The organism is Kosakonia beeri (assembly GCF_054165705.1).
The window spans coordinates 1,431,685-1,546,397 of the sequence record NZ_CM135106.1; the positions used below are offsets into that span (position 1 = coordinate 1,431,685).

Genomic DNA, 114,713 nt, shown 5'->3' on the forward strand with positions numbered 1-114,713 from the left:
CGTTACTGGCGAAAGTGAATGGCAGCCTGAAAGCCATGGACGATAACGGCACTATCGACAAAATCTGGGATACCTGGATTGGGCCAAACACCGAATACAAAATGGTGCGCCAGGAGCGCGTCCAGCCGCTGGCTAACCTGAAATTTGAACCGCTGGAATAAGTTATGGCCTGGATAGCGCAAGACACCACGGCAATTGCCTTGCTGGATCATGCCGGGGAGATGACTCTCTCCACCATGGGCAGTCGCGCCTGGCTGGTGGAAGCGCCGGGCGAGTTTAGCCTTGCTGCCCAGCGCCGCATCTGGTCACTGGCGCAGATACTGGCCACATGGGATGAGGTGGAGTCGTTGATCCCCGGCGTCACGAATGTGCTGGTGCTGTTGCGCCGGACACCGGAGGATGCGGAGGCGGTCGTACAGCGCTTGCGTACGTGCTGGCAGCAGGCGCGTGAAATCCATCCACAGGGCAAGCGCATTGATATTCCGGTGCATTATGGCGGGGAACTGGCCTGCGATTTGGAGGCGGTTTGCCGCCATACCGGCTTGCCGGCCAGTGACGTTATTCGCCGTCACTACCAGGGCAATTACACGGTGGTGGCGCTGGGTAGCGCGCCGGGCTTTGGCTACTTACACGGCCTGGATCCGGCGCTTGCCACGCCGCGTAAAAAAGTACCGTCACTGAATATGCTCAAAGGCACTGTCACCATTGGTGGGCCGCAGACCGGTGTGTCGGTACTCACCGGGCCAAATGGCTGGAACGCCATCGGCTTTGCTGAGATCGAGGTCTTCGACCCCCTGGCATCGCCTCCGGCGTTGATGGCTCCGGGCGACACCATACGCTTTTTACCCGAAAGGATCGAACTGTGATTGAGATTGAGCGCACGGGTGCACTGAACACGGTGCAGGATCTTGGGCGCACGGCATTTCGCCATCTGGGGGTGTCGGTCAGCGGTGTGATGGATCCGTTGGCGCTGCGTGCCGGGAATCTGTTGCTGGGTAACGACGAGAATGCTGCCGCCATTGAAGTGCAGGTTTTTCCAATGCGCGTGCATTTTTTACAGGACACGGCGATTGCCATTACCGGGGCGGATTGCCGGGCCTTGCTGGACGGCATTGAACTGCCGCCATGGTGGGGCTGCCGGGTCAAAAAAGGCCAACGGCTGGAGTTGCGTTATCCCCGATCCGGTACGCGGGGCTATCTCTGCATTGCCGGGGGAATTGAGGTACCTGCGGTGCTTGGATCGCGCAGTACCGCGTTACGCGGCAGTTTTGGCGGTTTTCACGGACGCACGCTTGCCGCTGGCGACAGGTTACCGCTCGGAATGCCGGATCGCGTGATGCTGCCCGACGAGGGCGTGGGGATGGTTCCGCCATCTATTGCATTGCAGAACGTTTTTCCGCCTGCGGAGCATGGCGTGACACCGGTACGGGCCATTCCGTCGGGTGAGTATGCGTTGTTCGCCGCCGATCATCACCGTTTCTGGCAGCAGCCGTGGGCGATTTCACTGCAAAGTAATCGCACAGGCTACCGGCTGTCGGGAGCGCCGATTTTTCCATCGCAGGCCATTGAAATGCGTTCTTATGGCCTGATCCCCGGCATTGTGCAGGTGCCGCCCGCCGGGGAGCCGATCATCCAGTTAAGCGATGCCAATACCGCAGGCGGTTACCCGAAAATCGCCTGCGTGATTGAAGAGGATCTCTGGCGGCTCGGGCAGTTACAGGCCGGGCAATCGATTCAGTTAATTAAAAGCGATGCGAACCAGGCACTTGCCGCCCGCCAGGCCATTGACGGCTGGTTGCAACGGCTGCGGGATGTCACCGCTTCATTCAACCGTGTGAGCGCATAATGATGAAAATCGATGTAAATTCCGATATGGGTGAAGGGTTTGGCGTCTACACACTGTGTGATGACGCGGCGCTGATGCAGCGTGTTTCTTCGGCCAATATCGCCTGTGGTTTTCACGCGGGCGACCCGATGACGATGACGCAGATGGTGCGGCTGGCAAAAGCCAGTGGCGTGGGTATTGGCGCGCATCCGGGCCTGCCGGACCGTCTGGGCTTTGGCCGTAAAGAGATGGCGTTTACCGCCGATGAGCTGTGCCAGCAGGTGGTGTATCAGATTGGCGCGTTGCAGGCGATTGCCAAAGGGGAAGGGGTAGCGGTTTCCCATGTCAGCTTTCATGCGGCGATGGGCAATATGATTAACCGCGATGAGGCGCTGGCATTGCCAGTGATGCAGGCGATTTATCGACTTGATCCTGCGCTGATTATTTTTTCACAGCCGGAGACGATTATTGAACGCGCGGCAAAACGCGCCGGGCTGCGAAGCCTGACACTGTTTCTTGCCGACCGTGCCTACGATGCGGAAGGGCGCCTGGTGCCGCGCGGTAAGCCAGGAGCGGTAATCAAAGAGGAAGGCGCAGTGCGCGGGCGTGTGCGGCAGTTTTTGCAGGACGGGACAGTCACCACCATTGAGCGGTTAGTGATCCCGGTGCGGGCGCATTCGATTCTGGTGCATAGTGATACGCCGGGTTCGGTGGAGCTGGCGGGGATTGTGCGTAGTGAGATTATTGCCTGCGGCGGGACGATTGCGCCGGCAGCCGAGGTGGTGGGGGATTGGGTTTAGTCGGTGGTGGCATAGTGGAATTGTTCTCTGGTTAACAGAGGTGGAACTGTTCCGCTTGCTAACGGGTGAGAAGCTGTTCTGTCAGGTGGCTCTTGTGGAATTGTTCCGCTCACTAAAGGTACGGCAGACACTTCACTCTGTAAGCGGTGAACGGAAGAAGGGGGGCTACCGCGCCCCCCCTTCTCAATCCCCGCAGGGAAATCGGTGCTCCGGTTTGCCGATTTCAGCGGGGACTCAACCCCGCCGCTTCAGTCGCTTTTGATAATTGAAAAATGGGTATTGCTGTAAGTATCGCGCCTGCAATCTCAGTCTGTATTACATGATTTTTGCGAAGCTGATTCCCGGAATGGCTTTTCCTTCATCAGGTTAGCTATAATCCCTTGCCGCCTGTAAGTGTTAGTCCTGTGTTTTCTCCGCGCCTGCAAAATCAGGCGTCGGGAATGGAACCCTGTTCACTCACTGGCGACATACTTTTTATGTTGTTCATTTGGCCACATCTCAATGGCGGGCCGAATGAGGGCGTCGTAAGACGCGCCGGTCAGTGAGTCCGGTAGTTCCAACCCTGTTCGGTTCTGTCACCCAATGAGATTGGAACCTCTGGTGGCAGTTAGCATCATGACTCACTCGAGGCTATGTCTATGGCTACAACATCAATGCTGAACCAGGTGTTATTTACCTCACCGTTTAACCACACTACAGATTTCACCGAGTTGGCGGGTAACTGCGAGCGTTTTGCTGAGGTGCTGGCGGAATGCGACGATCTGTTACAGAAAATGGCGCTTTGCGGCAGGCTTTCTGCCTGTCTTGCCCTGTTACAACCTGCACTGCCTGAACCCGTTCCTGAGGCGCTAAAAGCCAGCCTGACCGTTGATCACTTTCCTGCTCACTTTCCCATATTCGAACCCGAAACCGACCAGTTATGTCGCTATTGTCAGGTGTTAACGCAACTGCTGATGAGTGGCACTCTCGCACCACAATCTGAACGTGTTTTGCGGGACTTGCTGTACATGCTGGTCGATTTCTTTGCTGGCACGCTAAAAGCGCCTCGCTGGTTAAAACAAGGTGAGATCCTCATCGAACTCTGAATGACAGCAACACGGATGCCGTTATAACTCAAAATGCTGAAGCGGCGGGGCTGCGGGGATTGAGAAGGGGGCGCGCGGTAGCCGCCCTTCTCCCGTTCACCGCATACAGAGTGAAGTGTCTGCCGTACCTTTAGTGAACGGAGCAATTCCACTTACGTTCATCAGAGAAAAATTCTACAGCAGCTAACGAACGGAACAATTCCACAACGGTTAGCCAAATAACTCCACAGCCATCAAACATCCCCGATCAACGACACCCCTCACAAAACGCCGCCAGCCGCTCGCACCCCGTCTGCAACCGCTCCATACTGGTCGCATACGACAGCCGGATATACGGACTCATACCGTAAGCCGCGCCTGGCACACTCACTACATGTTGCTCCTCAATCAGCGCCATCACAAAATCAGCGTCCGTATTGATGACCCGTCCGCCGGCGCTGGTTTTGCCGATAAATGCCGCAATATTCACAAACAGATAAAACGCCCCCTGCGGCTTATGGCAGCGCAGCCCCGCGATTGCCGCCAGTTTCTCCAGCACAAAATCGCGTCGCTTACGGTAAATCGCCGCCCGTTCCTGTAGCAAATCCTGTGGGCCATCCAGCACTGCAATCGCCGCCGCCTGCGCAACGGTCGCAATCCCGCCTGCGTTTTGTGTATTGACGTTGCTCATTGCTTTAATCAACGGGGCAGGCCCGCCGCAAAAACCGAGACGCCAGCCGGTCATCGAGTAGGCTTTTGACACGCCATTCACCGTTAGCACACGGTCATACAGTTTAGGCTCAACCTGCGCGAGCGTGAAAAAAGTGCAACCGTCGTAAATCAGGTGCTCGTAAATATCATCGGTGAGGATCCAGCTGTGCGGATGTTTGAGCATCACATCGGCAATGCCCTGCAACTCGTCCCGGCTGGCCACCGAGCCAGTAGGATTGCTGGGGTAGTTCAGCAGCAACCATTTGGTCTTGTCGGTGATCGCGGCGTCAATATCCTGCGGCAGCGGTTTAAAGCCGTTCTCTTCGTAGCAGGGAATCGCAACCGGAATACCGCCCGCAAAACGCACAATATCGGCATAGCTGATCCACGACGGCGTTGGGATCACCACTTCGTCGCCGGGATTGATGGTTGCCATCATCGCGTTAAAGATGATTTGCCTTGCGCCACCGGCGGTAATGATTTGGCTGACATCGTAGTTGAGGTCGTTGTCGCGTTTAAATTTGCGGGCAATCGCCGCACGCAGTGCGGGCGTGCCGTCTGTTGGCGGGTAGCGGGTATCGCCCGCCAGCGCAGCCTGGTGTGCAGCGTCAATGGCGTGAGCAGGGGTGGGGAAATCCGGTTCGCCCGTCGAGAGTCCTACCACATCAATTCCTTGCGCAGCGAGATCGCGCGCTTTTTGCGTCATCGCAACGGAGGCGGAAATAGCGATGTTGTTAAGTCGATCGGCAATGTCAGGCATAGCACAGGTGTTCCATCAGGTTCGGCTAGGCGCCGCAGGTGCGCGCGGCGGGTGGGTGTCATCGAAGGCGTTGACACCCTGAGAATAGGGAACAGCCTGAGCGGGCGGCTAATACTGCTTTGTTGTGGCGACATAACACAAAATGATGGCTGGCGCGGAGGGAAAACACCGCAACGATGCACCAGACGCTCGCGTTGCACCGTTACGGTGCGCAAAAACCCCGGTGCGATGCGGTTTTGCAACTCGCGCATTTTTTTATCGGGCGCGCAAGCCATAAGCTACCTGTGTGACCGCTTTGCGCAACAACGAACCAGAACTGGCACAGCCATTGCTTTATGGAAGACAACGCCCTTACTGGAGAGACCGCCATGAATCTGCGTCGCCTGAAATACTTCATTAAAATCGTCGATGTGGGCAGCCTGACTCAGGCTGCGGATATTCTGCATATTGCTCAGCCCGCATTAAGCCAGCAACTTGCCACCCTCGAAGGAGAAGTGAACCAGCAATTGCTGATCCGCACCAAGCGCGGCGTCACACCTACCACGGCGGGCAATATTCTCTATACGCACGCGCAGGCGATTCTGCGCCAGTGCGCGCAGGCTCAGAGTGCCATTGATCGCGCGGGCATGGAGCTGTGCGGTAATGTCTCCGTTGGTCTGGCACCGGGCACGGCGGCGCAGCAACTGGCGATCCCGTTAATGAAAGAGGTTCGTCGCCAGCATCCGGGCATTACCCTCTATTTTAATGAAAACTTTGGCACCACCCTGAGTGAGCTGATCATGAACGGGCGCATGGACATGGCGGTGATTTATGACAACCGCAATATCCACGGGCTGCGTTTTATTCCGCTGATGAAAGAGCATCTCTGTTTTGTCTGCCCGCACGCTTTGGGTAAACCGGTTAAGGAGATCGCGCTGGATGACGTGGCCCGTCATGACCTGTTCCTGCCGCGCATTTACAACATTATGCGCAAAGTGGTGGACGATGCGTTTGTGAAGCAGGGTATTGATTATCGTGTGGGCAGCGAGATCGAATCGCAAACCACGCTCAATGCCGCACTTGCTGCCGGGTTAGGCTGCACCATTATGCCGGAGTCTGCCGCACGGGCGATGCTGAAAGCCGCCGATGCCTGGATGGCGAAGATCGTCGAACCGGACGTGTATGCTTCGCTGTCATTCTGCATGTCGGACCATCTGCCGCTTTCTGAGCCTGCCGAAGCAGTGAAAACCATTTTGTTGTCGCTGATGGCGAACCGTACGCCTGATAACCGTCCGTTAACGCTGGTGAGCTAATAAGCCCCGCTTATTGCCGCAAAGCGAAACCCTCTTACAGCCCCGAAGGCGCGGCAGGATAGAGTTAATCCCGACGATTGCTGCCAATAACGGGCCGGATATGGATGACAACAAAATAACGCTGCGCCAACTACGCGCGCTGGCGCGGGCCTTGCGCGCCACCACGATTAACTGCATTGAACTGACAGGTGAAAACTGGTCGCTGCGCATGACCAGCGCACCGCCGTCGCCGGTCTTAATGGCCCCCGTTGCTACCGTTGAATCGCCTGAGATCCGAACCCCGCTTTGCGCGCCTGCGCCAGGGCGCGTGTTGCTGCGTCATCCGCTGTTAGCCGACGATTTCGCCGGCGCTGGCGCGCACGTTACCCGCCACCAGTTACTGGCGCTGTTACAGGTTGGCGGGCTGTATCTGCCGCTGCGCAGTCCGGCAGAGGGCATGGTGTCGTTTGCGCTGTCGCATAACGATACGGTGGAATTTGATGAGGAAATCCTTTCTATTCATAAGGATAGTAAAGTACGGGCCGGATTATAAGTCCCCCTTATTGCCTCAAACCATTTATGTCTTATACCGCCGTGACATAACTGAATAGAGTCAAAAATACACAATAAAACGACGCTGCGTTAACCCGCAGCCGTCCCGACAGGAGAGGCAACATGCCATTTTCAGATTATAAAGTCGCCCTGGTAACTGGCGCATCCGCCGGAATGGGCGAAGCGATTGTTGAACGTTTGTGCAAGGAAGGCATTACGGTGCATGCGGTTGCCCGTCGTCGGGAACAACTGGCGGCGCTGGCAGACAGAACCGGCTGCATTCCTCATGCGCTGGATGTGGCGGATCTTGATGCGCTGACCCACCTGTGCCGCGACTTGCCCGTAGATATTCTGATTAACAATGCCGGGGTTTCCCGCCCGGGTTCCATACTCAGCGCCGATGAAGAAGCCATCGATACGCAGGTGGATGTTAATCTGCGCGCTGTGCTGCATTTATGCCGCCTGCTGGTGCCGGGGATGGTGGCGCGTGACTGCGGTCATATCATTAATATCACCTCGATTGCCGCCATTTATAACTTCAACGGTAACTCCATTTACCACGCCACTAAAGCGGGTGTGCACGCCTTATCTCGCCAGTTACGTGTCGACTGTTACGGCAAACGCGTGCGCGTCACGGAAATTTGCCCAGGCCGCGTGGCAACAGACATTTTTGGCAATGTCTCTGGCGATCATGAAGCGGCGCGTAAGCGCTTTATTGAAGGGTTTGAACTGCCGCAGGCCAGCGACATTGCCGATTGCGTGGCTTTCGCGCTGGCCGCGCCGGTGGCGGTGAACATCGGCAACATTGAAATCATGCCGACGCTACAGGTTCCGGGAGGGTTGTCCACCATGCGCCCGGGTGAACACGCCGTCTGATCCGCATTGAAGGAGGCTTGCTATGGCGCTCGATTTTTCTGCTGTGCTGACCGGCCATTCAGGCGACATGATCGTCCAGGGGGCGACAATGACGCTGGAGCTGGCGTTGGGCGCCTGGCTGTTGGCCATGTTCATCGCACTGTTGCTGTTGGTTATCCGGATGAGTGAAAACCGCTATGCCATGCGGCTGGTGGCGGCCTATGTTTCATACCACCGCAACGTGCCGACGCTTATCCAGTTAATGATGTGGTATTTCGCCATTCCCACCCTGCTGCCGGAGTCGTTGCAGATGTGGATCAATGACTTCAATGCCGAGTTTTTGTTTTCAATGTTTGCCCTTGGCTTATGCCAGGCGGCTTACTTTTCTGAAGATATCCGCAGCGGATTGCGGGCCATTCCGGATGGGCAAAATGAGGCGGCGCGCGCGCTGGGCATGGGGTATATGCGGGCGATGGGTTCCGTCATTTTACCGCAGGGGATCCGTAATGCGCTGCCTGCATTGATTAACCACAGTGTGTTGTTATTTAAAAACACCAGTCTGGCGATGGTGATCGGCGTGACAGAACTGACTTACGTGACGCGCGACCTCGAAAACCAGACCTTCCGCACCTTTGAAGCGTATGCGATTGGCACGGTCGGGTACCTGGCATTTTCGCTGTTGTTGATGGGGCTGGGCGCGCTGCTGGCGCGTCGTTTTCAACGTGCCTATGCGAGGTAAGCGCCGTGTTTGATTTTTTTACCATTTTACATGACCACGGCATGCTGCTCCTGATGGGGCAGTACCCGAATGGCCCGCTGGGTGGCGTGTTATGTACGCTGCTTATCTCGCTGCTGGCGGTGCTTCTTTCGTTTCCGCTTGGCGTGCTGGTCGGGCTGGCAAGAATATCGCCGTGGCGCTGGTTAAGCTGGCCCGCCGCCTGCTGGGTTTACACCTTGCGCGGCATTCCATTGATGATGGTGGTGTTCTGGACCTATTTCTGTGTGCCGTTGTTGATGGGTCAGAACATCAGTGGCTTCTCGACCATGCTTTGTACGCTGGTGATTTACGAGAGTGCTTATATTGCCGAGATCGTACGCGGCGGGATCCAGGCGCTGCCGCACGGGCAATATGAAGCGTCCCGCGCGCTGGGGATGAGCCATCTGAAAACCCTGCGGTTGGTGATACTGCCGCAGGCGCTGTTCAATGCTTTACCCAGCCTCGTGAGCCAACTGGTGTCGATCATCAAGGACAGCACGCTGGGGTACGTTATTAACGTTCCGGAACTGACCTACGCCGCCAACCAGGTCAGCAATCAGCTGCTGACCAAACCGTTCCAGGTGTTCGCTATTGTGGCGCTGAGCTATTACATCATTTGTTTCAGCCTGACCTGGCTGGCTAACCGCCTGGAGCGTTGGGTGACGGAAAAACGCCAGACCGCTCAGCCACAACGTACCGCGGATGATACAGACGCGGCGCTACTGTTCGCCAATCGTAATCTGAATAAGGAAACACCATGATCCCGATGATTTTATTTAATCAGGTTAACAAATGGTACGGTGACTACCAGGCGCTGACCGAGTTGAGTGCAGAAGTAAAAGCGGGCGAAGTGGTGGTGGTTTGTGGGCCATCCGGCTCGGGAAAATCAACGCTGATCCGCACCGTTAACCGCCTGGAACCGATAGAGGAAGGGCAAATTCTGTTTGATGGCATCGACATTCATGGCAGCAGCACACGCCTTAATCAGTTACGTACCCGCATCGGGTTTGTGTTTCAGAACTTCAATCTGTTTCCGCATGTCTCGGTGCTGGACAATATTATGATGTCGCCAGTCAAAGTGCTGGGTGTGAAGCGGGCGGAAGCGCGTAAGCACGCCGGAGAGTTGCTGGAAAGGGTTGGGTTGTCGCACAAAGCGAATGCTTACCCGGCGCAGCTTTCCGGTGGTCAACAGCAGCGGGTGGCGATTGCCCGTGCGCTGGCAATGAAACCGCCAGTGATGCTGTTCGATGAACCGACTTCGGCGCTGGATCCGGAAATGGTCGGTGAGGTGTTGAGCGTCATGCGTTCACTGGCGCAGGAGGGAATGACCATGATGTGCGTAACGCATGAGATGCACTTTGCCCGCGACGTGGCAGATACCATCTGGTTTATGGATCAGGGACGTATTCTGGAGAAATCCACGCCGGAGGCGTTTTTTCAGGCACCCAAACACCCGCGAGCACAGCGTTTCTTAAGCGATTTACGCAACTGATGCCTGAATAAAGACAGCCCTGGTGCTTAGCAGGCCTTTGCGGGCTGGCGAAAAAACGCGTCATACAGCGCCACCTGGTTGCGTCCACGGTTTTTGGCCTGATACAGCGCGGTGTCTGCCGTGCTGTAGAGCGTTTCAAAGTCGCTCTCTTTGACGCCAAGGCTAACGCCAAAACTGGCGGTGACGAATTGTTGCGGTAAAACGTCCAGCGGCGAAGCATTTAGCGAGGCGTGAATATAGCTGGCAATGATCATCGCTTCCTCTATTCGGGCTTCGGGCAATACAATGGTGAACTCTTCACCGCCTACCCGGCCAATCGCCGCGCTTTCGGGCACCGCGCGGCGGATCCGTGATACCAGCGCGCAGATCACCCGGTCGCCCATCGGGTGGCCATATTCGTCATTGATGCGTTTGAAATGATCGATATCCAGCAGGATCAGCGCGACATTTCCCGTCTTCAGCCCCTGATTGATGTGAGTGATGATCGCGCTGCGGTTAAACACGGCTGTCAGCGGATCGTGGGTGGCTTCATACTCCAGGCGTGCCGCAAGGTGCTGCAACTGCTCATTCATGCGGTTAAGTTCGCGTTCCGCGCGATCGCTGCGTGAAATCAGCCGATAGGATTCACGGATCAGCCGTTGATAGTTTTTTGCCACCGACCACAGCTTCTCACGGCAGGCATCGGCGGAAAGCCGATCGTCAGCGGCCGCCAGCCGGGCATCTTCGAGGACGGAGTAGTCCTCGCGGAACAGCTCATTGATATCTAACATGCGTTGATGTCCGGGATCAGAAAAACCGCCAGCGAAGGGAAGTCGATACGCAGTTCCTGGCCAAACTCTTCGGAGATATCGTCTTCTGCGTCGTAATACCAGTGCAATTCACACTGTATGTCACGTTTCGCATACTCATTCAGGCTTTCAAACAGGGTAAATAACAGCTTGGTGCTGGAACTGTTGAAATAGCTCAGCGCAACGTGCAACTGCACGGGGGCATCGCTGTGCGGCCGGGTTTGCAGCCAGGTTTCCGTTGCTTCCAGCAGGGGGCGAAAGAAGGCGGCCGCATTTTCCGGGTAGGCTTCACCTTTGAGCAGCAGTCGCTGCGCGGCAAAATCGAACTTTACCTCCGGTGTGGCAGCGGTGGCAGCCAGTTCAATCGGGGGCGTCAGTGTCATCTCAGTCATGGCAAAAGGTCGCCTTTAAGTGAAAGGCGGACAGGTTGCCTGCCGCCAGAGGGTGAATGCGATATTCCAGCGGTGCACTGGTGTCCCGTGCCATGGTCAGCAAACCAATGTTTGCTCCTTTGCTGGTGGCGGGCGCTTCGGCGCGCAAACCCTGCTTCCAGGCATCGCGAATTTCCGCCTGCGTCATGGTGCGCAATACCTCCAGATTGGTTTGCAGCAGCGAGGAGGCTTCCGGCCCCACCAGGTTCGCGGTTTCGAGGTAATAGTGGCGTGGGTCCATATGGAAGCAGACCGAACCGAAGCGCAGCTCATCCTGACCGGTGCACAAAAAACGCTCGTCAGAGGAGTAGCGCACAATGTTTTGTCCCATCTCGATAAATACCGAAAACAATTTACGCCGCGTGATGGCGGAGGATTCGTGTTTATCCAGCCATGTGCGCATGACCTCGCCCAGCGAAACAATATGCTGCTGGGAAAAATAGCCGGTATAAAACAGCTCAACGGCATTCTGCCGTTGCAGGGTAAAAAGGGGGAGCAGGACGGCTTCTTTGACCTGCAGGTCGTTTATTTGCATGCTTTTATCTACCAGCGAAAACCAAACCATGTCATGTCGTCGCGCGACGCCTGTTGCCCTTGCCAGCTTTTCAACGCCGCCAGCAGGGCATCGGAAAGGCCGGACATCGGCAACGCGCGGTGTTGCGCCAACAGTGACTGAATACGTTTTTTGCCAAACATAATGTCGCGCGGGCCACCGGGCTGATCGGTCGCGCCATCCGACACCATCAAAAAGGTATCTCCCCGGTGCAGGGGAGCCGAATAACGCCGCCACTGATAATCCACGGGCGTATCGGTATAGCCGATGCCTTTGCGACAGCTTTCCAGTGCGATGACTTCTTCACCTTCTGCGCCCAGCATAAAGGCATGCATCCGGGCGCTGGCCCAGCTTACCTGCGCATTATGGGTGTCGACATACAGGGCAATCGCATCGCAACCATCATTCGACTGGCTGCGATCGGCGGAAGGGTGCACCTGGCTCAGCGTCTTTTTAATATGTTGATTGATATGGCTAAGCAGTTGCTCTGGCGCCTCCGCCGGAGCCAGGGTGAGCGCTTTTTCCAGCGCGGAAGAGAAAATAAAGGTCATAAACGCGCCGGGTACGCCGTGGCCAGTACAGTCGGCAAGCACCATCAACCAGCCTTTTTCGCTGCGCTGGAAAGCATAAATATCCCCACCGACGCAGTCACGTGGGTGCCAGTATAAACACCAGTCCGCCAGCGTTTGCTCAATGGTGTTACGCGAGCGACTGAGCATCGATTCCTGAATAATGCGCGCATATTCAAGGCTTTGCATAATTTGCAGGTGCTGTTTGGCCTGCAAGTCTGAGACGGTGCGGATCAGGTCAATCCCAAGGCCGATGCCAATGTACTGCCCCTGTTGGGTGAGAATAAAGCCTTCGGTTATCGCTTTATCACCGGTTTCAATCACCCGTTCAGACAGGTATTCAAGCCCCGCATCAGCGTCGACAATCAACGGGCTTTTATCCATAAACGCGATGCAGCTTTTCTGATCGTACAGTTCATGGAAAAAGGGCCGGCTCATCTGCGAGAGAAAAATATGTCGGTTGATCATGCCAATCGGACGGTTATTTTCCAGTACCGGTAAACCAATCAGGGCGTGATGTTCGTTGAACAGTGACATCACCTGCGCATTGTTATTGTCTGGCGTCACGTGCGGCACGGCGAGGCGCAACATGCCAGCGCTTAGCTGTCGTGATGAAAGCGGTATATCCATGTTCGGCATACATCCGGTATGAGAATATTCTTAGGTTAAGGTGGATTTGTGACGGTTTGATTTCAATTAAGTGCGTGGCGGAATAACGGCAGATTATGGTTCTTTAACGCAAACAACCGTCAGATACAGGGCCGCAGGGAAGGCCAGGGGTAAAAAAAAGCCCGCTATGAAAGCGGGCAAAAAATACTGGAAGCAATGTGAGCAATGTCGTACCGAATACCCGAGTGATTCACTCAACTATTCGGTAATGAGAAAGATAATCTTTATCATCTTAACAATCAACCCCGTATTTAGTGCAAGTTCACTGGCTCGGTATCCGGCGCTTCACACGCCTGCCCGCTCGGATCGTCATTCGCTGTGTCGCCTTCCAACGCTGGAACGTTGACACGTTAATCCGCAATGAGTGCAACATTGTCACCCGATAGCTCACTTTTCACGCCCGACAACAGAAGTTCGCAATAGTTCTTGCCTGGCCTAAAAGAATGCGTATAGTTCTCATTCTCTTTAGTGTTTGCGGGCGCAGCAAGGAATTCTCCCGCATTTACAGTAGGCCTGCATGCTTACAGGGACACTGAACAGCAGTGGCGAGCTGCGCCGGGCAACAGACCTGCCTTTATCGAAATCATCACAGGTTATGTGTGACGCAGTGACTCGCCTGCCTTAACGACATTAACGGTAAAGGATCCTCCCAATGAAGATGAAAACCTCCGTACTGGCACTGCTGGCGGCCACGGCGCTTGCGGGTTGCAGCGCGCAGAACATTAACCGTGCACAGCCTGCTGTCGATGCGCAAAAAACGGCGGTAACGCATCCGCAGCCTGCCCATGTCGTGAAACGCGATCTGGCAAGCGGACTGTATGAAATGACCCTCAGCCCGCAGGGTGATGCGTTATATGTTTCCAGCGCGGAAGGCTTTAAAGATGTGCAGGGTGGAGTGGTATATAAGCTGGATCCGACCACGCTGAAAACGCTCGGCGTGACACATACCGATCTTAAAAATTTTGCTATGGCGATCTCCCCGGACGGTCAAACCGTGTATGTCACCCACTCGCTGGATGGCGGTGTGAGCGCTATTGATACCCGCAACGGCAAAGTGGTTTCCCGCACCCTGTTCCCGGAGCGCAACGAGAAAGGCCAGCCGTATGGTGCGCGGGAAATCCTGCTGCATAACGGCTTGCTTTATATCGGCGGTGTTGCCGATCCGGCCCTGGTCTGGGTCGTTGATGCCAGCACTCTGAAAGTAAAAGCGCGTATTAAACATGCCGGTAAGTGGGTCACTGGCCTGCACTGGTCGGAACAAACCCAGCGTCTGTATGTGGCAAACGGCGGCGGTGAAGTGCTGGTGGTGAACCCGCGCAACAACCGTATTGAACAACGCTGGAAACCGCTGGGCGATAAACCGGCCCTGCTGCTGAATATTGCCGAAGACAGCGAAACTGGCCGTCTGTTTGTCACCGATAACTCGAAAGCGAAAACCACGCTGGTGCTGGATATCCACAGCGGCAAGGTGCTGAAACAGATTGACGGGGATGCGCTGGCGGTGAAATTCAACCCGAAACGTCATGAGATCTACATTAGCCAGCGTGAGTCCGGCAAAGTGCTGAGCCTGGATGCAACAAGCTATGCGGTGAAGCAGAGCTGGGATCTGCCGCCGAACCCGAACAGCCTGCTGCTCTCTGCCGACGGGCAGACACTGTATGTCACCGTGAAGCAACCATTTAATAAAGATCACTCCACGAACGGGCCGGACAGCGTGGCCCGAATTTCACTGAATCAATAATCACCCCGGCCTGGCAACGGGCCGTTTTCCACACACTTCGATATGAGTCGATGATGAAGAACAGCAAAAACACATACACCCCTTTGCGCAAGACCTTGCTTGCGCTGGCCATTGGCGCTGCTGCGCACGCTGCACAAGCGGCGACCACGGAGACCACCCCCCGTCAAACCAAAGAAGACACGATTGTTGTTCAGTCCGCGAACAGCGATTTTAAACCTGGCGGTAGCGAGCTGGTTCCGGCCTATCTGGACGGCCAGGTCGCCCACGGCGGGCGTCTTGGCGTACTGGGTGAACAAAAGGCGATGGATGTGCCGTTTAACGTGATCGGCTATACCGCAAAACTGGTGCAGGATCAGCAGGCGAAAACCATTGCCGATGTGGTAAGTAACGATGCCGGTGTTCAGGTCGGGCAGGGTTACGGTAACTTCGCCGAAACCTACCGTATTCGCGGTTTCGAACTCGATGGTGATGACATGCTTATGGGCGGCCTGGCGGGGATCGTACCGCGCCAGGCGGTCGATACCCAGATGTTGGAACGTGTAGAAGTGTTTAAAGGTTCGAACGCGCTAATGAACGGCTCTGCTTCTTCCGGTGTGGGTGGCATGATTAACCTTGAACCGAAGCATGCGGAAGAGACGCCGACAACCCGTGTCGGGGTGGATTATTCCACGCGTTCTCAACTGGGCGGATCCCTGGATGTTGGCCGCCGCTACGGCGATAACAATCAGTTTGGCGTGCGCATGAACCTGCTGCACCGTGAAGGTGATGCGACGGTAAAACAGGATCATCGCCGTACTACGGCGGCGTCGCTGGGGCTGGATTATCGCGGCGATCGGCTGCGTACATCGCTCGATGTGGGGTATCAGAAAAAGAGTTTTCATGGTGGGGAGATGGGCGTCAATATTAGCGGCGTAGACTTTGTGCCCGCCGTCCCCGATACGCGCAAAAACTACAGCCAGCAATGGACATACAGCGACATTGAAAATGAATACGGCCTGGCCCGCGCGGAATATGATCTGACGAATGACTGGACGGCGTATGCGGCGTTTGGTGGGCAGCATGCCCATGAAATGGGAACGTACGGCGCACCGAAGCTTTATAACGCGCAGGGCGATGCCACTTTCAGCCGCCTTGATACCAACCGGATCAGCGACTCCTGGAGCGGCATGGGCGGCTTGCGCGGTAAGTTTGATACCGGCTTTATCTCCCATCATGTCAACCTGGGTTACTCCGCCAATATCAAACGGGAAAAAATCGCCTGGCGGATGTCGAGTTCCAGCGATAATCCCACGGTTAACCTCTACGACAGTTCAGCCGTGAGCAAACCGGATAACGCCTCTTTTGGCGGGAATTATTTCGATCCGCTCACCACCGCCCGCTATCGTGCGCAGGGCTACACCCTGAGTGACACCTTAGGGCTGCTGGATGACACTTTACTGTTCACCGTTGGCACCCGTTACCAGAAGCTGTGGGTACGTAACTACAGCAATGCCACAGGGGCGGAAACCACCACCGCACGTTATACCCAGCAGCGCTGGATGCCGACCTACGGTGTAGTTTATAAGCCGTGGGAGGTCGTCTCTTTCTATGCCAACCATACAGAGGCGTTGCAACCGGGCGGCGTTGCGCCCAAAACCGCAGCCAACAAGTATGAAAGCGTAGGGATCGCGCACTCGAAGCAGAATGAAGTCGGCGTCAAAACCGACTTTGGCCGTGTGGGCGGCACGCTGGCGCTGTTTGAAATCAACAAGCCGGTGGGTATTCAGGACAGCACCACCAATATTTACGCGCTGGATGGCGAACAGCGTAACCGCGGCGTTGAGCTGAACGTGTTTGGCGAGCCGGTGCTGGGGCTGCGTCTGAACGGCAGCGCGACCTGGCTGGATGCAGAACTGACCAAAACCAAAGACGGCACTTATCAGGGGAATCGCCCCATCGGTGTGGCGAAATTTTATGGCGTGCTGGGCGCGGAATACGACATCAAACCGGTTGATGGACTGACCGCGACGGCGAAAGTGAACTACACCGGTTCGCAATATGCCAACAATGCCAATACCAAGAAACTCGACAGCTACACCACGCTGGATCTGGGCATGCGTTACCGTATGCGCCTGAATGCAGAACAGAACGAAATGATCTGGCGCGTTGGAGTGGATAACGTCACGAACGAGAAATATTGGGCCAGTGTGGAAGACAATGGCACCTATATTTACCAGGGCGAAGCGCGGCAGTTGAAAGTCTCAATGAGCTACGACTTCTGATCCGTCAGTGCCGGAGGGCGTAGTGCTAGCCGGCCGGCGCATTTATCGCAGTAAGGCGGGGTTATCCCCGCCTTTTTAATGCGTTGAGCACTTCCGTCATTCCGCGTGTGACCACTTTATCCTGCCGCATAACCAGCGCCAGCGTACGCTGCAAAGGCGGCTGCAGGGCCGAAACGTTCAACCCCTGGCGATCCTCTGCGGTGTAAACCGCAACGTCGGGCACGATGCTGTAACCCAGCCCGGCGCGAACCATCCGTTTTATGGCTTCGATACTGCCTAATTCCATCGCAGGGGCATTAACGTTCCCGTTCGCTGCCAGCCACTCGTCAATCAGCTGTCGCGTACTGCTACCGGATTCAAACACGATCAATTGCTGCTCTGCCGCGTTGCCATCCTCTGCAGTTATGGCGACAAAATCTTCATTATAGAGCGGTGAAACCGCCAGATTTCGCCCGGCTGCGGGGAGGGTGACGAGGCCAATATCGATCAGGTTTTCTTCAACCGCGCGCACAATATCACGGGTATTACCAGTACGAACGCCAACGGTGAGCTGCGGGAACGCCGTACGGAGCTGCTGCAGTATTGGCGGGAGCAAATGAATACAGGTCGTTGCCCCGGTGCCTAGCGTCACCTTACCGCCGATGGCCTGTTGATGCAGGGAGACAGATTGCACCGCGGCACTGACGGCATTTTCAATGTGCGCACAATGCGCAAGAAAAGTTTCACCTGCTGCGGTAGCCCGCAACCCGCGCCCGGAACGTTCAATCAGCCGGGTTTGCAGCGTCTGCTCCAGTTGCCTGATTTGCAGGCTGACCGCCGGCTGCGAAATACCCAGCACTTCCGCCGCGCCGGTAAAGCTGCCGCGGGCGATCACCAGTTTGTAAGTTGCCAGCTGGTCGAGGCTAAAGTGGGCCATGGCAAAATTTTCCTTATAGCGGTGATAAGCGCCACCCGGTGGGCGATTTGCCAGGATACGGGTAGCCTGCTGTAAACAGTCACTGGGGCGAATTATGGACATTATTGCAGCGCAAGAACATCACCTTAACGCGATAACACAGATCTATGCACACCATGTTACGCATGGGGTCGCATCGTTTGAAATTGTCCCGCCGGATGTCGATGAAATGCGTGCGCGCCTGGAGAAGAGCCGACAGGCAGGGTTGCCATGGTATGTCGCCGTAGAAGCTGGGCGCGTGCGTGGATATTGCTACCTGGCGCGCTACCGTGAGCGCCATGCCTACCAGTACACGCTGGAGGATTCGGTCTATGTGGATGATGCGTTTCGTCAGCGAGGCGCGGGGATCGCATTGCTCACGCATGCGGTGGCGTGGGCGGAGCAAAATGGCTATCGCCAGATGATTGCAAACGTCGGGAACAGTGAAAATGAAGGCTCATTGCGACTGCATCGCCGTGCCGGGTTTACCGTGATCGGTACGCTGAAAAGCGTTGGAATGAAGCATGGGCGCTGGCTTGATACTGTGTTGATGCAACGCCCGTTGGGGGAGGGTGATATGACGTTACCGCAGGCAATTTAAGGGGGTTTTTTGCCAGAAGGCAGCAGTCTGTGCGGCTGGTACGCAGAGGATGTTTGCGGGTAGTTGCCTCTCAAATACGAATTATTAACAACAATTCAGTAGCAGATCGGTTACACTCGCAGCACAGAAAACCCACATGACAGGAGGTTTATATGCTGGAAAAACTGCGAACCCGCGAGGGGAAAAAATTCATTATGGCGGTGGTGATTGTTTTCATCGTCGCCGTGAGCGTGATTTCTAAAGTCACCTTCCAGGGTGTGGAAGATCAGTACAATCTTCCGATGGAAAACTGGACTACCGGCATGTTCATTATGCAAGGGGCCTGGGTTGCCATTTACAGCCTGATGTTTACCATTATTGGCTCGCTACCGTTTGGTTTCTGGTTCCTCGGCCCGAAAGACGATCGCGGCTAAGTTAGCCTCAGCCCTGGCGATATGTCAGGGCTGTTTCGCCGATCACATCCTATAAAAATAGTTTTCTCTCCTCATGCCAGCATAAAATGCTACGTTAATTTGCAAAGTCCGTTTAGTTAACTGTCGCTACATTCTTCGCCGATATACGGTGCATGCATAATGCAACATATCCCCTTTATTACGCCTCCGTAACATTCCTTTAAATAATTAAAGATCAAAAAATAAGCGCCGATAGAGCTTGTATCAGGGAGCTCGTGCTGCAGGGAACATCGACGACGTAAAAGGCTGACTCCAGGAGAGCCGTAATGGCGAAAGAATTTGTGTCCAAAAAAATGAGCACCCGCGCGCAAATGCTGCTGACGGGAGCCATCACCATCACCTTAGGTTTTGTGGTGACCATCGGGGTTCTGAGCTGGCAGTCCAGCAGCGAACAAAAAAGCCTTGCCGAACAATATCTGCAAAAGATCGCCCAGAGTGAAGCACTGAATATTCAGCAGCAACTGAGCTATGCGCGCGATGTGGCGCACAACCTCGGTCATAGCATGATTGCTCTGCCGGAAGCGGGCATTACCGATCGTAAAGTGGCGGATAAACTGCTGGAATCCGCACTGCATGATAATCCTGACTACCTTTCTGTATCGGTCATTTTCGAAGAAAACGCCTTTGACGGGCGTGATGCGGAATTTGCCGATAAACCAGATCAGGCACCGAAAGGGCGCTATGCCTTCTTTGTCGATCATGATCAGTCCGGCAATTACAAGCTGCACCCGTTGACGTCGATCTTTACGCCAGGCCAGGGGGATTACTACCTGCTGCCGCAGAAGAGCCAAAAAGATACGCTGATTGAACCCTATAGCTATGCCTATAACGGGGTGCCGACGTTGTTAACTTCTGTCGCTGCGCCGATTGTCAGAGACGGCAAGTTGCATGCGGTGATCACGTCAGACATTTCGCTGGCTTCGCTGCAACAAAAGGTCAATCAGATCAAACCCTGGGAAGGGGACGGCTATGCGGTACTGGTATCGACGGCCGGAAAAGTTATCTCCTACCCGGATAAAAATCTGACCAGCAAACCCTATCCCGGTAAAACCGATAAGCTCTCAACCCGAGTGGTAGAGCAGGATGACCCCATCCTCGGTGAAAAAGCGTTGATTACCTGGCAACCCATCGTCATTGGCAACAGTACTGATAACTGGTATTTGGGCGTGGTGGCACCGGTCAGCCAGGTGATGGCGGCAGCCAACCGTCAACTGATGTATGCGGCCATCCTCGGCGTGCTCAGCATCCTGCTGGTTTGCGCCCTGTTAGGCCTCATCTTCAGCCGTAAAGTGTTGAAACCGATTGGTGGTGAACCGCTGGAAGGTGCGCACATTGCGCTGGCGGTTGCTGACGGCAAACTGGACAACACCATCCCTGTTAAACAGGGCGATCGCAGCAGTCTGTTCTATGCGCTGCATACCATGCAGGCGCAACTGCGGCAGATTGTCGGGCAGATTAAAGAGGCGAGTGATTCTGTGCGCCAGGGCGCCGGAGAGATTGTCAGTGGTAACATCAACCTCTCCTCGCGTACCGAGCAGCAGGCTGCCGCGCTGGAACAAACCGCTGCCAGCATGGAGCAGTTTAGCGCGACGGTGAAACATAACGCCGACAATGCGCACCACGCCACGGCGCTGACAGCAAACGCCACGCAGATTGCCAGCCGGGGTGAAGCACTGGTCAGCCAGGTGGTGCAAACCATGTCGCAGATTGACGAAAGCGCGAAGAAAATTGGCGATATCACGGCAATCATTAACAGCATTGCATTCCAGACCAATATTCTGGCGCTGAACGCAGCCGTTGAAGCGGCGCGGGCCGGTGAACAGGGGCGTGGATTTGCGGTGGTCGCCTCTGAAGTGCGTAACCTGGCGCAACGCAGTGCCGATGCGGTTAAAGATATTGGTGCGTTAATTGAAGAGTCCGGGAAGCGCGTCGAAACCGGGGTACAACTGGTGAATGACGCCGGGAAAACCATGCAGGAGATGACGCAGGCGGTGAACTCTGTTCAGTCGATTATCAGCGAGATTGTCAGCGCTTCTGATGAGCAGGCAAAAGGCATCGGTCAGGTGACCATCGCTGTTAACGAGATGGACGGCGTGACCCAGCAGAACGCCTCGCTGGTCCAGCAAATGGCCGCCGCGGCGACCTCGCTGGAAGATCAGGCCCAACAACTGGCGCAGAGTGTTCAGCAGTTCCGTCTGGCAGAGTAATGTTCCACGGGAGCCTGTTTGCAGGCTCCCTTATTTATTCGGCTACCAGTTCAATGCGGTTGCCATCCGGGTCGGTAATCACTGCTTCATAGAACCCGTCTCCTGTCCATCTGGCCGGGCTTGCCAGCCGCCCTTGCAATTGCGCGTTGCGCGCCATCTGCTCCACCTTTTCCACACTTCCCACCGTGATAGCGATATGCGCCCAGCCAATAAATTCCGGGTGGTCTGGCGCATCTGCCAGTGCCGGCAGCGCCATCAACTCAATGGTCGGCCCTTCGGCCAGCGAGAGAAAATACGATTCGAATCCTGGCCGGTTTTTACTGACATATTTCGCCTTGCTGGTGGCGGCAAAAAAGTCCTGCCAGAACTGACGCTGTGCTTCTAACTGGCGTGTCCAGAGGGCGACGTGTGCAATCTTCATGGCGATCTCCAAATGGGGTGAAGGATGACAGAGCCGCAGGTTGACAGCGCTAACCGTGTGCGCGATCATGCTCATTTCTATCCTTTTATGTGCTTTTGGTGAGGTGTTATGCTCGATTATGCCGCTTTTCCCGATCAACGACAAGATCGTATCCGCCAGCAGTTACTGGCGAATGGCCGGGTGGTGTGTGCGGAATTAGCCGCGCAGCTACAAGTGTCCGAACATACTATCCGCCGGGATTTGCAGCAGTTAAGCAACGAGGGAATCTGCAAAAAAGTGTATGGCGGCGCAGTGGTCGCACAGGGTAATGACGGGAGTTTTGCCGAGCGAAAAGAGCAGGATACGGCAATAAAAAGCAGACTTGCGCAGCGCTGTGTGCAGTTGATGAAGGCGGACAGCTGCATTTTTATTGATACGGGATCCACAAACCTTGAACTGGCAAAAGCCCTCCCTCCGACCTTACCGATCACGGTGGTGACGCATTCGCCGGAAATCGCCGCCGCGGCTATAAAACATCCTTTATGTGAGGTGATCATGCTTGGCGGTCTGCTGCATCGCCGCTCTGGTGGTTGTGTAACAGGTGCCGCGTTAAGTCAGTTAAAAGGGATCATCTTTGACCAGGCTTTTATTGGCGGCTGCGCCATGTCACCGGAAGTGGGCCTGACGGGCTTTGACTTTGCCGATTGTGAATTTAAAAAAGCGGTCATTGCTCAGGCTAATCAGACCCTGGTTGCCCTGACCGCCAATAAGATCCCTGGTGTGGCGCGCTATGTGGTGGCCTGCGGGGAAGAGATCGATACGCTGGTAGTGGAAAGCGCGCTCAGCGATCCTTTTCAGGTAGCGTTTAGCGCGCAGGATATTGAGATCATCACGGTTTGAGCAGGGGCGAGCCACGTCATATCTTGCCACTGTTCATCTGAGGTGTTAAAAGGTGCCCCTTTAATAAAACAACGAAGGGGAAGGACGTGAAAAACGCGTCACAGGCAGCGGGTCATAGCCCCGATGCCGCGTCGGAAACAGGGCCGACATTACAACGAGGGTTGAAAAATCGTCATATACAGCTCATTGCGCTGGGCGGCGCGATTGGCACCGGGTTGTTTCTGGGCATTGGCCCTGCGATTCAGATGGCTGGCCCGGCGGTACTGCTGGGTTATGGCATTGCCGGCATTATTGCGTTTCTGATCATGCGTCAGCTTGGCGAGATGGTAGTCGAAGAGCCGGTGTCCGGCTCGTTTTCCCATTTTGCCTGGAAATATTGGGGGCCATTTGCCGGTTTTCTGGCGGGCTGGAACTATTGGGCCATGTTTGTATTGGTCGGTATGGCGGAGCTGACCGCCGCCGGGATCTATATGCAGTACTGGTTTCCCCACGTTCCGACCTGGATCTGGGCCGCCGCTTTCTTTGTCATTATCAACGCGGTTAATCTGGTAAATGTGCGGCTGTACGGTGAAACCGAGTTCTGGTTCGCGCTGATCAAAGTGCTGGCAATCATTGGCATGATTGGCTTTGGGCTGTGGATGCTGTTTACCGGCCACGGCGGCGAACGCGCCAGCTTCGATAACCTCTGGCGTTATAACGGCTTTTTCGCCACCGGCTGGCATGGGCTGATTCTGGCTCTGGCGGTGATCATGTTCTCCTTCGGCGGCCTTGAGTTGATTGGCATTACCGCAGCGGAAGCCAGCGATCCGCATACCACTATCCCGAAAGCGGTCAACCAGGTGGTCTACCGTATTCTTCTGTTCTATATCGGTTCTCTGGTGGTGCTGCTGGCGCTTTACCCGTGGATTGATGTGAAAGCCAACAGCAGCCCGTTTGTGATGATATTTCACGATCTGGACAGCAATATAGTGGCTTCAGCGCTGAACTTCGTCATTCTGGTGGCATCGTTGTCGGTTTATAACAGCGGCGTATACTCAAACAGCCGTATGCTGTTCGGTTTGTCGGTACAGGGCAACGCGCCGTCGTTCCTGACCCGTGTCAGCCGTCGTGGTGTGCCGGTGAATTCCCTGATCCTCTCCGGCGCAATCACTTCTCTGGTAGTGCTGGTGAACTACCTGCTGCCGCAGAAGGCCTTTGGCATGCTGATGGCGCTGGTGGTGGCGACGCTGCTGCTGAACTGGATCATGATCTCGCTGGCGCACCTGAAGTTCCGTGCTGCTATGCGACGTAAAGGCCGCGATCCGCTGTTTAAAGCGCTGCTGTTCCCGGCAGGCAACTACCTGTGCATTGGCTTTATGCTGATGATCCTCGCGCTGATGTACACCATCGAGGACATGCGACTGTCGGCGGTACTGCTGCCGCTGTGGATCCTGTTCCTGTTCGCGGCATTCAAACTGTTGCGTCGCGCACCTTCCAGAGCATAATCGCCAGCTTTCCTGCCACATTTGGCAGGAAATTTAGCGCGCCAGTGCCTGCTTTTTCAGGCATGATGCTAATCAAACTCCGCCAGCCGATTGCGCTGGCGTTTTTTATTGCCCTGGAGTGTTTTTATGACCCGGCAACGAAAAGCCGATCTCTTCCTCGTTCTGACCACCCTTATCGCTGCCTGTGGCTGGATTTTCTCGCGGGAGGCCATTTCCGGTATGCCGGTGTTCGCGTTTCTTGGGTTACGATTCTTTGGGGCGGCGCTGGTCCTGTTACCGTTCTGCCTGAGGCAACGTATTCCGCTGGCAAAGCTGCGCCAGGTAGTGATAAGCGGTTTTTGGATGGCGCTTAACCTCTGTCTGTGGATTTGGTCTGTCTCCACGACGCCGTCGCTGGGCGAGGGGGCGTTTATCATGAGCCTGTCGATGTTGTTCGTGCCGCTGGTGGCATGGGGAATGATGAACACCCGGCCAGCGCGGGCTTACTGGGAATGCCTGCCGGTGGCGATAATAGGTCTGGCGCTGCTCAGTCTGCATGTGCCGGTGACTTTCCATGCCAGCCAGGGCTGGTTTTTGCTCACCGCTTTCGTGCAGTCAATCAACTTCTGTTACACCAGCCGCTGTGCGCGCGAGGTTCCGTTGCTGCCGCTTACGGCAGTACAGCTGGCGATAACGGGTATCGCCGGGTTGCTGATTTCCGTTCTGTTCGAAACCTGGTCACAGCCATTGACCACCCCGACCGCCCTGTGGCTGGTGGCAAGCATTTTTATCGCTACCAGCCTGCGCTTTGCTCTGCAACTGCAAGGGCAAAAATACGCGGCAGTGGCCAGTGCTGCCATTATCATGGTGCTGGAACCTTTACTGACGGTGATTGCCGCGTCCCTCTGGTACGGCGAACGCCTGCCGTTACAAAAAATCTTCGGCGGCGTTCTGATTTTGCTGGCGCAAATTTGGTTCCGCTGGCGGATGGTCGCGCGGTTACCGTCAAAGTTGTAATATGCCGCTCAGCACCGTGTGGGCAGCCCCGGTCATCAACACGCGGCCGGTGTCGGTTTGCTCCAGCGCCAGCACGCCGCCGCGCCGGGAAGCCTGATAAGCGGTAAGCGAGCGCTTACTCAACCTGGCCGACCAGTATGCGGCCAGCGCACAGTGTGCCGATCCGGTGACGGGATCTTCATTTACCCCGACCCACGGGGCAAAATAGCGTGACAGCAGATCATAGTCCCCCTCTCCAGGGGCGGTGACCACGACGCCGCGACCCGGCAGGGCGCACAGTGCCTGGAAATCCACCTTCAGCGTCTGCACGGTTTGCACCGTATTCACCACCACTAACTGCTTCGCGCCAAACGTACCGTAATCCGTGACCTGCGAGGGGGAAATCCCCAGTGCGTCCAGTAAGGCCAACGGCGGGGGGCTGTCCATTTGCGGTATCAGCAGCGGGAAATCCAGCTGAATGCCGCCGCTAACGGCACGCGCCGCCAGCGGGCCGGAAAGGGTATCAAAAACGACCGTTTGCCCTGCGGACAACCGCCCGGTTTGCTGTAATACATGGGCCGTGGCGAGTGTGCCATGGCCACATAATTCCACTTCCGCCTGTGGCGTAAACCAGCGCAGATTGTTATTGCTGAGGTTTAAAAATGCCGTCTCCGATACCGCCATTTCATCGGCGATATGCTGCATTAGCGCGGCATCCAGGCCGCCCGGCGTTATACAGACAGCCGCCGGGTTACCGGAAAAAGGACGCGTACTGAACGCGTCCACCTGGTAGATATCGAGTTTCACCGCGAGCTCCCTTTTATAACAAAGGAATAACACTATCCTCTTTTCGCCGTAACGGGTAGTGATGCATTCGTCGGGCAACGGGGAGAGAGGGGGTGACGTGCGCTGATTGCCGCTGCCGCCAGTACCAGCATCATCACCACTTCGGTCGCCAGAAAACCGCTCAGCGCAAAGCGGTAATTACCGTGCGACAGGCCGATCAGATGCAGGAACACGCCCCCAAGCACGGCCGGGCCGAGACCCAATGTGGCCTGTTGCAGCGTGCTAAGGAGCGCGCTGCCTGCGCCGGCATCCCCGGCGGTGATATCGCGCATCCCGATACGGTAAAAACTGTTCACAATCAATGCCTGACCATAGCCAATCAGCGCCGTAGAAGGAGCAAGCAACAGCGCGCCCGGCAGATGAGAAGAAACGTTCAGGGTGGCGATCAGCGCCAGTAGCCCGGCCACCTGAATAACCAGCCCGGTCAACAAAATCGTGCGCGTGCTGTAACGGGCGATCAGCTTCGGTGCGTACCAGGCGGAAACAAAATAGGCGACGCCGAGCGCAATAAAACTGTTGCCGGATTGGGCTGGCGTCATGCCCATTCCCGCCTGCAATGTCAGTGCCATACAGAACATAAAACCGGACCAGCCACTAAAGAACAGCAGGGCTATCAGTAAACCAAAGCGGACGCTGTGCAACTTCAGCAGGCGCGGCGGAAGTAACGGCATCAGGCCTGCCTGCTGTTGTTTGCGTGCGCTGGCACGCATCCATGCCCCCAGCGGCAATATTGCCAGCAGCGCAACCTGAGTGGGCCACGGCCAGTGAAGATCCGGACCAAGCGCCAGTGGGAACAACAGGCAGCAGAGGATCAGCGCCAGCGCGAACGTACCTTGCCAGTCGATGCGGGTGCGCGTTTCGCTGCGGGTTTCCGGCACATAGCGCTGGCTGAGCGCCAGCACCAGCAGGCAAATCGGCACATTAATAAAAAAGGCGTTGCGCCAGCCTAAACCTGCGATATCGGCCGAAACCAGCCAGCCGCCGCCCATCTGGCCGATGATGAATGCCACGCCGCCAATACCGCCGTAGAGACTGATCGCACGGGCATGGGCTGTCCCTTTCAGCGTGACGTGGAGCGTGGCGAGGATCTGCGGCACGATCAGCGCGGCCCCCATACCTTGCAGGGTGCGCGCGGCCAGCAGCTCGCTTACCGAGTTCGCCATGCCGCACAGCAGGGAGGCGAGGCCAAACAGCGCCACGCCCCATAAAAACACGCGCCTGCGGCCAAGGTTATCGCCCAGTTTACTGCCCATGGCGAGGCAAACGGCAAAGGCTACGCCGTAGAGGGCAACAATCAGCGCCAGCTGCGTGGCGGTGGTATGTAACGACAGGGTAATGGCGTCGAGCGCGACGTTGGTGATTGACGTATCAATCAGCGGCAGCATTTGCCCCGTAAGCAGAAGGATCAGGCCAGCCCGGCCAGGTGAAACAGCAGACGTATTCATGGTGGCTCCATTGCGTCATTCATCAGATGGACGTAGCATTACCGATCGGAAAAACGGGTACCAGTTCTTATCTATACTGGTACTGGCACTACCATGCTGGAGGATGTATGACGCTGATGGCGGAAAAACAGCCGGAAGGGATATTCCAGGCGGAGAACCGGAAACAGCTCGGCGCGTTTTTACGGGCGCGTCGGGAAAGCCTCGATCCGCAGCGGCTTGGGCTGCCACGCAGCGGGCGTCGCCGCACACCCGGACTGCGCCGGGAAGAGGTGGCATTACTGGCGGATGTTGGCGTCACCTGGTATACCTGGCTGGAGCAGGGTCGGGATGTTAACCCGTCTGCCAGCGTGTTACAGGCGGTAGCGGCTGCATTGCAATGCTCGCCGACCGAAACACGGCACCTGTTTGTGCTCGCCGGATTGCCGCCAACGGAAACCTTAAATATTCCGCAATGCGAAGGGGTCAGTGAAGGAACTCGCCGTCTGCTGGACAGCCTGCTGCCACAACCTGCCAGTATCCAAAAACCCAATTTTGACATTGTGGCGTGGAACGTAGCATTTGAGCGCTTAATGGGGGTTAACTTTGGTGAAATGGCCGAAGAAGACCGCAATTGCATTTATCTCTACCTGACCAATCCCCACTGGCGTAGCCGCCTTGGTCAGCATGAAAGCGTGCTGCAAACCTTTGTGGCCTATTTCCGCGCCGCAATGGCAGAACACCGGGGCGAACCGATCTGGGAGGCAAAGCTGGCACGCTTTTGCGCTGCATCGGCAGAGTTTGCAGACATGTGGCGCAAATACCTGGATGTCCGTGGGGTGGAAAATAAAGAGAAGGTGTTTATTCATCCGCATCTTGGGGCGTTTACCCTTCAGCAGATGTACTGGTACTCCGCGCCGCGTAATGGTTCACGCTTGCTGGTGTATTTGCCGGTGGATGAGCAGAGCGAACAGGCGCTGAAATGGCTGGCGGATAACGCTTAGGGGCGCAGACGTTTTTGATCTTTGCGCGGCAGCCCGTCAACAACGCGATCCCAGGAGGCCTGGATCAGCGAGGCCAGTAGTGGCGCGTCGATGTCATCCCCCGCAAAGACGGAGATCCAGTGTTTTTTGTTCATATGATACCCCGGCTCAATACTGGGGTAGATTTGTTGGTTGAGCAGCGACATTTGCGGCTCGGCTTTCAGCGTTACCATCGGCCTGCCGTGTGCGGTGGTGGTCATCATAAAAATCTTGCCGCACACTTTAAACACATCATGCTCCGGGCCAAACGGCCAGCAGTGTTCGGTAAAGGGCAGCTCCAGCGCGATGCTGTGTGCAGTGGCCTGAAGCGTTTTACTGTCCATGGTCATCTCCGGCGGCCAGCGCACGCCACATTGCCTCAAAACCCAGGCGCTTAATCTCTTTCATGCGTGACGGATCACGCCCAGCAAACGTGATGGTCGTGTCTGCCATGGATAAGAAAATGGCATCACCGAAGGGGGCAAATTCGTCAGAGAGAAAGATCGGCAGCACACAGCGGTGACAAAGTTCGTGCAGTTCAGGGAAGATATCCGTGACCTGCTGTTTGGTTTCCGGGGTGAGTTTTTCACTCACCGCGATCTGGCGCACCGCCTGGTGACCGCAAGGATGACGAATGCCCCAGTCGATATAGCTGTCCCAAATGGAGTGGGTGTGCGCTTTTGCATTGGTGAGGGAACGATCAAGGTTGGCCAGCATTGTGCCGCAGAGATCGGTTTTCAGATGCAGATAAAGCGCGTTGAGCAAATCGTCTTTGGTAGCGAAGTAGCGGAACAGAGTGCCTTCGGCAACGCCCGCGTTACGGGCTATTAACGCCGTGGAGGCGGCGATCCCGGACTCCGCAATCGCTTTTGTTGCCGCTTCCAGTAACGCCTGTTTTTTATCTTCACTCTTCGGACGAGCCACTACTTTTTTCCTCACCTTGTAAAAACCACGATTGAAACATGCCCTCTGTCACGCTGCAACGTCGAATGTCAAAGAAAGAAAATCATCTTGACGGTTCGTCGTCACTTTCTATAATGAGTGCTTACTCACTCATAATCAAGTTTAGCCAGCATCGTATCCACGGAAAGGATCGATTTTGTCGGGTCAGGATATGAAGCGTCTTATTTTCAGCGTGGTTCTTGTTATGCTCGTCGCCTCTGCCGCAAGTTTACCGTTTGTTCTGAATGCAGGTTTTGGCCAGTTGCCTCAGGGTGAGCAACTGACCGAAGTCGAAAAATCTCCCCATTATCATGATGGAAAGTTCCATAACACGCTACCCACGCCCGGTTATACCGGTAAGAAAAATATGCTGGTCGCATGGTGGGATTTTCTGGTTACCAAACGTGAAAACGTGCGCCCGCAGCAACCGCTTCCGATGGTACAAACGGATCTCGCCCGTCTACCGCTCAGTGAGGATACGCTGGTCTGGATGGGGCACTCTTCGTGGTATGTGCAACTGGCGGGGAAACGTATTCTTATCGATCCCGTTTTAAGCAATTACGCCGCACCGTTCTCTTTCCTCAACAAAGCTTTTGCCGGAAATGCAGCGTGGACGGCGCAAAGCCTGCCGGAAATCGATCTGCTGATTATCTCGCATGACCATTACGATCATCTCGATTATGCCACCATCAAAGCGCTGATGCCCAAAATCAAACGGGTCGTCACGCCGCTTGGCGTCGGGTCGCATTTGCGTTACTGGGGTATGGATCCGGCCATTATTGAAGAAGCGGACTGGCAACAAAAAGTGACGATTGCAGATGACCTGACGGTGCATGTTTTGCCTGCCAGGCATTTCTCCGGACGCGGCCTGAAGCGAGACCAGACACTGTGGGCCAGCTTTATGTTCGTGACCGACCAACGCAAGGTCTACTACAGCGGCGATACCGGCTACGGGCCGCATTTTAAGGCTATTGGTGAGCAATTTGGCGGCGTGGATGTCGCCATTATGGAAAACGGCCAGTATGACGAGGACTGGAAATACATTCATATGATGCCGGAAGAGGCCGCTCAGGCGGCTGAAGAGCTGAATGCTCGCGCGGTTCTGCCGGGCCACGCGGGGCGTTTTGTGTTAGCAAAACATACTTGGGATGATCCGTACAAACGGCTGGCGGCAGCGAGTCGGGGCAAAAATTATCGGTTACTGACACCGAGGCTGGGCGAACCGGTGCTTGCGGCAGATAACGCGCAAGTTTTCCGCGCCTGGTGGGAATAAACCCGTTTATTAATCGAAGAGCAGAGGGGGATCGCAGTATGAATATTTCCGCTCAGGTTATCGACACTATCGTCGACTGGATCGACGACAATCTCCATCAACCGTTACGTATTGATGATATTGCAGCGCATGCGGGCTATTCCAAATGGCACCTGCAACGACTTTTCTTGCAGTACAAAGGAGAGAGTCTTGGGCGTTACATTCGCAAGCGCAAGCTATCGCTCGCCGCGCGCGATTTACGTAATACGAACCAGAAGGTTTACGATATTTGCCTGAAATATGGCTTTGACTCGCAACAAACCTTTACGCGGATCTTTACCCGCACCTTTAATCAGCCGCCGGGCGCCTATCGGCGGGAAAACCATCAGATTACGCACTGATGGTCAGCAACATAAAAAAGCCGGCAAAAGTGCCGGCTTTTTCTATTTCTGCGTGGCTTGCCCGATGCCTAAACGATTTAAGAAACCGCAAAGCCCCTCACGCGCGAGAAGCACTGCCAGCTGTTGCTGTTCGTCTGTTGTCAGATTATGCAGCACTTTAATAATCTCGCGCAGCGTCGTGCTTTCAGGCTCCGCACCATACGTTGGCGCAGGTTCGGCCAGCGAATAGGGGACGTTGCGCTGGCGCATGGTGGGCGTTTTCATAATGAAAGCCCGCACATCTTTATTGATATGGATAAGCCTGGCACGACCGCCTTTTACGCCGGGTAAGCTTTCCGTTTGCCAACGCTGTTCACGGATCCAACGATTTACTGTCTGTTTTGCAACGCCGAGAAAATCCGCTAACTCCTCGGTGGTCATCTTACTGGCTAGTTTCATCATCTTATTTTTGATCGCGTATCCCAAGGCGTTGCAATAATCCGGTAATGCCGTCACGGATTAACAGAGAGGAGAGCTGTTTTTGTTCGACGTCGGTCATCTCTTTCGCCAGGGTAAGCAGCAGCATTTCAAGAGAAGCGTCGTGAGATGTGATAACGCTGGCGTCATGTTCCTCCTGACGTTGCGCGCTAAGAATAAACGCTCGCACCTGTTCATTAACATGAACCAGGCGGGCTTTTCCGCCTTGCACGCCGGGTTTGGGCGACGTGACCCATCCCTCCTTGCGCACCCATTTATTGATTGTTTGTCGGCTATAGCCAGTGAGACTGGCTAACTCGTCTGGTGTCATTCGTTCCTTGAGCATGTAATTCCCGAATTGTTGTAGGGGTAATTAGTGGTTTATGTTATAGCACCATTTAACGGGAAAATGTGACAGGTTTAACTACTGGTTGCGAGCCAGCGCGCAATGTCTTTCTTTTGCCTGCTTTTTCAGCGATTGAATAATATGGAGAGATTTTGCCGTTGACACCTGGCAAGGGAATTCATATTATGCCGCCCGTCAACACGACACGCTTTACGCAATGGGGCTATAGCTCAGCTGGGAGAGCGCTTGCATGGCATGCAAGAGGTCAGCGGTTCGATCCCGCTTAGCTCCACCAAATTCCGCTCCCTACGGAATTGGTGCGTAAAGAAAAATTGTGGGGCTATAGCTCAGCTGGGAGAGCGCTTGCATGGCATGCAAGAGGTCAGCGGTTCGATCCCGCTTAGCTCCACCAACATTTCGAACCCTCGCGTTTACGCGGGGGTTTTTTGTTTCTGACTTTCTGTAAACCCTTTTCAACACGCATTAACGATTCTTAGGTTGTGAAAATTAAGAACACCTAAGGGTATTTGTGCGTCAGGGAAGTTGATTCACATTGCGAATAAACCTATTATTCGCCCACCTTTTCGCGTACACCAGGAACAATTAATTAACCTTGATGAAAACAAGAAATTACAACGTTACGCGTAAGTTCCTGCTCGCGTTAATTTTGTGTCTGGTGGCTGTGACACTTTCTCGAATTATTTCGCCCCGTACTCTCGTTAATGGCAGTGATATATACCTGGCATGGTTGCCGTTAAGCGTAATGCTGGCGATCATTCTGCTATTTGGCCGCCACGGCATATTTCCCGTTGTTATTGGCTTTGCGCTGATAAACGATATATTTTTACATTTAGCCTTTACTGAAGCGGCAGTGCTGTTATTTTGCCAGGTTTTCTCGGTGCTGGTGACTTGTGCGGTTGTGCGCTGGCGCCTTGGTGCGCGTTGGCGTCATGGCATGCCCAACAGGGATATGGGGGTACGCATTTTATGGATGGGGTTTATTGCGCCCGTCGGCATGAAATGTTGTATGTATATTGCGGGCGCATGGTTTAATTATCCGGTTAATTTATCAGGCTTTTTTAATTCAACGTCGGCTATTTACTCCATTATTGATATCCAGAGTCTGATTTCCGCAGTACTGATATTTACAATGATTTTCTATTATCCACTGCGGATGATGATTAACCCCCGGTTTGGTCGCGCATTCTGGCTCCGTAGTATTAAGCCATGGTTAACAAAAGAGAAGCGTGGCTTTATGCTTTCCTGGTTCGCGATATTAATTACTACGGTTATTATTCTTTGCCTGCCTTATAAATCTGATTATTTAGCCGGTTATCTTGTGCCGGTTATTTTTATTCTTTTCACCTTTGCTATCAGTCGTATCAGTCATCCGCTGATTATGTTGAGCTGGGGTGGCGCAGCGTTTGTTTTGATGCTGTACAACAACAACTTTCTGCACGGCGTACGAACCGACTATTCGCTGGCATTTGTGTTATCGGTGTTGATTTGCTTCACCATTTCGATGCTCTACATGATGCAGATCTATAACCGAAGTGAATGGCTTAAACAGCGCTGGCAGTCGCAGGCAATGACCGATCCGTTGACCGGTCTGCCCAATCTTCGGGCGCTGGAAAAAGCGCTGGAGTTGCAGCCTTCCAGCACACTTTGCTGCCTGTATTTGAAAAACGTGGAACTTCTGAGCCAGCATTATGGCTTGATGATGCGTGTGCATGTGAAACGCAGCGTGACCCGGGAACTGCAGCCGCTATTGCTGGGCGGTGAACAATTGTTTCAACTGCCCGGTAACGAATTATTGTTGAAACTGAATGGGCCTGAAATCTCTGCACGCTTGCAGCATATGATGCATTACCTGAACAGTCGCCGTATCTACTGGAACACCGTTGCGCTGGATATTGAGTTTGGTGTTTCCTGGGGCGTACAGCATGAAGGAGAAAAAGATCTGCACCATACACTGGGGCAGTTAAGCTGGCTTTCAGAACAGGCCTGCGCCGTGCACCAGGTACTGGCGCTGACGAACAGCTTGCAGGAAGTGACTGACCATACCACCGACCGTGTGTTGTTATTGAATAAAGTAAAACGCGCGCTGGATGACAACGGCATCGTGCTGTATGGCCAGCCGATAGTCAATGCGCAGGGGCAGGGATATCAGGAGATCCTCACACGTTTGCGCTGTAATGGCGAGCTGCTTACACCAGACCAGTTTATTCCGGTGATTGCTCAGTTTAATTTGAGTAGCCGCTTTGATATGCAGGTCGTCGAACGTTTATTGCAGTGGATGCAGGCACACCCGGACAAACACGGTTGCGCGCGCTTTTCCGTCAACCTGATGCCGCTAACATTGATGCAGCATGATTTTGTCGCCCACATGCTCTCGCTGTTTACGCGCTATGCCGTGCCGCCGCAGGCGGTGATTATTGAAATCACAGAGGAGCAGGCGTTATCGCACTCTGAAGTGAGCGCGCATAACATACAGCAGTTGCGGCAGGCGGGTTTTAAGATTGCTATCGATGATTTTGGGACCGGTTACGCCAATTTTGAACGTCTGAAGCGGTTACAGGCCGATATCATTAAAATTGATGGGGCTTTTGTGCGGGACATTCTGCAAAATGCGCAGGACGCAATGATTGTGAAAGCGATATGCGAGCTGGCAAAGGGGCAGTCGCTGACGGTTGTGGCCGAGTATGTCGAAAATGAAGCACAGCGTGCGCTGTTGCTGCAATCCGGCGTTGATTATTTGCAGGGCTACTTAGTCGGCAAACCACAGCCGCTTGCGCAGGCATAAAAAAACCGGGATTATCCCGGTTTTTTATTGCCATCCCATCACCCCTCCTGGGGAGGTGGTGATGGATTATTCAGACCGAATGCACATGGCGCTATTCGGTCATCACATCAGATAACCAGTGCCGCAATAGCGGCAGACAACACACTCACCAGCGTGGAGCCATATACCAGTTTCAGACCGAAGCGGGACACCACGTTACCTTGCTCTTCGTTCAGGCCCTTGATCGCACCAGCGATAATGCCGATGGAGGAGAAGTTAGCGAAGGAGACCAAGAACACCGACAGGATACCTTCTGCGCGCGGCGAGAGAGTCGCAGAAATTTTCTGCAGATCCATCATCGCCACGAATTCGTTCGATACCAGTTTGGTGGCCATAATGCTCGCCACTTGCAGCGCTTCGTGAGTCGGTACGCCCAGTACCCAGGCAATCGGATAGAAGATATAGCCCAGAATGCCCTGGAAGGAGATACCCAGAACCGCTGCAAACAGCGCGTTCAGACCCGAAATCAGCGCGATAAAACCAATCAGCATTGCTGCAACGATAATCGCAACCTTGAAACCCGCCAGAATGTATTCACCCAGCATTTCAAAGAAGCTCTGACCTTCATGCAGTTTTGCCATCTGCAGGTTTTCTTCGCTCTCTTCCACGCGGTAGGGGTTGATCAGCGACAGCACAATAAAAGTACTGAACATGTTCAGCACCAGCGCCGCAACGACGTATTTCGGCTGGAGCATGGTCATGTAGGCACCCACGATGGACATTGACACGGTGGACATGGCTGTCGCCGCCATGGTGTACATGCGGTTGCGTGACATTTTGCCGAGAATATCTTTATAGGCGATGAAGTTCTCAGACTGACCAAGGATCAGCGAACTTACGGCGTTAAAGGATTCCAGTTTGCCCATTCCGTTCACTTTAGACAGCACCGTCCCGATGGCGCGAATAATGATTGGCAGCACGCGAATATGCTGAAGAATACCGATCAGTGCAGAGATAAACACAATCGGGCAGAGCACTTTCAGGAAGAAGAACGCCAGGCCTTCATCATTCATTTTACCGAATACGAAGTTCGTGCCTTCGTTGGCAAAGCCGAGCAGTTTTTCAAACATCTCGGAGAAGCCTTTTACGAAGCCGAGGCCAATATCCGAGTTCAGGAAGAACCAGGCCAGCAGAACTTCAATAACCAGCAATTGAATAACAAAGCGGATGCGGATTTTCTTGCGATCGCTGCTTACGAGCAAGGCAAGCAGCGCCACAACAGCAAGCGCCAGGACAAAGTGCAGAACGCGGGACATATTTGCTCCAAATATGAGACGGGTAGAAATTTCGTGCACATTCTATGTAACAAGCCAAAAGAAAACGAGATCAAACACACACTATATTAATGACCTGTGACCAGACTCAAAATTAGTGATCCAACATACATTTCTGTTATGTTAAGTAAAGGAGTGAAAAGTTGCATCGCATGCTAAACTCTTAACATAACGCTGCGGCAGATGCTGTTGTCGCCGTCACCATCCTGAACATTCAGCCCTTCTATTGTTTCTGGCTATCAGAGAAATCAAGCAAACCCATTTAAATGCTCTTGATAATCATTCTCATTTTGGTAGCATCAAACATAGCAAAGGCTATATTTAAGGGCGAAAAATGAACAGTAGTCGCGTTGAGAATAGCAATGGGCGTGCAGCGCGCAAACTCAGGTTCGCGTTAATGGGACCGGCGTTCATTGCGGCGATTGGCTATATCGATCCCGGTAACTTTGCCACCAACATTCAGGCGGGGGCGAGTTTCGGCTACCAGCTGCTATGGGTTGTGGTCTGGGCAAACCTGATGGCGATGCTGATCCAGTTGCTGTCAGCCAAGCTCGGCATTGCCACCGGCAAAAACCTCGCAGAGCAGATCCGTGACCACTATCCACGCCCACTGGTCTGGTTCTATTGGGTGCAGGCGGAAATCATCGCCATGGCCACCGATCTTGCCGAATTCATTGGTGCGGCCATCGGCTTCAAAATGATCCTTGGCGTCTCGCTGTTACAAGGAGCCGTGCTTACCGGTATCGCCACGTTCCTGATTTTAATGTTGCAACGGCGCGGGCAAAAACCGCTGGAGAAGGTGATTGGCGGGCTGCTGCTGTTTGTTGCTGCGGCGTATATTGTTGAACTGGTGTTCTCGCAGCCAAAACTGGCGGCGCTGGCGAAAGGGATTGTCATCCCTAACCTGCCGGGTACAGAAGCGGTGTTTCTTGCCGCTGGCGTGTTGGGCGCGACCATTATGCCGCACGTAATTTACCTGCACTCCTCGCTGACGCAGCACATGCATCAGGGGACACAGCGCGAGCGTTATTCCGCCACCAAATGGGATGTTGGCATCGCCATGACCATTGCCGGTTTTGTGAACCTTGCGATGATGGCGACTGCCGCCGCCGCGTTTCACTTCAACGGCCATACCGGTATTGCCGATCTTGACCAGGCCTACCTGACGCTGGAGCCGCTACTCAGCCATGCGGCGGCGACCACTTTTGGTTTGAGTCTGGTGGCAGCAGGGCTGTCTTCGACGGTGGTCGGTACGCTGGCCGGGCAGGTAGTGATGCAAGGGTTTGTGCGTTTCCATATTCCGCTCTGGGTACGCCGTACCATTACTATGATGCCGTCGTTTATTGTTATCTGGCTGGGGCTGGATCCAACGCAGATTCTGGTGATGAGCCAGGTGCTGCTGAGCTTTGGTATTGCGCTGGCTCTGGTGCCGTTGCTGGTGTTCACCAGCGACCGCAAGCTGATGGGCGAGCTGGTTAACAGCGTGCTGGTTAAGCGGACCGGTTGGGTAATTGTGGCGCTGGTCGTATGCCTGAATGGCTGGTTATTAATTGGAACTATTGCCGGGATTTAAAACGGGAACAGTAAAAAGGAGCGCATGCGCTCCTTTTTTTATTCTCAGTGGTGACGCCAGTGCCCGCGGCCTGGTCCACGGTGGTCGTCACGGTCGCGCCAGCCTTCGCGATAGCCGCGCTCATAGGCGTCGCGTTTATCCCAGCCGCGATGCCAGCCGCGATCGTGTTTATACCAGCGGTTGCCGCGCCATTCGTAATTGCGACCCCAGTAATCGCGGTCGCGCCAGCGTCCGCCGTCCCAGTAGTTACCGTAATTATCGCGATCGCCAATTTGTAATTTTACAGACGGCAACAGGGTGATTTCGCCAGCATTCGCGACCAGCGGCGCGGCAGCCATTAACACGGCTGCCAGAATCAGTGACCTGAACATACTCTTCTCCTTCACGATCGGGGCCGAAACGGCCTGTTACAACAATATTACGGGGCGGTAATATCCCGTATTAGTGGCGCAACTCCGAAATCATGAATGGGAGCACTTTTTGCTAAAATGGTCTACCTTACGCCGCTAAGCACCGCGTCGATCTCTTCACACTCTGCGGCGCTGAAGTGGCGGTTCGCCAGCATGCCAACAGCATCGTCCAGTTGGCTGGTCTTGCTGGCCCCAATCAGCACAGAGGTCACTTTGTCGCCACGCAGCACCCATGCCAGCGCCATCTGCGATAACTTCTGTCCCCGCCGTTCTGCAATCGCATTGAGTGCGCGCACGGTCGCCAGTTTCTCTTCTGTGATCTGCTCCGGATTGAGGAAACGGCTGCCGCTGGCGGCGCGAGAATCCGCCGGGATGCCCTGCAAGTAGCGGTCTGTTAACTGCCCGCCCGCGAGCGGTGAGAAGGCGATGCTGCCCACGCCTTTTTCCTGTAGCAGATCCAATAAATCCTCTTCCACCCACCGTTCAAACATCGAATATTTGGGTTGATGAATGAGACACGGTGTACCCAAATCATTGAGGATGTCGATGGCTTGACGCGCCAGTGCTGCCGGGTAATTGGACAGACCGACATACAGCGCTTTGCCCTGGCGGACAAGATGGTCGAGTGCGCGCATGGTTTCTTGCAGCGGCGTTTCTGGATCCGGGCGATGGTGATAAAAGATATCAACATAATCCAGCCCCATCCGGCGCAGGCTTTGATCGAGGCTGGCGATCAGATATTTGCGTGAACCCCAGTCACCATAAGGGCCATCCCACATGGTGTAACCTGCTTTGCTGGAGATGACCAGTTCATCGCGCCAGGGCAGAAAATCCTCCTGCAAAATACGCCCGAAGTTTTTTTCTGCTGAACCGGGCGGCGGCCCGTAATTATTCGCCAGATCGAAATGGGTAATGCCCTGGTCGAAGGCATGGCGCAGTAACTGCCGGCTGTTTTCCAGCAGGGTCGCGTCGCCGAAGTTGTGCCACAGCCCGAGCGAGATTGCCGGGAGTTTCAGGCCGCTGTTACCGCAGCGACGCCAGACCATCTTTTCGTAACGCGTAGAACTCGCCTGATAAACCATGCCGGTGCCCCTTCAACGATTGATTTCTTTACAGTGTATGCGTTTACATTTATGACCGACTGAGCTTACACCGCTCGCCATCGTAAAGCTTGCTTGCCACCTTAAATATGGCGCATATCCTGGACTCTCATCACAGTTCCCCAATACTCAGATAAAACCCGGATTTCAGAAGGATCACTGTAATGCAAACCGATTACTCTGTTGCCGACTATCTGCTGGACAGGCTCGCAGGCTGTGGCATCCATCATCTTTTTGGGGTGCCTGGCGACTATAACCTGCAATTTCTCGACCATGTCATTCAACATCCGGCGGTGCACTGGGTGGGCTGCGCTAACGAACTCAATGCTGCCTATGCGGCGGACGGTTATGGGCGTTGCCAGGGCGCGGGGGCGCTGCTGACTACTTTTGGTGTGGGTGAACTGAGTGCAATCAACGGTATCGCCGGGAGTTTCGCAGAATATGTGCCAGTACTGCACATTGTTGGCGCGCCCTGTAGCGGAGTGCAGCGACGGGGAGAATTACTGCACCATACGTTAGGCGACGGCGATTTTAGCCATTTCTGGCGTATGAGTGAGCCGGTGACGGCAGCGCGCGCGGTGCTGACGGCGCAAAACGCCTGCTATGAGATTGACCGGGTGATCCGTGCCATGCTGACAGCGTCACGCCCGTGTTATCTAATGCTACCTGCAGACGTGGCAAAAATGCCGGCAACCCCGCCTGTAAACGTTATCACTACGACCGCCATACCCGGCAACGAAACGCGACTGGCGGCCTTTCGTCGCCATGTTGAGGAACGGCTGTCGGGAAGCCAGCGACTCTCGCTTCTGGCAGATTTTCTGGCTCAGCGTTTTGGCGTTCAGAAAATGCTGCAGTGCTGGATGCGCGATTTTCCACTGCCACACGCCACGATGTTGATGGGGAAAGGCCTGTTTGATGAAACGCAGCCGGGGTTTGTGGGTACTTACAGTGGCGCGGCAAGCCCGGCGGCAGTTCGCGAAGCGATAGAGGACGCCGATACGGTAATTTGTGTCGGTACGCGCTTTAGCGACACACTGACCGCAGGATTCACACAGCAATTGCCGCCAGAACGGACTATCGACATCCAACCGTTCGCGGCACGGGTAGGTGAAACCTGGTTCAGTGGTTTATCGATGCAGGATGCGGTCAGCACTCTGACTTCGGTATGTCGCAATAATCCGCGCTGTGCCTTGCAGAAAAAGGCGCGGGAAAATAACCCCAGCCAGCACAGGCACCAGGGAACGCTGGATCAAGCTGCTTTCTGGCAAACGCTGCAGGACTTTATTCGCCCCGGCGACATTATCCTTGCCGATCAAGGAACCGCGGCCTTTGGCGCAGCGGCGTTACGCCTGCCTGCCGGGGTGGACTTCCTGGTGCAGCCGCTATGGGGCTCCATCGGCTTTTGTTTGCCCGCGGCCTTTGGTGCCCAGACGGCATATCCGGAACGGCGGGTGATCCTGCTTACCGGTGACGGTGCCGCGCAGCTGACTATTCAGGAGCTGGGGTCGATGCTGCGCGACAATTTACGCCCCATTATTGTTGTGCTCAATAACGACGGCTATACCGTGGAGCGGGCGATTCATGGCGCACAGCAGCGCTATAACGATATTGCCCGCTGGAACTGGACCCACATTCCGCATGCCCTGAGTCACGATTGCCAGGCAGAGTGTTGGCGTGTCAGTGAAACGGTACAGTTAGCCGAGGCGCTGGAAGCCGCTGCACATCATCACCGCCTGGCACTGATTGAAGTAATGTTGCCCAAAATCGATCTGCCAGATTTACTGCGCGATGTGACGCATGCTCTGGAAGCGCGCAACAATCAGTGATCGTTGTCACGCCGGGGAGCCATCATCATGGGTTTCCCGGCAAGCAGCAGCCAGGCGGGCAGCATCACGATACAGAGCAGCGGCAGCAGGGTGGTATCGGGCACCACGACAGCAGCAAGAAATAAACTCAGCCAGCCATCACGTGTGACGACCAGCACCAGGCCCAGCACTGCGCAGGAGACCGTGACCGCCGCAGGAACCGCATCCACATGCGCGTGCAGCATCAACCCCAGCGCCACACCCACAAATACCGCGGGGAAGATCCGCCCACCGCGAAAACCGCAGGCGGCAGCCACCACCAGCGCTGCCAATTTGACCAGCGCGAAAAGCAGGTAATCACTGACGGTAAATGTCTGGGCAAAGGCCAACTGTTGCATCTCGTCCAACCCTTTAAACAGCGTAATATTGCCGCCGATAATGCCAAGGATACCGAGCAGAAAACCACCTATTCCCAGCGCCAGTACCGGATTTTTCAACTGCTGGATCAGGCGGTGCAGACGCGGCAGACACCATACAGCTACCATTCCCAGCGCGATGGCAAACAAGGTCACTACGGCACCGCTGAGAATGTCGACAAGATGCAATTGCGGATAATGTGCGATCGGTAAACTAAAATGGGGATGCGACAGCACACTGGTGGTCAGTGCGCCAGCCGCCGCCGCCATTAACGGGGCAAACAGGCGATCCCACAGCGGTACATCGTTACTGGCTGTTAATGTCTGGGAAAAGATCAGTGCGGCGGCGACCGGCGTACCAAACAGTGCGCCAAGCGTGCCGGCAGAGGCTAAAATCGTCCAGTCCAGCGGTGCGACCCGCGGGAAAACCCGCCCCCCCAGCGCCACGGCCAGTGCGATATTCATTACCATGATCGGGTGTTCCGGCCCGAGGCTGACCCCGCCTGCCAGCCCAAGCAGCAGTGCCAGCAGCAGGCCGGGTAGCGCAGTCACGGCAACCGGTGCGCCAATCAACGGTTCGGTAGCCGGATCCGGGCCACCGTGGCCTGTGCTAAAGCGGATCACTAACCCTACGGCTACCCCGGTAAGGGTCAGGACCAGCAGGATCCACAGTGGTGTGTCGGGGTCAACGCCCAGTCGCCAGGGGATACCGCTCCACAGCACCGATTGCAGCAGGGCGGCGATTTTCATCACCAGCAGTAACACCAGGCTGGATGCCACGCCAATGGTCAGCGCGGGCAGCGCCAGCAATAACATTGTTCTGGCTCGCGGATGGAGCATACCTATTTCCTTTATTACCTGCAGGGCGGAACCCTGGGGGAATCTGTGACGAAGATCGATTATCCTGGGGCACTCGTGTTATCGTCGTTGTTGTTACAGCGCCTTGAATTTACAGTGTGCCAAAGATTTATTTTGACTTTAGCGGAGCCGTAAAAGAATGACAAAATATGCTTTAGTGGGCGACGTAGGCGGCACCAACGCGCGATTAGCGTTGTGCGATGTCGACAGCGGCGACATCTCTCGTGCCAAAACCTATTCCGGCCTCGACTACCCCAGCCTGGAAGCGGTGGTGCGTGTCTACCTTGATGAGCACAACGTTACCGTAGAAGACGGGTGTATCGCTATCGCCTGTCCGATCACCGGTGACTGGGTAGCAATGACTAATCACACCTGGGCCTTCTCCATTGCTGAAATGAAGAAAAACCTGGGCTTCGCGCATCTGGAAATCATTAACGATTTTACTGCGGTGTCGATGGCTATCCCGATGCTGAAAAACGATCACCTGATCCAGTTCGGCGGCGCAGCGCCGGTCGAGGGCAAACCGATCGCGGTTTACGGTGCGGGCACCGGGCTTGGAGTGGCCCATCTGGTGCATGTGGATAAGCGCTGGGTGAGCCTGCCGGGTGAGGGCGGCCATGTGGATTTTGCCCCTAACAGCGAAGAAGAGGGCATTATTCTTGAAGAACTGCGTGCCGAAATCGGTCACGTTTCTGCGGAGCGCGTGCTTTCCGGGCCGGGGCTGGTCAATCTCTATCGGGCTATTGTTAAATCCGACGGCCGTCTGCCGGAAAATCTGCAACCGAAAGATGTCACCGAGCGCGCTCTGGCAGACAGCTGCATTGACTGCCGCCGCGCGCTGTCCCTGTTTTGCGTTATTATGGGCCGCTTTGGCGGTAACCTGGCGCTTAACCTCGGGACTTTTGGCGGCGTCTATATCGCCGGTGGTATTGTGCCGCGTTTCCTTGATTTCTTTACAGCGTCCGGTTTTCGCGGCGGCTTTGAAGATAAAGGGCGTTTCAAATCCTATGTGCAGGACATTCCGGTCTATCTGATCGTGCATGATAATCCGGGGCTGTTAGGCGCGGGTGCCCACCTGCGCCAGACGTTAGGTTACTATCTCTAAAGATGCATTAACTGCCGGAATTCTTTAACTTTACTGCGGCTGACAGGCACCTGAAACTCCAGGTCGCGCAGCCGCAAAATATAGGTATTGTTAAACCACGGTTCAATCTCGCGGATCTTATCCAGATTCACGCAGTATGAGCGGTGACAGCGGAAGAAGTGCGCTGCCGGCAGTTTGCTGCAAAACTCCGTGATGTTCATTGGCATCACGTAAGATTCCCGTCGCGTATAGACAAACGTCATCTTCTCGTGCGCTTCTGCATAATAAATGTCGTCAATACTGGTGACGATAATCCGCTCGTCTTTGATCAGATTAATGGTCGCGTTTTCCCGCTGTTGCGGGCTGGCGGCCATACCGGCTTGTTGTTGCCAGGCGCTTTCCAGCTTCTGGAGCATACTGATGATGCGCGATTCCTGGTATGGCTTGAGAATGTAGTCGAAGGCTTCCAGTTCGAAAGCTTCGACCGCGTGCTCTTTCCACGCGGTAATAAAAACAATAAACGGCTTATGCGCGAACTGGCTGATATTTTGCGCCAGCAGTACCCCGTCCAGTGAGGGGATATTAATATCAAGAAAAATCGCGTCGACCTTGTTGTGTTGCAGGTACTTCAGGACGTCGAGACCGTCATCAAACGTCCCGACAATTTCCATCTGGCTATGGGCTTTGATCAGCCAGCTCAGTTCTTGCTGCGCCAGGATCTCATCTTCAACAATGATGACCTTCATTGACTTCTCCTGTTAGGGCAACAGCGCGGCCATAGTCGGTGAGGGCGACGGCTGGCGCGGTACGTAAAACGCAATTTCTGTTCCCGGCGTCAGACGGCGGATATGCAGCCCCTCACCGTAGAGCAGTTTCACCCGCTGGTGAACATTAAGCAGGCCAATTTTATTCCCTGGCATCTCATCGGCTTCGACGCGGGCAATCATTTCCGGGGCTATGCCGTTACCGGTATCACGCACAGCGATCCGCACCCGGTTGCCACACTCTTCCACGCTGATGGTGACCACGCCTTTGCCTTTGCAGGGCTGAATACCGTGCACGATGGCATTCTCCACCAGCGGTTGGATCAGTAAGCTTGGGATCACACAGCTTACCTCTTCATCAATGTCATAAATCACCGTCAGTTTGTCGCCAAAGCGCGCCTGCTCAATGGCGATGTAATCTTTGATTTGGTACAGCTCTTTCTTGATATCAATCTGCTCATCGTCTTTTAATTCAATGTTATAGCGCAGATAACGCGACAAATTGAAGATCAATTGTCGGGCGGTATCCGGATTCAAGCGGATCGACGACGAAATGGCATTCAGCGCGTTAAAGAGGAAGTGCGGGTTAATTTTGCTCTGCAAGGCGCGTAATTCTGCCTTATTTGCCATCTCACGCAGCTGCTCTGCGCGTGAAACTTCCAGCTGCGTCGATATAATTTGCGATAAACCGACTGCCATATCCTGCAGGGATGAGGTGATTTGGTGGGCGTGGCAATAGTAAATTTTCAGCGTGCCAGTCACGATGCCCTGCTCACGCAGCGGGATCACCAGCATTGAGTGAATTTCGGGTGTGCGGTGCGCTTCATCGTTGTTTTTTATGATGATTTCACCGGTGCTGATCGCCTGATACGTGGTCGGGCTGATAATGTCGTCGCTGTCACGATAGTTATCTTCCCCGACACCGACATATGCCAGTACGTGGTCGACGTTGGTGATGGCGACGGCATCGGCATCAATATCGCGGCGGATGATATCGCACACCTGACGTAGCGACTCGCTGTTCACGTTACGAAACAGCGGCAGTGTTTTATTGGCAATCTCCAGCGCCAGCTTGGCCTGGCGCCCGGCCATCGCCTCTTTTTCACCTTCCACGCTCTGTACCAGCAGCACAATAAACCCGATACACACACTGCCGAGGATCATCGGCACGCCGATTTTAGACACAATATCGAGACCCAGCGCGGTGGTCGGTGCCCAGAGCACCACCAGCGTCATGGTCAGGCTTTCACAGATCATCCCGGCGATAATACCGGCGCGCCAGTGCTGCGCTTTCGGCACTTTCAGGTGGATCATCCCGGACATGATCCCGGCGATAATACTGGTGATAAAGCAGGGGACTGCCGTCACGCCGCCCATATCAATCAAATAACGGTGCACACCCGCAATAATGCCGGTAATGATCCCTACCCACGGACCAAACAGAATACCGCCAGACATCACCGCAATAATACGGACGTTAACCAGTGAACCTTCAACCGGTACGCCAGACCAGGTACTGAACAGCGCGAACAGGGAGAAGATGGCAGTGACGCCCAGTAGCTCTTTAGGCGAGTGGGCGGTTTTATGCAGCAGCTCGCGAAACAGGCGGATACGGATCAGGAAAAACAAGCAGATCAGCATCAACGCCGCGCGATCGAAAACCGCCAGCAGCATGTCGAATATTTCGTGCACGGGTGACTCATGTGAAAGGCGTCAAAAAGCTATGATAAAAAACTGTGACCCGGATGACCAGTCAGGGAGTGTATTCTGTGAATAGGGAAAAACCATGATTCCAAAAGGGGATTAATAAACGCTAAAAGAGCATGCGCGAACACGTCGGGTTAATGAAAATTACGCGTAATTATATTGCTATCAACTTGTTAAGTTAAAAAGTTATTCAGGTAATAACGAGGCTGAAAGTCTCCTTCCCTCAGCTAAACCTCTTCCGCTTTTTTATCCGCACACTATTTTTTTCTTTCCCTCTCGACAGCAGGAAATTATTCGGGATATGTTCTTAACACGCTGCACATGCGGCGACGTCGCTCGGACGGTCCGGGCGCTAACGTTACTCCGAGGAATCTATGGCTGACTTCAGTCCTGAACGTCGTTTTACGCGTATCGATCGTCTCCCCCCGTATGTTTTTAATATCACAGCTGAATTGAAAATGGCTGCGCGTCGGCGCGGCGAAGATATTATTGATTTCAGCATGGGTAACCCGGACGGCGCCACGCCGCCACACATTGTTGAGAAGCTTTGCACCGTGGCGCAGCGCCCGGACACGCATGGTTATTCGACTTCGCGCGGTATCCCGCGTTTGCGTCGGGCGATTTCTCGCTGGTACGAAGAACGCTATCAGGTGGATATTGATCCGGAAACGGAAGCTATCGTCACTATCGGTTCGAAAGAGGGGCTGGCGCATCTGATGCTGGCCACGCTGGATCATGGCGATACGGTGCTGGTGCCGAATCCCAGCTACCCCATCCATATTTATGGTGCGGTCATTGCCGGTGCGCAGGTACGTTCTGTTCCGCTGGTAGAAGGTGTCGATTTCTTTAATGAGCTGGAGCGGGCGATCCGCGAAAGTTACCCGAAACCGAAGATGATGATCCTCGGCTTCCCCTCCAATCCCACGGCACAGTGCGTAGAACTCGAATTCTTTGAAAAAGTGGTTGCACTGGCGAAACGCTATGATGTGCTGGTGGTGCACGATCTGGCTTATGCCGACATTGTTTATGATGGCTGGAAAGCGCCGTCGATAATGCAGGTGCCGGGCGCGCGCGATGTGGCCGTTGAATTTTTCACGCTATCGAAAAGTTACAACATGGCCGGCTGGCGTATTGGCTTTATGGTCGGTAACCCTGTGCTGGTCAGCGCGCTGGCGCGTATCAAGAGCTACCATGATTACGGCACGTTTACCCCGTTACAGGTCGCGGCGATTGCCGCGCTGGAAGGCGATCAGCAGTGCGTACGTGATATTGCCGCGCAGTATAAACGCCGTCGCGATGTGCTGGTGAAAGGGTTACATGAAGCAGGCTGGATGGTCGACACGCCCAAAGCGTCGATGTATGTCTGGGCGAAAATTCCAGAGCAATATGCCGCGATGGGATCGTTGGAGTTTGCCAAAAAATTACTGAAAGACGCCAAAGTATGCGTGTCGCCGGGGATTGGTTTTGGCGATTATGGTGATACCCATGTGCGTTTTGCGCTGATTGAAAACCGCGATCGTATCCGTCAGGCGGTGCGGGGTATTAAGTCCATGTTCCGGGCCGATGGCTTGCTCCCCTCGGTGCCCAAAACCGCAGCGGAAGATATCGAACCCTGAAAAAAAGGAGCCGCAAGGCTCCTTTTTTCTACTGCATTAATCGCTCAGGTCAGATCATCAGGGCAAAAGTACCGGCCCATACAATGACCATCATCGAAATGCCCATAAAGAAATATTTCACGTTCATCGCTCCGCATACTTCCGTATGCATCTATGACCATAACAGGACTGAGTATAGAGAGGTGAAACTACGCCAAAGCGAAAATGAGAATTTTCTCCCTTCCGGCCACAGCTCCATCTCAGGATCTTGGGTGAATCATCACCAGACGGCGCTAATGTACGCTTAATTTTTTACCCTTACAAGAGCCTTTTTTCTATTTAATTTTAGTAAGTTACAGTGTGTCGGGCTTTGGCGACACATTACTTTCACTGCTAAATAAATTGTCCTTCAGCGACGAAATTTTTCGCTGCTGAAACGCTTCATTTCCGCTTGAATTTTAAGGCTAATTTTTTGAACGCGCTCACACTCTGCATAAACCAGGACGATCAGGTCATCGGAGTGAAACAAAAATGACATGCAAAAAAGAGGGGCGCTTTCTCGCATGACCCGGGTTGAAGGTATGTTTGACCTGATAAACAAAACGCGACCGTAGCGGCGAAGCCATGTTGACAATCTGCGCATTATGAAAATAAATGTCTATACAACCCATGACATGCGAAGACGATGACTGAACTTACCGCAGAAGATCGTGTCTGGCGCAATGCGCGTCTGGCGACGATGGCCCCCTCGCAAGCACAACCCTATGGTTTTATAGATAATCATGCCTTGATTGTCCGTCATGGCCGCATCCGGGCGATTGTGCCGCAGGCCGATTTACCCGCGCACATCGCGCACAGCGTTGATGCTGGTGGGAGGTTGATCACCCCTGGTTTAATCGACTGCCACACCCACCTTGTTTTCGGCGGCAACCGTGCACAAGAGTGGGAGCAGCGGTTAAATGGCGTCTCTTATCAGCAGATCAGCAGCCAGGGCGGCGGCATTAATGCGACGGTGCGGGCGACACGTCAGAGCAGCGAAGCCGGGCTTTTTGCTTTGGCAGAGCAGCGCCTGGCGCGTCTGCTGCGGGAGGGGGTCACCACCGTTGAGATCAAATCCGGGTATGGGCTTGATCGGGAGAACGAGGCCAAAATGCTGCGTGTCGCCGGGGCGCTGGCGCAGTCTTATCCGGTGGAGATCAGCCGCACGTTGCTGGCCGCACATGCAACGCCGCCAGAATATAAAGGGCAGCCAGATGATTACATCAGGCAGGTATGCGACGACATTATGCCCTCGTTGTGGCAACAGGGTCTGTTTGAGGCGGTCGATGCTTTTTGCGAAAACGTGGGCTTTTCATTGGCGCAAACTGAGCGGGTTTTCCACCGCGCGCGTGAGTCAGGCATCCCCATCAAGGGGCATGTAGAACAGCTCTCTTCGCTGGGCGGGGCAGAACTGGTCAGCCGTTACCGGGGACTTTCTGCCGATCACGTGGAGTATCTCAGTGAGGCGGGCGTTGCCGCCATGCGGGAAAGTGGCACCGTGGCTGTCCTGTTGCCTGGTGCATTCTATTTCCTGAATGAACCCCGTAAACCGCCTGTTGCCTTGCTGCGTCAGCAGCAGGTGCCGATGGCGGTGGCAACGGACTTTAATCCGGGTACCAGCCCGTTTGCCAGTCTCCATCTGGCGATGAATATGGCCTGCGTGCAGTTTGGCCTGACGCCGGAAGAGGCCTGGGCGGGGGTGACGCGGAACGCGGCTCAGGCCTTAGGACGCCAGCATACCCATGGTCAGCTGGCGGCGGGTTACTGGGCGGATTTTGTCATCTGGGACGCTGAACACCCGGTGGAGATGGTCTACGAACCGGGACGCAATCCTCTTTATCAACGTATTTTTCGTGGCGAGGAGACAGTATGACGCTCTGGCATCCGGTTGCGCAGACGATGTGGCAGGGGCGTGATGACAGCGCCGAAGCGGCGAATGCATTGCGCGTATTTCAAACCATCGTTAACGATGGCGAGTTTTCCCCACGGCTTCATCGCGGCAAGATAGCGTTGCTCGGCTTTGAATGTGACGAAGGGGTCAAACGCAATCAGGGGCGGGCAGGTGCTGCGCAGGGGCCGGATGTGTTACGTCAGGCGTTGGCACCCATGGCGAGCTTTTGCGGGCACAGCCAGTTGGTGGAAATGGGATCGGTACGCGCCCAGCCCGAGCAGCTTGAAGAAGCGCAACAGGAGCTGTACGACGCGGTGCTGGCTTGTCAGCGGTCGCGAATGCGCACTCTGGTGTTTGGCGGTGGTCATGAAACCGCGTTTGGCCACGGTTCGGCAGTACTGGATGCCTTCCCCAATGAGCGGGTCGGCATCATCAATCTGGACGCGCATCTCGATTTACGTCATGCTCCGCGCGCCAGTTCCGGCACGCCGTTTCGCCAGCTGGCGGTGCATTGCGAAGCGCAGAATCGCGAATTTATCTATAGCTGTATCGGTGTTAGCCGGGCCGCCAATACCCAGGCGTTGTGGGACGAGGCTGCCTTGCGCAAGGTGTCGGTGATCGAAGATATCGACGTGTTGAACAAGTTTGTCGAGCAAGTTCTGCCGGAAATCCACCGTATGCTGTCCAGCTGCGACAGGATTTACTTAACGATCGATCTGGATGTGTTGCCCGGCAATGAGATGCCAGCGGTTTCCGCACCGGCAGCGCTCGGTGTTCCATTGCCATTGTTAATACGTATTGTTGAACCGCTGTGTCGCAGTGGCAAACTGCAGGCGGTGGATCTGGTGGAGTTTAATCCACAGTTCGACACCCAGGGGCTGGCTGCGAAAGTCGCGGCGCGACTGGCATGGCAGATTGTGCATTGGTGGCAGGGATGATCGCCGCCCTTTTAATCACGGTATCATCGGGCACCCATGCCCTTAATAGCTGAAATAAGGAACCGCCGAGTGATATTTTCGCCCCGTCCCCGACCTGCTCCCGCCAGTGCGCCACTGCCTTTTTATGAAAAAGTGAAGCAGGCTATCAGCGCGAAAATTATCGACGGCACCTGGCGGCCGCACGATCGCATCCCTTCCGAGGCCGAACTGGTGGCGCAGTTTGGTTTTAGCCGCATGACCATTAACCGGGCGCTGCGTGAACTGACCGATGAAGGCCTGCTGGTGCGTTTGCAGGGGGTCGGCACGTTTGTGGCTGAGCCAAAAGGGCAGTCGGCGTTGTTTGAAATTCGCAGCATTGCGGATGAGATCGCCGCCCGTCACCATCAGCACCGTTGTGAGGTGTTGCTGCTGGAAGAAACCCGCGCAGACCTCACTCAGGCGGCCGCGCTGGAGCTTGAAGAGGGTGCGCGGATCTTTCATTCGCGGATGGTGCATTTCGAAAATGAGATCCCGGTGCAGATAGAAGATCGCTGTGTGAACGCGAGCGTGGTACCGGACTATTTGCGACAGGATTACACACATACTACCGCCCATGCTTATTTGTCGTTAATTGCACCGCTTACTGAAGGCGAACACATCGTGGAAGCAGTGCAGGGCACGGCGGAAGAGTGCCGGTTACTGCACATTAACGAGCATGATCCCTGTTTGTTGATCCGTCGCCGCACCTGGTCCACCTCGCATATCGTCTCTCACGCCAGCCTGCTTTTCCCCGGTGCGCGCTACCGTTTACAAGGTCATTTCTGTTCCTGATCCTGTGCGTCAGCTAAAGCGTGATTGCTGACGCAATATAATAAATTTGTATCTTTTCTGTTAAAACCTGGCTTGCGTGTAATTGTATAGACAAGTATATGTGTTTAGAGACGCTACCCGTTTTTTCAGGAGAGAATAACGATGTCGAACACCCCCTACCGCCAGCAAACCATCCGCGCACCGCGGGGCACAACGCTGAATGCAAAGAGCTGGCTCACCGAAGCCCCCTTGCGCATGCTGATGAATAACCTCGACCCGGAGGTGGCAGAAAACCCCCATCAACTGGTGGTCTATGGGGGGATCGGCCGCGCAGCGCGGAACTGGGAATGTTTTGATGCCATCGTCACTGCACTGAAAGAGCTGGAGCAGGATGAAACGCTGCTGGTGCAGTCCGGTAAACCGGTCGGCGTGTTCAAAACTCATGAGAATGCCCCACGCGTGCTGATCGCCAACTCCAACCTGGTACCACACTGGGCAAATTGGGAACACTTTAACGAACTGGATGCAAAAGGGCTGGCGATGTACGGCCAGATGACCGCCGGAAGCTGGATCTACATCGGCAGCCAGGGGATTGTTCAAGGCACTTATGAGACGTTTGTCGAAGCGGGCCGCCAGCACTATCAGGGCAATCTACAAGGGCGCTGGGTATTGACCGCCGGTCTGGGCGGTATGGGCGGCGCACAGCCGTTGGCGGCAACACTGGCGGGTGCCAGTTCGCTGAACATTGAGTGCCAGCAGAGCCGTATCGATTTTCGTCTGCGTACTGGCTATGTCGATGAGCAGGCGACCTCGCTGGATGATGCGCTGGCGCGTATTGAAAAATACACCACTGCGGGTAAGGCCGTGTCGATTGCGCTGTGCGCTAACGCCGCAGAGATCCTGCCCGAGCTGGTGAGGCGCGGTATTCGCCCGGACATGGTAACTGACCAGACCAGCGCCCACGATCCTTTGCACGGTTATCTGCCCGAAGGCTGGACCTGGGAGGCGTATCAGCGGAATGCACAAGCCGATCCGCAGGGAACGGTGCAGGCCGCGAAGCAAAGCATGGCGAAACATGTGAGTGCGATGCTGGCTTTCAGCCAGATGGGCATTCCGACTTTTGATTACGGCAACAATATCCGTCAGATGGCAAAAGATATGGGGGTCGACAATGCGTTTGATTTCCCCGGCTTCGTCCCGGCTTATATTCGCCCACTATTCTGCCGGGGTATCGGTCCCTTCCGCTGGGTTGCCCTCTCCGGTGATGCCGAAGATATCTACAAAACCGATGCCAAAGTGAAAGCGATCATTAAAGAGGATAAACACCTGCATCACTGGCTGGATATGGCGCGAGAACGTATTCATTTCCAGGGATTACCGGCACGCATTTGCTGGGTAGGGTTGGAGTGGCGTCAAAAACTGGGGCTGGCATTTAATGAAATGGTGCGTAATGGCGAAGTCTCAGCGCCGATTGTTATCGGGCGCGATCACCTTGATTCCGGCTCTGTTGCCAGCCCGAACCGTGAAACCGAAGCCATGCGTGACGGATCCGATGCGGTATCCGACTGGCCGTTGCTCAATGCCTTGCTCAACACGGCCAGCGGCGCGACCTGGGTGTCGCTGCACCATGGTGGTGGTGTCGGAATGGGCTTTTCACAACACGCTGGCATGGTGATTGTTTGTGATGGCACCGACGAGGCTGCCGCGCGTATTGCGCGGGTATTGCATAACGATCCGGCAACGGGCGTGATGCGCCATGCTGACGCAGGCTACGATATTGCTATCGCCTGCGCGGCAGAACAACATCTTAATCTTCCTATGGTCGCCGCAACGCAGGGGCATCGCAAAGCATGAAAAATTTCACTCTGACTCCCGGCACACTGACCCTGGCGCAACTGCGCGACATTTACAGCCAGCCGATCCGCCTGACGCTGGACGAAGGGGCGTTTGCTGCCATTAATGACAGTGTCGCCTGCGTGAATGCCATTATGGCTGAAGGGCGCACGGCGTATGGCATTAACACCGGTTTCGGGTTACTGGCGCAAACGCGCATTGCGACTGAAGATCTGGAAAACCTGCAGCGTTCGCTGGTACTTTCTCATGCTGCTGGCGTGGGTGAACCGCTGGATGACGCAATGGTGCGGCTGATCATGGTGCTGAAGATCAACAGCCTGGCGCGTGGATTTTCCGGCATCCGTTTAGAAGTGATCCAGATGCTGGTGGCGATGGTTAACACCGGGGTTTACCCCTGGATCCCGGCAAAAGGTTCGGTGGGCGCATCCGGCGACCTGGCCCCGCTTGCCCATCTGTCGCTGACGCTGCTGGGCGAAGGTAAAGCCCGCTGGCAGGGGAAATGGTTGCCATCGACGGAGGCGTTAAAGCAGGCCGGACTGACGCCGTTGACACTGGCGGCAAAAGAGGGACTAGCGTTGTTAAACGGCACCCAAACTTCTACCGCCTTTGCCTTACGCGGCCTGTTTGAGGCCGAAGATCTTTTTGCTTCGGCGGTGGTTTGCGGTGCGTTAACTACGGAAGCGGCGCTGGGATCCCGCCGTCCTTTTGACGCGCGCATTCACGAAGTTCGCGGGCAACATGGGCAAATTGACGCGGCTGCGCTGTATCGCCACGTGCTGACGGAAGAGAGTGCTATTTCGCAGTCACATCACAACTGCAATAAAGTGCAGGATCCCTATTCATTACGCTGCCAGCCTCAGGTGATGGGAGCCTGTCTGACGCAGTTACGTTCTGCGGCGGATGTGCTGCTGACCGAGGCCAATGCGGTGTCGGATAATCCGCTGGTGTTTGCTGCCGAAAATGAAGTGATCTCGGGCGGTAACTTTCATGCCGAGCCGGTGGCCATGGCAGCGGATAATATTGCGCTGGCCATTGCAGAAATCGGTGCTCTGGCGGAGCGGCGCATTGCGCTGCTGATGGATAGCCATATGTCGCAATTACCGCCATTCCTGGTCAAAAACGGCGGCGTGAATTCCGGCTTTATGATTGCTCAGGTGACGGCAGCGGCGCTGGCAAGCGAAAACAAAGCCCTGGCGCACCCACACAGTGTGGACAGCCTGCCCACTTCGGCAAACCAGGAAGACCATGTATCGATGGCTCCGGCTGCGGGTCGCCGGTTATGGGAGATGGCGGCCAACACCCGCGGGGTAATTGCCGTTGAATGGCTGGCCGCGTGCCAGGGGCTGGATATGCGCGAAGGGTTAACCAGTAGCCCCTTACTGGAGCAGGCGCGCCATCTGCTGCGCGAACAGGTTCCGCACTATGATAAAGACCGCTATTTTGCCCCCGATATCGAAGCCGCCACGGCACTTCTTGCTGCGTGTCACCTGACGCCACTGCTGCCAGGCGTGTTGCCCAGCCAGAGGTAATCAATTTAACGTAGAGGGTTGTGCTACACATCAGAGGAGCATCCCCCTGGTGTGTAGCGCGGCAGATTATCCTCAATGAAATATCCCAATTTGCGGCACAGCCCGGATGCTAATTCCCAGAGATAGCTACTTTTAATTCTATGTATTCCCCCTGCCTTAACCCTTTGTTGATCTGCCATCAGAGGAAAGCAGCATGCCCAGGCATTCACCTCCCTACGAAAAAGTCAGAAGAGCGAAATATGCCCACCAGAAGAAGCGCGGTGAGCGGAGCCATAAACGAGGCCGAAGGGCGGGGGCGGAAAGGCCTGTGGGGATCCCCGGCTTCGATTCAGTGGAGGAGTGGATCCGCTATGAACTTGATGCACGCGACGCCCGTCTGGCTTATGAAGCCGCAGCGCAGCCTCTGCCGCCACTGCCCGTTTTCAGGGCGAGGAATCTGGCTGAGCGCGTTACGCTGATGTTGTATGCTCAGCATGTCTTCGGGATGGAGTTTCAGCCAGCGGTGGGCAACTATGCGTTGTTCCGGCGTGTATACGATGACAATGATGCTTACGAAGACAACGAGGCGCACGAAAGCAATGAGATGACAGAGCAGCCCGGCCGTGGGCTGCTTCTGCCGGAGGAGGTTGCCACCGGGCTGGTGTCCGGAGCCAGCTCCTCCGGCGGTGAGCTGCTTCTGCCGGAGGACGTTGCCACCGGGCTGGTGTCCGGAGCCACCTCCTACGGCGGTGAGCTGCTTCTGCCGAAACCCGTCACCGCCTGGCAGGCGTCCGGAGTCACCTCCTCCGGTGGTGAGCTGGTTCTGTCGGAGGACGCAGCTACCAAGCAGGAGTCCGGAGCCTCATCTGCCAGTGGGCACCCTGTGCCAGAACATACTGCCCTGACGATACTGGGCGGGGCTGGTGCCGCTGTGCAGGCGGCAGTGCCAGGCCCCGGCGATCGTCTTAGCGAGTTGGTCCGCATATCGGGCTTAATGATGGCGGCAGCGGCAGCCCAAATAACCCCGCGACGGGTGGCGCAGACGGTGGGGGCCACAGCCATACTTGGCGGACTGGGCTGGGCATGGTACTCAATGTTCGGCCCGGACAGTAAAGAGGATGAAAACGCTGCCGCGTACGAACGCCTGGCTGAACTGAGCGGCATGTTAACAGAGGATGAGCGGGAACTGATAGGCGCGCTATTTCCGAAGCGAAACACTGCCCCACCGACTGAAATAACCTCACCCTTTAATGCCAGAGACATTGCAGAGCTGGAAGCTATCGTCGCGGAACTGGCGGAAGAGGACATGACTCTACCCGCACTCAGCCGCGGTGATATTGTCAGCCTGGAGTCGGAAGGTACAACCCTGGGTGAAGACACCTCTCACTCACCCATGAAAATTCGCGCCAAAAGGTCACTTCTGATCACAGAACCCCTGGTTTCGCATGCTCCTGGCGAGGAAAAGGTGGTGGATCAACCCTCCCCGACAACCACTGAAGCACCTACGTCGGTCAACGTGACCACTGAAGCCGAGTCCCGAAGCGCATATTGGGCAGAAGAGTATAAAGCGGCCCAAAATGGCACCTTAGCACAATCGATATTTTTGATGCTCAGCACCGGTCCAAAAGCCGGTGAACGGGGCAGTCTGTATGCCCCCAGAGAGAGCTTTCCATTAGCGGACGCGTGGTTCACTAGAATGGATGAGCTGAAAGTTGAAACCTTCAGAGAAGCGTTTCAACAGGAGATTAAAGAGGAGTCCATTGCAAGCATCTACGATCCCCATTCCAGCGCGAAGTCTGCAGCATTACCCGATGAGCGCTGGTTACATTTGGGGCGTTATTATCTCCAGCTGTACCGCAGGGCACTGTATGACTGGGGGACGGGGCTGCTTCATATGAATGTGGAGGAGGCCAGAGATGAAGAAGTGCTTGTACAGCGCCTTGAAGCGCTGACCCGTAAGCTGAATGCTGACTGGGATGGCAAAGCGATGGATGAGAATGAGCTGAAGGATTATTCGGCTAAAAGTAAAAAACTGGCGCAGCGTACGGCTAAGTTGACCACCTACAGCGCCGAGAGGCCGACGGCGGAGATCATGAAAAATTCGTCATGGTCATTTCCTACCGATATTCCGGACGCTGAAGTGTTCTTTGGGCAGTACAGCCTGTCTTATGTTGATCTTATTGATCGCTCGCGATTTTCCGGAACGTTTCCGGCGTATCTCAAACTTATGCTGACTAGCCTGGTGGATCTTATTCGGGACGATACGGGTAACGTGAACCTGGTTACGCTCTATACCTCATGGAGTCTCCTGACGGTTAAACGTCTGTTATACGCCCTGGAGAATGGCGACAGGGTTGCCGCATATGATTTTGCGGTACTGGATGAGGAATTAAATAAGATAATTAAAGAGCATATTTTTCTGCTCTGGGATGAACAAACGCAGACGAAATATTTCGAACTGTATAACGAGTCGATAGTGGAGGCGTTGCCGCTGTTACGGGCAATGGAAGTGAGACACACCAGCGAGACAACCCCAGCGCCGCTTACTGTACCAGAGAATAACACCGCACAGCCTGATGACTTAACCACAGCACTGCCCGAACATCCGCTGCTGGCGGGCGTTGACTGGGAAGACATCCGTCAACAGGCCGAAAAAGCGCCACCGATGCCAGAGCGTTTCAGCACTGAGAGATACATGCTGGATAAGCTGAAAACGAAACTGGATCGACAGATAGCAGAGTTGACCGGTTTTTTGGGGGAGAACATCCTCCACCCCGACCGCTATATGGGCGCCTTTGTGAGGGAATCGTTAAGGATGCATGGGTTGGCGGAAAAATGGTCCGATCAATCGACCCTAAAATCCCGGGACATGGTCGTTAAAGCCATGCCCGGGATGGAGGCACAGGGCAAAGTATCCACCACTATTCCGGGTCGTAGCTACACGCTGCTTGATATCGCAAGGGGAGTGCCGCGAAGGGATTACGGGGCATCCTATACCAACGATTTAATTATCTGGCCCTCTTCGTTTCCCTATGCTCTGAAAGAGCGTTTGGGCAATCTTGGTAATTATGTTGAGTGGCGTATCAAGGAACAGTTTGATCCCGATAAAGCTGAAGGCGGGCAAAAGGCGAAACGAGTCTATAAATTCATGGGGTTGCGATCGGCGCTTGCTTATATTGGCAGAAAAGGCCGCATCCCGCATGCGTCCCAGGATGAGTACCATCAGCGTTATGTCGATGCGGTCGAGCGTTATCTTAAAGGGGAAACAAACGCAGAAAGCGTCGAGTGGCACGGAAGCACCCTGGCAGATGTGATTTTTATACCGGTTTCGCCTTCCCGGGTGCCAGGGCAAAAGAAAATCGGGGTACTGCTGTCGCTGTGGAACAATGATTATTATGAGGTGCCGTGGCCAGGTTTTTCTCTCAAAGTCCATAAAGAGGGAAGCAACAGAAGAATTGCTCCTGGCGTAGTGATTGAAAAGAATCCCTCACTCAAGGCGTTTATGGAGAAACACCGTACGACCCGTGTCGGGAAGTCACTGGCGAAAGTGACTGACCATTATGGCTACCGTGCTGAACATTATGATGCGCCAGCATACGCTATGGATATGATTGCTGAAGAATCCTCAACGGATTATTACCCGCCTTTTGCCACCTCCGCGAAAACGCCGGATGCGCTGTTCGATAAGCTTATTGATATGCATCGTAAGGATCTGACGGAACTTTATGATGATTTGATTTACTCGTCTGCGGAACATCAACGGGCTGTTGCATTTGAATTGATTAATACGCTGGCCATTATAACCGGGGCAATGCTTATGGTTGGCGGCGTTATGCTGGGCGGCTCCTCAATGATGTGGGTAGCGGCATCGCTGGCGGTGACCTTGTTGGGCGAAGTTTTGCCCACTGCCATACTCGCATCGCTGGCAGATGATAAGGAAGAGCAAGAACTGTATATCCGTTCTATGGTGATGGCAACAGCGTTTGAACTGGGCGGCAATCTGGTTGGGCCTGCAATAGGCGGGCTGGTGGCAAGCACACGACGGCTGGCGCGGCTCGGGAACACGGCGGTGAAGGAGACATTGCCCGACCTGTACCGGTTAGTGAAGGAAAAAATGATGCAGGTGCTGTCCAGCACGGGCATACGGCGATTGCGCCAGGTACCGGAAACGGTGGAAGCCATCAGCAAGCAAGCCCGCAGCGATCTGGATAACCTGGTTGAGGCGCTTAAAAAAACGGACGCTGCGCGTCCTTCCGGGAAAGCAAAACCACCAGACAAAACAGAACCGGTTGCCGGGTCATCAAAACAACAGACAAATACTGGCGCGGGTGCAAGCAGTCCAGCGGGAGAAAACCTGCTGAAGCAATCGAAAGTTGCCAAAAAAGTCATCAGCAAAATGAGAGAGCTGGGGTTTAAATCGGATATTCGCATCCTTACTCGCTGGACGAAAGGCAGTACGGCAGATGACATTATTAACCAGTATTTCGTTCAGGGACGAAGAGGGCAGGACCGTGTCGTCGTACAGATGTTTTCCGATAACAATGAATTCTCCTATATTTATTTTGATGAAGATGAGTGGTTGCGAACAGTCATTAAAAAGAGTGAGCAAACAGATGCAGTGACAGGTTATTATGACGTTAAGGGCGACGCGGATTTTTCAGAATTATTTAATGAGTTTGAGCCGATGACCGAAGCGGCCGGTAATTTGCCGCTAAAAGATTACCCTGTCGAAGGTGTACTGATTTACACCTCGCAAGAATATAAAAATGCGGTTAAAAATACGGGGCTGGATTTTGATGATATGCAGACATTTTTTGAGAAAACCCTTGGCGCGGAAAAAGGCGCAGAGGCAGAAACCTCTCTTTCAGCTGCTATCCGCCAGGCATTAAAAGAAAACCCGCAGTTACAGTCTTCGCTAAAAAATCTCCCCTTCTTTGCCGATATACCTGTTAACTTGTCACAAGGCGATTTGACCATGCGATATGCCGCCTTGCTGAAAGATATTGGCCCGGATATTACGCAATTCAGGCCAATTCTTAATGATCTGGCGCTTAACCTCAGAGATCCCTCCAGGATAAAAAGTCTGACGGAGTTTTACACCTACGAATTACAGAACAGTGGTTTTAACATCGCAGCGCCTGATTTCTTAACGTATAAAGCAAATGTGGGGAAAAAATGGTGGGGTAAAATTATACCCTCAAAAAATATAGACAGAGTTGATGCTGCTTTTAATAAAGCCTTTGTCCGGGCTCAACAACTGTCTGCGCTGCTTGAACAAGCAAGAACGTCGCCAGAATTGCGCAACGCGGCCCTTGTGGTTCTGGCCAGACATTTAAACACGCCCAATTCATCCATTCTTGGAGAATCCTATCAACGGCTTGATGAGTTATCGCGTCGGCTTTATCAGCAGGCGCATTATCATGTTAAAGAGACAAAACTTAGCCGTGTAATTCCTGTTACAGAAAAAGAGGGGGCTGTAGAGCCAACGGTGGCATTTGTTTACGAAAGAGATCCTACAGCACGTATCATGCTCGTTTTCCCCAATGTTTTAGATGAGAAAGGCATAAAAAACACGCTGCTTCATGAAATGACTCACCATGCTGTTGGGTCGGAGGATTACAGCTATATCGCCGATCTTGGCAAGAAATTCCCGAATTCAAAGCAACACCATTTTAGATTTGGCCAATCGAGTTGGGAAACGATAAGCCCGCATGCGACCTTAGGCCGGACATCGCAAACATCGGCAGAATATCTTGCCAATGAACTTCCTCCTTTAAACAATCTGGACCGTGCAATAGCGCAGGCCAGGGTCATATTTCTGGCGATGGAGCGGGCCAATGCCAAAATGAATAACGCAGACTCACTGGTCGTACTGATTAATGAGTTGCTTAACAGTTTCAAATTTAAGTGGGTGGGTGATGAGAAAACCGGGCACTGGGTGGTTACCCTGGCAACCGGTAGCAGAACACGGCGTTCAACCGAAGGCGATATGTTCTTGCAGGAACTGGTCGACAACCTGACGGCGACCATGCTTTCGCAGGCAATGGATTTTAGTGTTGAAGGTATTTTCACGGATGATGAGATAAAAACGTTTAACCTTGAACTGACTCAACCGGTCAGGGGGAACGCGACACACATTGCCACACCAAAGAGCTGAGTTGATACGTTGTGGAAGAAATACAAAAAGGCGGGTTAATTAACAACAGGAAACGCTGGTGTCCCCTGCAGGAATCGAACCTGCAATTAGCCCTTAGGAGGGGCTCGTTATATCCATTTAACTAAGGGGACAAGACGGCAGGAGTATAACGTTATTTAGGCCCCACGTTAAGCTCGCCTGCCGTCAAGTGATTAAACTGTCGCCGTTTATGCCTCTTTTTCTTTGCTGGCGGCCTGACGTTTTTGCTCTGCTTTGGCTTCAGCTTTGCGAGCATTGATCATATCGTTACGGATCTGTGCGTGGCTAAGCAGGGCGAAAATAAATGTCCCGCCGCAGATATTGCCAGCCAGCGTCGGCAGGGCAAATGGCCAGATAAATTCGCTCCAGTGTAGTGTGCCGTTAAACACCAGATAGAAGATTTCTACCGCACCCACCACAATGTGAGTGGTATCCGCCAGCGCAATAAGCCAGGTCATCAGAATAATCACCACTATCTTGGCCGAACCTGCCGCCGGGAACATCCAAACCATGGTGGCGATAATCCAACCTGAGATGATGGCGTTGGAGAACATTTCCAGTGGCGTGTTTTTCATTACATCCATGCCGATTTTGACGAACGCATCGCGCGTCTGTTCATCAAAAATTGGCATGTATTCAAACGCCCATGCGGCAATGGCCGTGCCAATGAGGTTGCCCAGCAGCACAACGCCCCAGAGTCGCGCCATTAAACCAAAATTGACCCAACCGGGGTTTTGCATCACCGGCAGTACCGCCGTGACGGTGTTTTCAGTAAACAGTTGTTGGCGCGCCATAATGACAATAATAAAACCGAAGGTGTAGCCCAAATTCTCCAGTAAAAATCCGCCGGGGACACCCTCTAACTGGACGTGGAAAATGCCCTTTGCCAGCAGCGAGGCGCCCATCGACAGGCCGGCGGCGATTGCCGACCAGAATAGCGCCATGGCATCGCGTTCCAGCTCTTTTTCGCCGTCCTGTCGAATATGCTCATGAATGGCCATCGCGCGTGAAGGCAGGCGGTCTTCGTCCAGTTCAATGTCTTCGCCGCGCTTTTTTTCATCGCTCTCGACTTCAATTTCCTTGCGCTTGCCGTCGATTTTCTCTTCTTCGATACGCTCCACAACTACCTCACTCTTAACGTGCAGATATCATCAAGCGTAGCGAGTTTCTGGCGCTCGCTCTGGCGGTATCGTCTGAAAGTGCCATCAACAGCAACAATGGTGATACGCGGCGGATTTAGCCTGTATAAAATGGTTAACGCAGCGCGCTACTGAATGCGCGCTATGCTGAAATGAGGAGCGTTCGCCGCGTAGACATCATAAGACGCGCTGATACAATGCGTGGCATGTTGCAGGCATTTGCCGTTGCGCCGTTATGGATGGCATTCATCAATAGCCATATTCTTCAGGGAGACACCTATGAAATACCGCCTGTCGGCCCTTGCGCTGGCGACCTCTGTGCTGGTCGGCTGCGCCAGTTCCGGTTCCGGAGAGTCGCAGGGGCGTTCCGACCCGTTCGAAGGGTTTAACCGCACCATGTACAACTTCAACTTCAATGTGCTGGATCCGTATGTCGTTCGACCGGTTGCCGTTGCCTGGCGTGATTATGTGCCGCAACCGGCGCGTAACGGTTTGAGCAACTTCACCAGCAACCTTGAAGAACCGGCAATCATGGCGAACTTCTTCTTACAGGGCGATCCCTACCAGGGGATGGTGCATTTCACCCGTTTCTTCCTGAACACCCTGCTGGGCATGGGCGGCTTTATGGATGTCGCCGGGATGTCGAATACAAAACTGCAGCGTGTCGAACCGCACCGCTTCGGCAGCACGTTGGGTCATTACGGCATGGGTTACGGCCCGTACATGCAACTGCCATTCTACGGTAGCTTTACCCTGCGTGAAGATGGCGGCGATGCCGTGGATACACTCTATCCGGTGCTTTCCTGGTTGACCTGGCCGCTCTCCGTCGGCAAATGGACACTTGAAGGGGTTGAATCCCGCGCGCAACTTCTGGATTCCGATGGTCTGCTGCGCCAGTCTTCTGATCCGTATATTCTGGTGCGTGAAGCCTACTTCCAGCGCCACGATTTTATCGCCAATGGCGGCAAGCTGAAGCCGCAGGAGAACCCGAACGCGAAAGCAATCGAGGGCGATTTGAAAGATATCGATGCCGAGTAACCGCGACATCAATAAAAAAAGGTGAGCCGAAGCTCACCTTTTTTATTGCTGCCTGTTTATCAGAACCCGTAGTTAAAGTTCATGCCATACAGCCATGCACGGCCGCTGGATTCGAAGGTGTAAGGGCCTTCGGTGAACTTCACTTTCTGACCATGCATATACGAAACGCCGACGTCGACGGACGCATCTTTATTGAAGGCGTAAGTCGCACCGGTGCTCAGCCACAGACGATCCTGGTCCGGAATAGAAATGGAGCGTTTATCTGCAGGAACCGGGCTGTCGTCATAGGCGATACCGGCGCGGAAGGTCCAGTTATCGTCCATGTAGTAGGTGGTGCCTAACGCAATGCGGTACGCATCTTTAAAGCTTTCATCTTTATAGAACAGCGTCTGACCATTGCTGCCGGTGGCTTTCAGTTCCTGGAACTGGCTCCAGCTGGTGTAGGTCATGCTGTAGTGGATAGCCCACTGCGGGTCGATACGGTTGTAACCCGAGATCTCCCACATTTCCGGCAGATTCAGTGTCAGTGCGCCATTAATCGTGGACCCGGCAGTCGCATAAGGCAGAGTGCTAAGACCTAATCTCGGGGCCAGCGTGTTCACGGCTAACGGCAGGTTGCTGCGATAATCGCCATCAAAGTCGATTTTAACTTCTGAGCGATAGGTAAAACCGTAGCGGTTGTTTTTATCCAACTCGTACAAAATACCTGCGTTCCAGCCATAACCCCATTCATCACCTTTCAGGCGCGCAATTTGTGTATTGGCCGGAATGGCACGAGATAAGTTATACACACCGCCTGTTTGAGCATCTACCATCTGTGGCAGGTCGCCAGCATAACGTTCAACTTTGGCTTTAGCATAAACGGCATTAAAACCAAGCCCGAAGCTCCAGTGGCTGTCCAGGCGATAGGCACCACTCAGGTTCAGGTTGAGGGTTTCGAGATCCGTTTTACCGCCCATGGAGCCGGCTGTGTAGCTATCGTTGAACTCGGTAGCCAGGCCATAGTTGGAGGTGACAGACGCACCCCAGCCAAACTGGTCGTTAATCGGCGCCACAAAGTGCAGGTTTGGCACCCACGCCGTCGGCGCGATATTGTCCTGGCTGGCATCGTTACCAATGGCGGAACGGCCCTTCACATTGACGTCCGGATCGACGAACACCGCACCGCCCGAGAACATCGGTCGATCGTACATCATAATCAGTGCGGGGTTGCGGCTGGCGTTTCCTGCATCATCTGCAATCGCGCCCTCACCGGAATAGGCACGGCCAAGACCAGAAGACGAGAACTCATTGAGTTGAAAGCCTGCGGACCAGGCCTGGGTAGAGACGATTGCCACTGCGACTGCCAGAGCAGACTTGGTAAAACGGGTTTTCTGGCTCATGACCATAACCTCATTCGAAATCGAGTTATTTTTATTCAAACTATGTTACATGTCGTAACGGAGCGCGAAGTGTAGGGTCTGAGGTACATCAGAGAAATCAGACCAGTGGCGGAAGTATAGGTCTGACCAGAGGGAATGTTGCAAGGTTGTATATAAGTTTTTTCAATTGTGATCTTCGAAACGGGATCTGCGTGGCAAAATTGCGGCCAGTGTTAATCAGTCGATTCGAACATTTTTGTTTTAGATCATTTTTAAGTGTGATTTCGGTCACTTATGGTCATTCATTCCATTAACAACTGGAGAGCCGAATCCACGGGGCGTAAAATAAACACATCGTTTATCTGGCACCTTGGGTGCGAATTCAGAGGAAATCTACCATGAGTAAATGCAGTGCTGATGAAACCCCGGTTTGCTGCTGTATGGATGTTGGCACCATTATGGACAACTCCGACTGCACCGCCTCTTACAGCCGTGTGTTCGCAAACCGTGCTGACGCGGAAGAAACGCTGTCTGCCCTGAGCGCACGCGCGCGTAGCGTTGAATCCGATCCCTGCCAAATCACGTCCTCCTTTACCGAGGTGGATGGCGGCGTGCAGTTGGACATCGATTTTGTGTTTGCCTGCGAAGCGGAAACCCTGATTTTCCAGCTCGGCCTGCGTTAAGCTTCCCGCCTGCGCTCCCGTCCTGCGGGAGCGTTTTATTAAGTTTCTCTGTGCCTTAGCTCCCATTTTTTTTCTCCCCCCATTGGCTAAATGTAAAAATTTGGTTAAGACTGTTATCAGGTCAGACCACTTAAAGCGTTACGCTGTTAACAGGGGAGTGTTATGAGTCAGGCATTACCGCTTGTCACCCGTCAGGGCGACCGCATTGCCATTGTCAGCGGGCTACGCACGCCTTTTGCCCGCCAGGCGACCGTTTTTCACGGTGTACCGGCTATCGATCTCGGCAAAATGGTCGTAGCAGAAATGTTGGCGCGCAGCGAAATCCCACCCGATGTGATAGAACAACTGGTCTTCGGCCAGGTTGTGCAAATGCCGGAAGCCCCCAATATCGCCCGCGAGATTGTGCTCGGTACGGGCATGAATGTGCATACCGATGCGTACAGCGTCAGCCGTGCCTGTGCGACCAGTTTCCAGGCGGTAGCGAATGTTGCTGAAAGTCTGCTTACAGGTACCATCCGCGCGGGTATAGCTGGCGGAGCGGACTCCTCTTCTGTACTGCCGATTGGCGTCAGTAAAACGCTGGCGCGTACGCTGGTCGACGCCAATAAAGCCCGTACCATGGGGCAAAAACTAAAGCTTTTTTCACGCTTGCGCCTGCGCGATCTGCTGCCCGTTCCGCCTGCGGTAGCGGAGTATTCCACCGGGTTGCGAATGGGTGACACCGCTGAACAGATGGCGAAAACGTATGGCATTACCCGTGAACAGCAGGATGCGCTGGCGCACCGTTCGCACCAGCTTGCGGCGCAAGCCTGGGCGGAGGGAAAACTGGCCGATGAGGTGATGACCGCTTATGCTCCGCCGTTTCGCGATCCGGTAACGCAGGACAATAACGTGCGTACCCAATCGACACTGGCAGATTACGCGAAATTGCGCCCGGCGTTCGATCGTCGTCATGGTACGGTGACGGCAGCAAACAGTACGCCGCTGACCGACGGTGCCGCCGCAGTGATCCTGATGACTGAATCCCGGGCAAAAGAGCTGGGCCTGACGCCGCTCGGCTATTTGCGCAGCTATGCGTTTACCGCCATCGCCGTGCAACAGGACATGCTGCTTGGCCCGGCATGGGCGACGCCGCTGGCGCTTGAACGAGCCGGGTTGACCATGGCGGATTTGACCCTACTGGATATGCATGAAGCCTTTGCCGCGCAAACCCTCAGCAATCTGCAGTTAATGGCAAGCGACAGATTTGCCCGCGAGGTGCTTGGGCGCGCTCAGGCCACCGGCGAAGTGGACGAGAGCAAGTTTAACGTGCTGGGTGGCTCAATTGCTTATGGGCATCCGTTTGCTGCTACGGGGGCGCGCATGATCACGCAAACGCTGCATGAGCTGCATCGCCGCGGCGGCGGTTTTGGTCTGGTCACTGCCTGTGCGGCAGGCGGGCTGGGTGCGGCAATGGTTCTGGAGACTGAATAATGGAGAAGATATCCGCATTTACGCTCAGTGTGCGCCCCGACAACGTTGCCGTTATCACCATTGATGTACCTGATGAAAAGATGAACACGCTGAAAACAGAATTCGGCGCTGAAGTCCGCACGATGCTGAAACAGATCCGCGACAACAAATCGCTGCGCGGTGTCGTGTTTATCTCTGCTAAGCCAGATAACTTTATTGCCGGAGCGGACATCAATATGATCGCCCGCTGCAATAGCGCAAAAGAGGCGGAAGATCTGGCCCGACAAGGGCAGCAGATTATGGCGGAGATCCATGCGCTGGCGATCCCGGTTATCGCCGCGATTCATGGTGCATGCCTGGGTGGGGGACTTGAGCTGGCGCTGGCTTGCCACCGTCGTATTTGTACTGATGATGGGAAAACGGTGCTCGGCCTGCCTGAGGTTCAGCTTGGTCTGCTGCCAGGCTCAGGCGGCACGCAACGCCTACCCAGGCTGGTGGGCATCAGTACCGCGCTGGAAATGATCCTGACCGGGAAGCAGCTTCGCGCCCGTCAGGCATTAAAAGCAGGGCTGGTGGACGATGTCGTTCCGCAGTCAATCCTGCTGGAGGCCGCCGCCGGGCTGGCAAAACAGGAGCGTCCTGCCAGCCGACATCTCCCGGTGCGGGAGCGTATTCTTGCCGGGCCGCTGGCCCGTTCGCTGCTGTTTCGCATGGTGGCGAAGAAAACAGAACAGAAAACGCAGGGCAATTACCCTGCCGCACCGCGTATTTTGACGGTGCTGGAAACGGGGCTGGCGCAGGGGCGCAGCAGCGGTTATGACGCAGAAGCCCGTGCCTTTGGGCAACTGGCAATGACGCCGCAATCGCGGGCGTTGCGTCATCTCTTTTTCGCCAGTACAGAGGTGAAAAAAGATCCCGGCAGCGACGCGCCGCCGGGGCCGTTAGAAACCGTGGGCGTGCTGGGGGGGGGATTGATGGGCGGTGGGATTGCCTACGTCACCGCCTGCAAAGGGGGATTGCCCGTTCGCATTAAAGATATTAATGCGAAGGGGATTAACCATGCCCTGAAATACAGCTGGCAAGAACTGGATAAAAAAGTACGCCGTCGCCATATCAAAGCGGCGGAGCGTGACGCGCAAATGGCGAAGATCTCCGGCTCGCTGGATTACCGGGGATTTGCCCAGCGTGACGTGGTGATCGAAGCCGTGTTTGAAGATCTGGCGCTGAAGCAAAAAATGGTGGCGGAAGTGGAAGCCCACTGCGCGCCGCATACCCTGTTTGCGTCCAATACCTCGTCATTACCCATTGGTGATATCGCCGCCCATGCAGTTCGTCCGCAAAATGTGATCGGATTACATTTTTTCAGCCCGGTGGAGAAGATGCCGCTGGTGGAGGTGATCCCGCATGCGGGAACGCATCCACAGACCATTTCCACTATTGTGAAGCTGGCGAAAAAACAGGGTAAAACGCCGATTGTGGTGGCGGATAAAGCGGGTTTTTACGTAAACCGTATTCTCGCGCCTTATATCAGCGAGGCGATCCGGCTGCTGCATGAAGGGGAACGGATTGAAACTATCGACCAGGCGCTGGTGAAGTTTGGTTTTCCGGTCGGGCCTATTCAACTGCTGGACGAAGTCGGCATAGATACTGGAACAAAGATCATTCCGGTGCTGGAGGCGGCTTACGGCGAGCGGTTTAGCGCGCCTGCAAGTGTTGTCAGCGCAATCTTGAACGACGATCGCAAAGGCAGAAAAAATGGACGCGGTTTCTATCTTTACCCGGCGAAAGGGCGTAAAAGCAAAAAACAACCTGATCCGGCGATCTACAGCCTGATCGGCGCGTCTGGCAGTGGCAGATTAGCGGCGGCACAAATCGCGGAACGCTGCGTGATGTTAATGCTTAACGAGGCTGCACGCTGCTTCGATGAGCAGGTGATCCGCAGCACGCGCGACGGCGATATTGGTGCGGTGTTCGGTATTGGATTCCCCCCCTTTTTAGGGGGGCCGTTCCACTATATGCAGCAGGTCGGTGTACGCGATATTGTCGCAACGCTGCAGCGGCTGCAGACGCAATTCGGCGCGCGTTTCACGCCGTGTGCGCGGTTGGTGCAGATGGCGGAGCAGGGAGAAAATTTCTCTGCGCAACAGGAAACTGAATCTGTAAGCTAAGGTCTAAAAAAAAGTAAATCTGTTAAAGCTCATGGCGTTCGCGGTTATTTTGTAAACAGTGATTGACTATACTTACGCCATTGAGGTAAAAAACAGCGTTTCATTCAGCGAATGAATCAGGCACAATGCCCGGCCATTGGTCTTTCCCGTAGTTGCGAAAGGGTTTCGTAGTGGAACGATCAATGATTCTGGTTAACAAAAGCGGTGCAATATGCAAGTTTTTATCATGCGTCACGGCGACGCTGCCCTCGATGCAGCCAGTGACTCGGTTCGTCCCTTAACCCCTTGTGGCTGCGACGAATCCCGTCTTATGGCAACCTGGTTGAAAGGCCAAAAAGTGGATGTTGAACGTGTTCTGGTCAGCCCTTTTTTACGTGCTGAGCAGACGCTGGAAAAGGTCGGTGAATGCGTAAACCTGCCTGACAACGTGGATGTCCTGCCGGAACTGACGCCTTGTGGCGATGTTGGCCTTGTAAGCGCTTATTTGCAGGCGCTGGCAAATGAAGGGACTTCGTCGGTATTGGTGATTTCTCACCTGCCGCTGGTGGGTTACCTGGTGTCTGAGCTCTGCCCGGGCGAAGCGCCGCCGATGTTTACCACTTCCGCTATCGCCTGCGTGACGCTGGACGAGAACGGCAAAGGGGTGTTTGACTGGCAAATGAGTCCCTGCAACCTGAAGATGCGCAAAGCCATCTGATCCGCCGGACCATGGTAATAAAGAGCCGCTTTTTGCGGCTCTTGTCATTTCTGGTTCAGGGGAGTTCTGGCGGCTGCCACTCTTCTACTTCAATCAGCACCAGCACGGCAGCGTCACCGCCATACTCCTTCGGCGCCTGATGGAAGGCCATGACATGCGGGTGCTGCGCCAGCCATAGCGGTGTTTGCTGTTTCAGAATATGTTTACCGTGGCCATGCATCACACAGGCGCAAAATACATGTTCGCGACGGCAGGCGGCAATCAGCGCACCCAGCTCCTGTTTCGCCTGCATCTGCGTTAGCCCATGAAGATCAAGAAACAGTTCCGGCGAATAATCACCGCGACGAAGCTTTTTCAGCTCAAAATGGCTGACATCTTCGCGCACATATTTCACCGGCCCTTCGCGGTTCAGTAATGGCTGAAACTCATCGGAAAAATAGTGGCTGTTATCGATCTGCTCCTGCAAAAGCCGTTTTACTGGCACGTCGCTGATTTTTTTGCGCGTCGGGCGGTGTACCACGGTGTCCTGCTTGATCTGCCGCGTCCCGGTCATTAGTTGCCGGAACAGCGCCTGCTCCTCCTCGCTAAGCGATGGTTTCTTTTTCATTTGCGCATCTCATCTCTTATTTCCTTCAGTGTACCCGACTCGCAGCGGCTCAGGTGTAGCAAAATGCATTTTTACCGCGCGCCAGCGCGTGACGATGCTGATTTATCGCCGTCTTCATGGCAAACTAGCCGCCGAATTTATTGCGAGCATGTACCTGGGGGATAATATGGATAAAATTTTCGTTGAAGAAGCAGTGAATGAGCTGCACACCATTCAGGACATGCTGCGCTGGGCAGTCAGCCGGTTTAGCGCCGCCAATATCTGGTACGGACACGGTACGGATAACCCGTGGGATGAAGCTGTGCAACTGGTGCTGCCGACGCTCTATTTACCGCTGGATATCCCGGAAGAGATGCGCAATGCGCGCCTGACCTCCAGCGAGCGCCACCGTATTGTCGAGCGAGTTATACGCCGTGTTAACGAGCGCATTCCGGTAGCCTACCTGACGAATAAAGCCTGGTTCTGCGGGCACGAATTCTACGTTGACGAGCGCGTTCTGGTGCCGCGTTCACCGATTGGTGAGCTGATCAATAACCGTTTTGCCGGGCTGATCCAGACGCAGCCGCAGCATATTCTGGATATGTGTACTGGCAGCGGCTGTATTGCTATTGCCTGCGCCTACGCTTTCCCGGAGGCGGAAGTCGACGCCGTAGATATCTCCACCGATGCGCTGGCGGTGACAGAACACAACATTGAAGAGCATGGTTTGATTCATCATGTCACGCCGATCCGTTCTGATGTGTTCCGCGAGTTGCCGAAAGTGCAATACGACCTGATTGTGACTAACCCGCCGTATGTGGATGAAGACGATATGTCCGACCTGCCGTCGGAATACCGCCATGAACCTGAACTGGGTCTGGCGTCCGGTAGCGATGGTCTGAAATTGACGCGCCGAATTCTGGCCTGCGCCCCGGATTATCTTTCCGACAGCGGTATCCTGATTTGTGAAGTCGGCAACAGCATGGTACATCTGATTGAACAATATCCGGATGTGCCGTTTACCTGGCTGGAGTTCGACAACGGCGGGGACGGCGTTTTCATGCTGACCAAAGCGCAACTCATCGCAGCGCAGGAACATTTCAGCATTTATAAAGATTAAATCAACGCTCAACACCAACAACGACAACGACAACGGAGCCGTGATGGCAGGAAACACAATTGGACAACTCTTTCGCGTAACCACTTTCGGCGAATCGCACGGCCTGGCGCTGGGCTGTATTGTCGATGGTGTACCGCCTGGTATTCCCCTGAGCGAAGCGGATCTGCAACACGATCTGGACCGTCGTCGTCCGGGAACATCCCGCTATACCACGCAGCGTCGCGAGCCGGATCAGGTGAAGATCCTCTCCGGCGTGTTTGACGGGGTAACCACCGGGACCAGCATTGGCCTGCTGATCGAAAATACCGATCAGCGATCGCAGGATTACGGCGCCATTAAAGACCTGTTCCGTCCGGGGCACGCCGATTACACCTATGAGCAGAAGTATGGCGTGCGCGATTATCGCGGCGGCGGTCGTTCTTCCGCCCGTGAAACCGCCATGCGTGTTGCCGCAGGGGCCATCGCCAAAAAATACCTGGCGCAGAAATTCGGCATCGTTATCCGCGGTTGCCTGACCCAAATGGGCGACATTCCGCTGGAGATCAAGGATTGGGAGCAGGTTGAACAGAATCCGTTTTTCTGCCCGGATCCCGCTAAAATCGACGCGCTGGATGAACTGATGCGCGGCCTGAAAAAAGAGGGCGACTCCATCGGCGCGAAAGTGACTGTCGTGGCTGACGGAGTACCCGCTGGTCTTGGTGAGCCTGTATTTGACCGCCTGGATGCCGATATCGCCCACGCGCTAATGAGCATTAATGCAGTCAAAGGCGTTGAAATTGGCGACGGTTTTGAGGTGGTGAAACTGCGCGGAAGCGAAAACCGTGACGAAATCACCAAACAGGGTTTTCAGAGCAATCACGCAGGCGGCATTTTGGGCGGTATTAGCAGCGGTCAGCAAATTACAGCCAATATTGCACTGAAACCGACCTCCAGCATTACCGTTCCGGGGCGGACGCTTAATCGCTTTGGCGAAGAAGTGGAGATGATCACGAAAGGCCGTCACGATCCGTGCGTGGGCATTCGTGCGGTGCCAATCGCCGAAGCGATGCTGGCGATTGTGCTGATGGATCACTTCCTGCGCCAGCGCGCGCAGAACGCCGATGTTACGACCACTCTTCCACGCTGGTAAACGATGAACAAAACGGCAATAGCGCTGTTTGCGCTGCTGATAAGCGCCGCCGCGACGGCGGCGACACCCTGGCAAAAACTGACTCACCCCGTCGAGGGTACCCCACAGTCCATCGGCGCCTTTGCTAATGGCTGTATCGTTGGCGCGCAGGCGTTGCCGCTCCAGTCGGACACTTATCAGGTCATGCGTACTGACCAGCGCCGCTATTTCGGTCATCCGGACCTGGTCCTGTTTATTCAGCGTCTGAGTACGCAGGTGCATAATCTGGGGCTTGGCACCGTGCTGGTGGGCGATATGGGCATGCCAGCGGGCGGGCGTTTTAATGGCGGTCATGCCAGTCATCAATCCGGGCTGGATGTCGATATCTTTCTGCAACTACCGAAAGCACGCTGGAGCGCAGCGCAACTGCTCAAACCGCAGGCGCTGGATCTGGTTTCGCGCGACGGAAAACAGGTGGTGCCGGCGCTGTGGAAACCGGAAATCAGCAGCCTGATCAAACTGGCGGCGCAGGATGACGACGTGACGCGTATTTTCGTCAACCCGGCTATTAAACAGCAACTCTGCCAGGATGCCGGAACCGATCGTGACTGGCTGCGTAAAGTGCGTCCGTGGTTCCAGCACCGGGCGCATATGCATGTGCGCCTGCGTTGCCCGGCAGACAGCCTTGAGTGTGAAGATCAGCCTCTGCCGCCGCCAGGCGACGGTTGCGGCGCGGAATTACAGAGTTGGTTTGAACCGGCGAAGCCGGGCAGCACCCCGCCTGAGAAAAAGACGCCGCCGCCATTGCCGCCGTCTTGCCAGGCTCTACTGGATGAGCACGCATTGTAATGGAAACCATTGAACAACTCTTTATGGTGTCGCCACTGGTCATGGTGGCGCTTTTTTTTGTCGCTCTGCTGGCCGGGTTTATAGATGCACTGGCCGGTGGCGGCGGGCTGCTCACGGTGCCCGCATTGCTGGCGGCGGGGATGTCTCCGGCGCAGGCGCTGGCCACCAACAAGCTGCAGGCTTGCGGCGGTTCCATCTCTGCGACGCTCTATTTTATTCGCCGCAAAGTCGTCAATATTGCCGATCAGAAACTCAATATTCTGATGACTTTTATTGGATCCACCACCGGTGCGTTGCTGGTGCAGTATGTGCAATCGGATGTACTTCGCCAGATCCTGCCCATTCTGGTGATCTGCATCGGTCTTTATTTCCTGCTAATGCCCAAACTGGGGGAAGAGGATCGTCAGCGCCGGCTGTACGGCTTGCCTTTTGCACTGGTGGCAGGGGGCTGTGTCGGTTTCTATGATGGCTTTTTCGGCCCCGGCGCCGGGTCGTTTTACGCACTGGCGTTTGTCACGCTGGCCGGGTTTAACCTGGCGAAATCGACCGCGCATGCCAAAGTGTTAAACGCGACCTCGAACATCGGTGGACTACTGCTGTTTATTATTGGCGGCAAAGTGGTGTGGGCGACCGGTTTCGTGATGCTGGCCGGGCAATTTCTGGGCGCGCGCTTAGGTTCGCGTCTGGTTCTGAGTAAAGGGCAAAAGCTTATCCGTCCGATGATTGTGATTGTCTCGGCGGTGATGAGCGCCAAACTTCTCTATGACAGTCACGGCCAGGAGATCCTCCAGTTTTTGGGGCTCAACGTATGACACACCATTACCAACAGTTAATTGATATTTTTGATGGCTGTTTTGCCAGCGATTTTAATACCCGTCTGATTAAAGGCGACGACGAACCGATCTATCTTCCTGCTGATGCGGACGTGCCGTATAACCGCATCGTCTTCGCTCACGGTTTTTATGCCAGCGCGCTGCATGAGATTTCGCACTGGTGCATTGCCGGCGCGGAACGCCGCAAATTGGTTGATTTCGGGTACTGGTACTGCCCGGACGGGCGTGATGCGGCAACCCAGGGGCAATTTGAAGATGTGGAAGTCAAACCCCAGGCGTTTGACTGGTTGTTTTGCGTTGCGGCGGGTTTCCCGTTTAACGTCAGCTGTGACAACCTGGAAGGGGACTTCGAACCGGATCGCATTGTTTTTCAGCGTCGCGTTCACGCGCAGGTCATGCACTATCTTGATCAGGGCATCCCTGAACGTCCCGCGCGATTTATTAAAGCATTACAGGATTATTACCAAACGCCGCCCCTTGCGGCAGAACAGTTCCCGTGGCCGGAAGATTTGTAAGGCCATGTTTTCAAGAGAGGAAGAGAGATGATCGCGGAGTTTGAATCACGCATTCTGGCGTTAATAGACAACATGGTGGAGCACGCCAGTGATGATGAACTGTTTGCTGGCGGTTATCTGCGAGGCCACCTGACGCTGGCGGTAGCCGACCTGGAAGGTGGCGATGACCACTCGCACGAAGCCGTGTATGCCAAAGTCACTAACAGCCTTGAAACGGCAATCCAGGCCGGCGAGTTGTCGCCGCGCGATCAGGCGCTGGTACTCGGCATGTGGGACAACCTGTTCCAGCAGGCGAAAGCACATTAACAGGCGGATCCCCTTTCCCGCCGGGTAAGGGGATGTTTTATACCGTCTCCCTCTTCATAACGAATGCTTCTTTTCGCTTCGTATGCTGGCTTTTTATGGCGCTGTGCAATCTCACCATAATATATGCAGGTGAAATGTCTTAATTCCCTCCCTTTGCTTTGCTTCTGTACCTGACTAAGCCTAAGTTTATATATCATTAGCAGTTTGACGTTCATCGGCTTACTCTTTTTAATAAAAGAGGGCGGTAGCGTGTCGGCGGGTTTATTATTCACAGGAGGATTGTGCGTATATTTCTCTTATTGGACGATTCGTTCTTAATTCATCAGAAAATTGCCAGCATTCAGTAATGTAAATAACGTTAACTGGATCTCCATAGGTGAGAAAAGCCTGGTGAGAAGAGAAATGTAAGATTGTTATCCCATTGAATAATTGGATAAAATAAATGACTGCGTAATATGTCAACCATGTAGAAGGGACTTGCTCATAAAATTGTAACCTCAGGATACCCACCCTAATATAATCATCATTATTTAAACGCTGGTCAGTGGATGCTTGTTGCCCTATTCTTAAATAACCTTTTTATGTGAATAAATATGAACGAAGAGTGATTGGCTTTAATAAAAGTTGCACATGATTTTCGCTTCATACCTGTTCTGTTATTTTGTCATTTCATAACCTGAAGGAAATATTATGTCTCTCTATTCCGGGTCTGACGGTGTGTCCACGCAGGGTGTGAGCAATGATGATGACAACTTTTATTACAGCCTGGAGCGAATTGATCTGCTTTTCCAACACGTGTACTGGCAGGGAGAGGGGAGAATACCGGACAACTTTTCCCTGTATTTCTTACCGCCAGAAAGCGTTGGCTCGCGGTTGACCTTTTTACAGGGGGAACCGGCGTGGTTATCGATGCCTGCCAGCCATTTGCCGGGATCCTGCGCTGCGCTGACGCAGAGAATGAACAACCTGATAAACCGTTTCGACTTAACGCTAACAGAGCGCGATATATTACTGGCGTGCCTGTTGCCCAGACTAAGCGATCACTATGCGGCCTTGCCGGATAGCGGCATTGCAGAAGGCATAAGCCAGCAACGCTTGTTGCAAATGCTTGGCACCTCCGGCACGGAATATCAGCTATTGTTGTCGGCATTGCACCCCGCCTCGCCACTGTTTCAGTTTGCTTTATTGAATAAAAAGACGATCACCAGCAGCAAAACGGCATTGACGTTTTATACCGTCAGCGAGTCAGTGTGGCATTTCTTTTGTGGCAATGGATCACTGGCAAAATACAGTTTTCCTTATCCTCGCCACATTGAAGCCCAGGGCGTTTCGCAATTTCCTGCCTGGGTGGGCGAGCACATTTACCGTCTGTGTCTCGACTCCGGCGTCCAGACACCCCCCGTTATCGTACTTGATGGGCCAGGGGGTAATGGCAGAACGCAAGATCTGGCCAACACATTGGCAAAGTACCTGCAGGGTGTGCTGCATCTTGAGATCCTCGAACTGGCATCCCTTGCAGAGATGCAACAACGGCAGACACTGACAGAGATCATTCGCGATGCCCTGCTGGATAACTGCGCCTTACTGTTGGGAAACTGGTCTACAGATTCGGCCGTCAACCAGCGTGTTGCCCATACGCTGGACAGACTGCTGCCCCTGACGCATTTACCGGTGTTTATTTTACCCGACGTCTTTACTGATTTTCCTCCATTGCAGGCCGTCGCCTGCGTGCACGTTTCCGTGCCCCATGCCACGATTGCCGAAATAGCCCATAGCCTCCATCTTGGCTGGCCAGAACCGCAACATAATACGCGGGATAAACAGGCATTACAGGCCCTGGCCGAGCGTTACGCGTTTCATCCTGCGGACATTCCATTATTGATGATGGAAGCAGACTATTATCGGCAACTCAGGGATCGGGCAGCGCCGCTGGACACTGAGGATCTGCGTCAAACCTTGCTTTTTCGTTCGCGGAAAAATTTTGGCAAATTAGCACAGCGCATTGTGCCTGTTCGCGGGTTCGACGATATGGTGGTGTCGCCCTCGGTGCAAAAACAGTTAAACGAAATTCTGGTCGCCATCCGGCTGCGAGAAAGTGTCACCATTAAACATTTTGCCCACAAAACCGGCGGAAAGACGGGGATCAGCGCGTTGTTTTATGGCGACTCCGGCACCGGGAAAACATTGGCCGCTGAAGTGCTGGCCCAACACCTGGGGGTAGATGTGATCAAAGTGGATCTCTCTACGGTGGTCAGCAAATACGTTGGCGAGACGGAGAAAAATCTGTCGCAGGTTTTCGATCTGGCGGAAGCTGACAGCGGAGTACTCTTTTTTGATGAAGCAGATGCCCTGTTTGGTAAACGCAGTGAAACCAAGGATGCGCACGATCGCCATGCCAATATTGAAGTTGCCTACCTGCTGCAACGGCTGGAAAATTACCCCGGCTTAGTGATCCTCGCCACCAACAATCGTGGGCATCTTGACACCGCGTTTAGCCGCCGCTTCACGTTCATCACTCATTTTACGTATCCGGATGCGGAGTTGCGCGAACAGATGTGGCAAAAAATATGGCCAGCAACGCTGAAGGTCGCAGATGATGTGGATTTCGCTAAACTCGCCGTTCGTACCGATCTTACCGGTGCCAGCATCCGCAATGTGGCGCTTCTGGCGGCCGTGCTCGCGGCCGATGAACAGAGCGAAAAAATCGCGTCAGGGCACATTGAACGCGCCCTCAAACGGGAACTGGGCAAACTTGGCCGGGTCCTGTTGTAACCTTACTTCACCGCTTTTCCTTTGATTAATTTCCGGACCCATAACCGGTTCGGGTTCAGTGCCGCAAGTGTTTCGCCATCCAGTGGGATCGGCTCATCGCTCATTTGCGAAGCGAGGATCTCTGCCGCCAGTGGTGCGCTGCATAACCCCCGAGAGCCGAGTGCGCCCAGCATAAACAGCCCCGGATAAACCGGTGCGCTGATGGCATTTTCTGGCGCGTCGGCAAGGTGGGCGTAGGCGGCAAGCGTCGCCTCATAGTCTGCGACATTGCCCACCATCGGCAGATGATCGCGCGTGGCGCAGCGTACGCCACAACGGGCTTCACCTGCGCTGACATCCACCTCTTGTGCCCATGAAACCTGCGGGAAACAGTCCAATAAGCGCTGGCGGTTTTGCTGTTGATCCTGCTCGCTATACGCCGCCTGTTCCTGCCCCCGATGATAACTCGCGCCGATGCAGTGATAATGGTTATGCGGGTTTTGTGGTGTCAGATAACCGTCGTAGCAAAGTACCTGCCGTAACTGGCCGAGTGCGGGGGTTGTCGGAATATGGCTCACCTGGCCGCCAACGGGGTAGACCGGCAATTTCTCGGTTTGCGGGAACCGATGGATGCGATGCCCGTTTGCCAGTACAACCGCCGCATGTTGGCGGATCTTACCGCCGGGGAAATGCAACATCCAGCCGTTGTCGCTGTGGTTGAGTTTTTGCAGATCGTGCAAATAGTGGACCTGCAACCCCTGCTCGCAGGCCAGTGCGATAGCCGCTGACGTTAACTGCGCCGGACAGAGCCAGCCGCCAGCCGGGTACGTGATGCCGCCGCACCGTGTTTCGACGCCGGTGATGGCCTGTACCGCTTTAGCATCCACCGCCTGTGCCAGTGCTGGGGGCAAATCCAGCGTCAGCATCTGGTCTATTTTACGCTGGCTTTTCTCATCCCATCCCAGTTGCGTCACGCCGCACCACTGGTGATCAAAGGTTAACGGCAGGGCGTCGTACAGCCTGCGGGCAAAGGTAAATGCCGCAGGAAAGAAGTGTGCCAGTGCCGGATCGTGCGCGCTCAGTAACGGATAAAGCGCCCCCTGGCGATTACCGGATGCCCCTTCTGCCGGGTCCTCATCAGCACAATAGAGCGTCACCTGCCAGCCACGTCGTAACAACGCCAGCGCTAACAATGCACTGGCCACGCCACCGCCAATCAATGCCACCTCGCGCGTAACTGTTCCACTACGGGCAAACCACGGTGCGCGTAGCGCGGGTGCCTCCATTTGTTCCCGTGTTCCGGTCAGCATTTCACGCTTACGGCCAAAGCCCTTGCGCTTATGCATGACAAAACCCGCCTCCTGTAAACCACGACGAACAAATCCCGCAGAGGTAAAGGTTGCCAGCGTGCCGCCAGGCCTGGCGAGGCGGGCCATTGCCTGAAAAAGCTCCGGTGTCCACATCTCCGGGTTTTTGGCGGGGGCAAAGCCATCCAGAAACCAGGCATCTACGCGCTGGTTCAATGAATCATCCAGTTCGTGGGTCAGCGTATTGATATCGCCAAACCACAAGTCAAGCGTAACGCGGCCTTCATCCAGTATCAGACGGTGACACCCGGCAAAAGGTAACGGCCATTGTGCCTGTAATTGAGCCGCCCAAGGCGCCAGCTCCGGCCAGTGGGCATGGGCTTTACGCAGATCGTCTGCAGTCAGCGGAAATTTTTCAAAACTGATGAAATGTAATCTTTCCAGGGTAGCGTCGGGATGGACAGCGCGAAACTCCGCGAACGCCTGCCATAAGGTCAGGAAGTTGAGCCCGGTGCCAAACCCGCTTTCCGCAACGATGAATAGCGAGCGGGAATGCTCCGCAAAACGCGTTTCAAGCTGGTTGCCACCGAGAAAAACATAACGCGTCTCTTCAAGCCCGTTATCATTAGAGAAGTAGACGTCGTCAAAATCTCGGGAAACAGGTGTACCCTCAGCGTTGAATTCGAGGTTGGCGGATTGTATAGCGGTTTGTTTCACGTAAGTTACTCGTCCATCAGGCAGTGGCACGATCTTAACGGTCGTCAAGGAAAGGCGCAAATTTCATCGGAAATTGGCTGATCGGACTTGTTCGGCGTACAAGTGTACGCTATCTTGCGACTCGAAACTTAAATAGTGCGACTTTAGGGGTATTGAATGAAACGTGCAGTGATTACTGGCCTGGGCATCGTTTCCAGCATTGGTAGCAACCAGCAGGAAGTCCTGGCATCTCTGCGTGAAGGACGCTCAGGGATCACATTCTCTCAGGAATTCAAAGATTCCGGCATGCGCAGCCACGTTTGGGGTAACGTTAAACTGGACACCACGGGTTTGATTGACCGTAAAGTGGTGCGTTTCATGAACGATGCCTCTATCTATTCCTATCTTTCCATGCAGCAGGCGATTGAAGATGCCGGCCTGAAAGATGAGGTCTATCAGAATAACCCGCGCGTGGGCCTGATTGCCGGTTCTGGCGGTTCTTCCAAATCACAGGTTTTCGGCGCTGACGCAATGCGCAGCCCGCGCGGCCTGAAAGCGGTAGGCCCGTATGTCGTGACCAAAGCCATGGCCTCTGCGGTATCCGCGTGCCTGGCCACGCCATTCAAAATCCACGGCGTGAACTACTCCATTAGCTCTGCCTGTGCGACTTCTGCGCACTGCATCGGTAATGCCGTAGAGCAGATCCAACTGGGCAAACAGGACATCGTATTTGCTGGCGGCGGCGAAGAGCTGTGCTGGGAAATGGCCTGTGAATTTGACGCGATGGGCGCGCTCTCCACCAAATACAACGAAACGCCGGAAAAAGCGTCCCGTACTTACGATGCGCACCGCGACGGTTTTGTTATCGCAGGCGGCGGCGGTATGGTTGTTGTTGAAGAGCTGGAACATGCTCTGGCACGTGGTGCACATATTTATGCTGAAATCGTTGGCTACGGCGCAACTTCCGATGGCGCAGACATGGTCGCACCGTCAGGTGAAGGCGCAGTCCGTTGCATGAAGATGGCCATGCACGGTGTGGATACGCCGATCGACTACCTCAACTCTCACGGAACGTCCACCCCGGTCGGTGACGTGAAAGAACTGGGCGCGATTCGTGAAGTATTCGGCAATAACAGCCCGGCTATTTCTGCGACCAAAGCCATGACCGGCCACTCGCTGGGCGCTGCTGGTGTACAGGAAGCGATCTACTCTCTGCTGATGCTGGAACACGGCTTTATTGCCCCGAGCATCAACGTCGAAGAGCTGGATGAGCAGGCGGCTGGCCTGAATATCGTTACCAAACCGACTGACGCCAAACTGACGACTGTAATGTCCAACAGCTTTGGTTTTGGCGGTACCAACGCCACGCTCGTTATGCGTAAACTGAAGTAACGGTAAATAAATCGAAAAGGGAGCCGCAGGCTCCCTTTTTTTATCCGTTGACAAGCCGTTGCCGCGACAGGCAAACTCCCTGCGCAACATTATCATCACGATAATGCGTAAGCGTTTAACGTTATCCAACGCACCTTAATCCTGGCACTCAGGTAGAGGGGGCGTGGCACTTCAAATTCCCGCCTTACTCTGCGTTATGGAGTAATGCATGTCTGTAGAAACACAATCCATGAGTTCTTCATCAGCGAATGTCTCGCTGTTTCGCATCGCTTTTGCGGTGTTTCTGACCTATATGACCGTCGGGCTGCCGTTACCGGTCATCCCGCTGTTTGTGCACAACGAACTCGGCTATGGCAACACCATGGTCGGTATTGCTGTCGGCATTCAGTTTCTGGCAACGGTGCTGACGCGGGGTTACGCCGGACGACTGGCCGATCAGTTTGGCGCTAAGCGCTCGGCGTTACAGGGAATGTTTGCCTGCGCGCTGGCTGGTGTGGCCTGGCTGCTGGCGGCGCTGTTGCCAGTAGAGCCGATGGCCAAATTCGCTTTACTGGTCGTCGGGCGCTTGATCCTCGGCTTTGGCGAAAGCCAGTTACTGACCGGCACGCTGACCTGGGGGATGGGGCTGGTTGGTCCTGCACGCTCCGGCAAAGTGATGTCATGGAACGGAATGGCGATTTACGGCGCGCTGGCCGCAGGAGCGCCGCTGGGGCTGCTGATCCATAGCCATTATGGTTTCGCTGCGCTGGCGGTTACCACGATTCTGCTGCCGTTTGTCGCCTGGGCCTTCAATGGCAGCGTGCGCAAGGTTCCGGCGCATTCCGGCAGCCGACCGTCGTTATGGAGTGTAGTGGGGCTTATCTGGCAGCCCGGACTGGGCCTGGCGTTACAGGGTGTGGGTTTTGCAGTGATTGGCACCTTTGTTTCACTTTATTTCGCCAGCAACGGCTGGCCGATGGCCGGCTTTACCCTCACGGCTTTTGGCGGCGCATTCGTGCTGATGCGTATCTTGTTTGGCTGGATGCCGGATCGCTTTGGTGGCGTGCGCGTGGCAATAGCCTCGCTGGTAATTGAAACCGTCGGGCTGGTGCTGCTGTGGCAGGCGCACGGTGCGTGGCTGGCATTGCTTGGCGCGGCATTAACCGGCAGCGGTTGCTCGTTAATTTTCCCTGCGCTGGGTGTGGAAGTGGTGAAACGCGTGCCGCCGCAAGTACGTGGTACGGCGCTTGGCGGTTATGCCGCGTTTCAGGACATCTCGTATGCTTTTACCGGCCCGCTAACGGGGTTGCTGGCGACCTCGCTCGGCTATCCTTCCGTATTTCTGGCCGGGGCGCTCGCGGCCGTAACCGGGATAGTGGTAACCGTTATCGCCGTTCGGCCTCGTAAATAATGTCTGAAAATCGCAATCAATAACTTTCTTTGCAACCGGTTTCACACAACAGAACAGCGGTGATGTCATGTCACCGCTGGCTTGTTTATTCTTTCGTCACCATTTGCGAAAGGAGAGAGATATGTCTGGGTTTAAAGCGGATTTTTTATGGGGTGGGGCGGTCGCGGCGCACCAACTGGAAGGCGGCTGGCAGGAAGGCGGCAAAGGGGTAAGCGTTGCCGATGTGATGACAGCCGGTGCGCACGGCGTGCCGCGTGAGATTACCGATGGCGTCTTGCCCGGTAAGAATTACCCTAACCATGAAGCCATCGATTTTTACCATCGCTACAAAGACGATATCAGGCTGTTCGCCGAGATGGGTTTTAAATGTTTCCGTACTTCCATTGCCTGGACGCGCATATTTCCCAAAGGGGATGAGCTGGAGCCAAACGAAGCTGGGCTGCAATTTTATGATGATCTGTTCGACGAGTGTCTGAAGTACAATATTGAACCGGTGATCACGCTTTCCCATTTCGAAATGCCTTATCACCTCGTCACCGAATATGGCGGCTGGCGCAACCGTAAACTGATCGACTTCTTTGTGCGTTTCGCTAATGCCGTTTTCACCCGCTATCGCGGTAAAGTGAAATACTGGATGACGTTTAACGAAATTAATAACCAGGCCAACTACCATGAAGATTTTGCGCCGTTTACCAACTCAGGGGTGAAATATAAACCCGGCGAAGATCGTGAAGTGATCATGTACCAGGCGGCGCATTATGAACTGGTGGCCAGCGCGCTGGCGGTCGAGGCCGGGCATAAAATCAACCCGGAATTTAAAATCGGTTGCATGATCGCCATGTGCCCAATTTACCCGTTAACCTGCGATCCGAACGACATGATGATGTCAGTGGTGGCGATGCACCGGCGCTACTGGTTTACCGATGTTCACGTTCGTGGTTATTACCCTCAGCACTTACTCAATTATTTCGCCCGCCGGGAATTTAAACTCGACATCACCGAAGAGGACTTGCAGATCCTGACGCGCGGTCACGTCGACTACATCGGCTTTAGCTACTATATGTCCTTCGTTACCAAAGCGATGGAAGATAATCCGCAACTGGATTATGACGAAACGAAAAGCCTGGTGAAAAACCCGTATGTCAAAGCATCGGACTGGGGTTGGCAAATTGACCCGGTTGGTCTGCGCTATTCGTTAAATTATTTCTACGATCTTTACCAACTCCCGCTGTTTATTGTCGAGAACGGTTTTGGCGCTATTGATCAGCCGGAAAGCGATGGCATCGTCAACGATCAATACCGTATTGAATATATGCGCAACCATATCCGCGAAATGAAAAAAGCAGTAGTGGAAGATGGCGTCGATTTAATGGGGTATACCCCGTGGGGTTGTATTGACCTGGTCTCCGCAGGCACGGGTGAAATGAAAAAACGCTACGGGCTTATCTATGTCGATAAAGACAACGAAGGCAAGGGCACGCTGGAACGCAGCCGCAAAAAATCATTCTGGTGGTATCAGGACGTGATTAAACATAACGGCGAGAATATCTGACTTGCACGGCAAGCCGTATCGGCCTTAGCGGCTTGCCGTGTATCAATGCATAAAGCGTCTGTGCCCGATACGCGTTAGCGCCATCGGGCATTTTTTTAGCTAACCAGCCAGAACAGCAGTACCACCACTAACAGGGCGATAAAGAACAGGCCCGGACGGGTAGAGATCGTTTTCATTGTCTCCATAATGGGCGCAACGAACGGGCTGTAAATCGGCTGGATATTGCGGATTTCCAGCGCAGCCGGCGAGCGCTCAGTACGGCGTAAAAAGACATGATTGAGAATATCCTGCACCTGCGCAGTGGTTAGCACCGTTTGCGGCGTCGCCTGCCAGGTCTGCTGGGCATATTCGGTGATACTGCGCATTTCGCTATTATCCATCGGCTGTTTTAACACCGTCTGGATCGTATGCAACGTGGGTGCGGGGTGCGTGCTCAACGTCTGCCGGGCCTGCAGCCAGGTCATCAGTGGGGCGAAGTGTTTTGCCGGGATCAGTTCCCCTGCCTTCACCCCCGAGAGTTCCAGCATTGATTGCCAGATAAGCTTCCCGGATTCTCCCGTGGCTGCCGCCAGTTTGGTTACTGCCTGGTTAAGCGAGTTATGCTCTGCGGGCAATAGCGGGCGCTCGGTGGCCGGGCGCTGTTGCGGCTGCGGAATGGTGATCTGATTATTCTGCAGCATGGTCAGCACTGTTTTTAACTGCTGAGGCGTCAACTGGCTGAGCGCCGTCTGGCCAAATTGCTGGCGGATAAAATCGCTCACCGCCTGGCGGTTATTCCCCTGACTGAGCAGCTCTGTCAGTTGGGTCAGGACCTGGCGTGTGGTGTGGTTCTGCGTTGCGGTTTCAACACGCTGATTAAGGTTCTGCTCTGCCGCTGGAAAGTGGCGGGACAGCAAGGGGGCATCATTCTTCAGCCCTAAATCGTGCTTCACACCGGCCCACACCTCTGCGCTTTGCTGTTGCGTCAGGGCGATCAGGCGAATAATCAGTCGTTCCAGAACCGTGCGCTGCACGCTGGATAAAGGCTGTTCGCCGGGAACATTACCTGTCTGGAGCGGCTCTTGCCCGGGAGGGCGCGCGGGGGCACCCTGAATGGGTTGCATCATGAAAATCCTCTTACTCTCGCGTGGCGGTAGTCGGCATTGCGGGTATGCCTGGCCGCCAGATTATGGCACACTTGCGCGCTCAACTCCCGTTCTCAAACAGGTACTCAAGTGAAAATCCTTGTCGATGAAAATATGCCTTACGCCCGCGATCTTTTTAGTCGCCTGGGTGAAGTGAAGGCGGTTCCTGGTCGCCCGATCCCGGTAGCGGAACTGGCCGATGCCGACGCATTAATGGTGCGGTCGGTAACGAAAGTGGATGCGGCATTATTGCAGGGAACGGGGATCAAATTTGTCGGCACGGCAACGGCAGGCACCGATCATGTCGATGAAGCCGCTCTTCAGCAGGCGGGCATCGCCTTTTCTGCCGCGCCTGGCTGTAATGCCATTGCGGTGGTGGAGTATGTATTTTCCTCACTGCTGATGCTGGCAGAACGCGATGGTTTTGCGCTTCGCGATCGCACGGTGGGCATCGTCGGGGTGGGTAACGTTGGCGGGCGCTTGCAGGCGCGACTGGAGGCGCTGGGTATCCGCACGCTGCTGTGCGATCCGCCGCGTGCCGATCGCGGCGACGCGGGTGACTTCCACAGCCTGGATACGCTGGTGCGCGAAGCGGATGTGCTGACTTTCCATACGCCGCTGTTCAAAGATGGCCCGTATAAAACGCTGCACCTGGTAGATGATGCGCTGCTCTCTCGTCTGCAGGCTGGCACTATTCTGATTAATGCTTGTCGCGGGCCGGTAGTGGATAACGCCGCGCTGTTGCAACGATTACAGGCGGGGCAGGCACTGAACGTGGTGCTTGATGTCTGGGAGCCCGAACCGGATCTCAATGTTGAGCTACTGAACCGGGTGGACATTGGCACTGCCCATATCGCCGGGTATACCCTCGAAGGTAAAGCACGCGGCACCACGCAGGTGTTTGAAGCTTATAGCGAATTTATTGGTCAACGTCAGCAAGTCGCGCTCGACACGCTACTGCCGGCACCGGAGTTTGGGCGCATTACGCTGCATGGCCCTCTCGATCAGTCAACGCTAAAAAGGCTGGTTCATTTGGTGTATGATGTGCGCCGCGACGATGCATTGCTGCGAAAAGTAGCGGGCACACCGGGTGAGTTCGATAAATTGCGTAAAAATTATCTTGAGCGCCGCGAGTGGTCGTCCTTGTATGTACAGTGTGATGACGCCAGCGCCGCCGCGTTGTTAAACCAGCTGGGTTTCAACGCCGTTTATACCCCGGTTCGTTAATATCTTCTTAATGCTCCTTGCCGGATGCTCCGGCAAGGACGCTTTTTTCTGGAGTAATTCACCATGTCTGAAGGCTGGAATATTGCCGTTCTTGGCGCAACGGGCGCTGTCGGAGAAGCCTTGCTCGAAACGCTGGCGGAGCGCCAGTTCCCGGTAGGCGAACTCTACGCACTGGCGCGCAGTGAAAGCGCAGGCGAGAACCTGCGTTTCGCCGGTAAAACCGTGCGTGTGGAAGATGCGGCTGAGTTTGACTGGACGCAGGCGCAGCTGGCGTTTTTTGTCGCTGGGGCGCAGGCTTCTGCCACCTATATTGAAGAAGCGACCAACGCGGGTTGTCTAGTGATCGACACCAGCGGTCTGTTCGCGCTGGAGCCGGATGTGCCGCTGGTCATGCCGGATGTTAACCCCTTTGTGCTGGCTGATTACCGTAACCGCAATATCGTTGCCGTGCCGGACAGCCTGACCAGCCAGTTGCTGGCGGCGCTGAAGCCGCTGATTGACGAAGGCGGATTATCGCGCATTGGCGTCACCGCCATGCTGTCTGTTTCCCGTAACGGGAAACAAGCTGTGGATGCGCTCGCCGGGCAGAGTGCGAAATTGCTGAATGGTATTCCGATTGATGAAGATGACTATTTTGGCCGCCAGCTGGCATTCAATATGTTGCCGTTGCTGGCAGACAGCCAGGGCAGTGTGCGTGAAGAACGTACCCTCATCGATCAGACGCGCAAAATTTTGCAGGATGACGGCCTGATGATCTCTGCCAGCTGCGTACAGTCTCCGGTGTTTTATGGTCATGCGCAGTTGGTCAGCTTTGAAGCTCTGCGTCCACTGGCGGCTGAAGAAGCACGGGACGCGTTCGGCCGTTTTGAAGATATCGCGCTGTCAGAGGAGAATGCGTTCCCGACGCAGGTCGGCGATGCATCCGGCCAGGCCCATCTCTCTGTAGGGTGTGTACGTAATGATTACGGTATGCCTGAGCAGATCCAGTTTTGGTCCGTTGCCGATAACGTTCGTTTTGGCGGGGCGCTGATGGCGGTAAAAATCGCCGAAAAACTGGTGCAGGAGTATCTGTACTGATGCAGGACGAGCTAAAAGCGCCGGTGTACAAAATCGCTCTTGGCATTGAGTACGACGGTAGCAAATATTATGGCTGGCAGCGTCAGCAGGAAGTTCGCAGCGTGCAGGAGAAGCTGGAAAAAGCGCTCTCGCAGGTAGCGGATGAACCAATCACCGTATTTTGCGCCGGGCGTACCGACGCGGGCGTGCATGCGACCGGGCAGGTGGTGCACTTTGAAACCACAGCCCGGCGTAAAGATGCCGCCTGGACACTGGGTGTAAATGCGAATTTGCCTGGTGACATTGCGGTGCGTTGGGTCAAAGATGTGCCCGATGATTTTCATGCCCGTTTTAGCGCAACGGCCCGCCGTTACCGCTACGTCATTTATAATCATCGACTGCGCCCGGCGGTGTTAGGCCAGGGCGTGACACACTATTATCATCCGCTGGATGCGGAGCGGATGCACCGTGCCGCACAGTGTCTTATCGGTGAGAATGACTTTACCTCGTTTCGCGCGGTGCAGTGTCAGTCGCGTACACCGTGGCGCAATCTGATGCATATCAACGTCAGTCGCCATGGCGCATATGTGGTGGTCGATATCAAAGCCAATGCCTTTGTACATCATATGGTCAGGAATATTGTTGGCAGCCTGATGGAAGTAGGCGCCCACAACCAGCCGGAGAGCTGGATAGCAGAGCTGCTGGCGGTAAAGGACAGAACGCTGGCGGCAGCAACGGCGAAAGCGGAAGGGCTCTATCTGGTGTCGGTGGATTATCCATCGCATTTTGCCCTTCCCGTCATGCCAATGGGCCCGCTGTTCCTGGCGGACTAGTCGCAAATGAAAAAGGCATAAGCACACATGGACTTAATACGCTTTCTGATTGATTTCATCCTGCACATTGACGTTCACCTGGCAGAACTGGTCGCTCAATACGGCATGTGGGTGTACGGCATTCTGTTTTTGATCTTGTTTTGCGAAACCGGGCTGGTGGTAACGCCATTCCTGCCGGGAGACTCGCTGCTGTTTGTTGCCGGGGCGCTGGCGTCTTTGGAAACCAACGACCTGAACGTACATACCATGGTGTTGTTGATGTTAATTGCCGCTATTCTCGGCGATGCGGTGAATTACACCATTGGGCGCTTGTTTGGCGAGCGATTATTCAGCAATCCTAATTCAAAAATTTTCCGGCGTAGCTATCTTGATAAAACGCATCAGTTTTATGAGAAACACGGCGGAAAAACAATTATTCTGGCGCGCTTTGTACCGATTGTGCGTACATTTGCCCCTTTTGTCGCGGGCATGGGGCATATGTCATATCGCCATTTCGCCATGTTCAACGTGGTGGGAGCGCTGCTGTGGGTATTACTGTTTACCTACGCCGGGTATTTCTTCGGCACTATTCCGGCGATTCAGCAGAATCTTAAGCTACTGATTGTGGGAATCATCGTGATGTCTATACTTCCCGGTGTGTATGAGATAATACGCCACCGTCGCGCCGCGTCGCGGCAGGCAAAATAAGAAGTCAACGGCGGTTCGACCACTTTTTTATCCCAAGTTGCGAACCGTTATGTTTTAATGTGCACCATTTATGGGCTACCAGGTTCATGTATAAAGGTTATCAATGAGCTGGATTGAAAGAATTAAGAGCAACATTACCCCCACCCGTAAGGCAAGCATTCCTGAAGGCGTGTGGACAAAATGCGATAGCTGCGGCCAGGTGCTGTACCGCGCCGAGCTGGAGCGTAACCTTGAGGTCTGCCCGAAATGTGACCACCACATGCGTATGACAGCGCGTAATCGCCTGCATAGCCTGCTGGATGAAGGTTCACTGGTGGAACTGGGTAGCGAGCTTGAGCCAAAAGATGTGCTGAAGTTCCGCGACTCTAAAAAATACAAAGACCGCCTGGCGTCTGCCCAGAAAGAAACGGGCGAAAAAGATGCGCTGGTGGTAATGAAAGGCACGCTGCACGGCATGCCGGTCGTGGCTGCAGCATTCGAGTTCTCCTTTATGGGCGGCTCAATGGGTTCTGTGGTTGGCGCGCGTTTCGTGCGTGCGGTTGAGCAGGCGCTGGAAGATAACTGCCCGCTGATCTGCTTCTCCGCTTCCGGCGGTGCGCGTATGCAAGAAGCGCTGATGTCGCTGATGCAGATGGCGAAGACCTCTGCGGCGCTGGCAAAAATGCAGGAGCGCGGTCTGCCTTATATTTCTGTTCTGACCGACCCGACTATGGGCGGTGTTTCCGCCAGCTTCGCAATGCTGGGCGACCTGAACATTGCTGAGCCGAAAGCGCTGATTGGCTTTGCCGGCCCGCGTGTTATTGAACAAACCGTGCGTGAAAAACTGCCGCCGGGCTTCCAGCGCAGTGAGTTCCTGATCGAAAAAGGCGCGATCGATATGATCATTCGTCGCCCGGAACTGCGTCTGAAACTGGCGCGCATTCTGGCGAAGCTGATGAATCTGCCTGCGCCAGACCCGGAAGACGTACAAACCGGAACGGTGATCCCATCACCGGCCGCTCAGGAAGGCGAAGCCTGATAATACCGAAGGGCAGGGCCACCAGGCACTGCCCTTTTGCTTTTCAAACCGGACATACCAACGGGCACCATGGAAACGAAACGTATTCCGCAAGCCACGTCGCCCCTGGCCGCGTGGCTTTCTTATCTGGAAAACCTGCACAGTAAAACCATCGATCTGGGCCTTGAGCGCGTAAGCCAGGTGGCTGCACGTCTCGATGTGTTGCGCCCCGCGCCATTCGTTTTTACGGTCGCAGGCACCAACGGCAAAGGCACCACCTGCCGGACGCTGGAATCGGTGCTGTTAGCAGCGGGCTACCGCGTGGGGGTTTACAGTTCACCGCATCTTGTCCGCTATACCGAGCGTGTCCGTGTGCAGGGCGGGGAGCTGAATGAATCAGCCCATACGGCCTCTTTTGCTGAAATCGAAGCCGTGCGCGGAGATATCTCGCTGAGTTATTTTGAATACGGCACACTCTCTGCATTGTGGCTGTTTAAGCAGGCTCAACTGGATGTGGTGATCCTCGAGGTGGGGTTGGGCGGTCGTCTTGACGCCACCAATATGGTCGATGCCGATGTGGCGGTAGTGACCAGCATTGCCCTCGATCATACCGACTGGCTGGGGCCGGATCGCGAAAGCATTGGTCGTGAAAAAGCGGGGATCTTCCGTGCAGGCAAACCGGCGGTAGTCGGCGAGCCGGATATGCCGCATACCATCGGCGACGTCGCGCAGGAGAAAGGCGCATTACTGTTGCGTCGTGGTGTGGACTGGCATTATGAAGTGAACGCAGAGAGCTGGCGTTTTTATGATGCGCAGGGCGAACTGAACGGCTTACCGCTGCCGCAGGTGCCGCAACCGAATGCCGCCACGGCGCTGGCTGCGTTGCGTGCCAGTGCATTGCCGATCAGCGAGCGGGCAATCCGCGACGGCATCGCCGGGGCGATTTTACCGGGCCGTTTTCAGATTGTGAGCGAGTCGCCCCGTCTGATCCTGGATGTCGCGCATAATCCTCATGCTGCAGGCTATCTCGCCGGACGACTGGCGGCGCTACCGAAAACGGGTCGCGTACTGGCGGTGATTGGCATGCTGCATGACAAAGACATTGCCGGGACGTTGGCCTGTCTGGAGCCGGTGGTCGATAGCTGGTATTGTGCCCCTCTGGAAGGGCCGCGCGGTGCAACAGCGGAAGAGCTGCTGTCGCACCTTAAAATGGGTCGGGCATGGCCGGATGTGGCGCAGGCCTGGCAGGCGGCAATGGCGGAAGCAAACGTCTGTGATACCGTGCTGGTGTGTGGTTCGTTCCATACGGTGGCGCATGTCATGGAAGCGATGGAAGCGGGGAGAACCGGTGGCGAGTAAGTTTCAGAACCGTTTAATGGGAACTATTGTGCTGGTCGCACTCGGGGTGATTATTCTTCCAGGGTTACTCGACGGGCAAAAAAAACACTATCAGGATGAATTTGCGGCGATCCCGCTGGTGCCGAAACCCGGCGACCGCGATGAGCCAGATATGATGCCGGCAGCAACGCAGGCGTTGCCGTCACAGCCGCCGGAAGGCGCGGCGGAAGAGGTGCGGGCGGGCGATGCTGCTGCACCGTCGTTGGATGCTTCAAGGCTGGCGGCCAGCGGTAATGGTACCCAGGACGTCATTACGCCGCCGGTCACGCAATCGAAACCTAAGCCGGTAGAAAAACCGCAGCCGAAACCGCAGACGCAACAGCCTTCCTCGCGGGACAAAACCAGCGAGCAACTGGCGATGGCAAATGAAGAACCGACTGCGCCGCCGAAAGCGCAGGAGGAGAAACCGACGCCGACGGGCAAAGCGTATGTTGTGCAGCTTGGCGCACTGAAAAATGCCGATAAGGTCAATGAAATTGTCGGCAAATTACGCGGTGCGGGTTATCGCGTTTACACGTCGCCGGGCACGCCGGTTCAGGGTAAAATCACCCGTATTCTGGTGGGGCCGGACGCCTCGCGAGACAAGCTAAAAGGTTCGCTCGGCGAGCTGAATCAGTTATCAGGACTGAACGGTGTGGTAATGGGATATACGCCAAACTAAATCAGGCACCTGCTGAAGGCACGAAGGGAATCGTGCAAAATACGCCCAGATAACTGGCGACCAGAACCGTGGCGTTGAATATTTTTTCAGCGCCATTTTTATTTACGCGCGGGAAGGAAATCCCTACGCAAACGTTTTCTTTTTCTGTTAGAATTCGCCCCGAACTGGACGACAGGGCGTAAAATCGTGGGACACATATGGTCTGGATTGATTACGCCATCATTGCGGTGATTGGTTTTTCTTGTCTGGTAAGCCTGATCCGCGGCTTTGTTCGTGAAGCGTTATCGCTGGTGACATGGGGCTGTGCTTTCTTTGTTGCCAGTCATTACTACACTTACCTGTCTGTCTGGTTCACGGGCTTTGACGATGAACTGGTGCGTAATGGTATCGCCATCGGCATACTGTTCATCGCGACGCTGATTGTTGGCGCTATCGTTAACTACGTGTTAGGTGCGCTGGTGGAGAAAACCGGCCTGTCGGGTACAGACAGGGTGTTGGGGATCTGTTTTGGCGCGCTGCGTGGCGTGCTAATCGTCGCCGCCATTCTGTTCTTTCTGGATACCTTTACAGGCCTGTCGAAAAGCGAAGACTGGCAAAAGTCGCAGCTTATCCCGCAATTCAGCTTCATCATCAGATGGTTCTTTGACTATCTGCAAAGTTCGTCGAGTTTCTTGCCCAGGGCATAAGCCCTGAGATGTGGCTTAACGAGGAAAAGACGTATGTGCGGTATTGTCGGTATCGCCGGTGTTATGCCGGTAAACCAGTCGATTTATGATGCGTTAACGGTGTTACAGCACCGTGGGCAGGATGCCGCAGGCATCATCACCATTGATGCAAGCAACTGTTTCCGTCTGCGCAAAGCAAATGGCCTGGTGAGTGATGTGTTTGAAGCCCGCCATATGCAGCGACTTCAGGGCAATATGGGGATTGGTCACGTACGTTATCCTACTGCTGGTAGCTCCAGCGCGTCTGAAGCGCAGCCTTTTTATGTTAACTCTCCTTACGGCATCACGCTGGCGCATAACGGCAACCTGACCAATGCCCACGAACTGCGTAAAAAGCTGTTTGAAGAGAAACGTCGCCACATTAACACCACGTCTGATTCTGAAATTCTGCTCAACGTTTTTGCCAGCGAGCTGGATAACTTCCGTCATTATCCGCTGGAAGCAGACAATATTTTCGCCGCCGTTGCCGCCACTAACCGTCAAATCCGCGGCGCTTATGCCTGCGTGGCGATGATCATCGGCCACGGTATGGTTGCGTTCCGCGACCCGAACGGTATCCGCCCGCTGGTGCTGGGCAAGCGTGACATCGGCGACGGCCGCACTGAGTTTATGGTGGCGTCTGAAAGCGTGGCGCTGGATACGCTTGGCTTTGAGTTCCTGCGTGATGTGGCCCCCGGTGAAGCGGTCTACATTACCGAAAAAGGGCAACTGTTTACCCGCCAGTGTGCCGATAACCCGGTCAGCAACCCGTGCCTGTTCGAATACGTCTATTTTGCGCGTCCGGACTCCTTTATCGATAAAATTTCCGTCTATAGCGCACGTGTCAATATGGGCACCAAGCTTGGCGAGAAGATTGCCCGCGAGTGGGAAGATCTGGACATCGACGTGGTGATCCCGATCCCCGAAACCTCTTGTGATATTGCGCTGGAAATCGCGCGCATCCTCGGTAAACCGTACCGCCAGGGGTTTGTGAAAAACCGCTACGTTGGCCGTACCTTTATCATGCCGGGCCAGCAATTACGCCGTAAATCGGTGCGCCGCAAGCTGAACGCTAACCGTGCTGAGTTCCGTGACAAGAATGTCCTGCTGGTGGATGACTCCATTGTGCGCGGTACCACCTCTGAGCAAATTATTGAAATGGCGCGCGAAGCCGGAGCGAAAAAAGTGTATCTCGCGTCTGCTGCGCCGGAAATTCGCTTCCCGAACGTGTACGGCATTGATATGCCGACTGCCAACGAGCTGATTGCTCATGGTCGTGAAGTGGATGAGATCCGCCAGATTATTGGTGCCGATGGCCTGATCTTCCAGGATCTCAATGATCTGATTGAAGCGGTACGCGCTGAAAATCCGGATATTCAGCAGTTCGAATGCTCCGTTTTTAACGGTGTCTACGTCACCAAAGATGTGAACCAGCAGTATCTCGACTATCTGGATTCGCTGCGTAATGACGATGCCAAAGCGGTGCTGCGTCAGAACGAAGTGGAAAGCTTAGAAATGCACAACGAAGGCTAATCCTTTCGCGCCCCTCGTTCTGAGGGGCGCAATCTGTTGCAACGCCCTCTATAATCAGGCAAAGTCTGCGAAAATTTCGGGCGGGTGGATAATCGAATGAAACGACTTATTGTGGGTATTTCAGGTGCCAGCGGCGCCATTTATGGCGTGCGTCTGTTGCAAATTTTGCGCGACGTGGCGGACGTTGAAACCCATCTGGTAATGAGTCAGGCCGCCCGTCAGACCCTTGCTCTGGAAACCGATTTTTCATTGCGTGATGTGCAGTCGCTGGCGAATGTCGTGCATGATGCGCGTGATATCGCCGCCAGCATCTCTTCCGGTTCGTTCAAAACTGCCGGCATGGTTATTCTTCCCTGTTCGATTAAAACTCTCTCCGGCATTGTGCACAGCTACACTGACGGTCTGCTGACGCGTGCGGCGGATGTGGTGCTGAAAGAGCGGCGTCCCTTGGTGTTGTGCGTGCGCGAAACGCCGTTGCATCTTGGGCACCTGCGTTTAATGACTCAGGCGGCGGAGCTGGGTGCAGTGATCATGCCGCCCGTGCCAGCGTTTTATCATCGCCCGAAGTCTCTTGATGAGGTGATTGATCAGACGGTCAATCGTGTGCTGGATCAGTTTGCTATCGATTTGCCGCAGGATCTTTTTACCCGCTGGCAAGGGGGCGATGCCACAAAATAGTGCGCCGCTGTCTGGCGTGCGCCTTTTGGGGGCAATTCTGCAAGCGTGATCATATCCTCAACATTTAATCCCCTCTTTACCCTGTTTAGCATTCCGGTTCGTTCGGCAGACCTGCTATCTTTCATCATTAAGACTAACTTGCAACGTTTTATTAACAAATTTAACGCGGTAATCCGTTCCCTGCGTGAAACTGGCATAAGACGTGCAAGCTAACAGTCAGCAAGACACACAACACAACGCAATACACAATAAAAACAGAACACTTGAGGGTAATGTATGAAGAAGACGGTTCTCGCTCTGTCTTTAATGCTGGGTCTGTCTGCGACCGCCAGCGTTTATGCAGCGCTTCCCCAGACGGTACGTATTGGTACTGATGCCACTTACGCGCCGTTCTCATCCAAGGATGCGAAAGGGGAGTTTGTAGGTTTCGATATTGATCTCGGCAATGAGATGTGCAAACGGATCCATGTCAAATGCACCTGGGTCGGCAGCGATTTTGATGCGCTGATCCCGTCACTGAAAGCGAAGAAAATCGACGCCATTATCTCTTCTCTGTCGATCACGGAAAAACGTCAGCAGGAAATTGCCTTCTCTGACAAGCTCTACGCCGCAGATTCACGTCTGATTGCCGCCAAAGGGTCGCCGATCCAGCCGACGCTGGAGTCGCTGAAAGGCAAGCATGTCGGCGTGTTGCAGGGCTCCACGCAGGAAGGCTACGCCAATGACAACTGGCGCACCAAGGGCATTGATGTGGTGGCGTACCAGAACCAGGATTTGATCTATTCCGATCTGGCTGCTGGCCGTCTCGATGCCGCATTCCAGGATGAAGTCGCTGCCAGCGAAGGCTTCCTGAAGCAGCCTGCCGGCAAGGATTATGCCTTTGCTGGCCCGTCGGTCAAAGACAAGAAATACTTTGGCGACGGCACCGGTATTGGTCTGCGCAAAGATGATACCGAACTGAAAGCCGCGTTTGACAAAGCGTTTGCCGAACTGCGTAAAGACGGTACCTACGATAAGCTCGCGAAGAAGTACTTCGACTTCAACGTTTACGGCGAGTAAGACTGCATGGTCCGGGGCACCGGATCGGAGGGAAAATGCATCACGCCAATAAACGGGCGTGGTGCATAAATACGGTAAATGTTCCATGATGGCGCATTCGCTGCACTTTTGTGGTGCATTAATGCATAGTTACGCATTCTGAATGCAAAAAAAGCCAGTGTGCAGGCGGAATCTTTTGCCATGCCGGGGCAGATAATGGCACGATAACGCCACCGTATCGATCACAGAATTCCCTTATAAAAGACAGTCAGTTGAGGACAACGATGAAAAAACTGGTGTTATCCCTTTCTCTGGTGCTTGCTGTATCCAGCATTTCCACTGTGTTTGCCGCTATTCCGCAGAAATTACGCATTGGTACTGACCCGACTTATGCTCCCTTTGAATCGAAGAATGCGCAGGGGGAACTGGTGGGTTTTGATATCGATCTGGCGAAGGAATTGTGCAAACGCATTAATACGCAATGTACCTTTATTGAAAACCCGCTGGACGCGCTGATCCCGTCCCTGAAAGCGAAAAAAATCGACGTTATTATGTCGTCCCTCTCCATTACGGAAAAACGCCAGCAAGAAATTGCCTTCACCGATAAGCTCTACGCGGCAGATTCGCGCCTGGTGGTGGCAAAAGATTCTGACGTCCAGCCGGATCTGGATAAGCTGAAAGGCAAACGTATTGGCGTCCTGCAAGGCACGACTCAGGAAACCTACGGCAACGTTAACTGGGCGCCGAAAGGGGTTGAAATCGTATCCTATCAGGGTCAGGACAATATTTACTCCGACCTGACAGCAGGCCGTATTGATGCCGCGTTCCAGGATGAAGTCGCTGCCAGTGAAGGTTTCCTGAAAACGCCTCAAGGCAAAGCCTACAAATTTGGCGGCCCGTCGATTAAAGACGAAAAATTGTTTGGCGTTGGCACCGGCATGGGCCTGCGTAAAGAAGACAATGAGTTACGTGAAGCGTTGAACAAAGCGTTTGCCCAGATGCGTGCCGATGGTACGTACGACAAACTGGCGAAAAAGTATTTTGATTTTGATGTTTACGGTGGGTAATCCCACCCGTGCTTAACGTGCGGCCCCTCCCAATTCCGGAGGGGAAGAGACACGGCAAACACCACACACGACAGGGCAAGCTGCATGCTGTACGGTTTTTCTCAAGTGATATTACACGGTGCGTTAGTCACGCTGGAACTGGCGATCAGTTCGGTGGTGCTGGCGGTACTGATTGGTCTGGCGGGCGCGGGAGCGAAGCTGTCGAAAAACCGGCCGCTGGCATGGGTATTCGAAGGTTACACCACGCTTATCCGCGGTGTGCCGGATCTGGTATTAATGCTGCTGATTTTTTACGGACTGCAGATTGCCCTTAACGCCGTGACCGATGCGATGGGTATAGAACAACTGGATATCGATCCGATGGTCGCAGGGATCATTACCCTCGGCTTTATCTACGGTGCCTATTTCACCGAAACGTTTCGTGGCGCCTACATGGCGGTGCCGAAAGGGCATATTGAAGCTGCCACGGCTTTCGGTTTTACCGGGCGACAAACCTTCCGGCGGATCCTGTTTCCGGCCATGATGCGCTATGCGCTGCCGGGTATCGGCAACAACTGGCAGGTGATCCTCAAGGCCACCGCGCTGGTATCGTTGCTCGGGCTGGAAGATGTGGTCAAAGCCACCCAGCTCGCCGGGAAAAGCACCTGGGAGCCCTTCTATTTTGCCGTGGTCTGTGGCGTGATTTACCTGGTTTTTACAACGGTTTCCAATGGCGTGCTGCTTCTTCTCGAACGTCGCTACTCCGTGGGTGTGAAGAGGGCTGACCTGTGATCGAGATTATTCAGGAGTACTGGAAATCCTTGATATGGAGTGACGGCTATCGTCTGACCGGCGTGGCCATTACGTTGTGGCTGCTGATCTCCTCGGTGGTGATGGGCGGCGTGATGGCGGTATTCCTTGCTATCGGGCGCGTCTCCAGCAATAAATTTATCCGCTTCCCTATCTGGTTGTTTACCTACATCTTTCGCGGTACGCCGCTGTATGTGCAACTGCTGGTGTTCTATTCCGGTATGTACACGCTGGAAGTGGTGAAAGGGACTGAACTGCTAAATGCGTTTTTCCGTAGCGGCCTGAACTGTACGGTGCTGGCGTTAACGCTGAACACTTGTGCTTATACCACCGAGATTTTTGCCGGGGCGATTCGCTCGGTGCCGCACGGTGAAATTGAAGCGGCGCGGGCTTATGGCTTCTCGTCGTTCAAAATGTATCGCAGCATCATTCTGCCGTCGGCGCTGCGCATTGCGCTGCCTGCCTACAGCAACGAGGTGATTTTGATGCTGCACTCCACCGCACTGGCTTTTACCGCCACCGTGCCGGATCTGCTGAAAATCGCCCGTGATATTAACTCTGCCACTTACCAGCCGTTCACCGCGTTTGGGATTGCGGCAGTGCTGTATCTGATTATCTCTTATGTGCTGATTAGCCTGTTCCGCAAAGCGGAAAAACGCTGGCTGCAGCATATGAAACCGTCTTCGACACACTGAGAATACGATGTCTGAGAATAAATTAAACGTTATCGATCTCCACAAGCGCTACGGCGCGCATGAAGTTCTGAAAGGTGTGTCATTGCAGGCAAATGCCGGCGATGTGATCAGCATTATCGGCTCTTCCGGCTCCGGTAAGAGCACCTTTCTGCGCTGCATTAACTTCCTCGAAAAACCGAGTGAAGGCTCGATCGTGGTCAACGGGCAGAACATTACTCTGGTCCGCGACAAAGACGGTCAGTTGAAGGTGGCTGACAAAAATCAACTGCGCCTGCTGCGCACTCGCCTGACAATGGTTTTCCAGCATTTCAATCTGTGGAGTCATATGACCGTGCTGGAAAACGTGATGGAAGCACCGGTTCAGGTGCTGGGGTTAAGCAAGCAGGAAGCGCGCGAACGCGCGGTGAAATACCTGGCGAAGGTGGGTATTGACGAGATGCAGCAGCAGAAATACCCGGTGCATCTGTCCGGTGGGCAACAGCAACGTGTTTCCATAGCCCGTGCGCTGGCGATGGAGCCGGAAGTATTGTTGTTCGACGAACCGACCTCGGCGCTGGATCCCGAACTGGTCGGCGAGGTGCTGCGCATTATGCAGCAGCTGGCGGAAGAGGGGAAAACGATGGTCGTTGTGACCCACGAAATGGGGTTTGCGCGCCACGTTTCCACCCACGTTATTTTCCTGCATCAGGGCAAGATTGAAGAAGAAGGCGCGCCGGAAGCGGTGTTCACCAATCCGCAAAGCCCGCGCCTGCAACAGTTCCTCAAAGGTTCGTTAAAATAAGCACCAGGCCTGATGGCGCGACGGCTATCAGGCCTGCGTTTCTGCCAGCAACTTCACTGCCGTATCCTCGTCTGTAACCAGACCGTTTACCCATTTGCCCGCCAGTGCGGCGCTAATAGCGTGATATTTCTTCTCACCACCGGCAAAAGCGTACACCTTGCGCGGAGTATGGCTGCACAGCGGCACGCTGGTGAGCAGCGTGTCCAGTTCGCCGTGCAGACGCTCGCCCTGGTGGTTAAAGAAATGGCCCAGCATCTCGCCGGCAACCTGCTGTGCTTCCAGTGTCCGCACCTGTTCATCGGTAATAAAACCTTCGGCATTGAGCGGGCAACCCAGACCGACTTCGCCAATCCCCAGGAAGGTGATGTCCGCATTCAGTGCCCGTTCTGCGACTCGCTGATAAACCTGATGCTGGCACCACATGACTTTATCTTCCGGGCTGTCGGCGTAGAGCGGGGCCGGAATAAAATAATATTTGCCCTGCATTTTCTCAGCCATTTTCAGCGGCACATCGTAGCGCGTACCGGAATCATCCCGGGCGATGGCACCGATCATTGACACACACTGGTGCTGCGGGCGCTCGAACCACGGTAGCGCGTCGATAATCGCCCGCAGGGTCTTGCCAGAGCCAATACCAAAAACCTGTGCGTTATCCGCTGCAATAAATTGCGCCATTACGTCTGCGCCTTCAACGGCCAGCATCTGCTGAATGGCCTCGTTTTCCAGACCCGATGAGGGCACCACCCGGCACAGCGTCAGGGCATACTTTTGTTGTAATTCGCTGGCCAGCTTCATACAACGCGTGACCGGATGGCTGATATTGACGGTTACCATACCCATTTCCCGCGCGCCGGAGATCAGCCGTTGCGCCACCTGGCGCGATAAACCCAGCGCAGTGGCAATATCCTGTTGCGTCAGCCCCGCCACGTAATACATCCAGGCGGCGCGGGCGGCGAGCTCCTGTTTTTTCTCTTCTTTGTTCATCAACGCATCCCCGAAAAAGCCTGCACACAGTGTACCGCTTAATGATGTCATTGCGGAAATGGGCAAAAGATTATCTGAAGGGCAAATGCCAATTTCGCGATAGGCTTCACAGAAAGATTCCACTTACGGCTACTAACATAGAATCAACAATCGGGCAGATGCCCGTAAAAATGTCAAATGCTCAAGTGTGAGGTAAGGGTTATGTCCGGTAAAAAAGCAGTGTGGATGCACATAGGCGCAGGATCGTTTCATCGGGCTCATCAGGCGTGGTACTTACACACGCTGATGCAGCAGGGTGATGACAGCTGGAGTATTGCATTAGGCAACATTCGAGATGACGCTAACGCGCTGCTTGGCGCGCTGGCTGCGCAGCAAGGCGAATATGTGTTGGAAACGGTGTCGCCAGAGGGCGAACGCCAGTACGAAACTATCACCTCGATCCGCAAAGTGCTGGCCTGGGATAGCGAAATCAGTGCGCTGGTGGCTCAGGGGGCCGATGCCGAAACCCGTGTCATTGCCTTTACCGTGACGGAAAGCGGCTATTACTTAACCCCGGAACATGAGCTGGATCTGCAACAGGCAGATATTAAAACCGATCTGCAGGGCGGCATTCGCACTCTGTATGGTGCGCTGACCCGCATCCTGAAACAGCGTATCGCCAATAATGGCGGCCCTGTAACGTTGCTCAACTGCGACAACCTGCGCCATAACGGCGAACGCTTCCGTCATGGTTTTCTCTCTTTCCTGCAGGCCAAAGGTGAACAGGCGCTGCGGGACTGGGTAGAGCATAACACCACTTCACCCAACACGATGGTTGACCGTATCACGCCGCGCCCGACGCCGGATGTTGCCGAAAGGGTGCTGGCCGCGACGGGCATTAAAGATGCCGTGCCGGTTATGGGCGAATCGTTTATTCAGTGGGTCATTGAAGATGATTTTATTAACGGCCGCCCGGCGTTGGAAAAGGTTGGCGTCGAGCTGGTCGAGTCCGTATTGCCCTGGGAAGAAGCGAAAATCCGCATTCTGAACGCCACCCATAGCTGTATTGCCTGGGCCGGCACCTTAATTGGCCTGAATTATATTGATGAAAGTACCCGGCAGAGCGCCATCAGACAGATGGCCTGGGAGTATGTTTCCCGCGACGTGATCCCCTCGCTGACCCCAAGCCCGCTTGACCTGGCGCAGTACCGCGATGTGGTGCTGGCCCGCTTTGGCAACCCCTATATCAAAGACACCAATCAACGCGTCGCTGCCGATGGTTTATCAAAAATTCCCGGTATGGTAACGCCGACCTTGATCCAGTGTTATCAGCGTGGCGTGTCGCCGTCCGCCACGGCGGTGCTGCCGGGGCTGTTTTTCCTGTTTTTACGGCGCTGGGCTGACGGCTCGCTGCCATATACCTATCAGGATGGTGTTATGCAGCCAGATGCAGTACGGGCCGTCTTTAAAGCGGAGGATCCGCTGGCGGTTTGGGCAGCAGACGAAGCGCTGTTTGCTGAGCTGGCGAATTCACCGGCATTCCTTGCGCTGCTCAAACGCACCGTTAACGAGCTGGAGCAGTGGGTGAAACAACCGCAGGCACAACTGGCGACAGCCTGAGGGAGGCGTCATGTACCTGGGCATTGATATTGGAACCTCGGAACTGAAAGCGCTGTTATTGGATGGCCACGGAGAGATTGTGGGTTCTGCGCATGCCGCACTCACCGTACAACGCCCACATCCGCACTGGGCGGAGCAGGATCCGCAAGCCTGGTGGCAGGCCTGCGGGCGGGTTGTCAGCGAGCTGCGTCAACACTACCCGCAACAATGGGCGGCGATCCGCGCAATGGGTCTCTCCGGCCAGATGCACGGCGCAGTATTACTCGATAGTGAGGGCAATGTGTTACGCCCCTGCATTCTGTGGAACGACACGCGTAGCGCCGCCGAGTGCGACTGGTTGCGCGACCACCATCCGGAAATGATGACGATAAGCGGCAATATGATCATGCCAGGTTTTACCGCGCCGAAGCTGGTGTGGGTTGCGCGTCACGAGCCGGAGATCTTCAGCCAGGTGGCGAAAGTGTTGCTTCCGAAAGACTACCTGCGCTGGCGACTGACCGGCGCGTTCGTCAGCGATCCGTCCGATGCGGCGGGCACGCTGTGGCTGGATGTCGCGCAGCGCGACTGGTCAGACGAATTGTTGGCGATGACCGATCTGCAGCGAGATCAGATGCCTGAGTTGGTTGAGGGCAGCGAGATAAGCGGGGCGTTGCGCGCCTCGCTCGCGACCGAATGGGGATTAAGTTCGTCAGTTATTGTCGCTGGCGGTGGTGGGGATAACGCCACTTCTGCCGTGGGGGTCGGGGCGGTGCAACCCGGAGATGCGTTTATTTCGCTTGGCACCTCAGGCGTCATTTTTGTGGTTAACGATGCCTTGCAGGCCGATCCGCGTTCTGGCGTACATGCGTTTTGCCATGCCTTGCCTGGCCGCTGGCATCAGATGAGCGTGATGCTCAGTGCCGCCAGCTGCCTGCGCTGGATCTGTAATCTGCTGTCGGTGACGGAAAGTCAGTTAATGGATGAGGTCGCGCAGCTGAGTGACGACGCGCTGCGCCGTGCGCCGCTGTTCTTGCCTTATCTTTCCGGGGAACGTACGCCGCACAACGATCCGCAGGCCAGCGGCAGCTTTTTTAATCTGCGCCATGAAACCAGCCGCGCGTTGCTGGGGTATGCGGTGATTGAGGGCGTGACCTTTGGTCTGGCGGATGGCTTGCAAGTGCTGAGTAATACGCAGATTGCACAATGCAGCCTGACAGGCGGCGGTGCGCGCAGCCATGTCTGGGCGCAATTGATTGCCGATGTGCTGGCAATCCCGATTGTCACGCATCCTGCCAGTTCGTCAGGCGCATTAGGAGCGGCGAAGCTCGCCTGGCTGGCAGAGGGCGGGGCGGAAGCGGAAGTCTGCCTGAAGCCGCCTGTGGCAGCGCATTATACGCCGCAGCCTGAACGGGGTACCTGGCTGGCACAGCGGCTGGCGCTGTTCCGCTTGCTTTATCAACAACAACAGGCAGCGCGCACTTTGCTGCCGTAATCGCTCATCGCCCCGGTGGCTATATCCGCGTCGGGGCCTCTCTCTCAAGCCGGGAAGATGGTTATGCAATCGAAACAATATTGGTTTGGCTTACCGAAACATCTGCTGTGGGGATTTGTGGCCATCGCCATTTTTATGGCGGGCGATGGCTTCGAAATGGCGTTCCTGTCAAAACATATTACGGATATGGGGTTTTCGCCCGCGCAGTCGGCGATGGTCTTTACGCTGTATGGCCTGGCGGCAGCGCTGGCGGCGTGGGCGTCTGGCGTGGTAGCCGAGTTGATCACGCCACAGAAGGCGATGACCATCGGCTTTGTGCTGTGGATAATCATGCATGCACTGTTTATGTCGCTGGGGCTGGGGTTGCGTAACTATCCGTTAATGTTGCTGTTTTACGGTATTCGCGGGCTGGCCTATCCGCTGTTTATCTACTCATTTATGTTAATGCTGGTGCAGGTACTGCCGCGTCAGCATCTGGCAGCGGCGACTGGCTGGTTCTGGGCGATGTACTCAATCGGCATTGGCGTGGTCGGTAGTTATTTGCCGAGCCTCACCATTCCCACCTTTGGTGAAACTGGGACGCTGTGGTTTGCCATCGCTTGGGTGGCAAGCGGCGGGCTGCTGGCCTTCTTTAGTTTGCGGCACGTCCCGGTGGATCGCTCGAGAGTGAATCTGCCCCTGCGCGACAAGTTCAGGGAGCTGTCCCGCGCGGGCACCATCCTGTTTACCAACCGCGATATTTTCTACGCCTGCCTGATCCGCATTATTAATACGTTGTCGCTCTTTGGTTTTGCCATTGTCATGCCGCTGCTGTTCGTTGACAGGCTGGGCTTTACTATCTCCGAGTGGTTGCAAATCTGGGCGGTATTCTTCTTTGTCACCATCTTTACCAATATCTTCTGGGGGATCACTGGGGAGTATATTGGCTGGATCCGCCAGGTTCGCTGGTTCGGTTGCCTGGGAATGGCAATCTCCAGTCTGACGTTCTATTACCTGCCCGTGTATGCCGGGCATAACTTCCTGGTGGCGCTGATCCCGGCAGTGATGTTGGGCATTTTTGTCGCAGCCTTTGTGCCAATGACCGCCGTGTTCCCGACGCTTGAACCACACCATAAAGGCGCAGCGGTATCGATTTATAACCTCTCCGCCGGGATGAGTAACTTTGTGGCACCGGCGATTGCTTCAGCGTTGCTGCCGTTCTTCGACATTGTAGGCGTGGTGTGGGCCTATACCGGGCTGTATATCTTTGCCGGGATCCTGACCTTTATCATCAAAGTGCCGCAGCCGAAACGCGTGCCGCAGCAGCAAAAAGCGCACAAAGAAGAGGCGCAACAACGCGCCTGATGGCATTACCTGGCCCGTGACGGCGGCGTTACGGGCCACCACCCTTGCGGCACGCCGGCGGCAGAAATAAAGCGGTAGTGGGTAAAGACCGCGCCCCTGGCGGTGACGCGTTTCTCCAGTTGAACGGTACGCGAGCCTGGGGGGACAATCGCATCCCGTGTACAGAGTTCAATCGGGCGCTGTAGCCACCGATCGTAAAAACGCAGACCGGCTTCGCAGTGCTTGTTTTTGGTGATCGGCGGGCCAGGGTGACCAATTGAAAATGTCACTTCGCTCTGCACCAGCGTTTTCGCCGTCATCCGTACCCAGGCTTCCGGAGCATACAGCAGCGTAACAGCAACAAACAGCAACGTGACGAAGAAGGTCAGCAACAGCGGTTTAGGGCGATAGCCACGCACCTTTGTGCGCCAGGCCACCGCCAGCGCAACCAGCACGGCGAGGGATACCATCACCCAGGTATCCGGTGCATCGGACCGCAAATACACTTTATGGCTGAGACTGAAGGTGGCGAGCAGCCACGCAAACCACACCAGCACGACAAGTGCGAAGAGGGCTAATTTTCCTTTGGTTGGCGTAAACAATGACCTGTCCCTGTAATATTGTTCCGGTAAATGATGTGCCCTGGCGGTTAGCGTGTAAGCGTCTCTTTTTCGCGGCGGAAAACCCAGTCGTCGTAATACTTGCCCTTCAGCTGAAAGGCTTTTTCCAGCACCTGAACCCGCAGAAAACCGCTCTTTTCCAGGACCCGTACCGATCCCCGATTGTCCGCAAGCACCCAGGCGTTGAGTGCCCGTACTTCACGCTTTGCAAAGGCATATTCGCACAGCGCTTGTAAGGCTTCAGAGGCCACTCCGCATCCCTGGGCTTCCGGTGAGATAGAATAACCGACATCCGCTTCGTGCGGGTGATGCACGCTGGGGCGCATACCAATATCGCCGACGGCCTCACCCTGCGTATTGCGGATCACAAAGGCGTTTTTATCTTTCAGGCGGTCGTCAAATAAGGTGCGGATTTGTCCTTCGGAGGCGACCTCAGCCATATAGCGCATGATCTCGCCATCCTGACGTAAACGCAGAAAAAAAGGCCAGTCGTGTTCCTGAAAGTGGCTAAGGGTAAAGCGGGGAGTCTGCAACGTCATTCGATCGCTCTTCCTGTGACAAAGCGCTTAAGCTTAGCACCGGACCACGGCGCGCGATGCCACAAAAAATGGTGGGGCAGTTTTGCTGCCAGTCAGAGATATTCCCAGCCGTACGGTATCCCGGCGGCGGAGACAAAACGGTAGCGCACAAACACGGCTCCTCGTGCGGCAATGCGTTTTTCGATTTGTACGGTGCTGGCATCCGAGGGAACCTTGTGCGTATGTGTGCAGATCTCCACCAGCCGGTGCAACCAGGCATCATCAACACGCAGGCCCGCTTCGCAGTGATGATTGCGGCCTGAAGACGGCCCCGGGTATGTGAGGCGAAAAATGATCTCGCTGCGTACCGTCTCTTTTGCCGTGAGTTGCACCCAGGCTTCCGGGATGGCCCACAGCGTGGTGCCGACGAAAGCGAGCACGCAAAGAAAGATCTTCCACGGTGCCAGGGCGTGAAAGGGGCTGGCGTTACCGCTGCGCCATCTTCGCCAGGCACAGAACAGAGCGATAAGCACTGTCACGGTGGCAATCACTGCGGCATCTGGCGCATCCTCGCGCATAAACGCTCTGACCCGCAGCCGTGAGCTATAAAATACCCACCCACCCCACAGGGCCAGCAATAAGCACAGTGCAACCCGCCGCGCTTTTTTTGACATGTTCAGCATCGTTCCTTTGCAGACAAATAAAAGAGGCACCCATGAGGAGAGTCCTTGCGGCGCCGGGGCGAAAGTTTAGCACCGCAAGGAAAAGGGGGAAGGGTAATGTCGCAACGTTATTTGAGCGATGCGTAACGAAGAGGGTGATAGTCCCGGCGCGCACGGCGCGCGCCAGGAGATTAGTTCACCACGTCCGTCAGGGCCTCTTCCAGATCGTACCAGCGGAAAGCAAAGCCCGCGGCTTCGAGGCGTTTGGGCAGGGCGCGCTGCCCGCCGAGTACCAGCACCGAGGATTCTCCCATCATCAGGCGTACCGCCATTGCCGGGGCGCGCATAATCGCCGGGCGATGCAGCACATGGCCCAATGTGTGGGCAAACTGCTCGTTACGTACCGGGTAAGGGGAAACCATATTAAACGGCCCACGTAAGTCGTTATCCAGCAGCCAGAGGATACCGTTCAGCATATCGTCAATATGGATCCACGCGAGATATTGACGGCCATCGCCGATAGGTCCGCCAAGTCCAAGGCGGAAGAGTGGTAACAGTTTACCGAGAATGCCGCCTTTCGGCGCCAGTACCACGCCGGTGCGCAGCAAACATACGCGGGTGCGATCGCTTTGCGCACCGCAGGCAATCTGCTCCCAACGCGCGCACAATTTATGCGTAAACTCGTTGTGCGGGGGCTCATCTTCGGTCACAACCACTTCACCAAGATCGCCGTAATAGCCAGAGGCAGATCCGGAAATCAGTACCTGCGGCGGCGTTTCACTGGCGTGGATTAAGTCCACCAACTGCTGTGTTATCGCCCAGCGGCTATTGCACAGACGCTGTTTTTGCTCCTCGCTCCAGCGTTTATCAGCGATAGGCTCACCCGCCAGATTGATCACCGCGTCAATGTCATTGAGATGGTTACGATCGTCCAGGCCTTTCCACAATGTTACGCGCGCATCCAGCAACTGCTGTGCTTTTGCGGGATTGCGGGTCACCACCGTGATGCTGTGTTTTAACTCCAGCAGGCGGGGAATAAGATGACGACCAATCAGGCCTGTACCGCCGGTAATCAGTATCTTCATGCTTCCCTCCTGAAATTATTCTGATTTCCTCTCAGCATAAGTGACATGGCGAAAAGCGCATGCGACGCTGAGCACATCTTGAGTGAATTTTTGCAGCGATCAGAACAGGTTACTCTGCCTGACCGGTTCAGATTTGTTGGGCTTGTAGCAGTGCCTGCTCTGTAGCCGGGCGAGTGCGGATCCGCTCAAACCAGTTGTACACCGCCGGGTAGCTCTCCAGTTCGATGCGCTGGCGTTGCCAGGATCTGACCCACGGCCAGGCGGCGATATCTGCAATGCTGTACTCTTCACCTCCCAGCCACGGCACCTGCTCCAGCCGTTTATTCAGCACATGATACAAACGCTGGGTTTCAACCTGATAGCGCTCAATCGCGTAGGGTACCGGCTGTGGGGCAGTCTGGTTAAAGTGATGGTTCTGGCCGAGCATCGGCCCAAGCCCGCCAACTTGCCAGAACAGCCATTGCAGCGTGAGTGCGCGCCCGCGCAGGTCACTGCTGAGTAATGTCCCGGTTTTCTCCGCCAGATAGAGCAAAATCGCGCCCGATTCAAAGACGCTTAGCGGCGCACCGCCATCAGCGGGCTCATGATCGACGATGACCGGGATTTTATTATTCGGCGAGATAGCCAAAAAGTCGGGGCTAAATTGTGCGCCTTTGCTGATATCCACGCGGATCAGGCGATACTCAAGACCGGCTTCTTCGAGAAAGAGCAGGATCTTATGACCATTTGGCGTGGGAGCAAAATAGAGGTCTATCATCAAAACTCCTGGGAAAGGAAATGAGCGTCACCCTTTGAGTATAGGTGTTAGCGCAAATGCGCAAATTTTCATTCAGTGACAGTACACACACGACGTTATATTTTGGTCAAAAAAACCACTGCGAAACGAGGATGTTATGAGCGAACCGGCAATTACCTTATGGTCTGATGCAGATTCTTTCTCCCCGTATGTGATGTCGGCCTGGGTCGCATTACACGAAAAAGGGTTGCCCTTTACCCTTAAAACCATCGACATCAACAATGGCTCGCAGCATGCCCAGGACTGGCCGGGTTATCCACTGACACAGCGCGTCCCCTTGCTGGAAATTGATGATTTCAGGCTCAGTGAATCGTCGGCCATTGCCGAATACCTTGAGGAGCGCTTTGCACCGCCGGAGTGGGGACGCATTTATCCCCATGACAGGCAAAACCGTGCCCGTGCCCGCCAAATTCAGGCCTGGCTGCGTAGCGATTTAATGCCGATCCGCATAGAACGCCCTACCGAAATTATCTTTGCCGGGGCGAAAGAGGGGCCGTTAAGTGAAAAGGGGCAGCAAAGCGTAAATAAACTGTTTGCCATTGCGGGTGAACTGCTGGCGCATGGCAAACCGAACTTGTTTGGCGAGTGGTGCATTGCCGACGCGGATCTGGCGGCCATGCTTAACCGCGTGGTGATGAACGGCGATGAGGTACCGCCGCGGCTTGCGGAATACGCGACGTTTCAGTGGCAGCGTTCATCGATCCAGCGCTATGTTGCACTTTCCGCTAAGCGTGCGGGCTGATATACGCCGCCGCTTCCGTTATCATAGGGCGTTTTTTTCACATGAGGTGCAGTGATGAAACTGATGTTTGCATCGGATATTCACGGGTCGTTGCCCGCGACGGAACGCGTACTGGCATTGTTTGCGCAAAGTGATGCCCGCTGGCTGGTTATCCTGGGTGATGTGCTTAATCACGGGCCGCGCAATGCATTACCGGAAGGTTATGCGCCCGCGCAGGTCGCCGGGCGGCTTAATGAGCAGGCCAGCCGGATTATTGCCGTACGCGGTAACTGCGATAGTGAAGTCGACCAGATGCTGCTGCATTTCCCCATCACTGCCCCGTGGCAACAACTATTATTGCCGGAGCGGCGCGTCTTTTTGACGCACGGTCATCTGTTTGGCCCTGACGATGTGCCGCCGCTCGAAGCGGGCGATGTGCTGGCGTATGGTCATACCCATATTCCTGTCGCGGAAAAACGGGGAGATATTTTTCATTTCAATCCCGGCTCGGTCAGCATTCCGAAAGGGGGGGTTACCGCCAGCTACGGCATGCTGGAAGAGAATGTGTTAAGCGTGATGGCACTTAATGATCAGCGGGTTATTGCGCAGGTAGCGATTAATCCGTAATTTACCCTTCAACCGAAACGCGCCGTAAGAGCGCCATACAGAGAAGATGTCCCGATGGTGGAACAGAGTCATTTTGCAGGCATGGAGTGGGTGGATATTGTCAACGAAGACAATGAAGTGATAGCGCAGGCCAGTCGGCAGCAAATGCGTGCCGAGTGTTTGCGTCACCGCGCAACCTACATTGTGGTGCATGATGGGATGGGCAAGGTTCTGGTGCAGCGCCGCACCGAAATAAAAGATTTTATGCCCGGTATGCTGGATGCTACCGCCGGTGGTGTGGTGCAGGCGGGGGAAAATTTGCTCGACTCCGCACGCCGTGAAGCGGAAGAAGAGTTAGGCATTGCCGGCGTGCCGTTTGCTGAACACGGTCAGTTCTACTTTGAAGATCAACACTGCCGCGTCTGGGGCGGGCTGTTTAGCTGTGTTTCCCACGGGCCGTTTGCCCTGCAGGAAGAAGAGGTGAGCGAGGTCTGGTGGATGACGCCAGAAGAGATCACCGCCCGCTGTGATGAGTTTACTGACGATTCGCTGAAAGCGCTGGCGCTGTGGATGAGCCGCAATGCCAGCAACGACGTGGAAAATGTGCAGGAAGCGGAGTAGTTAGCAGCTATCCCGCAGGCAAAATGCCGGGGTTATCGGCATTTTGTTTTCCCATTTTTCTTCATTCAGGCGCGCCAGCAGTGCGCGCCCGGCTTCAATGCCAATCTTGCGATGCGGCACCGAAATGGTGGTCAGCGGTGGCTGACAGACCCGGCTAACGTCGCTGTCGCCAAAACCGACAATCGCCAAATCCTCCGGGACTTTAATGCGCCTGCGCTGGCATTCATAGAGTGCGCCGCAGGCCAGTTCGTCCGAGACACATACCAGTGCATCGAGTTCCGGCCACGCCAGTAAAAATTCAGGCAACTGCGCCGCACCTGTCGAAAACACTGGCGCTGCGGCAGCATTAATTACCCGATTCGGTGACATATGGTGGCGCAGCATCGCTTTGTACCAGCCCTGCAAATGTTGCTGGAAGATCCACTGCTCCTGGTTGGCGCACAGCAGGCCGATATTCTGATAACCGCGCTTGATCAGCATTTCCGTCAGTTCGTACATGGCTGCGACGTTATCAATGCCGATATTCATGTCGATAGGATCGGCGCGCACTGCGCCAATCTCCATCACCGGAATGGAGGCGTTTTTCAGCCAGTGGCGCACCATGTCGCTGTGTTCGACGCTGAGCAGGATCGCCGCCGCGAGATTAGACGCGAGCAGTGTTTCCAGCAGCTTCTCTTCCTGCTCCAGCCTGTGTTGCGACTCTGCCAGCATGATTTGGTAGCCTGCGGGCTGTAATACCTGCTGCAATCCGGCGAACATTTCTGAACAACCTGATTCAGCGAGGCTCGGCACCACCATGGCGATAGTCCACGACGAGGCCGATGCCAGCGCACTGGCTGCCAGGTTGGGCAAATAACCCAGTTCCTGCACGGCAGCTTCTATCTTTTCACGAAGTTTACCCGACACTTGTTCGGGGGTGCGTATTGCCCGCGAGACGGTCATGGTGCCGACCCCGGCGAGTTGTGCGACATCGGCAAGAGTGACTTTTCCGGTACTCCGCCGTTTTCGGGTAATTGACATGCGCTTTCCTGCTGATCCCAACTTGTCAGGCATTTTTTATTGTTCGTCTGCAAAGCAGTATACGCTGTAAATCCGGCGTGTTGCTGATAAATACCCCGCGTTTTCAGATCTGATAGCGCTATCACAATTTTCGACTCTCCTGCTTGGTAGCGCTATCTTTGCGACTATCATCACAGCTAACGGGCGCTGACTTGCATAAAGTTTGCTCATCTTTTGCCGCTGAAGGAGCGTGAAGTGTTAAACCAATGGCTTAACGGTAAGACGGTGCAACTGCTGGATAGCGTTGAAAACTGGCCGCAGGCACTGGAGATGTGCGCAAGGCCGTTATTGGCGGCGGGGATTATTACGCCGGACTATGTCACCGCCATCGTGGCGCAACACCATAAACTGGGGCCGTATTATGTACTCGCGCCGGGTCTTGCTATGCCGCATGCGCGACCGGAAGAGGGAGCAACGGGGTTAGGATTGTCGTTACTGAAGTTGCAGTGCGGCGTTGCTTTCGGTGCGCAGGATTTTGACCCGGTGGACACCATTATTATGCTGGCTGCGCCAGATAAACACAGCCATATCGAGATGATTGCTACCCTGGCAGAGTTATTTTCAAATGATGAAGATATGCAGTTATTACATCGCGCAAGCACTCTTGAGGAGATTAATAAAATAATCGAACGCTACTGAAAAACTTTACTAACCAGGAATTTAATCATTACCCGGAAACGGGTGATGCGGTCGTACTCTACTCGAAAAAAAAGGTAATCAAAAAATGAAAATAATGGCAATTTGTGGATCCGGACTTGGTAGTAGTTTCATGGTCGAAATGAATATTAAAAAAGTCCTCAAAAAACTGAATATCGAGGCAGAAGTCGAACATTCTGATTTGTCTTCTGCTACGCCGGGCGCGGCGGATGTTTTTGTCATGGCGAAAGATATCGCCGCCAGCGCCAGCGTGCCGGAAAGTCAGTTGATTGTGATTAACAATATTATTGATATCAATGAACTGGAAGCGAAAGTCAGCGCTTTCTTCGCTAACCGTTAACATTATCTGCGCACACCATAAACGGATGTGTACGAAGCGAGGTGGATATGTTTATCCTTGAAACGCTCAATTTTGTCGTTGATATATTAAAAGTGCCTTCGGTGCTGGTAGGGTTAATTGCGCTGATTGGTTTGGTTGCACAAAAGAAATCTTTTTCTGATGTCGTAAAAGGTACGGTAAAAACTATTCTTGGTTTTATCGTGTTGGGCGGCGGAGCAACGGTGCTGGTTGGCTCTCTTAATCCCCTGGGTGGCATGTTTGAACATGCTTTCAATATTCAAGGCATTATTCCAAATAACGAGGCGATTGTCTCCATTGCGCTGGAAAAATACGGTGCTTCCACCGCATTAATTATGGCGTTTGGGATGGTGGCGAATATCATTGTGGCGCGCTTTACCCGCCTGAAATATATATTCCTTACCGGGCACCACACTTTTTATATGGCTTGTATGATTGGTGTGATCCTGACGGTTGCCGGGTTTGAAGGCGTAGGGCTGGTATTTACCGGTTCGCTGATCCTCGGACTGGTGATGGCCTTTTTCCCGGCCATTGCCCAGCGCTATATGAAACGCATTACCGGTAATGATGATATTGCTTTTGGTCATTTCGGCACGCTGGGCTACGTGCTCTCCGGATGGATTGGCAGTAAATGTGGAAAAGGTTCGCGCTCGACGGAAGAGATGAATCTGCCGAAAAACCTGAGCTTCCTGCGTGACAGTTCGATCTCTATCTCGCTGACCATGATCATTATCTATATGATCCTCGCCGTTTGTGCTGGTCGCGAATACGTGGAAAGCCAGTTGAGTGCCGGGCAGAACTTCCTGGTGTATGCCATTATCCAGGCCATTACCTTTGCCGCAGGCGTGTTCATTATTCTGCAAGGTGTGCGCCTTATCCTTGCCGAAATCGTCCCCGCTTTTACCGGCTTTTCCGAAAAACTGGTGCCCAACGCTCGCCCGGCGCTGGATTGCCCGGTGGTCTACCCTTATGCGCCTAACGCCGTACTGATTGGGTTTTTGTTTAGTTTTCTTGGCGGGCTGGTTGGGCTGTTCCTGCTCGGGCAGATGAAGCTGGTGCTGATCCTGCCTGGCGTGGTGCCACACTTCTTTACCGGTGCAACGGCGGGCGTGTTTGGTAACGCTACCGGAGGCCGTCGAGGGGCGATGCTGGGGGCCTTTGCCAACGGGTTATTGATCACTTTCCTGCCTGTGTTGCTGCTGCCAGTACTCGGCGCGCTGGGCTTTGCCAACACGACGTTCTCCGATGCAGACTTTGGATTCATCGGCATTGTGCTGGGTAACCTGGCGCGTTATATGTCGCCGTTTGCCATCACGGGTGTCGTGGTTGCTCTGTTTGTCGCGCTGGTCATCTGGAACCTGTTTTCGAAAGGTAAACCCGCCAGTAATGGCGCTGAAGAGAACTCCGGAGCAAAATCATGAGCAATCTTGAAGAAGTACGGCAGTTTGCACGGGATATCCGCGTAGCGACACTGAAATCCCTGACGCATTTAGGCTTTGGTCACTACGGTGGCAGCATGTCGGTAGTGGAAACGCTGGCAGTGCTGTATGGCGATGTAATGCGTATTGATCCTGCCGATTCGGACTGGCCGCAGCGTGATTATTTTGTGTTGTCGAAAGGGCATGCCGGGCCAGCGCTGTATAGCACGCTGGCGCTGAAGGGGTATTTCCCGCAAGAGGCGTTACAGACACTGAACTGCAACGGTACGCGTCTGCCGAGCCACCCGGATCGCTTGAAAACACGCGGCGTGGACGCCACGACCGGCTCCCTGGGGCAAGGCATATCCATCGCTGGCGGTATTGCGTTGGGGCATAAACTGGCCGGCAGACCGAATCGCGTGTTTTGTATTGTGGGTGATGGCGAGCTGAACGAGGGGCAATGCTGGGAGGCTTTTCAGTTTATTGCGCACCATAAACTCAACAACCTGACGGTTTTTGTCGACTGGAATAAGCAACAGCTGGATGGCGAACTGGATGAGATCATTTGTGCCTTCGACCTGGAGGGCAAATTCCGCGCCTTTGGTTTTGATGTCTGCACGGTAAAAGGTGATGACATCGCTGGCTTACTGGCGGCGGTGAAGCCCGTGCTGCCTGAGGACGCCCGTCCGCGGCTGATCATTCTTGATAGCATTAAAGGGCAGGGCGTGCCGTACCTGGAGGCGTTGAGTAACTCCCACCATTTGCGTCTGACTGATGAGATGAAACAGGCGTTGAACGAGACCATTAAACAACTGGAGGCCGCGCATGATTAATGTTGCTCCTGTAGGTGGAAAAGACAGCATTGAGATGCGCAAAGTCTACGCAGGATTTATTAGCGCGCAGATCGACGCGGGCAGTGAAGTGATTGCGCTGGAAGCGGATTTGATGAGTTCAATGGCAATGGACGGCGTGCACAAAAAATACCCGCAGCAGGTTATTAACTGCGGGATCATGGAGGCGAACGTGATTGGCACGGCGGCAGGTCTGGCGCTGACCGGGCGGAAACCGTTTGTGCATACCTTTACCGCGTTTGCCAGCCGTCGCTGCTTTGATCAGCTGTTTATGTCCCTGGATTACCAACGCAATAACGTGAAGGTCATTGCATCAGATGCCGGGGTGACTGCCTGCCATAACGGCGGTACACATATGTCGTTTGAAGATATGGGTATTGTCCGTGGCCTGGCGCACTCAGTGGTGCTGGAAGTGACCGATGCGGTGATGTTTGACGATATTCTCCGGCAACTGGCGGATTTGGACGGTTTCTACTGGGTGCGCACGATCCGTAAACAAGCACCCACGGTGTACCAGCCGGGTTCGCAGTTTACCATTGGCAAAGGGAATGTCCTGCGTGATGGGACTGATATTACGCTGATTGCCAACGGGATTATGGTGGCAGAAGCGCTAATGGCAGCGCAGCAGCTGGCGCAGGAAGGGATCAGCGCAGCCGTAATCGATATGTTCACGCTCAAACCTATTGATCGCATGCTGGTGAAAAATTATGCCGAAAAAACCGGTCGTATCGTCACCTGCGAAAACCACAGTATTCATAACGGGCTGGGATCGGCCGTGGCGGAGGTGCTGGTA

General features: G+C 54.6%; 106 protein-coding genes and 3 tRNA genes (2 of these 109 only partly in view). 76 read left to right on the plus strand and 33 right to left on the minus strand.

The genetic code is table 11. The features are described 5' to 3' along the window. The 5 genes from ACUY4S_RS06945 to ACUY4S_RS06965 all read left to right on the plus strand — a co-directional run. Nucleotides 1–161 carry the 3' portion of a transporter substrate-binding domain-containing protein gene (locus tag ACUY4S_RS06945; RefSeq protein WP_312692268.1) on the plus strand. It extends 679 nt beyond the left edge of the window, so 161 of the gene's 840 nt are visible here — the last part of the coding sequence; its start codon lies beyond the left edge, outside the window; it ends in the stop codon at nt 159–161. Nucleotides 162–164: 3 nt separating this feature from the next. Beyond that, a complete protein-coding gene (pxpB, locus tag ACUY4S_RS06950; RefSeq protein WP_458023372.1) occupies nt 165–866 on the plus strand; it encodes a 5-oxoprolinase subunit PxpB in 702 nt (233 codons plus the stop codon). After that, nucleotides 863–1,846: a 5-oxoprolinase subunit C family protein gene (locus tag ACUY4S_RS06955; protein WP_312692264.1), complete on the plus strand. Its 984-nt coding sequence runs from the start codon at nt 863–865 to the stop codon at nt 1,844–1,846. The genes pxpB and ACUY4S_RS06955 overlap by 4 nt, the downstream gene beginning before the upstream one ends. Before the next feature lie 2 nt (nt 1,847–1,848). Next, nucleotides 1,849–2,625, plus strand: a complete 777-nt coding sequence (locus ACUY4S_RS06960) for a 5-oxoprolinase subunit PxpA (RefSeq protein ID WP_312692325.1) — start codon at nt 1,849–1,851, stop codon at nt 2,623–2,625. A 638-nt stretch (nt 2,626–3,263) separates the two neighbouring features. Beyond that, nucleotides 3,264–3,710 carry a hypothetical protein gene (locus tag ACUY4S_RS06965; protein WP_458023371.1) on the plus strand — a complete coding sequence of 149 codons (447 nt, stop codon included), beginning with the start codon at nt 3,264–3,266 and terminating at the stop codon, nt 3,708–3,710. Nucleotides 3,711–3,957: 247 nt separating this feature from the next. On the opposite strand, the gene ACUY4S_RS06970 is transcribed toward ACUY4S_RS06965, so the two are convergent. Beyond that, nucleotides 3,958–5,160 (minus strand): pyridoxal phosphate-dependent aminotransferase, encoded by a 1,203-nt coding sequence (locus ACUY4S_RS06970; protein ID WP_312692262.1) that lies wholly within the window; start codon nt 5,158–5,160, stop codon nt 3,958–3,960. Nucleotides 5,161–5,528: 368 nt separating this feature from the next. Here ACUY4S_RS06970 and nac point away from each other — a divergent pair, with 368 nt between their 5' ends. The 6 genes from nac to ACUY4S_RS07000 all read left to right on the plus strand — a co-directional run bounded on the left by nac (nt 5,529) and on the right by ACUY4S_RS07000 (nt 10,087). Next, the gene (nac, locus tag ACUY4S_RS06975; RefSeq protein WP_458023370.1) at nt 5,529–6,452 is read left to right on the plus strand and encodes a nitrogen assimilation transcriptional regulator NAC; all 924 of its coding nucleotides are present in this window, start codon (nt 5,529–5,531) and stop codon (nt 6,450–6,452) included. Between the two features lie 100 nt (nt 6,453–6,552). Beyond that, a complete protein-coding gene (locus ACUY4S_RS06980; RefSeq protein WP_458023369.1) occupies nt 6,553–6,984 on the plus strand; it encodes an acetyl-CoA carboxylase biotin carboxyl carrier protein in 432 nt (143 codons plus the stop codon). Nucleotides 6,985–7,106: 122 nt separating this feature from the next. Then, on the plus strand, nt 7,107–7,859 hold the full coding sequence (locus ACUY4S_RS06985) for an SDR family oxidoreductase (RefSeq protein WP_312692256.1): 753 nt from the start codon (nt 7,107–7,109) through the stop codon (nt 7,857–7,859). Nucleotides 7,860–7,881: 22 nt separating this feature from the next. Beyond that, complete coding sequence (locus ACUY4S_RS06990; RefSeq protein WP_312692254.1) at nt 7,882–8,577, plus strand: amino acid ABC transporter permease; 696 nt, start codon at nt 7,882–7,884, stop codon at nt 8,575–8,577. Between the two features lie 5 nt (nt 8,578–8,582). Further along, nucleotides 8,583–9,356, plus strand: coding sequence for an amino acid ABC transporter permease (locus ACUY4S_RS06995; RefSeq protein ID WP_458023368.1), 774 nt, complete (start codon nt 8,583–8,585; stop codon nt 9,354–9,356). Continuing rightward, a complete protein-coding gene (locus ACUY4S_RS07000) occupies nt 9,353–10,087 on the plus strand; it encodes an amino acid ABC transporter ATP-binding protein (protein WP_312692250.1) in 735 nt (244 codons plus the stop codon). Before ACUY4S_RS06995 ends, ACUY4S_RS07000 begins: the two co-directional genes overlap by 4 nt. Before the next feature lie 26 nt (nt 10,088–10,113). On the opposite strand, the gene ACUY4S_RS07005 is transcribed toward ACUY4S_RS07000, so the two are convergent. The 4 genes from ACUY4S_RS07005 to ACUY4S_RS07020 are packed head-to-tail and all read right to left on the minus strand — an operon-like array spanning nt 10,114 to nt 13,058. Next, a complete protein-coding gene (locus ACUY4S_RS07005; protein ID WP_312692248.1) occupies nt 10,114–10,857 on the minus strand; it encodes a GGDEF domain-containing protein in 744 nt (247 codons plus the stop codon). Next, a complete protein-coding gene (locus ACUY4S_RS07010; RefSeq protein ID WP_458023367.1) occupies nt 10,851–11,267 on the minus strand; it encodes a DUF1987 domain-containing protein in 417 nt (138 codons plus the stop codon). The genes ACUY4S_RS07005 and ACUY4S_RS07010 overlap by 7 nt, the downstream gene beginning before the upstream one ends. After that, nucleotides 11,260–11,841, minus strand: coding sequence for a SiaB family protein kinase (locus ACUY4S_RS07015; RefSeq protein WP_409429837.1), 582 nt, complete (start codon nt 11,839–11,841; stop codon nt 11,260–11,262). The genes ACUY4S_RS07010 and ACUY4S_RS07015 overlap by 8 nt, the downstream gene beginning before the upstream one ends. Before the next feature lie 8 nt (nt 11,842–11,849). After that, nucleotides 11,850–13,058: a SpoIIE family protein phosphatase gene (locus ACUY4S_RS07020; protein WP_458023366.1), complete on the minus strand. Its 1,209-nt coding sequence runs from the start codon at nt 13,056–13,058 to the stop codon at nt 11,850–11,852. 691 nt (nt 13,059–13,749) lie between these two features. Here ACUY4S_RS07020 and ACUY4S_RS07025 point away from each other — a divergent pair. Further along, nucleotides 13,750–14,838, plus strand: a complete 1,089-nt coding sequence (locus ACUY4S_RS07025) for a YncE family protein (protein WP_458023365.1) — start codon at nt 13,750–13,752, stop codon at nt 14,836–14,838. Nucleotides 14,839–14,888: 50 nt separating this feature from the next. After that, nucleotides 14,889–17,099: a TonB-dependent receptor gene (locus ACUY4S_RS07030; RefSeq protein WP_458023364.1), complete on the plus strand. Its 2,211-nt coding sequence runs from the start codon at nt 14,889–14,891 to the stop codon at nt 17,097–17,099. Between the two features lie 61 nt (nt 17,100–17,160). On the opposite strand, the gene ACUY4S_RS07035 is transcribed toward ACUY4S_RS07030, so the two are convergent. Next, nucleotides 17,161–18,015 (minus strand): LysR family transcriptional regulator, encoded by an 855-nt coding sequence (locus tag ACUY4S_RS07035; RefSeq protein ID WP_458023363.1) that lies wholly within the window; start codon nt 18,013–18,015, stop codon nt 17,161–17,163. A 94-nt stretch (nt 18,016–18,109) separates the two neighbouring features. Here ACUY4S_RS07035 and ACUY4S_RS07040 point away from each other — a divergent pair, with 94 nt between their 5' ends. The 3 genes from ACUY4S_RS07040 to ACUY4S_RS07050 all read left to right on the plus strand — a co-directional run bounded on the left by ACUY4S_RS07040 (nt 18,110) and on the right by ACUY4S_RS07050 (nt 21,293). Further along, nucleotides 18,110–18,634, plus strand: a complete 525-nt coding sequence (locus tag ACUY4S_RS07040) for a GNAT family N-acetyltransferase (protein ID WP_312692233.1) — start codon at nt 18,110–18,112, stop codon at nt 18,632–18,634. Between the two features lie 152 nt (nt 18,635–18,786). Then, nucleotides 18,787–19,047 (plus strand): DUF2534 family protein, encoded by a 261-nt coding sequence (locus ACUY4S_RS07045; RefSeq protein ID WP_312692231.1) that lies wholly within the window; start codon nt 18,787–18,789, stop codon nt 19,045–19,047. Between the two features lie 305 nt (nt 19,048–19,352). Continuing rightward, the gene (locus tag ACUY4S_RS07050; RefSeq protein ID WP_458023362.1) at nt 19,353–21,293 is read left to right on the plus strand and encodes a methyl-accepting chemotaxis protein; all 1,941 of its coding nucleotides are present in this window, start codon (nt 19,353–19,355) and stop codon (nt 21,291–21,293) included. 34 nt (nt 21,294–21,327) lie between these two features. Here ACUY4S_RS07050 and ACUY4S_RS07055 read toward each other — a convergent pair whose 3' ends face one another. After that, the gene (locus tag ACUY4S_RS07055) at nt 21,328–21,714 is read right to left on the minus strand and encodes a VOC family protein (RefSeq protein WP_458023361.1); all 387 of its coding nucleotides are present in this window, start codon (nt 21,712–21,714) and stop codon (nt 21,328–21,330) included. A gap of 108 nt (nt 21,715–21,822) precedes the next feature. On the opposite strand from ACUY4S_RS07055, the gene ACUY4S_RS07060 reads away from it, so the two are divergent. The 3 genes from ACUY4S_RS07060 to ACUY4S_RS07070 all read left to right on the plus strand — a co-directional run bounded on the left by ACUY4S_RS07060 (nt 21,823) and on the right by ACUY4S_RS07070 (nt 25,073). Further along, nucleotides 21,823–22,593, plus strand: a complete 771-nt coding sequence (locus ACUY4S_RS07060) for a DeoR/GlpR family DNA-binding transcription regulator (protein ID WP_312692225.1) — start codon at nt 21,823–21,825, stop codon at nt 22,591–22,593. Between the two features lie 86 nt (nt 22,594–22,679). Next, nucleotides 22,680–24,077, plus strand: a complete 1,398-nt coding sequence (pheP, locus tag ACUY4S_RS07065; RefSeq protein WP_312692223.1) for a phenylalanine transporter — start codon at nt 22,680–22,682, stop codon at nt 24,075–24,077. A gap of 126 nt (nt 24,078–24,203) precedes the next feature. After that, entirely contained in the window at nt 24,204–25,073 is an 870-nt protein-coding gene (locus tag ACUY4S_RS07070; RefSeq protein WP_458023360.1) for a DMT family transporter, read from the plus strand. Here ACUY4S_RS07070 and ACUY4S_RS07075 read toward each other — a convergent pair. Then, nucleotides 25,062–25,859, minus strand: coding sequence for a PhzF family phenazine biosynthesis protein (locus tag ACUY4S_RS07075; protein ID WP_458023359.1), 798 nt, complete (start codon nt 25,857–25,859; stop codon nt 25,062–25,064). The genes ACUY4S_RS07070 and ACUY4S_RS07075 overlap by 12 nt on opposite strands. 32 nt (nt 25,860–25,891) lie before the next feature. After that, complete coding sequence (locus ACUY4S_RS07080; RefSeq protein ID WP_312692217.1) at nt 25,892–27,343, minus strand: MFS transporter; 1,452 nt, start codon at nt 27,341–27,343, stop codon at nt 25,892–25,894. Between the two features lie 107 nt (nt 27,344–27,450). Between ACUY4S_RS07080 and ACUY4S_RS07085 the strand changes: the two genes are divergently transcribed. After that, nucleotides 27,451–28,323, plus strand: a complete 873-nt coding sequence (locus ACUY4S_RS07085; RefSeq protein ID WP_409429835.1) for a helix-turn-helix transcriptional regulator — start codon at nt 27,451–27,453, stop codon at nt 28,321–28,323. On the opposite strand, the gene ACUY4S_RS07090 is transcribed toward ACUY4S_RS07085, so the two are convergent. Both ACUY4S_RS07090 and ACUY4S_RS07095 read right to left on the minus strand, forming a co-directional pair. Further along, nucleotides 28,320–28,685: an MmcQ/YjbR family DNA-binding protein gene (locus tag ACUY4S_RS07090; RefSeq protein ID WP_312692215.1), complete on the minus strand. Its 366-nt coding sequence runs from the start codon at nt 28,683–28,685 to the stop codon at nt 28,320–28,322. The two genes, ACUY4S_RS07085 and ACUY4S_RS07090, sit on opposite strands and share 4 nt — an antisense overlap. Beyond that, nucleotides 28,675–29,265, minus strand: a complete 591-nt coding sequence (locus ACUY4S_RS07095; protein ID WP_458023358.1) for a TetR/AcrR family transcriptional regulator — start codon at nt 29,263–29,265, stop codon at nt 28,675–28,677. Before ACUY4S_RS07095 ends, ACUY4S_RS07090 begins: the two co-directional genes overlap by 11 nt. A gap of 175 nt (nt 29,266–29,440) precedes the next feature. Here ACUY4S_RS07095 and ACUY4S_RS07100 point away from each other — a divergent pair, with 175 nt between their 5' ends. Together ACUY4S_RS07100 and ACUY4S_RS07105 are read left to right on the plus strand one after the other, a co-directional pair. Next, the gene (locus tag ACUY4S_RS07100; RefSeq protein ID WP_458023357.1) at nt 29,441–30,556 is read left to right on the plus strand and encodes an MBL fold metallo-hydrolase; all 1,116 of its coding nucleotides are present in this window, start codon (nt 29,441–29,443) and stop codon (nt 30,554–30,556) included. A 38-nt stretch (nt 30,557–30,594) separates the two neighbouring features. Beyond that, nucleotides 30,595–30,936 carry a RamA family antibiotic efflux transcriptional regulator gene (locus tag ACUY4S_RS07105; protein WP_458023356.1) on the plus strand — a complete coding sequence of 114 codons (342 nt, stop codon included), beginning with the start codon at nt 30,595–30,597 and terminating at the stop codon, nt 30,934–30,936. A gap of 42 nt (nt 30,937–30,978) precedes the next feature. On the opposite strand, the gene ACUY4S_RS07110 is transcribed toward ACUY4S_RS07105, so the two are convergent. Both ACUY4S_RS07110 and ACUY4S_RS07115 read right to left on the minus strand, forming a co-directional pair. Further along, nucleotides 30,979–31,377: a YfeC-like transcriptional regulator gene (locus tag ACUY4S_RS07110; RefSeq protein ID WP_312692207.1), complete on the minus strand. Its 399-nt coding sequence runs from the start codon at nt 31,375–31,377 to the stop codon at nt 30,979–30,981. A gap of 1 nt (nt 31,378) precedes the next feature. Further along, nucleotides 31,379–31,738 (minus strand): YfeC-like transcriptional regulator, encoded by a 360-nt coding sequence (locus ACUY4S_RS07115; RefSeq protein WP_312692205.1) that lies wholly within the window; start codon nt 31,736–31,738, stop codon nt 31,379–31,381. A 219-nt stretch (nt 31,739–31,957) separates the two neighbouring features. Between ACUY4S_RS07115 and ACUY4S_RS07120 the strand changes: the two genes are divergently transcribed. The 3 genes from ACUY4S_RS07120 (at nt 31,958) to ACUY4S_RS07130 (ending at nt 34,541) form a co-directional block, all read left to right on the plus strand. Next, a tRNA-Ala gene (locus ACUY4S_RS07120) sits at nt 31,958–32,033 on the plus strand. A gap of 41 nt (nt 32,034–32,074) precedes the next feature. Beyond that, nucleotides 32,075–32,150 (plus strand) — tRNA-Ala (locus tag ACUY4S_RS07125). Between the two features lie 204 nt (nt 32,151–32,354). After that, complete coding sequence (locus ACUY4S_RS07130) at nt 32,355–34,541, plus strand: sensor domain-containing phosphodiesterase (RefSeq protein WP_458023575.1); 2,187 nt, start codon at nt 32,355–32,357, stop codon at nt 34,539–34,541. A 107-nt stretch (nt 34,542–34,648) separates the two neighbouring features. Here the strand turns inward: ACUY4S_RS07130 and ACUY4S_RS07135 are convergent, their stop codons facing one another. Beyond that, nucleotides 34,649–35,836, minus strand: a complete 1,188-nt coding sequence (locus ACUY4S_RS07135) for a NupC/NupG family nucleoside CNT transporter (protein WP_312692330.1) — start codon at nt 35,834–35,836, stop codon at nt 34,649–34,651. A gap of 352 nt (nt 35,837–36,188) precedes the next feature. Here ACUY4S_RS07135 and ACUY4S_RS07140 point away from each other — a divergent pair, with 352 nt between their 5' ends. Further along, nucleotides 36,189–37,427, plus strand: a complete 1,239-nt coding sequence (locus ACUY4S_RS07140) for an Nramp family divalent metal transporter (protein ID WP_312692332.1) — start codon at nt 36,189–36,191, stop codon at nt 37,425–37,427. 44 nt (nt 37,428–37,471) lie between these two features. On the opposite strand, the gene ypeC is transcribed toward ACUY4S_RS07140, so the two are convergent. Both ypeC and mgrA read right to left on the minus strand, forming a co-directional pair. Further along, on the minus strand, nt 37,472–37,798 hold the full coding sequence (gene ypeC, locus ACUY4S_RS07145) for a DUF2502 domain-containing protein YpeC (RefSeq protein WP_312692334.1): 327 nt from the start codon (nt 37,796–37,798) through the stop codon (nt 37,472–37,474). 122 nt (nt 37,799–37,920) lie between these two features. Next, a complete protein-coding gene (gene mgrA, locus ACUY4S_RS07150) occupies nt 37,921–38,919 on the minus strand; it encodes an L-glyceraldehyde 3-phosphate reductase (protein ID WP_312692336.1) in 999 nt (332 codons plus the stop codon). A gap of 182 nt (nt 38,920–39,101) precedes the next feature. Here mgrA and ACUY4S_RS07155 point away from each other — a divergent pair, with 182 nt between their 5' ends. Beyond that, nucleotides 39,102–40,763 carry an alpha-keto acid decarboxylase family protein gene (locus ACUY4S_RS07155; protein ID WP_458023574.1) on the plus strand — a complete coding sequence of 554 codons (1,662 nt, stop codon included), beginning with the start codon at nt 39,102–39,104 and terminating at the stop codon, nt 40,761–40,763. On the opposite strand, the gene ACUY4S_RS07160 is transcribed toward ACUY4S_RS07155, so the two are convergent. Then, nucleotides 40,757–41,998: an ion channel protein gene (locus ACUY4S_RS07160; protein WP_458023573.1), complete on the minus strand. Its 1,242-nt coding sequence runs from the start codon at nt 41,996–41,998 to the stop codon at nt 40,757–40,759. The two genes, ACUY4S_RS07155 and ACUY4S_RS07160, sit on opposite strands and share 7 nt — an antisense overlap. A 157-nt stretch (nt 41,999–42,155) precedes the next feature. Between ACUY4S_RS07160 and glk the strand changes: the two genes are divergently transcribed. Continuing rightward, nucleotides 42,156–43,121 carry a glucokinase gene (glk, locus tag ACUY4S_RS07165; protein ID WP_312692342.1) on the plus strand — a complete coding sequence of 322 codons (966 nt, stop codon included), beginning with the start codon at nt 42,156–42,158 and terminating at the stop codon, nt 43,119–43,121. Here glk and ACUY4S_RS07170 read toward each other — a convergent pair. Together ACUY4S_RS07170 and ACUY4S_RS07175 are read right to left on the minus strand one after the other, a co-directional pair. Continuing rightward, nucleotides 43,118–43,846, minus strand: a complete 729-nt coding sequence (locus ACUY4S_RS07170; protein ID WP_312692344.1) for a LytR/AlgR family response regulator transcription factor — start codon at nt 43,844–43,846, stop codon at nt 43,118–43,120. The genes glk and ACUY4S_RS07170 overlap by 4 nt on opposite strands. 12 nt (nt 43,847–43,858) lie before the next feature. After that, complete coding sequence (locus tag ACUY4S_RS07175; RefSeq protein ID WP_312692346.1) at nt 43,859–45,556, minus strand: LytS/YhcK type 5TM receptor domain-containing protein; 1,698 nt, start codon at nt 45,554–45,556, stop codon at nt 43,859–43,861. A gap of 389 nt (nt 45,557–45,945) precedes the next feature. Here ACUY4S_RS07175 and alaC point away from each other — a divergent pair, with 389 nt between their 5' ends. Next, a complete protein-coding gene (gene alaC, locus ACUY4S_RS07180) occupies nt 45,946–47,187 on the plus strand; it encodes an alanine transaminase (protein ID WP_312692348.1) in 1,242 nt (413 codons plus the stop codon). A gap of 49 nt (nt 47,188–47,236) precedes the next feature. Here the strand turns inward: alaC and ypdK are convergent, their stop codons facing one another. Next, nucleotides 47,237–47,308: a membrane protein YpdK gene (gene ypdK, locus ACUY4S_RS07185; RefSeq protein ID WP_134318594.1), complete on the minus strand. Its 72-nt coding sequence runs from the start codon at nt 47,306–47,308 to the stop codon at nt 47,237–47,239. A 543-nt stretch (nt 47,309–47,851) separates the two neighbouring features. Here ypdK and hutI point away from each other — a divergent pair. From hutI to ACUY4S_RS07215, 6 genes are all read left to right on the plus strand, one after another. Then, a complete protein-coding gene (gene hutI / locus ACUY4S_RS07190) occupies nt 47,852–49,078 on the plus strand; it encodes an imidazolonepropionase (protein ID WP_312692350.1) in 1,227 nt (408 codons plus the stop codon). Further along, nucleotides 49,075–50,034 (plus strand): formimidoylglutamase, encoded by a 960-nt coding sequence (gene hutG, locus ACUY4S_RS07195; RefSeq protein ID WP_458023572.1) that lies wholly within the window; start codon nt 49,075–49,077, stop codon nt 50,032–50,034. Before hutI ends, hutG begins: the two co-directional genes overlap by 4 nt. A 72-nt stretch (nt 50,035–50,106) precedes the next feature. Continuing rightward, nucleotides 50,107–50,844 carry a histidine utilization repressor gene (locus ACUY4S_RS07200; RefSeq protein WP_312692417.1) on the plus strand — a complete coding sequence of 246 codons (738 nt, stop codon included), beginning with the start codon at nt 50,107–50,109 and terminating at the stop codon, nt 50,842–50,844. A gap of 141 nt (nt 50,845–50,985) precedes the next feature. After that, the gene (gene hutU, locus ACUY4S_RS07205) at nt 50,986–52,677 is read left to right on the plus strand and encodes a urocanate hydratase (RefSeq protein WP_458023571.1); all 1,692 of its coding nucleotides are present in this window, start codon (nt 50,986–50,988) and stop codon (nt 52,675–52,677) included. Further along, the gene (gene hutH, locus ACUY4S_RS07210; protein ID WP_458023570.1) at nt 52,674–54,206 is read left to right on the plus strand and encodes a histidine ammonia-lyase; all 1,533 of its coding nucleotides are present in this window, start codon (nt 52,674–52,676) and stop codon (nt 54,204–54,206) included. The genes hutU and hutH overlap by 4 nt, the downstream gene beginning before the upstream one ends. Nucleotides 54,207–54,663: 457 nt before the next feature. Continuing rightward, nucleotides 54,664–60,342: a hypothetical protein gene (locus ACUY4S_RS07215; RefSeq protein ID WP_458024254.1), complete on the plus strand. Its 5,679-nt coding sequence runs from the start codon at nt 54,664–54,666 to the stop codon at nt 60,340–60,342. 56 nt (nt 60,343–60,398) lie between these two features. Here the strand turns inward: ACUY4S_RS07215 and ACUY4S_RS07220 are convergent. Both ACUY4S_RS07220 and ACUY4S_RS07225 read right to left on the minus strand, forming a co-directional pair. After that, a tRNA-Arg gene (locus ACUY4S_RS07220) sits at nt 60,399–60,473 on the minus strand. A gap of 75 nt (nt 60,474–60,548) precedes the next feature. After that, nucleotides 60,549–61,481, minus strand: a complete 933-nt coding sequence (locus ACUY4S_RS07225) for a formate/nitrite transporter family protein (protein ID WP_458022933.1) — start codon at nt 61,479–61,481, stop codon at nt 60,549–60,551. Nucleotides 61,482–61,778: 297 nt separating this feature from the next. Between ACUY4S_RS07225 and mlaA the strand changes: the two genes are divergently transcribed. After that, nucleotides 61,779–62,537: a phospholipid-binding lipoprotein MlaA gene (gene mlaA, locus ACUY4S_RS07230; RefSeq protein WP_312692362.1), complete on the plus strand. Its 759-nt coding sequence runs from the start codon at nt 61,779–61,781 to the stop codon at nt 62,535–62,537. A gap of 59 nt (nt 62,538–62,596) precedes the next feature. Here the strand turns inward: mlaA and fadL are convergent, their stop codons facing one another. Beyond that, the gene (fadL, locus tag ACUY4S_RS07235) at nt 62,597–63,925 is read right to left on the minus strand and encodes a long-chain fatty acid transporter FadL (RefSeq protein WP_505311341.1); all 1,329 of its coding nucleotides are present in this window, start codon (nt 63,923–63,925) and stop codon (nt 62,597–62,599) included. Nucleotides 63,926–64,296: 371 nt separating this feature from the next. Here fadL and ACUY4S_RS07240 point away from each other — a divergent pair, with 371 nt between their 5' ends. The 4 genes from ACUY4S_RS07240 to sixA all read left to right on the plus strand — a co-directional run bounded on the left by ACUY4S_RS07240 (nt 64,297) and on the right by sixA (nt 68,898). Beyond that, complete coding sequence (locus ACUY4S_RS07240) at nt 64,297–64,581, plus strand: YfcZ/YiiS family protein (protein WP_458022932.1); 285 nt, start codon at nt 64,297–64,299, stop codon at nt 64,579–64,581. 162 nt (nt 64,582–64,743) lie between these two features. Continuing rightward, nucleotides 64,744–66,054, plus strand: a complete 1,311-nt coding sequence (fadI, locus tag ACUY4S_RS07245) for an acetyl-CoA C-acyltransferase FadI (protein WP_458022931.1) — start codon at nt 64,744–64,746, stop codon at nt 66,052–66,054. Then, the gene (gene fadJ / locus ACUY4S_RS07250; protein ID WP_458022930.1) at nt 66,054–68,201 is read left to right on the plus strand and encodes a fatty acid oxidation complex subunit alpha FadJ; all 2,148 of its coding nucleotides are present in this window, start codon (nt 66,054–66,056) and stop codon (nt 68,199–68,201) included. Before fadI ends, fadJ begins: the two co-directional genes overlap by 1 nt. A gap of 211 nt (nt 68,202–68,412) precedes the next feature. Further along, the gene (gene sixA / locus ACUY4S_RS07255) at nt 68,413–68,898 is read left to right on the plus strand and encodes a phosphohistidine phosphatase SixA (RefSeq protein ID WP_312692372.1); all 486 of its coding nucleotides are present in this window, start codon (nt 68,413–68,415) and stop codon (nt 68,896–68,898) included. A 55-nt stretch (nt 68,899–68,953) separates the two neighbouring features. Here sixA and smrB read toward each other — a convergent pair whose 3' ends face one another. Further along, entirely contained in the window at nt 68,954–69,505 is a 552-nt protein-coding gene (gene smrB, locus ACUY4S_RS07260) for an endonuclease SmrB (protein WP_312692374.1), read from the minus strand. Nucleotides 69,506–69,671: 166 nt separating this feature from the next. Between smrB and prmB the strand changes: the two genes are divergently transcribed. The 7 genes from prmB to ACUY4S_RS07295 all read left to right on the plus strand — a co-directional run bounded on the left by prmB (nt 69,672) and on the right by ACUY4S_RS07295 (nt 76,987). Next, nucleotides 69,672–70,604: a 50S ribosomal protein L3 N(5)-glutamine methyltransferase gene (gene prmB / locus ACUY4S_RS07265; RefSeq protein WP_312692376.1), complete on the plus strand. Its 933-nt coding sequence runs from the start codon at nt 69,672–69,674 to the stop codon at nt 70,602–70,604. 43 nt (nt 70,605–70,647) lie between these two features. Further along, on the plus strand, nt 70,648–71,733 hold the full coding sequence (gene aroC / locus ACUY4S_RS07270) for a chorismate synthase (RefSeq protein WP_312692378.1): 1,086 nt from the start codon (nt 70,648–70,650) through the stop codon (nt 71,731–71,733). Nucleotides 71,734–71,736: 3 nt separating this feature from the next. Then, nucleotides 71,737–72,561, plus strand: coding sequence for a penicillin-insensitive murein endopeptidase (gene mepA, locus ACUY4S_RS07275; protein WP_458022929.1), 825 nt, complete (start codon nt 71,737–71,739; stop codon nt 72,559–72,561). Beyond that, nucleotides 72,561–73,373: a sulfite exporter TauE/SafE family protein gene (locus ACUY4S_RS07280; protein WP_312692382.1), complete on the plus strand. Its 813-nt coding sequence runs from the start codon at nt 72,561–72,563 to the stop codon at nt 73,371–73,373. Before mepA ends, ACUY4S_RS07280 begins: the two co-directional genes overlap by 1 nt. After that, nucleotides 73,370–73,909, plus strand: a complete 540-nt coding sequence (locus tag ACUY4S_RS07285) for an elongation factor P hydroxylase (protein WP_312692384.1) — start codon at nt 73,370–73,372, stop codon at nt 73,907–73,909. The genes ACUY4S_RS07280 and ACUY4S_RS07285 overlap by 4 nt, the downstream gene beginning before the upstream one ends. Before the next feature lie 27 nt (nt 73,910–73,936). Next, nucleotides 73,937–74,215 (plus strand): YfcL family protein, encoded by a 279-nt coding sequence (locus ACUY4S_RS07290; RefSeq protein ID WP_312692386.1) that lies wholly within the window; start codon nt 73,937–73,939, stop codon nt 74,213–74,215. Between the two features lie 690 nt (nt 74,216–74,905). After that, nucleotides 74,906–76,987 carry an ATP-binding protein gene (locus tag ACUY4S_RS07295; protein WP_458022928.1) on the plus strand — a complete coding sequence of 694 codons (2,082 nt, stop codon included), beginning with the start codon at nt 74,906–74,908 and terminating at the stop codon, nt 76,985–76,987. A gap of 2 nt (nt 76,988–76,989) precedes the next feature. On the opposite strand, the gene mnmC is transcribed toward ACUY4S_RS07295, so the two are convergent. Further along, a complete protein-coding gene (gene mnmC, locus ACUY4S_RS07300) occupies nt 76,990–78,990 on the minus strand; it encodes a bifunctional tRNA (5-methylaminomethyl-2-thiouridine)(34)-methyltransferase MnmC2/FAD-dependent 5-carboxymethylaminomethyl-2-thiouridine(34) oxidoreductase MnmC1 (protein ID WP_458022927.1) in 2,001 nt (666 codons plus the stop codon). A 156-nt stretch (nt 78,991–79,146) separates the two neighbouring features. Here mnmC and fabB point away from each other — a divergent pair, with 156 nt between their 5' ends. From fabB to ACUY4S_RS07315, 3 genes are all read left to right on the plus strand, one after another. Further along, nucleotides 79,147–80,361, plus strand: coding sequence for a beta-ketoacyl-ACP synthase I (fabB, locus tag ACUY4S_RS07305; RefSeq protein ID WP_312692390.1), 1,215 nt, complete (start codon nt 79,147–79,149; stop codon nt 80,359–80,361). Nucleotides 80,362–80,569: 208 nt separating this feature from the next. After that, nucleotides 80,570–81,751: an MFS transporter gene (locus tag ACUY4S_RS07310; RefSeq protein ID WP_458022926.1), complete on the plus strand. Its 1,182-nt coding sequence runs from the start codon at nt 80,570–80,572 to the stop codon at nt 81,749–81,751. A 121-nt stretch (nt 81,752–81,872) separates the two neighbouring features. Further along, nucleotides 81,873–83,303: a 6-phospho-beta-glucosidase gene (locus ACUY4S_RS07315; protein WP_458022925.1), complete on the plus strand. Its 1,431-nt coding sequence runs from the start codon at nt 81,873–81,875 to the stop codon at nt 83,301–83,303. A 95-nt stretch (nt 83,304–83,398) separates the two neighbouring features. On the opposite strand, the gene flk is transcribed toward ACUY4S_RS07315, so the two are convergent. Then, the gene (gene flk, locus ACUY4S_RS07320; protein ID WP_312692419.1) at nt 83,399–84,406 is read right to left on the minus strand and encodes a flagella biosynthesis regulator Flk; all 1,008 of its coding nucleotides are present in this window, start codon (nt 84,404–84,406) and stop codon (nt 83,399–83,401) included. A 111-nt stretch (nt 84,407–84,517) separates the two neighbouring features. Between flk and pdxB the strand changes: the two genes are divergently transcribed. From pdxB to hisP, 15 genes are all read left to right on the plus strand, one after another. Further along, nucleotides 84,518–85,654 carry a 4-phosphoerythronate dehydrogenase PdxB gene (gene pdxB / locus ACUY4S_RS07325; RefSeq protein ID WP_312692396.1) on the plus strand — a complete coding sequence of 379 codons (1,137 nt, stop codon included), beginning with the start codon at nt 84,518–84,520 and terminating at the stop codon, nt 85,652–85,654. Between the two features lie 63 nt (nt 85,655–85,717). Next, nucleotides 85,718–86,731, plus strand: a complete 1,014-nt coding sequence (locus ACUY4S_RS07330) for an aspartate-semialdehyde dehydrogenase (RefSeq protein WP_312692398.1) — start codon at nt 85,718–85,720, stop codon at nt 86,729–86,731. Beyond that, entirely contained in the window at nt 86,731–87,543 is an 813-nt protein-coding gene (gene truA, locus ACUY4S_RS07335; RefSeq protein WP_312692400.1) for a tRNA pseudouridine(38-40) synthase TruA, read from the plus strand. The genes ACUY4S_RS07330 and truA overlap by 1 nt, the downstream gene beginning before the upstream one ends. A gap of 27 nt (nt 87,544–87,570) precedes the next feature. Continuing rightward, nucleotides 87,571–88,230, plus strand: a complete 660-nt coding sequence (locus tag ACUY4S_RS07340; protein ID WP_458022924.1) for a DedA family protein — start codon at nt 87,571–87,573, stop codon at nt 88,228–88,230. A 103-nt stretch (nt 88,231–88,333) separates the two neighbouring features. Then, the gene (accD, locus tag ACUY4S_RS07345; protein WP_458022923.1) at nt 88,334–89,248 is read left to right on the plus strand and encodes an acetyl-CoA carboxylase, carboxyltransferase subunit beta; all 915 of its coding nucleotides are present in this window, start codon (nt 88,334–88,336) and stop codon (nt 89,246–89,248) included. A 69-nt stretch (nt 89,249–89,317) separates the two neighbouring features. Next, nucleotides 89,318–90,586 (plus strand): bifunctional tetrahydrofolate synthase/dihydrofolate synthase, encoded by a 1,269-nt coding sequence (folC, locus tag ACUY4S_RS07350; protein ID WP_458022922.1) that lies wholly within the window; start codon nt 89,318–89,320, stop codon nt 90,584–90,586. Further along, the gene (gene dedD, locus ACUY4S_RS07355; RefSeq protein WP_458022921.1) at nt 90,576–91,286 is read left to right on the plus strand and encodes a cell division protein DedD; all 711 of its coding nucleotides are present in this window, start codon (nt 90,576–90,578) and stop codon (nt 91,284–91,286) included. The genes folC and dedD overlap by 11 nt, the downstream gene beginning before the upstream one ends. A 197-nt stretch (nt 91,287–91,483) precedes the next feature. Continuing rightward, a complete protein-coding gene (gene cvpA / locus ACUY4S_RS07360; RefSeq protein WP_312692410.1) occupies nt 91,484–91,972 on the plus strand; it encodes a colicin V production protein in 489 nt (162 codons plus the stop codon). Nucleotides 91,973–92,005: 33 nt separating this feature from the next. Beyond that, nucleotides 92,006–93,523 carry an amidophosphoribosyltransferase gene (gene purF, locus ACUY4S_RS07365; RefSeq protein ID WP_458022920.1) on the plus strand — a complete coding sequence of 506 codons (1,518 nt, stop codon included), beginning with the start codon at nt 92,006–92,008 and terminating at the stop codon, nt 93,521–93,523. 96 nt (nt 93,524–93,619) lie between these two features. Beyond that, nucleotides 93,620–94,201 carry a UbiX family flavin prenyltransferase gene (locus ACUY4S_RS07370; protein ID WP_458022919.1) on the plus strand — a complete coding sequence of 194 codons (582 nt, stop codon included), beginning with the start codon at nt 93,620–93,622 and terminating at the stop codon, nt 94,199–94,201. Between the two features lie 276 nt (nt 94,202–94,477). Beyond that, nucleotides 94,478–95,260: a lysine/arginine/ornithine ABC transporter substrate-binding protein ArgT gene (gene argT, locus ACUY4S_RS07375; protein WP_312688183.1), complete on the plus strand. Its 783-nt coding sequence runs from the start codon at nt 94,478–94,480 to the stop codon at nt 95,258–95,260. A 263-nt stretch (nt 95,261–95,523) separates the two neighbouring features. Beyond that, nucleotides 95,524–96,306: a histidine ABC transporter substrate-binding protein HisJ gene (hisJ, locus tag ACUY4S_RS07380; RefSeq protein WP_312688180.1), complete on the plus strand. Its 783-nt coding sequence runs from the start codon at nt 95,524–95,526 to the stop codon at nt 96,304–96,306. 84 nt (nt 96,307–96,390) lie between these two features. After that, the gene (locus tag ACUY4S_RS07385) at nt 96,391–97,077 is read left to right on the plus strand and encodes a histidine ABC transporter permease HisQ (protein ID WP_312688177.1); all 687 of its coding nucleotides are present in this window, start codon (nt 96,391–96,393) and stop codon (nt 97,075–97,077) included. After that, nucleotides 97,074–97,790, plus strand: a complete 717-nt coding sequence (locus tag ACUY4S_RS07390; protein WP_312688174.1) for an ABC transporter permease — start codon at nt 97,074–97,076, stop codon at nt 97,788–97,790. Before ACUY4S_RS07385 ends, ACUY4S_RS07390 begins: the two co-directional genes overlap by 4 nt. A gap of 7 nt (nt 97,791–97,797) precedes the next feature. Beyond that, nucleotides 97,798–98,571: a histidine ABC transporter ATP-binding protein HisP gene (hisP, locus tag ACUY4S_RS07395; protein WP_312688171.1), complete on the plus strand. Its 774-nt coding sequence runs from the start codon at nt 97,798–97,800 to the stop codon at nt 98,569–98,571. 27 nt (nt 98,572–98,598) lie between these two features. Here hisP and ACUY4S_RS07400 read toward each other — a convergent pair whose 3' ends face one another. Further along, the gene (locus ACUY4S_RS07400) at nt 98,599–99,555 is read right to left on the minus strand and encodes a sugar-binding transcriptional regulator (RefSeq protein ID WP_458022918.1); all 957 of its coding nucleotides are present in this window, start codon (nt 99,553–99,555) and stop codon (nt 98,599–98,601) included. 201 nt (nt 99,556–99,756) lie between these two features. On the opposite strand from ACUY4S_RS07400, the gene dalD reads away from it, so the two are divergent. From dalD to ACUY4S_RS07415, 3 genes are all read left to right on the plus strand, one after another. Further along, a complete protein-coding gene (dalD, locus tag ACUY4S_RS07405) occupies nt 99,757–101,154 on the plus strand; it encodes a D-arabinitol 4-dehydrogenase (RefSeq protein WP_312688165.1) in 1,398 nt (465 codons plus the stop codon). Between the two features lie 10 nt (nt 101,155–101,164). Beyond that, nucleotides 101,165–102,625 carry a xylulokinase gene (gene xylB, locus ACUY4S_RS07410; RefSeq protein ID WP_458022917.1) on the plus strand — a complete coding sequence of 487 codons (1,461 nt, stop codon included), beginning with the start codon at nt 101,165–101,167 and terminating at the stop codon, nt 102,623–102,625. Nucleotides 102,626–102,688: 63 nt separating this feature from the next. Then, complete coding sequence (locus tag ACUY4S_RS07415) at nt 102,689–103,969, plus strand: MFS transporter (RefSeq protein ID WP_312688160.1); 1,281 nt, start codon at nt 102,689–102,691, stop codon at nt 103,967–103,969. Nucleotides 103,970–103,974: 5 nt separating this feature from the next. On the opposite strand, the gene ACUY4S_RS07420 is transcribed toward ACUY4S_RS07415, so the two are convergent. The 5 genes from ACUY4S_RS07420 to yfcG form a co-directional block, all read right to left on the minus strand. After that, nucleotides 103,975–104,550, minus strand: a complete 576-nt coding sequence (locus tag ACUY4S_RS07420) for a hypothetical protein (protein WP_458022916.1) — start codon at nt 104,548–104,550, stop codon at nt 103,975–103,977. Between the two features lie 47 nt (nt 104,551–104,597). After that, nucleotides 104,598–105,107, minus strand: a complete 510-nt coding sequence (locus tag ACUY4S_RS07425; RefSeq protein WP_312688155.1) for a GNAT family N-acetyltransferase — start codon at nt 105,105–105,107, stop codon at nt 104,598–104,600. A 92-nt stretch (nt 105,108–105,199) separates the two neighbouring features. Continuing rightward, the gene (locus ACUY4S_RS07430) at nt 105,200–105,760 is read right to left on the minus strand and encodes a hypothetical protein (protein ID WP_458022915.1); all 561 of its coding nucleotides are present in this window, start codon (nt 105,758–105,760) and stop codon (nt 105,200–105,202) included. Nucleotides 105,761–105,939: 179 nt separating this feature from the next. Then, nucleotides 105,940–106,833: a TIGR01777 family oxidoreductase gene (locus ACUY4S_RS07435; protein ID WP_312688150.1), complete on the minus strand. Its 894-nt coding sequence runs from the start codon at nt 106,831–106,833 to the stop codon at nt 105,940–105,942. A 127-nt stretch (nt 106,834–106,960) separates the two neighbouring features. Further along, entirely contained in the window at nt 106,961–107,590 is a 630-nt protein-coding gene (yfcG, locus tag ACUY4S_RS07440; protein ID WP_312688147.1) for a GSH-dependent disulfide bond oxidoreductase, read from the minus strand. A 136-nt stretch (nt 107,591–107,726) separates the two neighbouring features. On the opposite strand from yfcG, the gene yfcF reads away from it, so the two are divergent. From yfcF to yfcD, 3 genes are read left to right on the plus strand one after another with little or no spacing between them, the layout of a single operon-like run. Next, a complete protein-coding gene (yfcF, locus tag ACUY4S_RS07445) occupies nt 107,727–108,371 on the plus strand; it encodes a glutathione transferase (protein ID WP_312688146.1) in 645 nt (214 codons plus the stop codon). Nucleotides 108,372–108,425: 54 nt separating this feature from the next. Next, nucleotides 108,426–108,977, plus strand: a complete 552-nt coding sequence (yfcE, locus tag ACUY4S_RS07450; RefSeq protein ID WP_458022914.1) for a phosphodiesterase — start codon at nt 108,426–108,428, stop codon at nt 108,975–108,977. 54 nt (nt 108,978–109,031) lie between these two features. Then, nucleotides 109,032–109,577, plus strand: coding sequence for an NUDIX hydrolase YfcD (yfcD, locus tag ACUY4S_RS07455; RefSeq protein WP_312688140.1), 546 nt, complete (start codon nt 109,032–109,034; stop codon nt 109,575–109,577). Here the strand turns inward: yfcD and ACUY4S_RS07460 are convergent, their stop codons facing one another. Beyond that, nucleotides 109,578–110,597, minus strand: a complete 1,020-nt coding sequence (locus tag ACUY4S_RS07460) for a LacI family DNA-binding transcriptional regulator (RefSeq protein ID WP_458022913.1) — start codon at nt 110,595–110,597, stop codon at nt 109,578–109,580. A gap of 234 nt (nt 110,598–110,831) precedes the next feature. Between ACUY4S_RS07460 and ACUY4S_RS07465 the strand changes: the two genes are divergently transcribed. The 5 genes from ACUY4S_RS07465 to ACUY4S_RS07485 all read left to right on the plus strand — a co-directional run. Then, on the plus strand, nt 110,832–111,275 hold the full coding sequence (locus ACUY4S_RS07465) for a PTS sugar transporter subunit IIA (protein ID WP_458022912.1): 444 nt from the start codon (nt 110,832–110,834) through the stop codon (nt 111,273–111,275). A gap of 85 nt (nt 111,276–111,360) precedes the next feature. Then, nucleotides 111,361–111,633 carry a PTS sugar transporter subunit IIB gene (locus ACUY4S_RS07470; RefSeq protein WP_312688131.1) on the plus strand — a complete coding sequence of 91 codons (273 nt, stop codon included), beginning with the start codon at nt 111,361–111,363 and terminating at the stop codon, nt 111,631–111,633. Nucleotides 111,634–111,680: 47 nt separating this feature from the next. After that, a complete protein-coding gene (locus ACUY4S_RS07475) occupies nt 111,681–113,072 on the plus strand; it encodes a PTS ascorbate transporter subunit IIC (protein ID WP_312688128.1) in 1,392 nt (463 codons plus the stop codon). Further along, entirely contained in the window at nt 113,069–113,902 is an 834-nt protein-coding gene (locus ACUY4S_RS07480; RefSeq protein ID WP_458022911.1) for a transketolase, read from the plus strand. The genes ACUY4S_RS07475 and ACUY4S_RS07480 overlap by 4 nt, the downstream gene beginning before the upstream one ends. Further along, nucleotides 113,895–114,713, plus strand: the 5' portion of a protein-coding gene (locus tag ACUY4S_RS07485) for a transketolase family protein (protein ID WP_458022910.1). Its footprint extends 135 nt past the window's final position; the window shows 819 of its 954 coding nt (coding positions 1–819); the start codon lies at nt 113,895–113,897; its stop codon lies off the right edge, out of view. Before ACUY4S_RS07480 ends, ACUY4S_RS07485 begins: the two co-directional genes overlap by 8 nt.

What these genes read in the sequence shown, in the direction of transcription:
- ACUY4S_RS07415 (WP_312688160.1), top strand. Translation starts at nt 102,689, where the DNA reads ATGCAATCGAAACAATATTGGTTTGGCTTACCGAAACATCTGCTGTGG.
- accD (WP_458022923.1), top strand. Translation starts at nt 88,334, where the DNA reads ATGAGCTGGATTGAAAGAATTAAGAGCAACATTACCCCCACCCGTAAG.
- hutI (WP_312692350.1), top strand. Translation starts at nt 47,852, where the DNA reads ATGACTGAACTTACCGCAGAAGATCGTGTCTGGCGCAATGCGCGTCTG.
- ACUY4S_RS06965 (WP_458023371.1), top strand. Translation starts at nt 3,264, where the DNA reads ATGGCTACAACATCAATGCTGAACCAGGTGTTATTTACCTCACCGTTT.
- mgrA (WP_312692336.1), bottom strand. Translation starts at nt 38,919, where the DNA reads ATGGTTTATCAGGCGAGTTCTACGCGTTACGAAAAGATGGTCTGGCGT.
- ACUY4S_RS07030 (WP_458023364.1), top strand. Translation starts at nt 14,889, where the DNA reads ATGATGAAGAACAGCAAAAACACATACACCCCTTTGCGCAAGACCTTG.
- ACUY4S_RS07140 (WP_312692332.1), top strand. Translation starts at nt 36,189, where the DNA reads ATGAACAGTAGTCGCGTTGAGAATAGCAATGGGCGTGCAGCGCGCAAA.
- yfcF (WP_312688146.1), top strand. Translation starts at nt 107,727, where the DNA reads ATGAGCGAACCGGCAATTACCTTATGGTCTGATGCAGATTCTTTCTCC.
- ACUY4S_RS07475 (WP_312688128.1), top strand. Translation starts at nt 111,681, where the DNA reads ATGTTTATCCTTGAAACGCTCAATTTTGTCGTTGATATATTAAAAGTG.
- ACUY4S_RS07085 (WP_409429835.1), top strand. Translation starts at nt 27,451, where the DNA reads ATGACGCTGATGGCGGAAAAACAGCCGGAAGGGATATTCCAGGCGGAG.
- ACUY4S_RS07470 (WP_312688131.1), top strand. Translation starts at nt 111,361, where the DNA reads ATGAAAATAATGGCAATTTGTGGATCCGGACTTGGTAGTAGTTTCATG.
- hisP (WP_312688171.1), top strand. Translation starts at nt 97,798, where the DNA reads ATGTCTGAGAATAAATTAAACGTTATCGATCTCCACAAGCGCTACGGC.
- mepA (WP_458022929.1), top strand. Translation starts at nt 71,737, where the DNA reads ATGAACAAAACGGCAATAGCGCTGTTTGCGCTGCTGATAAGCGCCGCC.
- ACUY4S_RS07155 (WP_458023574.1), top strand. Translation starts at nt 39,102, where the DNA reads ATGCAAACCGATTACTCTGTTGCCGACTATCTGCTGGACAGGCTCGCA.
- ACUY4S_RS07480 (WP_458022911.1), top strand. Translation starts at nt 113,069, where the DNA reads ATGAGCAATCTTGAAGAAGTACGGCAGTTTGCACGGGATATCCGCGTA.
- ypeC (WP_312692334.1), bottom strand. Translation starts at nt 37,798, where the DNA reads ATGTTCAGGTCACTGATTCTGGCAGCCGTGTTAATGGCTGCCGCGCCG.
- ACUY4S_RS07070 (WP_458023360.1), top strand. Translation starts at nt 24,204, where the DNA reads ATGACCCGGCAACGAAAAGCCGATCTCTTCCTCGTTCTGACCACCCTT.
- fadL (WP_505311341.1), bottom strand. Translation starts at nt 63,925, where the DNA reads ATGGTCATGAGCCAGAAAACCCGTTTTACCAAGTCTGCTCTGGCAGTC.
- ACUY4S_RS06990 (WP_312692254.1), top strand. Translation starts at nt 7,882, where the DNA reads ATGGCGCTCGATTTTTCTGCTGTGCTGACCGGCCATTCAGGCGACATG.
- dalD (WP_312688165.1), top strand. Translation starts at nt 99,757, where the DNA reads ATGTCCGGTAAAAAAGCAGTGTGGATGCACATAGGCGCAGGATCGTTT.
- ACUY4S_RS07290 (WP_312692386.1), top strand. Translation starts at nt 73,937, where the DNA reads ATGATCGCGGAGTTTGAATCACGCATTCTGGCGTTAATAGACAACATG.
- mlaA (WP_312692362.1), top strand. Translation starts at nt 61,779, where the DNA reads ATGAAATACCGCCTGTCGGCCCTTGCGCTGGCGACCTCTGTGCTGGTC.
- ACUY4S_RS07000 (WP_312692250.1), top strand. Translation starts at nt 9,353, where the DNA reads ATGATCCCGATGATTTTATTTAATCAGGTTAACAAATGGTACGGTGAC.
- ACUY4S_RS07280 (WP_312692382.1), top strand. Translation starts at nt 72,561, where the DNA reads ATGGAAACCATTGAACAACTCTTTATGGTGTCGCCACTGGTCATGGTG.
- truA (WP_312692400.1), top strand. Translation starts at nt 86,731, where the DNA reads ATGCAGGACGAGCTAAAAGCGCCGGTGTACAAAATCGCTCTTGGCATT.
- nac (WP_458023370.1), top strand. Translation starts at nt 5,529, where the DNA reads ATGAATCTGCGTCGCCTGAAATACTTCATTAAAATCGTCGATGTGGGC.
- yfcE (WP_458022914.1), top strand. Translation starts at nt 108,426, where the DNA reads ATGAAACTGATGTTTGCATCGGATATTCACGGGTCGTTGCCCGCGACG.
- ACUY4S_RS07435 (WP_312688150.1), bottom strand. Translation starts at nt 106,833, where the DNA reads ATGAAGATACTGATTACCGGCGGTACAGGCCTGATTGGTCGTCATCTT.
- ACUY4S_RS07025 (WP_458023365.1), top strand. Translation starts at nt 13,750, where the DNA reads ATGAAGATGAAAACCTCCGTACTGGCACTGCTGGCGGCCACGGCGCTT.
- ACUY4S_RS07080 (WP_312692217.1), bottom strand. Translation starts at nt 27,343, where the DNA reads ATGAATACGTCTGCTGTTTCACCTGGCCGGGCTGGCCTGATCCTTCTG.
- ACUY4S_RS07330 (WP_312692398.1), top strand. Translation starts at nt 85,718, where the DNA reads ATGTCTGAAGGCTGGAATATTGCCGTTCTTGGCGCAACGGGCGCTGTC.
- ACUY4S_RS07105 (WP_458023356.1), top strand. Translation starts at nt 30,595, where the DNA reads ATGAATATTTCCGCTCAGGTTATCGACACTATCGTCGACTGGATCGAC.
- ACUY4S_RS07460 (WP_458022913.1), bottom strand. Translation starts at nt 110,597, where the DNA reads ATGTCAATTACCCGAAAACGGCGGAGTACCGGAAAAGTCACTCTTGCC.
- ACUY4S_RS07370 (WP_458022919.1), top strand. Translation starts at nt 93,620, where the DNA reads ATGAAACGACTTATTGTGGGTATTTCAGGTGCCAGCGGCGCCATTTAT.
- glk (WP_312692342.1), top strand. Translation starts at nt 42,156, where the DNA reads ATGACAAAATATGCTTTAGTGGGCGACGTAGGCGGCACCAACGCGCGA.
- ACUY4S_RS07340 (WP_458022924.1), top strand. Translation starts at nt 87,571, where the DNA reads ATGGACTTAATACGCTTTCTGATTGATTTCATCCTGCACATTGACGTT.
- ACUY4S_RS07040 (WP_312692233.1), top strand. Translation starts at nt 18,110, where the DNA reads ATGGACATTATTGCAGCGCAAGAACATCACCTTAACGCGATAACACAG.
- ACUY4S_RS07385 (WP_312688177.1), top strand. Translation starts at nt 96,391, where the DNA reads ATGCTGTACGGTTTTTCTCAAGTGATATTACACGGTGCGTTAGTCACG.
- ACUY4S_RS07315 (WP_458022925.1), top strand. Translation starts at nt 81,873, where the DNA reads ATGTCTGGGTTTAAAGCGGATTTTTTATGGGGTGGGGCGGTCGCGGCG.
- ACUY4S_RS07035 (WP_458023363.1), bottom strand. Translation starts at nt 18,015, where the DNA reads ATGGCCCACTTTAGCCTCGACCAGCTGGCAACTTACAAACTGGTGATC.
- ACUY4S_RS06970 (WP_312692262.1), bottom strand. Translation starts at nt 5,160, where the DNA reads ATGCCTGACATTGCCGATCGACTTAACAACATCGCTATTTCCGCCTCC.
- pxpB (WP_458023372.1), top strand. Translation starts at nt 165, where the DNA reads ATGGCCTGGATAGCGCAAGACACCACGGCAATTGCCTTGCTGGATCAT.
- hutG (WP_458023572.1), top strand. Translation starts at nt 49,075, where the DNA reads ATGACGCTCTGGCATCCGGTTGCGCAGACGATGTGGCAGGGGCGTGAT.
- xylB (WP_458022917.1), top strand. Translation starts at nt 101,165, where the DNA reads ATGTACCTGGGCATTGATATTGGAACCTCGGAACTGAAAGCGCTGTTA.
- folC (WP_458022922.1), top strand. Translation starts at nt 89,318, where the DNA reads ATGGAAACGAAACGTATTCCGCAAGCCACGTCGCCCCTGGCCGCGTGG.
- ACUY4S_RS07160 (WP_458023573.1), bottom strand. Translation starts at nt 41,998, where the DNA reads ATGCTCCATCCGCGAGCCAGAACAATGTTATTGCTGGCGCTGCCCGCG.
- ACUY4S_RS07400 (WP_458022918.1), bottom strand. Translation starts at nt 99,555, where the DNA reads ATGAACAAAGAAGAGAAAAAACAGGAGCTCGCCGCCCGCGCCGCCTGG.
- fadI (WP_458022931.1), top strand. Translation starts at nt 64,744, where the DNA reads ATGAGTCAGGCATTACCGCTTGTCACCCGTCAGGGCGACCGCATTGCC.
- aroC (WP_312692378.1), top strand. Translation starts at nt 70,648, where the DNA reads ATGGCAGGAAACACAATTGGACAACTCTTTCGCGTAACCACTTTCGGC.
- prmB (WP_312692376.1), top strand. Translation starts at nt 69,672, where the DNA reads ATGGATAAAATTTTCGTTGAAGAAGCAGTGAATGAGCTGCACACCATT.
- hutH (WP_458023570.1), top strand. Translation starts at nt 52,674, where the DNA reads ATGAAAAATTTCACTCTGACTCCCGGCACACTGACCCTGGCGCAACTG.
- ACUY4S_RS07425 (WP_312688155.1), bottom strand. Translation starts at nt 105,107, where the DNA reads ATGACGTTGCAGACTCCCCGCTTTACCCTTAGCCACTTTCAGGAACAC.
- cvpA (WP_312692410.1), top strand. Translation starts at nt 91,484, where the DNA reads ATGGTCTGGATTGATTACGCCATCATTGCGGTGATTGGTTTTTCTTGT.
- ACUY4S_RS07015 (WP_409429837.1), bottom strand. Translation starts at nt 11,841, where the DNA reads ATGCAAATAAACGACCTGCAGGTCAAAGAAGCCGTCCTGCTCCCCCTT.
- ACUY4S_RS07170 (WP_312692344.1), bottom strand. Translation starts at nt 43,846, where the DNA reads ATGAAGGTCATCATTGTTGAAGATGAGATCCTGGCGCAGCAAGAACTG.
- ACUY4S_RS07045 (WP_312692231.1), top strand. Translation starts at nt 18,787, where the DNA reads ATGCTGGAAAAACTGCGAACCCGCGAGGGGAAAAAATTCATTATGGCG.
- alaC (WP_312692348.1), top strand. Translation starts at nt 45,946, where the DNA reads ATGGCTGACTTCAGTCCTGAACGTCGTTTTACGCGTATCGATCGTCTC.
- ACUY4S_RS07090 (WP_312692215.1), bottom strand. Translation starts at nt 28,685, where the DNA reads ATGGACAGTAAAACGCTTCAGGCCACTGCACACAGCATCGCGCTGGAG.
- argT (WP_312688183.1), top strand. Translation starts at nt 94,478, where the DNA reads ATGAAGAAGACGGTTCTCGCTCTGTCTTTAATGCTGGGTCTGTCTGCG.
- hisJ (WP_312688180.1), top strand. Translation starts at nt 95,524, where the DNA reads ATGAAAAAACTGGTGTTATCCCTTTCTCTGGTGCTTGCTGTATCCAGC.
- smrB (WP_312692374.1), bottom strand. Translation starts at nt 69,505, where the DNA reads ATGAAAAAGAAACCATCGCTTAGCGAGGAGGAGCAGGCGCTGTTCCGG.
- ACUY4S_RS07005 (WP_312692248.1), bottom strand. Translation starts at nt 10,857, where the DNA reads ATGTTAGATATCAATGAGCTGTTCCGCGAGGACTACTCCGTCCTCGAA.
- hutU (WP_458023571.1), top strand. Translation starts at nt 50,986, where the DNA reads ATGTCGAACACCCCCTACCGCCAGCAAACCATCCGCGCACCGCGGGGC.
- ACUY4S_RS07135 (WP_312692330.1), bottom strand. Translation starts at nt 35,836, where the DNA reads ATGTCCCGCGTTCTGCACTTTGTCCTGGCGCTTGCTGTTGTGGCGCTG.
- purF (WP_458022920.1), top strand. Translation starts at nt 92,006, where the DNA reads ATGTGCGGTATTGTCGGTATCGCCGGTGTTATGCCGGTAAACCAGTCG.
- fadJ (WP_458022930.1), top strand. Translation starts at nt 66,054, where the DNA reads ATGGAGAAGATATCCGCATTTACGCTCAGTGTGCGCCCCGACAACGTT.
- ACUY4S_RS07060 (WP_312692225.1), top strand. Translation starts at nt 21,823, where the DNA reads ATGCTCGATTATGCCGCTTTTCCCGATCAACGACAAGATCGTATCCGC.
- ACUY4S_RS07295 (WP_458022928.1), top strand. Translation starts at nt 74,906, where the DNA reads ATGTCTCTCTATTCCGGGTCTGACGGTGTGTCCACGCAGGGTGTGAGC.
- yfcD (WP_312688140.1), top strand. Translation starts at nt 109,032, where the DNA reads ATGGTGGAACAGAGTCATTTTGCAGGCATGGAGTGGGTGGATATTGTC.
- ACUY4S_RS07010 (WP_458023367.1), bottom strand. Translation starts at nt 11,267, where the DNA reads ATGACTGAGATGACACTGACGCCCCCGATTGAACTGGCTGCCACCGCT.
- ACUY4S_RS07285 (WP_312692384.1), top strand. Translation starts at nt 73,370, where the DNA reads ATGACACACCATTACCAACAGTTAATTGATATTTTTGATGGCTGTTTT.
- ACUY4S_RS07215 (WP_458024254.1), top strand. Translation starts at nt 54,664, where the DNA reads ATGTTGTATGCTCAGCATGTCTTCGGGATGGAGTTTCAGCCAGCGGTG.
- ACUY4S_RS07430 (WP_458022915.1), bottom strand. Translation starts at nt 105,760, where the DNA reads ATGTCAAAAAAAGCGCGGCGGGTTGCACTGTGCTTATTGCTGGCCCTG.
- yfcG (WP_312688147.1), bottom strand. Translation starts at nt 107,590, where the DNA reads ATGATAGACCTCTATTTTGCTCCCACGCCAAATGGTCATAAGATCCTG.
- ACUY4S_RS07130 (WP_458023575.1), top strand. Translation starts at nt 32,355, where the DNA reads ATGAAAACAAGAAATTACAACGTTACGCGTAAGTTCCTGCTCGCGTTA.
- ACUY4S_RS06980 (WP_458023369.1), top strand. Translation starts at nt 6,553, where the DNA reads ATGGATGACAACAAAATAACGCTGCGCCAACTACGCGCGCTGGCGCGG.
- flk (WP_312692419.1), bottom strand. Translation starts at nt 84,406, where the DNA reads ATGCAACCCATTCAGGGTGCCCCCGCGCGCCCTCCCGGGCAAGAGCCG.
- sixA (WP_312692372.1), top strand. Translation starts at nt 68,413, where the DNA reads ATGCAAGTTTTTATCATGCGTCACGGCGACGCTGCCCTCGATGCAGCC.
- ACUY4S_RS07050 (WP_458023362.1), top strand. Translation starts at nt 19,353, where the DNA reads ATGGCGAAAGAATTTGTGTCCAAAAAAATGAGCACCCGCGCGCAAATG.
- ACUY4S_RS07055 (WP_458023361.1), bottom strand. Translation starts at nt 21,714, where the DNA reads ATGAAGATTGCACACGTCGCCCTCTGGACACGCCAGTTAGAAGCACAG.
- ACUY4S_RS07310 (WP_458022926.1), top strand. Translation starts at nt 80,570, where the DNA reads ATGTCTGTAGAAACACAATCCATGAGTTCTTCATCAGCGAATGTCTCG.
- ACUY4S_RS07110 (WP_312692207.1), bottom strand. Translation starts at nt 31,377, where the DNA reads ATGATGAAACTAGCCAGTAAGATGACCACCGAGGAGTTAGCGGATTTT.
- ACUY4S_RS07240 (WP_458022932.1), top strand. Translation starts at nt 64,297, where the DNA reads ATGAGTAAATGCAGTGCTGATGAAACCCCGGTTTGCTGCTGTATGGAT.
- ACUY4S_RS06960 (WP_312692325.1), top strand. Translation starts at nt 1,849, where the DNA reads ATGAAAATCGATGTAAATTCCGATATGGGTGAAGGGTTTGGCGTCTAC.
- fabB (WP_312692390.1), top strand. Translation starts at nt 79,147, where the DNA reads ATGAAACGTGCAGTGATTACTGGCCTGGGCATCGTTTCCAGCATTGGT.
- ACUY4S_RS07115 (WP_312692205.1), bottom strand. Translation starts at nt 31,738, where the DNA reads ATGCTCAAGGAACGAATGACACCAGACGAGTTAGCCAGTCTCACTGGC.
- ACUY4S_RS07020 (WP_458023366.1), bottom strand. Translation starts at nt 13,058, where the DNA reads ATGGATATACCGCTTTCATCACGACAGCTAAGCGCTGGCATGTTGCGC.
- ACUY4S_RS06985 (WP_312692256.1), top strand. Translation starts at nt 7,107, where the DNA reads ATGCCATTTTCAGATTATAAAGTCGCCCTGGTAACTGGCGCATCCGCC.